Consider the following 115,343-nt stretch of genomic DNA (forward strand, 5'->3'; position numbering starts at 1 on the left):
CTATTTCGGAGAGAACCAGCTATCTCCAAGTTCGATTGGAATTTCTCCGCTACCCACACCTCATCCCCGCACTTTTCAACGTGCGTGGGTTCGGTCCTCCATTCAGTGTTACCTGAACTTCAACCTGGACATGGGTAGATCACCTGGTTTCGGGTCTACGACCACATACTCATTCGCCCTATTCAGACTCGCTTTCGCTGCGGCTCCGTCTTATCAACTTAACCTCGCATGTAATCGTAACTCGCCGGTTCATTCTACAAAAGGCACGCCATCACCCGTAAATGGGCTCTGACTACTTGTAGGCACACGGTTTCAGGAACTATTTCACTCCCCTTCCGGGGTGCTTTTCACCTTTCCCTCACGGTACTGGTTCACTATCGGTCACTAGGGAGTATTTAGCCTTGGGAGATGGTCCTCCCTGCTTCCGACGGGATTTCTCGTGTCCCGCCGTACTCAGGATCCACTCTGGAGGGAACGAAGTTTCAACTACAGGGCTTTTACCTTCTCTGGCCGGCCTTTCCAGACCTGTTCACTTACCTCGCTCCTTTGTAACTCCGTGTAGAGTGTCCTACAACCCCAAGAGGCAAGCCTCTTGGTTTGGGCTAATCCCGTTTCGCTCGCCGCTACTCAGGGAATCGCGTTTGCTTTCTCTTCCTCCGGGTACTTAGATGTTTCAGTTCCCCGGGTCTGCCTTCAATACCCTATGTATTCAGGTAAAGATATCATCCCATTACGGATGATGGGTTCCCCCATTCGGAAATCTCCGGATCAAAGCTTACTTACAGCTCCCCGAAGCATATCGGTGTTAGTACCGTCCTTCATCGGCTCCTAGTGCCAAGGCATTCACCGTGCGCCCTTTCTAACTTAACCAGTGTTCGGAAATCGATAAGCGGCGTATCTCTGCGTCAGCTCTCTCACTGTGCTCCTCACGTACCAACTTCGTACGTTCCGGTGCTCGTTCGGTCGCTTCCTTGATCTACTTACTTCTCGCTTCCCTCACGGTTTGGTAAAAAGATGAGTTGGTAACACATACTTTTTACACTCGTGGTTATTACTCTTACTTAAAATAAATAAGAGAGAAAAAACTAAGATGGCGATTACTTGGTAATCTTCTTCTATATTGCATTATCTAGTTTTCAAGGAACAAGGCCACTGATTTCAATCACATCGTGATTAGCCATCGCAGCTATTCTTCATGCTGCCTTGCGACGAGCTGAGGATTAACTTCCTCGAACTACTGCGGCGCAGGAGCAATGTATTTAAGCTAATATTCTATTTCAGAATACTAACCCAGAGAGATTGCTCTCTCAAAACTGAACGAACAAATAAAGACGTCTTTTAATGAAGATAAACTTCATTTCATCCTTAGAAAGGAGGTGATCCAGCCGCACCTTCCGATACGGCTACCTTGTTACGACTTCACCCCAATCATCTGTCCCACCTTAGGCGGCTGGCTCCAAAAGGTTACCCCACCGACTTCGGGTGTTACAAACTCTCGTGGTGTGACGGGCGGTGTGTACAAGGCCCGGGAACGTATTCACCGCGGCATGCTGATCCGCGATTACTAGCGATTCCGGCTTCATGCAGGCGAGTTGCAGCCTGCAATCCGAACTGAGAATGGTTTTATGGGATTGGCTAAACCTCGCGGTCTTGCAGCCCTTTGTACCATCCATTGTAGCACGTGTGTAGCCCAGGTCATAAGGGGCATGATGATTTGACGTCATCCCCACCTTCCTCCGGTTTGTCACCGGCAGTCACCTTAGAGTGCCCAACTGAATGCTGGCAACTAAGATCAAGGGTTGCGCTCGTTGCGGGACTTAACCCAACATCTCACGACACGAGCTGACGACAACCATGCACCACCTGTCACTCTGTCCCCCGAAGGGGAACGTCCTATCTCTAGGAGTGTCAGAGGATGTCAAGACCTGGTAAGGTTCTTCGCGTTGCTTCGAATTAAACCACATGCTCCACCGCTTGTGCGGGCCCCCGTCAATTCCTTTGAGTTTCAGCCTTGCGGCCGTACTCCCCAGGCGGAGTGCTTAATGCGTTTGCTGCAGCACTAAAGGGCGGAAACCCTCTAACACTTAGCACTCATCGTTTACGGCGTGGACTACCAGGGTATCTAATCCTGTTCGCTCCCCACGCTTTCGCGCCTCAGCGTCAGTTACAGACCAGAGAGTCGCCTTCGCCACTGGTGTTCCTCCACATCTCTACGCATTTCACCGCTACACGTGGAATTCCACTCTCCTCTTCTGCACTCAAGTCCCCCAGTTTCCAATGACCCTCCACGGTTGAGCCGTGGGCTTTCACATCAGACTTAAAGGACCGCCTGCGCGCGCTTTACGCCCAATAATTCCGGACAACGCTTGCCACCTACGTATTACCGCGGCTGCTGGCACGTAGTTAGCCGTGGCTTTCTGGTTAGGTACCGTCAAGGTACCGGCAGTTACTCCGGTACTTGTTCTTCCCTAACAACAGAGTTTTACGATCCGAAAACCTTCATCACTCACGCGGCGTTGCTCCGTCAGACTTTCGTCCATTGCGGAAGATTCCCTACTGCTGCCTCCCGTAGGAGTCTGGGCCGTGTCTCAGTCCCAGTGTGGCCGATCACCCTCTCAGGTCGGCTACGCATCGTTGCCTTGGTGAGCCGTTACCTCACCAACTAGCTAATGCGCCGCGGGCCCATCTGTAAGTGATAGCGTAAACCATCTTTCAGCTTAAGGACATGAGTCCAAAAGCATTATCCGGTATTAGCTCCGGTTTCCCGAAGTTATCCCAGTCTTACAGGCAGGTTGCCCACGTGTTACTCACCCGTCCGCCGCTGACTTCAGGGAGCAAGCTCCCATCTGTCCGCTCGACTTGCATGTATTAGGCACGCCGCCAGCGTTCGTCCTGAGCCAGGATCAAACTCTCCAAGAAAGAGTTGATTAGCTCTTGTGTACATAATGTACATTGTTGATTCCGAAGAATCTTTTTAAACGTTGACGTTTTATTGTTCGTTCAGTTTTCAAAGAGCAATTTTATTAACTCCGCCGCTCAGAAGCGACTTTATTATCATAACAGCTTTCCACAACCGAGTCAACAACTTTTTTAAAATATTTTTTCAAGAAGTTGTAATTCAATTGTGCGCCTCTCATGAGGACGAGATTTAATATATCATGTTCTAAATATGTTTGCAATATAATTTTTTATTTTTTATTTTTTTTTTATACTTCATTTCTTTAATAGGTATTTATGCAAATTAGAACTTATAAGTATAGACATAATAATCAACCTTACAGAAACTATATTCTGCTTGCAATACTTCTTATAGAAGAAATTTTGATCTTTTTTAAAAGATATATTTAGAAACCTGGTTAAACTGCTTTCCACGAATCAGCCACAAGAATGCTTTATCCTTTTAAATATTATTGAAATTATTTTGTTTGGGAATCCGATCAGCTCTCCTTTCAATATAAATAATAAGAATTAAATAGGTTTGAGCCAATTATATCAGTTCCTACATAATTGTTAGTAAACAACAAGAGGTTGGGATATAAGAATTTAACACTACATATAGAACCGAAAGGTAAGTAAGCTAATTTTTCTAATTTTAATTTAGAATTTTTCTTTTTAAAAATAAGTGAAATGGAGCTGAGGACACTCGACTCCTGTGGGCCATAGAGAAAAGAGTAAGACCGCGCAGAGATGGCTTAACTTGTAATTCCAAGAAATCATGGCCCGTAACGCAGAGGGAACGGGCTGATTTAAATACCCCAACCAGAACCATAAATATACTTGTTTTAGGATAGTATTTTAGTTTTGTCCCAGTCTCAATTATTTACTACTAAAGTTCTTTTAACAGATTCCATTAGGAATAGTTTTGCTGCCTTCTTCATAGAATCTATTAACTCTAGTATCTAATCTATGAAAGGGTGCACAATTAAATGGAAAACTTAGCTCTTTATTTATCAGTAGGAATGGCGGTATTCTTGTTTGCTGTCTCCTATATGGAAGCAATCCGCATTTCTAACAGCAAAGGAAAAGTTTATGGAGGAACATTTATCTTTTCAACCATGGCCGGCCTGGTCTTTTCAAGATTATCTTATTTATTCATTTGATCTCAGCATAACAAAATAGCCTTTACCTTTTAAAAGGTAAAACTGGATCCGCATTCATTTTCTTCGCAGCTGTCATCATTGTTGTATACGCCGTGCTGCTTGTTGTGATGATGACAGTTTCTATCACTTCGTTCTTGAATAGGTGATTATATATCGGGAGAGAGTGCTCTTCTATGATCATTTCATTTATATAAAAGCAATATTGCATTTCCATATAACCGTTCTATGTTTTTCTCGCCAAATGATTAACAGTTGATTCTGATTTATATCGCCCTGTATTCGAGTTACTTGACTTTTCGAGCTCGTTTCTCCCGTTTATACGACACCGTTTTCCAGTTACTGGACTTTTCAAGCTCGTTTCTCCCGTTTACACGACACTGTTTTCCAGTTACTGGTCTTTTCGAGCTCGTTTCTCCTGTTTACAAGACATCTTTTTCCAGTTACTGGACTTTTCGAGTTCGTTTCTCCCGTTTTCACAACACTTTTTTCCATTTACTGGACTTCCCGAGCTCGTTTCCCCCGTTTGCACACGACATCGTTTTCAATAACTACTGAAAAACACCTTAGAACTACTAATATATACAAAAAGCCTAAGAGTACACAGCACTCTTAGGCTTTTCCACCAGAAGGATTTTTTACCAACAACAAGATCTTTAAACAGTCTTTTTCTTAAGCTTCCTTTTCTGCATTCTTCTTTCATCTAATAGAAAAATGGATATCCCGCCTATTACTATTAACCCTCCAGCTATTTGAGTCCATACAAGACTTTCCTGTAATAAATAGTAAGCCAAGATCGCAGCCCCCACTGGCTCGAATAAAATAGCCATCGAAATCGTCGAAGTACTCAGCCATTGAAGTGACCAATTAAATAAAGTATGTCCTAGTAATGTCGGAACTAGAGCTAGCAGAATAAAGTATCCCCAGTCACTTGCCGGATATGGATACAGCGGTTCTCCCGCAAGAATCACGTAAAAGAACAGTGTAATTGTACAAATCAAGTATACGAGAAAAGTATATGTAATAAGAGATACCCTTTTTCGAACTGTTTGACCAAACATGAGATAAGCTGTTACAAGCGCACAAGCAATCAGAGCCAATATATCTCCAAAAAGTGCTGATCCGCTTATTTTAAAATCTCCCCAGCTGATGATTACACTTCCAACAATGGCGATCATTCCGCTTAAAATTGCCTTCCAGGAAAATTTTTCTTTAAAGAAAATATAGGTGCCGATAAATGCAAATAAAGGCTGCAGCGTAACAAGTACAGTAGAGCTGGCAACTGAAGTGTAATTCAGCGATTCAAACCATAAAATGAAGTGAAATGCTAAGAATACTCCCGCCAATGCAGAAAATACCCAGTCCCGTTTAGTAATAAGCCGCAGTTCCGGAACATACTTTAGTAAAAATACCGGCAGCATAAACAGCACAGAAAAAAACAGCCTATAAAAGGCTATAACGCCAGCAGGCGCACTAGAAAATTTCACTAAAATAGCCGAAGTGGATACCGAAATAACCCCAATGGCCAATAGCATATACGGATTTACTTTTGCATCAGACATTTGTTTTCTCCTTGATTAATCGTTGTCATTTGTGGGTAAGTACTATTTTACACTGTTTCCTAGTAAAGCAGTGAAAAAACTACACTAAATAAATTAAAAGCAGGAGATAATATGCCAGGTTTAGAAACAGAAATACTGATTAAGTTAGGAATTTCCGCTTTCCTCGGACTAGTAATCGGTCTTGAGCGCGAATTAAAGAGAAAGCCCGTTGGATTAAAAACCAGCCTTGTTATTTCCATTGTCAGCTGTCTTTTGACCATTGTATCAATTGAATCAGCTTATGTATTTACAGGCAATGATCAAATAAATATTACGATGGATCCGCTGCGGCTTGCAGCACAAATTGTATCTGGAATCGGTTTTCTGGGTGCAGGCGTTATTTTAAGAAGAGGCAATGATACAATATCAGGATTAACAACAGCTGCAATCATTTGGGGAGCTGCAGGAATTGGCATCGCAGTAGGAGCTGGATTTTATCTGGAAGCTGCCGCTGGCGCAGCCTTGTTAATTATTTCTGTAGAGGTGATCCCTTTCGTATTGAGTTTAATCGGTCCGCGGCAGCTGAGAGAAAAAGAAATACTCCTTGAATTAATGATTGAAAGCAAAGAGGACATTGTAAATCTCATTCCTGCTATAAAAGAATTAAAAATCTCCATTCAAAAAGTTCGCATAAAGGATTTGGAAGACGGTACTCATAATGTTCAGCTGCTTGTAACCGTTCACTATAAAAGGCGTACAACAGATGTTTATTACTGTGTATCCAATATAAAAGGTGTTAAATTTATGGAGATTGAAAGCATGAGTTGATGAAACTCTAAGGTTGGCCAAATGAGGCCACCTTTAAAGTTTCATCGCATGACCGTTCTGAAGATAGTTATGTTCTGTGGCTAGTATCGTAAACTTTATAACGCATCTGAAAATCACCAGATTAAAAAGAGAATATTAAATTAATTATTTAAACACCAGTTGTAGTGAATACACAAATATGATAAAATTCTCTTTGTCATAACTAACGGGGCATTAGTTCAGCGGGAGAATACTTCGCTGGCAGCGAAGGGGTCACCGGTTCGAATCCGGTATGCTCCATTTACGAAAATCCTTGCACAGCAAGGATTTTTTTATATTTCTAACTTAATTGAACTATAACTAAAAAACAGCTGCCAAATTTGGCAGCTGTTTTTAATATATCCACTAGTTCAAACATCCTTAGTTATTTGTCTGGTAAAAGCAGACGCACTTATCATTACTATAACGATCAGGTAATATCACGCTGTAATTACTTTTCAGCTGGACTTGTGCTGTAAACTTCTACGAGAAAATAATCCCCAGTGCTAATGTTATCCGCCGTTTCATCTCTGGCATCTAAATCATTAAAATGCCACCATTCTGAAGCCAAAGGACTAAGCCCAGCAGATGTACAGTATATTTGCAGATTGATAGCCGCCTCATTCATCGAATCTGTATAAACAGCATTTCTCCATGCTGTATCGTCTCTTGATGTCACAGCAGATGTGAATTTCGCAGAAGCACCGCTTAATTCGTGAATAGGAGTGGGCATAGTATATTCTGTATAATCCTCTATCATGTTTACTGTGTAATCCCCTATTGAAACTTCCTTAGTTGAGTTTACTTTCGCCAGACTAACATCCATTCCGTAGCCCATTTGATGATTAGAAACACCATTCGTTATAAACCATGTTATCCCCCATGGAGCGGTATTTATTCCTTTCATCACTTCTGGATCATTGTTGGCTAATTCAGTCAGCCCTTCCACAACCGCGTTTTGAACAAAAAGAGGTCTAAATCCTTCATATAATATGAGTGAGTTCCCCTCAGACAGGGCATGCTGTTGTGCTTTATAAATCTTTTTTGACATTGAATAAAGAACAGGCATAATATATTCTTCTTTCTTAAGCCTTTCATTGTATGTCTTGCCTGAGTATAAAGCACGGTTAGAAACGTAAGGTATAGATTTACCTGACGAAGCAAATTTCGATGCGTAAGTGTTGGTGTTATTATAAATCATAGAGGGAATGACATCCGGAAGGTTGATCAGACTATATTTATGCGGCACCCAGCCAGATGACTCTCCTCGATTAACAAACCACCAATCTTTTTCTTCCTTTATAATTTCAAAACCTTCTCCAGCTTGAATCGTGCCCACAGTTTTGGAATTAGGATCCGGTGAATCTTTCAAGTTTAAATTTACAGATGCATATCCTGTAGCACCATGAACCGGAAGTTCCAATTCACCAACATATGGTTTACTTTTAGGCACTTCTTTCAGGAGAACATTCGATGCATTTTTTAAACTGTGTTCCTTTATTTCTTTTACAGAATCTTTCTCACTGTAACCATCACCCTGACTTGCGATATTCACCAATAAAGCCAGTACGAATATCACAAAACCTCCTAAAGCCAAAATTTCTAAGGCCCTATGCTTCCTATATTTAAGCATTTCTCATCTCCTCAACTAAAAATCAATCAAAAATGATATATCTAAAAAGATATAGCAAAAAAAGATGAAGAGGATAAAAAATGTAGAATCCCCATTTAATCAGTTTAGATTTCCTTCCATGTGTACCATTGTATAATGTGAATAAAGGAATTACCAGAAGTATTCCAAACCGAAATATGGATTCATATCCTAAATTATACAAACCAGGAATAATGTAGAGTATCCCTCCAATTAAGCCATAGCTGAGCATCTGCAGCTTAAAACGCCCTCTAAATATTCCAAAAAATAAGATCCAAAGGACACCTATATAGTTCCAGTCAGCAGTATATGCTAGAAGACAGCATAAAATAATTACACCTATCCTTATTACAATTGAAATGTCTGTTTTTTGACTGACAGCCAGAGCAATCAGCCCCATCAGCAAAGTCCAAATCACACTCGTAGCCTGCCACCATTCAAGACCAAGAAACATCACAAATGGAAAATGCGAAATGAGAGCAAAAATAAAAAGGCGTTTTATGTATTTATTTACATTTGAAGTATAGAAATAACCTTCAGCAATTAAGTAACACATGATAGGGGCAGCAAGCCTGCCAAATGCATGGAGAATGATATGCAGAGTATTTTCGTCAGGAACTAGCCAGATGGCGGTGTGATCAACTACCATAGCAACTATAGCTATAACTTTAAGAACATTTGTGTTTAACCCTTTTGTATGTTGCAGATTCATTGAGGTTTCTCCATTTCAAGTCTGATTTCATCAATAAGAAGTAAAGTCTGTTCTAGCATGGCGAGTTTGTATTCATTTTTATTCGAATAGTAATTTTTATTGCAGAGTTTAATTACTTTGGGAGTAATTCCAGTGTGAACCAAAATGTTTTATCAGGTAAGAATACTTCAATCAATAATTGTGCTGCTTTTAGTGAATGCTGCAGAAGAATTGTGGACTAATCTTTTTTACCCTTTTCAACTAAAACTAAACACGATTAAACATATTATGATACAGAAGCTTAAAACTATTAGCCAAATCAATAAAAACTTCTGTATACATCGCTCTAAATAACATTGATCAAAATGATTAGGCACCTACAAGATAAATGACATTTAATATAGTTCCTGAAAGTATAATTGAGTTTACCAGCTTATAATTGACATGTTTGAAGTGATCTGAAATCTTACTTGCAAAAAAAGAAATAGCTTTCTACGCTTTTACTCAAGCATAGAAAGCTATTTCTTTTAAAAGGATAGTCCGCTAATGATAACCTTCCTTCTTAATATAGCTAGAACATTTTTATCGCTAACCATTTACGTTCATATTTCCGATCTTCTTAAATCTCTAATTTTAAAGGTAAGCCTTAATGTAATTTTTGCATAAATAACTGCTATAATTAGCCACATAACGTACAACAGAATACTGGTAAAGGAATCTCCTAGCAAGAAGTTTGGTACCATAGTGACTAAAAAGAGAAAAATAAAATAAAACGCCCAATTCCTTCTGATTTTTCCATAAAGCTCAACTTTTGAATCTGTATCTGTAAATATTCGCAGCGACTCGTCAGCACTTTTCGGTTTACGGAAGTAAAACCATGTACCGTAAACACCGCCGTATTCCATAATAAACTCCCAGCCATCATCCTTAAATAACTGCAGGTAGCTTTCCTTATTGCTTTCATCTAAATTTTGAAAGTCTATCTGATACTGGTAATCTCCTGGTTCACCTTGATGAAAGTGATAGAAAGGAAATTTGTATTTTACAAAATGGAAGCCTTTAGAAGACATTTCCTCAAAATACTGCTGCTCTTCCTCAAATTGATCTACTGTATAAGGGCGAAATTTCTTTATTGTTCTTACCATGGTAATCCCCCTAAATTATGATATAATTCCTTAATTCTTCGTGCTTCCTGCTGTAAAATGTATCGTCCAATATCGGTGATTTGATAGTACTTCCTTTTTTGATCTTCATGTAAAAATTGAATAATTCCATCCCGTTCAAGTTTAGTAATTGTCCCATACATCGTTCCTGCTCCAAGTTTTATTCTTCCATTTGTTAACTTCCCGACATGCTGAATTACATCATACCCATGCCTTACTTCCATAAAAGAAAACAATATATATGCAGCAGTTTCTGTCATAGGAAGATATTTTTTCAGTATTTTTTCTTCATCCAAATTGCCCAATAATACACACCTCGATATATCACGTCTTGATATATATTTTATATCACACCTCGATATAAACTGTAAAGCCTATTTTTTTATCCTCCAGTTACGTAATCTGCAGCAGTAAGACATTTTTACTTAGTAAAAGAGTATGAAACTCTTTAATCTCTGCATAATAAACAAGAGGTGATCATTGCAAATGAATAAAACATATAAGTTGTTATTGAAAAGTACCTTATTATCTAGTTTTTTTAGCTTGATTATTCTTATTTTAACGATTTATCACCACTTCCATGTGGACCAGCTCCTTAGAAAGGCTGATGCAAAAAAGCACTCAAGCTAAGAGTGCTTTTTTCTATGCAGCGATTTTTCAACAATGATAAACATCCAAAAAGGCTTCATTGTTTTTTTAAAAAATAATTGAACCTTCCTGCTTTCTTATTTGTATAGTTAGAAAAGAAAGAAAGCGAGGATGATTAGTTTGGGTACTGGATGGATTGTTTCTTTAGCTGTGGCAGGTTTTCTTATGATTTTTATTTTAGCAATAGCGATTCCAATGGACCGTAAACATGTTGTACGTGAAAACGGGAGAATTAACTATAAGAAGACAAAACTGTATTTAAGGTGGAATGTCTTTGATACACTTACATTAGGATTAGCCGTATATGCAATTGTTTGTGTTCAAGCTTTAAATTTTTTAATCTCCAGCGGTGAGAATGTTGAAAATGTTTTTGTGCAATTTTTTACGAACCAAGCACAAGTTTGGACACTAGTATCAAGCTTCTACTTAATTACTAGAGTATCTATGACATTAAAAGCCATTAAGGAACGCTGGGGCGATGAACTTGAGTGAACGAGAAGATGAGCTAATGATCGCTTATCAAAATGGGAACGAAGATGCACTTAATGATATCTATACGTTATTAAAACCTTCTCTTTATACGTTTATTTTCCGATATTCAAGAGATGAACAATTAAGTATTGATATTGTGCAAGATACATTTGTTAAGCTGCAGCATCATAAACAAGATTATGATCCCAAAAAGGGAAAACTAAAGTCTTATCTTTTTCAGATCTCTTACCGTTTAATGATTACAAAATTAAATCGCCGCAAAAAATGGAGAAGTCTTTTGCCTTTTCTTTATCCTTTGCAGCAGGAGAATTTACATCATTCAGATAGAATGACCATCCGCGATGCGGTTGCGAAGCTCCCAGAAGTCCAGCGTGCCGTTGTTTTACTATTCTATTACCATGATATGCCGCAAGATGAAATAGCTAAAATTCTCGAAATCCCAAAAGGAACTGTGAAATCAAGATTGCACAGGGCAATTACCAGTTTAAAAGAAGAATTGGAGGAAGAAGAATATGGGTCAAGATCCCTTTCATAAGGAGCATCATCTGCGTATGAAGATGGATGAATATCAAGTCGATGTGCCTGACTTCCCAAGAGAGTCTACTAGATGGGGAAGATTCATTAATCTATTGGCTTCACCTGCACGAAACCCGCTGGAATCACTAGTCTCTTCATCTAATGGTTTAATCATACTTACAGCAGCCCCGCTGAGTGCTGTCGGAATCGGTTTTATCCAATTATTTTTCTTATTATAGCAGCAATCATTATTCACCTTAATCACTGAAACTTTTTCTTCCTAAGTGCGTATTTAAGTTACACACAATAAAGTGGAGGAGGAAACCATGTTTGAATATAAATTTATTAAAATAGAGTTAAGCACCTGGGGCAGCAAGCCTAAAGAAGATTATCACGAAACCATTCAGCAGCATGCAGCTGAGGGCTGGAGACTTGTACAGATCTTTGATCCTTCTACAAAGGGATATGGTTCATCAGCTTATTTTGAATTGATTTTTGAAAGACCACTTACTTAAATTTGATACTAATCATTTTCACTTTGTCGAATTTACATTATTAAGATGCACTTCATTCATATATTTATGGAAAAAAGCACTCAAGTTTAAGAGTGCTTTTTTCAATAAACAACGTTTATATACAGTTTTAAGAAAGCCTTTTGATTTAAACTCGAAAAATTGCCAATCTATAGCCATTTATATATCCGCCAAATAGCAGCTTCCTTTGATCTCTTTGCATCTTTTTTTAACTGCCGTAACGATTTCAACAAGTTCTTCAGCACTTTGATAAACTTTATTTTTGTTCGTAACAATCGCGATAGATATGGAAACCAGCGGAAATTGCCGAATTACTCCTTGCCGATCTTCTGTGGTGATATACTGCTGTGAAAGATGTTCGGAACTATAAAATTTCTTAATGAAAATATTAAAATCTTTCATTAAGTTTTCACATAACCGTTTATAGCAGTAATGCGGAACAATTGCAATAAAGTCATCTCCACCAATATGGCCCAGAAAATGATCATCCTTTTGAATATGTTCTTTCAGTAATTGGGCAACGGATTGGAGGAGCTGATCGCCTTTTTTAAATCCATATGTATCATTGTAGGCTTTAAAATGATCTAAGTCGAAATACATAATACTAAATTCATTTTGAGCTAAGGAACTTTTTATCTTTTCCTCTATTGTTGTATTTCCAGGGAGACGTGTTAAGGGATTTAAAAAGCTTGCAAATTCTACTTGCACGTCCACAAGCTTCATTAATAACTTTTGTATACTGACAATGCCAGCAAATCGGCCTTTATTCGTTACAATGACGTCATCGTAGAGGTCCTCTGCTTTTCGCTGCATCGCAAGTTTACTTACTTCAGTAATGGAATCCAAATACTCGACCGCTAATGGATCCTTTTTGAATAAAAGCTCGACTGTTCGCCCCATGTATAAGTTATACCCATATAAAGTACCAATTTTTTGATAAAAATGTGTTCTCGTTATAATCCCCACGGGTATTTCCTGGTTCACAACTACAATGCCCTGCAATTCACTATTGTTATAAAATAACTGATCAACCACGAGATTTTTTTCATATTGAGAAATACAGGGTACTTTTTCAGCGATACTACCGATATTAACTGACATTCCATCACCTTCTATACTTTCCATGCCATTTCTCTTTTTTAAATAGATTAAAAGCTATAAAACTAATTCTGGTACATTTCCTTTTGTGATATCCGGTTTCGGTCTCCCGAGTAAATACCCTTGTCCGTAATGCACACCTTGTTCTTGAATATACGCAAGTTCTTCTATTCTTTCAATGCCTTCTGCAATAATCTTTGTATTACTTCTATTTGCATATTCAAGAATCAGCGAAACTAACTGTTTTTGCTCTTCATTTTGATCAATGTATTGTATTAACGATTTATCCAGTTTGATAAACTCTGGCTTTAGATATACTAATGTTTTTAAACTGTTATATCCTGACCCAACGTCATCAATGGCTATTCTAAAGCCCTGAGAGCGATAATGATCCAGTACTTTTTCAAATAAACAAAAATCCGTCACTGCACTTTTTTCCGTAAGTTCAAATACAACTTGTTCAGGTGCTATATTTAATTCCTTTAATAGTTGAAGTGTCTCGCCTGCATGATAATTATTATCCAACAGCACATTGGGATGGATGTTCACAAAAATCATAAGATCATTTTTTTCATCACATTCATGCAGCCGGTCAATATATCGCTTTAAGGCAAGATTCCTTAAGAAACACTCAAATAGAAACACTTGATCAGTCTGTCCAATGAATTCGTAAAAACTTTCAGTAGTCGAAAATAATTTTGATTGTTCTGGACGATTCAGCGTTTCATACCCAATTGTATTTCCTGTTTTCAAATTTAAGATAGGCTGAAAGAAAGTATGTATTAATTCATTGTTATTTAAGAATTTTTTAGACTCCCTAAATCTCCTATAATATAGAACCTCTTTTTTCCATCTGCTATTTACATATTTTAAGTATGAGGATATAGTGCCAGATTCCATTTTAAATAATAATTGCTCATTCATTTGGTGCACCTTCTTTTAATTATAGGAATTATCTCCTATATTAAGCTTCGTTTGTTAAGTAATCGTTAAAAATAGACTAATTTTTTGTAAGGAAGATCTATTTAGTTCTCCTTGATATAGGTCTATTTATCCCTATATAAGGAACGTCAATGTCTTCTCAAGAATAGAGTAAATTGATGAACTTTTATTGATTATACTTTTATTTACTGCTTAATACGTTTATTGAGAAAGGAGTATGGCAAGATGTCTGACTCTAATTCTCCTAATAGACCCCCTAATCAGCCAAAATCATTAGACGATGCAATTGAGCTACTAATAACCTCAGTTTTAAATGAAGAGATAGGTGATCAGCCCCCTCAAGCCTCTGGAAATTCATCGAGTTCTCCGTCAACTGCATTTGTTCAGGATATTCTTGATATTGCAGAAAATATTCAAGAACCGCTGAACAGGACAACTAAGCTTAATCATGTTTTCATAAAGAAGTTAGATCAACTTCTTCATTACCGTTTAAATATATATTTTCCATTTATTGCATTTTTTTCTTTAGGAAGTGTTGGGCCTACAGGTGCTACTGGCAATATCGGACCCGTTGGACCGACTGGTGTCACTGGTGCCACGGGCGGAACCGGACCCATTGGACCGACTGGGGTCACCGGTGACACGGGCGGAACCGGACCCATTGGGCCGACTGGACTTAGAGGTCCCACAGGTCTTACTGGTATAACTGGAGCTACAGGTAGCACAGGACCCATTGGATCTACCGGTGTCACCGGTGCCACTGGCAGTATTGGACCTGTTGGACCTACCGGCGTTACTGGCGCCACAGGTAGCATCGGACCCGTCGGACCTACTGGGATCACTGGAGCCACAGGCAGCATCGGACCCATTGGACCGACCGGCATCACTGGAGCCACAGGCAGCATCGGACCCGTTGGACCTGCTGGGGTTACTGGAGCCACAGGCAGCACCGGGCCCGTTGGACCGACTGGCATCACCGGCGCTACGGGTAGTATTGGACCCATCGGACCTACTGGGATCACTGGAGCCACAGGCAGCATCGGACCCATTGGACCTACCGGCATCACTGGAGCTACAGGCAGCATCGGACCCATTGGACCGACTGGGGTCACTGGAGCTACGGGTAGTATCGGACCCATTGGACCTACCGGGATTACCGGAGCTACAGGCAGCATCGGGCCCGTCGGACCGACTGGGATCACCGGCGCTACGGGCAGCATTGGACCCATTGGACCTACCGGCATTACTGGCCCCACGGGCAGTATCGGACCCGTTGGACCTACTGGCGTCACCGGTGCCACGGGCAGTATTGGACCTGTTGGACCGACCGGCGTTACTGGAGCCACAGGTAGCATCGGACCCGTCGGACCGACTGGGGTTACCGGCGCTACGGGCAGCATCGGACCTATTGGACCGACCGGCATCACTGGAGCCACAGGTAGCATCGGACCTATCGGACCGACCGGCATCACTGGAGCCACAGGTAGCATCGGACCCATTGGACCTACTGGGGTCACTGGAGCTACAGGAAGCATCGGACCCATTGGACCGACTGGGGTCACTGGAGCTACGGGTAGTATCGGACCCATTGGACCTACCGGGTTCACCGGCGCTACGGGCAGCATCGGACCCGTTGGACCGACTGGTGCCACTGGACCAATTCTTGCTACACAAGGCTTTTCAGCTCTCACGTCAGCAACGGGAGTAAACTCTTCAAGGCAGATTGGCAGCTGGACAGTAGCTGCACCTTATTTTGGAGATCCAAATTTCAATCCTGCAACTGGTACTTTCACAGTCCCTTCAACAGGTAGATATTCCATATCAGCTACAATAAATTATCAAACTACAGCTGCACTATCCGTAAGTCTTGATACAGGGGTTAATCCAGCATTTTCTGTTGTCAGAATTAATACTAGTACCAGCTTGATAACAGGATTATTCCCTATCGTAAACTTAAGCCTAGTGCTACTTTCCATACGTACCATTTTAGGAAACGGCACTGTGACCCTAACAGGAGAAGTACAACTAAACGCGGGTGATACAATTGGATTATTTTATTTAGCAAACGGGTTAACACTGGGATTAAACTTGGGAGGGGCTTCTGGGGCTGGTATTGTCTTCTCAATGATCCGGATTACTTGATTAATAATGTAGAGCATTACTATATTCTATCCTTTGATTACTGCTAAATTCTACTATTTGTGGATATTAAAAGAGCATTGAATAAGCCTTCAATGCTCTTTTTTCTGTAAGTATTACCGGCTAAAACCTGTTTTTAATTCCTTCTCTAAAACCAGGTAAATTCAAGAAAAATTGATGTGTTCAATCTTTTAACCTCATTTTCCTTTTTACCTCTATTTCTCACTTAAAAATTCTTCATTAAATTCGCCATTTCAATAGCTGCTGTTGCCGAATCCCATCCTTTATTTCCTGCTTTTGTTCCTGCTCTTTCAATCGCTTGCTCAATTGTATTCGTTGTTAGTACACCAAAAATAACTGGTATGCCCTCTTGCATATTGATTGCAGCAACTCCTTTAGATACCTCACTGCAAACATAATCAAAATGAGGAGTAGCTCCGCGAATAACTGTTCCGAGTGCTACGATGGCATCATATTTCTGAGATGCTGCCATTTTCTTTGCAACCAATGGAATTTCATACGCTCCAGGCACCCACGCCACCTCAATATTGTCATCACTTACGCCATGTCTCTTTAAAGCATCTTCAGCTGCTCCCAGCAATTTACTTGTAATAAATTCATTAAACCTGGAAACTACAATTCCTATTTTTAGATCCGTACCTATTAAATTACCTTCATGTATAATTGTCATTTATATTCTCCTCGAATTTTAATTTTTCCGTTCAAATATATTATCTTTTAAAAAAGGTGTCCCATTTTTTCTTTCTTCACTTGCATATACAATGCATTCTCTTCTCTAACCGGCATCTGAATAGGCATACGGTCCGTCACCTTCAATCCATGTCCTTCAATTCCCGCAATTTTTCTTGGATTATTCGTTAAAAGGCGAATGGATGAAAGACCTAAATCTCGTAAAATTTGAGCACCAATACCATAGTCGCGCAGGTCAGGAGCAAAGCCAAGCTTTTCGTTTGCTTGAACCGTATCGTATCCTTCTTCCTGCAGCTTATATGCTTTCATCTTATTGACGAGACCGATCCCTCTGCCTTCCTGCCTCATATAGAGAAGAACTCCTTGACCCTCCGCTTCAATTTGAGCCATTGCAGCGTGAAGCTGCGGCCCGCAGTCACAGCGAAAAGAGCCAAATACATCACCAGTCAGGCATTCAGAATGTACTCTAACTAGGACATCTGACTCTCCTTTGACCTCTCCTTTGACAAGTGCAATATGCTCTTGGCCAGTCAGAACTTCAGTAAATGTCACCGCTCTGAACAAACCGAAATCGGTTGGCAAAGAAATCTCCACCACTTTTTCAATTAACTGCTCTTTTTGGCGGCGATAAGCGATCAATTCTTTAATTGTTAAAATCACAAGATCAAATTTCTCAGCAATATCTTTAAGCTGAGGTCCTCTCGCCATCGTGCCATCACTATTCATAATTTCGCAAATAACACCAACAGGTTCAGAGCCGGCTAATCTGGCTAAATCAACAGCTGCCTCTGTGTGCCCTGCTCGTTTTAATACCCCTCCTGTTTGGGCAATAAGAGGGAAAATATGACCTGGTTTTTTAAAGTCTTTCGCCATAGCAGAAGTTTCCATCATTTTTTGAACGGTTTCAGAACGTTCAAATGCAGAAATGCCTGTATGGCTAGAAGAATGATCAATGCTAATTGTAAAGGCTGTTCCATGAGAATCTGTATTTTGTGCTGTCATTAAAGGCAATTCAAGCTGCTCTGCCTTTTCTTCAGTAATTGGAACACAGATAAGCCCTTTGCCCTCCGTTGCCATAAAATTTATCATTTCAGGTGTTGCAAATTCTCCAAGTGCGATAAAATCACCTTCATTCTCGCGCTGTTCATCGTCCACGACAATGATGGCCTTACCCTTCTTTAGCTCTTCTATTGCTTTTTCCACTGAAGCATACATGCGTCCGCACTCCTTTTTATAAAAAGCCATTTCTTGTCAGCATTTCAGCTGTCAGATTAGTAGTTGTTGTATTTTCATAGCGAAGCAGTTTTTCCGTATATTTGGCTAACATATCACATTCAATATTTACGAGGTCACCCACTTGCTTAGATCCTAATATAGAGTCCATCTGTGTTGTTGGTATAAGGGAAATAACAAAGTGGTCTTCATGCACATCAAATACGGTTAGGGATGTACCGTCAACAGCAACCGAACCTTTTAGTATGAAGTAACGCTGCCATTGTTTTGCAATTCCAATTTCCAAATATAGAGCATTACCTCTGTGATTAATTCTATTAATTTTTCCAGTTGCATCGATATGGCCTGATACAATATGACCGCCAAATCGGCTGTTCGCCAGCATTGCTCGTTCGAGATTCACTTTACTGCCAACATATAAGGTATGAAGAGCAGTAGATTTTAACGTTTCAGGCATAAGATCGGCAGTGTAGGAATTGGTTTCATATGACGCAACCGTTAAGCAAACTCCGTTTACGGCAATACTGTCACCAATCTTTACATCTTCAAGCACCTTCTCACATTGAACAGTGAGTTTCATTGCGTCCTGTTCATGATGTATGCCTGAAATTATACCGATTTCTTCTACTATTCCAGTAAACAAGAAGCAGATTCCTCCTTTTGAAACTGTGCATGCAGACGTAAATCTAGTCCGAATGTTCGCATATCCAAAATATGCAAATTCTCACTATCTTTCATCCAGTTTCTTTTTTCGCTGCTAAAAAAGGATATTCCATTCCCAATAAGTTTTGGTGCAAGATATAAGTAAAGTTCGTCCGCCAAGTTCTCATCAATAAAACTCGAATGAACACGGCTTCCCCCTTCTACCAATAATGTCATCACACCAATACCGCCTAAATACTTTAATACAGACGGTAAAAAAGCCTGCGACTTCGGAATAACTTCTATATGAACAAAACTAGACTCGTATTGCTTAATTTGCTCTTCCAAAGGAACTTGTGTAAAAATAATCGTCTTTACAGCTTCGTCAGTTACGACATTTGCTGTATTTGGCGTCTGTAAGCGCCGGTCTAAAACAATTCGAATGGGATTCTTTCCACCATGGGGCAAACGGGTGGTGAGGAAAGGGTTATCAGCAATTACGGTTTGTGCACCTACTAGGATGGCATCATGGATATGGCGAAGATAATGGACATCTTCCCTAGCTTCTCTGGAAGTGATCCATTTGCTGTCTCCTGATGATGCGGCAATCCGGCCATCGAGAGTGGCGGCTGCTTTTAAGGTGACATATGGAGTACCGTATTGGATATAGTGAAAAAATGCTCGGTTTAAAAATGCTGCCTCTTTTTCTAAAACGCCTGTGACTACTTCAATTCCTGCTTGTTTCAGCTGGGAAATTCCTTTTCCTTTTACTAAAGGATTCGGATCAGTACAGGCAATAACAACACGGCGAATACCGCTATTTATAATGAGATTTGTACAAGGAGGTGTTTTGCCTCTATGTGCACACGGTTCAAGAGTGACATAAAGATCTGCTCCTTTAGCACGATCATGCGCCATTGTAATGGCATGAACTTCTGCATGTGGTGTACCGGCTTTTAGATGCGCACCAGTACCTATAATCTGGCCATCTTTCACACAAACAGCACCAACAAGAGGGTTTGGAGATGTTTGTCCCTCAGCAGATCTCGCTAGGTCAAGCGCAATTCTCATATAATATTCATCATTCAATAGCACCCCTCCTTTTAGAAAACGGCAAGCACAAATTAGAACAAGGACATACTGAAGAATCCTCTTGCAGGAAGAATGACAATTCCTTTTCTTCTGCAAAAGATAAACTAATCAGCAAATAGAAACAACTTAAAAAAACACTTAGAAAGTTGTTTTAACTAGTCCCATGATCTCTTGGCCAGCCTCTGCAAATAACATATAGCAAATAAAAGCTTAATCTTATATCCATTCGGAAAAGACCAGCTTCTCTAAAAGAGGGCAGATTTCACCTGAGCATTGTACATATAAAAGACAACTTCTCCCATCCAGACTTTCACTGTCGGTGCCGGATTTACACCAGCTCCACCGAATCCAAAGGAATCCGGGTCACGGACTAACGAGGCATGCACGCTCGATCACCGCCGGTAAGGATTTCCACCTTGCCCCGAAGTGTTTTCTATGTACGTTTATAATTTAGCACATATATTCACAAAATCATATTTTTTTACTCATTTTAGTAAATGTCATAATATTCACACGCACCGGGAAACTAATCTGAACTCCACATAAAACATGCACAAAAAAAACCGCCAACTGCAGCTAGGCGGTCATCTCTTACATTAGATTAAATTTGGTGGAATCTGTTCATCTCTTCCTTTTACAACCGCTGGAGGTGTGTCAAAAATATATTCTGGAGCAGGCTTTAACTTTGGTTTATTCGCAAGAGGGACCGGGTTTTCTACATAATTAAATGTTCCAAGTCCATCCATGCTCTTACCGTGTGCCCAACGTCCTGTTGCACTTTCGTTTCCTTCTGAGAAGTTAAATAATGTATAAGCAACTTCCTGCTTTTCTAATTCACGCGGGAATGTACTAGGTACGACAACATTTTCTTTTGCTTCTAATTCTTTAATAGCTGCAATCCATTGATTTTGGTGCATCGTATCACGAGCAATTAACCAGGAAAGCATATCTTTAACTCCGCGATCATTCGTAGCAGCATAAAGTCTTGAAACCTGCAGACGCCCCTGTGACTCTGCTGTTAAATTCATTCTAAAATCAGCCAATAAGTTACCGCTAGCGATAATATAATTTGCTGTCCAGCGGTTACCCATAGCGTCTGCAGGCATGGCACCTAACCCAGAAACGATGGCATGCTGCGGGTTCATACCGCCTAAAATAGCACCAATAACCGGATCTTTGGCAGCAGTTTCTAAATCGCCAACAGGCGCTCCATCCAAAAGGCGTGCGATCATTGTTGCAAGCATTTCAATATGTGCAAGCTCTTCTGCACCAGTATCCATTAATAAGTCTTTATATTTTCCATTACCTCTTAAATTCCATCCCTGAAATAAATATTGCATGGCTACAGAGATTTCACCCCATTGACCGCCAAGCACTTCCTGAAGCTGACGAGCAAAAATCGGATCAGGTCTTTCCGGCTTTGCATGATATTGCAGTTCTTTTTTATGAAAAAACATAGACACACCCCTATTTATTTGTCTTAACAGAAGCAGTATATTGTAGCATTTAAATGGATGTGTATGTCCCGGGGAAACAAACCTTCTGAATCATTCAATTTCTTCATAATTATTCCTAAAGTTATAATTTTATAGAAAAACTGAGTATTTTCGTCATAAGTTGCTGTTTTCCACGAAAATTCGACTTAAACGACCTCTGCTAATTTTTTTGCAGGAATATAAAATGAATAGAAAGACCTATAAAAGTGGAGGAAATCTTCAATATGACTGTTGAACATGTTGAATACAATGGAGAGAAATACGAGGTACTCTTTAAATATCAATCTGGATACTGGGAACTGCTGGACCACCAGACCGGACAGGTGATCCTTGTTCATCATTCCGAAATAAAAGGAACTCATCTAAAGTGATAAGCTCCGTAAGATTTAATACATTATATATTTTTAAGAAAACAAAAGAATCTGCCCTGTTTTTTGTAAGGTAAAAGCGCGTAAATCGAGTGAGATCAGTTCAGCGATTACTTAATTCTTAATTTTTGCCCTATATAAATGGTATTCACGTTTTTCAGCGTATTCAGAGCACTAATAGCCTGAATAGAAGTTCCATATTTTACAGCAAGTTCTGAAAGTGTTTCACCTGCTGCAACAAGATGATAAACAGCCTGTTTGTCTATAGGTGCATGATCGTTGGGATTAATCCAGGAACCGGGTACCCCTTTTGTCATAGTAATATTAATCATCCCTTGGCTTTCATTAAAAACAATATATGTTCCTTCCTTAATGACCGTCCTTTGACTTGTACGTGATTTGGCATTGTCAGCTGTGAAGTAACCGGGGATAGCTTGTACAACTTTATAATATTTTTGAGATTGTGAAGCTGGCGTCTGAATCTGAGAAGGATGAATAGCAAGGTCATATTTTGTAAGGTTATGAGATTCAATAATGGTAATCAGCTTTTGTGCATAGTCAGGGTCTGTAGCATAGCCTGCAGATTGGACAGCATTGGCAGCAGTACGATAATTACTCTCCCCAATAATGAGTTTATATTTATGTCGATCCCAGGATACTCCTTTTAAATAGAGATTGGCCAGATCTTGAAACGACTCATACCAGCTTGGATACTTTCTGAATGCAGCCAGTATTTCTACCTTTTGCCCTTTGACTACTTCCCAAGTCGGCATTTCCACAGACTGGCCGTTGTACGATCCCTTAATGCCGAATAAGTTCTTCCCTTCTTTTGCAAGCTTACTCTTTCCCCACGCGGATTCTAAAATAGCCTGGGAAATTAACAAAGAAGCTAAGATATTAGATTCCTCTTGTACTCGCTTGGCATACGGAGCAATTTCTGCTATAAATGTCATTCAAAAACCTCCTTTAATTCTATAATATGAAAATTAAGTGAAAACAGACAGGGTAATTAGGAAGGCATTTGCCTCTTTCTATTAAACTGCGTAATGAAAACCTGCCATTTTGATATACCCCTTCTTCACCCCCCACAAGAAAAAGCCGCTTCAAAGCTAATGGATTCAGCTTTAAAGCGGCTTATTATTCATTTACAAAGGTATCTCTTTTTTACTTTAAGTTCTTTAAAACTAGCTCAACTAATGGATGATCCTTTGATAGACCACATACCTGAACCATTGTTTCTTCATAACCATTTGCTTTGATCTTTTCTTGAAGCTCCACTGCTTCTGGATCTTCCTGAACATCATACTTTAGGGCAGCAGCGATTACTTTCGCCAAGTTTTCAGGATTCTTTTCTAAGTATTGAATATACTGAACAGCAGGGCTCACAAGTCTGTCATTTCTGCCAAGCTTGCGGAGCGGACCTCTTGCCACACGAGTAATATCATCATTAATATGCGGATTCTTAAATCTGCCCACAATTTTATTGATATATTGCTGGTGTTCTTCAGAATTGAATCCGTACTTTTCTACTAATACCGCACCAGTTTCCTGAAGCGTGTTTCTTACTGCTTCAAGTACGTGATCGTCTTCCATTGCATCTTTAATTGTTTTTAGACCAGCCTCATATCCTAAATATGCTGCTGCAGCATGACCTGTATTCACGGTAAACAATTTGCGTTCGATATATGGACTTAAATCATCGACAAAGGTGACTCCTTCGATAGCAGGAACCTCTCCGATCATCATCGACTGATCTACAGCCCACTCGTAAAATGGTTCAACAAGCACCATTAGTTTATCTTCATTTGTTTGAATAGGGACGATACGGTCAACAGCCGCATTAGGGAAAGCAAACAATTGATCAAATTTTTCAGCTTGATCTGTATTGAGGGATTCATATACCTTCTCTTTTAAGAAGCTGCTGCCGCCAATCATATTCTCACAAGCAATAATGTTTAATGGATTAGAGCCTGCTTCTGCTCTCATCTTTAATCCATCACGAATTAAATTCGCAATAATCCCAAGCACAGTAGGTCCAACTGCCGTTGTCACTAGGTCGGCCTTCGCGATTGCTGAAATAACCTCATCACTGTTTGTTTTGCTATTGATCGCTCTCACATTTTTTACAATCGTTTCTTCGCTTTGATCGGCAGCGAGTACCACTTTGTATTCTCTTTTTTCATTTAAAAGGTCCACTATTTCATCATTAACATCAACGAAAACGACTTCATAGCCTGCATCAGATAAAAGCTTTCCAATAAAGCCGCGTCCAATATTTCCTCCGCCAAAATGTACGGCTAACATATTAGTTCACCTCATCAAATAAGGATAGAATCTCTTCAGCAGATGTAGCTTTAACAATTTTTTCTACGTTTTCTTCTTCAGAACATACAATGGCAATTTGTGAAAGGATTTCAAGATGTGCTCCATCTTTTCCGGCAATTCCAATTAATACTTTCACAATATTTCCGCCGCCGAAATCCACACCGTCCGGAACCTGTACAATGGCTAAACCAGAAGTATTAACAGATTTTTTCGCATCGTCTGTACCATGTGGGATTGCAACGAAATTCCCCATAAATGTAGAAGAAAGTTCTTCTCTCTCAAGCATTTTTTCAACATACTCCTGATCGACATATCCTTTGTCTACTAGAATTTGCCCTGTAAATTTAATCGCTTCTTCTTTATTCGTAAATGCTTGGTTTAAAATGATATTGTCTGCAGTTAAAATGTTTGTCATGTTTGACACTCCTTTAAAAATTTCTATACTTGGCTATATTTATTTTCAAAAACAAGCTGCAGTTCATCTGCCAGTAAATTAGCAATATCTAGACTGCCTCCTGTTTGAAACACTGAAATAGAATGTTCATCTCTAATGATTAACGAACTGATTGCACTCAGCAGTTCTAATGCTTCTTCTGATTCATCCAATGGTGAAAGCAAAAGTAAAATGGTATCAGCCTTCATGTCAGAACCATCCATCCCTTTTACAGAGAGTGGCTTTTTTACCCTCCGCACCATAAAACATGGACTTTTTACAAATTCACTTCTGGTATGATAAAGCGCAAGCTTGGTATCAGGAATTCCAAGTCCGCCTAATTCTTCTCTTTTCAGCAAGTCCTCAGTGACTCTTTTAGAGTCTGTAATCACACCTTGCTGATATAATTCAGTGCATATTTTATGCAGGATGCTTGGAATCAATTGATCTTCATCAATAAAGGATAGAGAAAAATGCTCTAAGAGTAATTCGATTGCGGCTGCACTTCTTTTAACCTTTGAAATTCTGATTCGGAAGTCATCATAAGATTGTCTTTGTTTCAAGCGAATTGATTGCTTTACTTGATGTCCAGCTTCTTGATGAAGGGCAAAGGATTGTTTAATTTTTTCAATATCACTAACTGTTAAAAGGGGGCTGACAAGCAGGTAGTCCCGATTAAAGTTTTTTAACGGAATAGTAGAGATTACAGCATCGAAACCATGTATATCCAGTTGATCCAGATCAAAAATAGATGCATTAATTGTAGACAAGCCAGGGAGCTCCTGCTCCAGTTTTGTTGATAAGATTTTGGAAGTGCCAATCCCGCTGGAGCAAATAACAAGAGCTTTCTTTGGACTAGTTTCTTCACTATTCAGCAAAGCCGAGGCAAAATGCATGACTAGATATCCAATCTCTTCTCTGGGAACCTTCAATTCTGGAAGGACATTCGCCATACCATGCTGCAAAATAATAAACAGTTCCTTATAATCCTGCTCTATTCTTTCCAATAAAGGATTAGAAATACCCATATTTTGTTTGATTCTATGCAGAGCCGGTCTTAAATGCGCAACAAGTCCCTGGAACAGAGAATTATTCGTCGTTAAATCGATATCAAGCTTACGGCTGACAAATGTCATTAAGTTTTGTGCAAGGACTCCTGCATGCAAACTTGTTTCTCCAAGCAAGTCATCATGATCATTTCTCAATTTGGCTCCCATCAGGTGCATTGTAATATACCCGATTTCACCTTGGGAAATGTTTATTTTAAATACTTCTTCCAAACCTAAAACAATTTTTTCGGCTGCCTTGTATTCTCGTGTGCCTTTTAAACTGTTCAGATAATCCTCTTCGAAATTAATTTCCTCTCCCTGCTGAATTCGTTCAATCGCCAATGCCAGATGAACGACTAATCCAATATAGGCACTGTCAGCTATGGCATAAGGGAGATCCTCTTTAATATCTTCTATTTGTTTTTCTATAATTAGCAGCTTTGTCTTGTCAACTAATCCAAGCAATCGGTCTGTTACCGTATCAACCACTTGTGCTGAGCGTTTTTGAATATTTTCTTTTATTAAAGAAAGGAATTCAAATTCATCAATATTTTCTATGATGATCTTGCTCATAGCCTTTCTTTTAGAACTCTCTGACCCAATCAATTCAACACCGTAGCCACGCTTTCTTAGCAGTGTTAAGTCAAAAGGGGTAAGGCGCTCTTCTACTTTATTAAGATCATTACTGACAGTTGCAATAGTGACATTTAAATCATTGGCCAGCGAAACTAATTTAACTGGCTCCGCTGCATCCAAAAGAGCAGATAAAATCATCGTCTGCCGTTCCTCAGGCGTATATTCATTATGAGAAAGGTTAAAAAGAAAGAGACGAAGCATCTCCTTTTTCTCTTCTTCACCATTAACAGCTATGCCGATGCCTGATTTTTTGTTAAGTTCTAATCCGTACTCCTTTAAAATCTCTTCGACTCCTTTTAAGTCGCGATGAATTGTACGAGAACTTACCTCTAATTCTTTTGCTATTTCCTTTACCGTTGTTTCTCCCGGCTGTAATAGCAATAATTCAAGTATTTTTCTTTCCCTCGCTGATATGTACATTCACATCACTCCACAGCATTGGCATTCACCATGACATATTATGAGCAAAGTTTATGACAAATATGAAATACAGCATCCTATTCTTTCATTTTAATAATAAGAAATGATACTCTCAACAAAAGAATAATGTATTTTCGTCATGAAAGTTGTTGCCAGTATTTAATTATCCTAATTTATTTAAAGAAAACCCTACTAATATTTTGCTGGTGCATTTTAATTGAAAAACTATAAATAAGACTGGTTCACAAAGGGAACCAGCCTTTTTTTATTTACTTCAGCTTTTCAATCAATTCATCATATTTAGGGCTATTTAAGAAGTTTTCAACCGAAATATGATGTGCAGTCGGCAGTTTGTCTTTCGCACGTGGTGTTAAATCTTTATGTGTAATAACCACGTCTGCATCTGCTGGAAGATTGTTAATTGCTGTGTTAGAAATATCGATATCCAAGTCTGCTTTTTTCGCTTTATTCTTAAGAATGGATGCCCCCATTGCACTGGATCCCATTCCTGCGTCACAAGCAAAGATGATTTTGTTAACATTTTCAGGATTGAAGCCTTCAGCAACAGGAGCTTTTGATTCAAAGTTGCCTGCTACAGAGCTCTTCTTCCCTTTCATTTCCTGCATTTTTGCTGCTGCTTCTGAAATATCTTCTTCTTCGTTTTTCTTACTTGTTTTTAAAATTAGAGATGCAATTGCGAATGAAACTGCCGTTGCTACAAGAACCCCTAGAATAACACCTAAGTGATTTCCGCCTTTTGGCGTCATAGCCATTAAAGCAAAGATGCTTCCTGGTGATGGCGGTGCTACTAATCCAACATTTAATAAGCTGAATGTGAACATACCACTTACGCCACCAGCGATTGCAGCAAGAATTAACGTTGGTTTCATTAAGATGTACGGGAAGTAGATCTCATGAATTCCTCCGAAGAAATGGATAATCGCTGCTCCTGGTGATGTTTGCTTCGCAGAACCTTTTCCAAAAAACATGAATGCAAGTAAGATTCCAAGACCTGGTCCAGGGTTTGTTTCAATTAGGAACAGAATTGATTTTCCAGCTTCTGCTGCTTGCTCTGCTCCAAGTGGAGATAAGATACCATGGTTAATGGCATTATTTAAGAAAAGAATTTTTGCTGGTTCAATCAGGATGTTTACTAATGGAAGTAAACCAGCATTAATAATTGCTTCAACACCAGCAGATAAGATATTCGTTAATCCTTCAACTAATGGGCCGACACCCAGTAAAGCTCCAATGGCTAAAAGTGCCGCAAGTATACCTGCAGAGAAGTTGTTGACAAGCATTTCAAATCCTTGTGGAGTTCTTGGCTGCAGAATTCCGTCAACCTTTTTAATCGCCCATCCTGCTATAGGACCAACAATCATTGCACCAAGGAACATTGGAATGTCTGATCCGGCAATAACACCCACTGTTGCAACCGCACCAACAATACCTCCGCGATCTCCTCCATAAACCATTTTACCGCCTGTGAAACCAATCAGGATCGGCAGTAAATATTTGATCATCGGGTCAACTAGCAATGCTAGATCTTTATTTGGCAGCCAGCCATCTGGAATGAATAATGCAGTAATAATACCCCAAGCAATAAATGCACCGATGTTTGGCATAATCATGCCGCTTAAGCTGCTTCCAAATCTCTGAAGTTTTACACGAAAACCAGATTTTTCAGCTTGTGTAGTATTTGACATGTGATTTTTCCCCTTTCTCTGTTTTTATCTTTAAAAGTTATTGTATGACTTTCTACTTTTATAATACGTTCAATGTAAAGCGGTTTCAATTCAAAGAAAAACGCATTTTGTCACTCCTAATGTTGTCATCATTGTAATAACTGTTTTTGCCATGTTTAATATTGGTTTAGGTGTATGTTATCACCTAATAGTCATTTTCTACCTCCTGCTTTCAATTGTACTAGTACTTTCCGCCCTCTAGACTGCTTTCAGCCACGTATGGCAAGGATTAGCCAATTTGTCTTTACAAGACTTTTCTGCATATTTCAGTTAAAATATTAATTAATATCAAATTTATATTAGGGGGGATATGATTGCATCGGAATCAAGAGCTTCATACATTTTTAGTAGAAAAAGCAAAGAATTTAACCGAAGAATGGTATAAATCACTTGATAAAAGTGATCCAAAAGGAGTCTATTCTTCAAGCAATCCTGAAGAAATTCAAAAATTGAAGCAGCAAAATTATGATTTTCATTTACACTTATGTAAAGTTTTTGTGCAGGAAGAAGAACAATTTTTGCAGGAATTTCAGAATTGGATTATTCATATTGCTAAAGATGACCAACACCTCAATACCCCTGTTCAATACATACTGCGTGAGTTTTTCCACGTGCAGGACCAATATCTTTGCTATATCGATGAATTTGCTTCTATTCATAAAGGTAAATATTCACAAGAGAAGGTTCAGCTTTGGCAAAGAATCATCATTCGAGCCTTTAAAGAAGTTATTCTTAGATTCGTACAGGAAAATCAGAACTATGCAGAGAAAAAGCTGCTGGCACAGCAAGAAATCATCATTGAGCTAAGCTCTCCTATCATTACGATAAATAAAGGAGCAGCACTGCTTCCTCTTGTCGGTGACATTGACACAACACGGGCAAAATTTATACTTGAGCATTCTTTAAATGAATGTTCGAATAAAGGTATTACTCACCTTTATATCGACCTTTCAGGCGTAGTCATGATTGATACTATGGTTGCACACCAGATTTTCCAGCTGATCAGTGCCTTAAAAATGATTGGTGTACAAACTACTTTATCAGGTTTAAGGCCTGAGGTTGCCCAAACAACTGTTCAGCTTGGACTTTCGTTTGAAGATGTCGAGATAAGATCCGACCTGGCTGCTGCACTTTCTGCAAATGAATTAAATTCGGCAGAGTAGACTGGACAAAGTGTATTTTAAGTGTTCTTTTAATATTTTCTGTCAGACTAATATCTTTTCATAATAAAAGGGATCACATCACGTGATCCCCTTTTTACTGCCCATATAACTCTTTATATGCAACAACTTTTAAAGCCAAAATTTCCTCCTCAGTCAAACTGGCTTCCATTTGTGAGATGACTTGCTCTTTTGATACAGTGCCTTCTTGAGCCTGAACCCGCAAATCATTTAATTCTGTTAAACCAACCTTTTGAATCAGCACTCTTGTCGCTTCTTCCTTTGTAGTAAAAGGCAGGCTTTCTGGGTCTGCTGCCTCAGCTTCAGCAACAAAGGCCATTAATTCCGGGTCACTTTCAATAGCAGATTTAATATTTTCCATTTCCCCACTATTCTCCAGCTCTGTAGAAATAGTTTCCATTACTTTCTCAGAAGCCATGTTTGTGCCAAAATAGTAAATAGCAAAACCAAGTCCCCCAATAACTACTAGCACAATAATAAGGATTTTAAAAAACTTCACTTTTTCCACTCCCGAAAATTTCTTTTGTACACATCATACTATAGAAGCTGTCAGAAAGATACAATTACACTATTTGGAAATTGCTTTAAAAATAAACTTAGTGTAACAGAACATCGTCTAATGTATAAAAGTAAAAAAAAGAGGTGAATTCCACTTGCAAAGTCATGAGGTAATTACAGATTTAATGGACCGCCATGGCACATCCATTTTGCAGCTTGCCTATTCATTTGTCCGCAATAAGCAAACTGCTGAAGATCTGACTCAAGAAATATTTATTAAATGTTATGAAAAGCTCAATACCTTTGAAGGAAATTCGAGCATGCATACATGGTTGTACCGAATTGCAATCAACCATTGCAAAGATCATGTTAAGAGCTGGAACTATCGAAAAGTTCATGTCAGTCAGCATATCAGCAAATGGTTTACCAGCCACCAAGAAAGTACAGAATCCAAAATGATTCATAAAAGCGAAAGTGAGCAGCTATTTAATGAAATACTGACACTGCCGCCAAAATACCGTGAAATTATATTTTTATACTATTTCCAGGAACTCCAGTTAAAAGAAATTAGTGAAATCTGCCAGATCAATCTCAGCACAGTAAAATCAAGAATGACGCGGGCCAAACAATTATTAAAAAATGCAATGACAGAAAGGGGTGCAGAAGATGGACAACAAACTGATGAAGACGAAAGAAGATCTGTTAAAGGGTGAGATGCAGGGCCTGGTCTTTACCGAAGAAATGAAGAGAAACGTATTAGCAGAAATTAGCCAAAGACCATCCATGTCCAGACAAAAGAAAAAAGCAAAAAACAAAACGGTACCTGCAGCCCTGAGCTTTGCAGCCGTGACAGCCTTCGCTATTGGCATGTACTATATTATCTCAAATGGACTATTCGAAGAACCTAATGCTGACAAGCCGCCAGAAGAAACAGAGATCATTACGCCGATTGAGGAAGAAGATGTTAAAGAGAACGACAACGAGACGGAAGAGGAAACGGAAGAAAACCTGCCGGATGATACAGTGGAAGAGGAACCAGATTCCGATCCTGACAAAGAACAAACAGACACAGAGACAGACCAAGAAATAAAAGATGATCAAAAACAAGATGAACCTGTGGTTGTGGAGCCGACGAAGGAGGAATTGGCTGGGATCTTAAATGAGTTCTTACAGATTGAAGATAGTTTATTTAATACAGTCTCTACAAATATAAAATTTGCTGAGCTGGGACTTAAAACGAAAGAAGATTTTTATAGCTATTTTTACCATCTAGCTGATAAGGCGGTAGTTGAAGCTATATTTAGCGTTAATTTGGATGAACGGGAAGATGGTTTGTATGTAATCCCAATGGGCGGGGATCGCTTCTCAACATTTTTAGACAGCGAACCATATGATTTTCAAAGAATCAGCGATACTGAATATCATATCATTCAAGAACTTTCTTCAGACTTTCATGGGCACTATACAATAACTTACATTTTTACGAAACAAAATGGACAATGGAAACTGTTTGATTACGAGGTATTCGACCACTATTATGACTCTCACTAAATGTGAGAGTTTTTTAGGTTTAACTTTTATAAAACAGGGTATAGACAATCATCTCTCATACGAAAGGACTATGTAAAATGTCACAAAATACCACAACTAGTCGATTCATCAGCATCAAAGTCATTCTCGTCATCGCCATTGTGATTTCTAGTCTGATCTCCTCACCGATTTCAGGTTTTATTAATCAAACCATTGAAGAGTTAGGTGTTTTAAGTGCAGGTGTCAAAGCATCTGTCACCTTTCTAATCACTGTTCTCATCAGCCCAATTTTAATTATATTATTTACACGCTTTTTTATCCTAAAGAAAATCACACTCATTAATCAGAAGCTTGAAGATATTCAGCGCGGAGACTTTAGTTCTTTGGATTTTCAGCTGAATGATGAATTCAGCCAAATTGCACATAATATTAACAATTTGTCACAAAGTCTGGAACAAAATATTCTTGCTGCAAATCAACAGTCTGCCACTGTCAGTAAACAAAGCAATTATCTATTTCAATCCTTATCGAATGTTTCTCAATCAACTGAAAAGCAAAAGCAGCTGCTTCGAAATGTAGAAGATGAAAACAAGAGAATCGTTACTTCTATAGAAGAATCACATGCAACCTTAACTGAATTGGCTTCATCTATTGATGGGGTCACAAGTGCTACACATACCATTAATGAAAAAACAGCTGAGGCTTCAGGCATCTCCGAGCATGTGAAACAGATGCTCACATTAGTAGATCAAAAGTTTACATATGTTCAGCAAAACTCAGAAGAATCTGTTCAGTCTATTGAGCATTTAAAAGAAAAAGGAGTTGAAATCGGGAATATCATCTCTATTATTACTGGCATTAGCGGACAAACCAATTTGCTGGCTTTAAATGCTACGATTGAAGCTGCACGTGCCGGAGAACACGGAAAGGGATTTGCCGTGGTTGCCTCAGAGGTGCGCAAGCTTGCGGATGAATCTCTGAAAGCAGCCAACGATATTAAGGAAATTATAGATTCATTTACTGAGGATGTTGAAAAGGCAGTTGCCCTCATTTTAAATGGAAAAGAACATGTTCTGGATGGCCAAAAGTCCTTTAAGGAAGCTGATAGTGAAGTGGATGGCATCGTCCAATCGATTAGGCTGCTGGCAGATGAAGTAAACACCATTTATGCTTCGATGGAAGAGATGAATGCTGGTATAAAAGACATTACCATACAAATTGATCAGACCGTTGAATCAGCCGAGAATAATAATTCACTGCTGGAAACCTATACTCAGCTTCAGTCAGAAATTGATCAAATTATACATAATGAAAAGGACAGCGCAAAGCATTTATCTTCAAGTGCAACTTCTTTAGAGGGGATTTATCAAGGATAGGTTAGCTCTATTGTTTTAGGGTAAAAGCTTTATTAGTATCTAACTAAAAAGAATCCTTCACATACTTTTTTCACTTCCTGAGAAGGATAGTAAAAGAAAATAGCAGGAGGAGAGCTGAATGGAAGTAAAGCCACTATTAGAGGTTGAAAAGCTGGCGCTGAAAAAATATAAAATATATCAAACCAGTGTGCTTCACTATATTTTAAGAGCGGCGCTAGCCAGTATGTTTATTGGCTTCGGAGTCATTGTTGCCTTTAAGTCTGGCGGGTATTTTTACAATGTTCACTCTCCTGCAGCATATCCAATGGCTGCTTTTACATTTGGTGCTGCAATTATATTAATTGCTTATGGAGGCGGAGATCTCTTTACTGGAAATACATTCTATTATACGTTTGCTGCTCTCCGCAAGAAAATGCAGTGGAGCAGTGTAGTGAAACTCTGGACACTTAGTTATGCCGGCAATATAATCGGTGCCATTGTATTTGCACTGCTCATATACACCACCCAGCTTTTCTCTGATGCAAGCGTAAATCAATTTCTGCTAAGTGTAGTGGAGCACAAAATGACAGCTCCGACTTTAGAGTTATTTTTCCGGGGGATCTTATGTAACTGGCTTGTTTGTTTAGCATTTTTTATACCAATGACATTAAAGGGTGATGGAGCAAAGCTATTTGTCATGGTTCTCTTTGTTTTTTGTTTCTTTATTTCTGGTTATGAACATAGCATTGCCAATATGTGCACATTTGCGATTGCCATGGTATTAGATCATCCTGGAACCATTTCTTTTAGTGGCATCATTCATAATCTTGTTCCTGTTACGATCGGAAACTTAATTGGAGGAAGTCTTCTGATGGGCTGGATGTACTTTTATGTTAATAAACCTTATTTGGATGAAGATGATCAAGGGTAAGAATCGCCATGCATTAGTATATAGATTATAAAAAAGTTCACAAACCAAAACGCAGGCAATCCATACCAAATTGGATCACCTGCGTTTTGCCATTTAACCGATATTATTCAGCGCATCCTCAATCGTATCTACACCGCTAATCAAATCAAAAGAACGCTTAATCAATTGATTCTTCTCTAAGGCTGCCACAATGACAGACGCGACATCCTCTCGAGGAATCATTCCTCCATGAATATTTTCCGCAGCCGTGATTTTCCCTGTGGCCTCCTCATTTGTAAGCCCGCCAGGACGAATAATTGTATAGTCCAGCCCGCTCGCCTCCAAATGCTTATCTGCGTAATACTTCGCAACGTAATAAGGCTTTATCTGTTCATTCCAATTCTCGCGATTATGAGCCTGCAGTGCACTCACCATGATAAAACGTTTAATGCCGGCCTTTTCAGCCGCTTCGATTGTTTTCACAGCACCATCCAAATCAATGAGCAATGTTTGGTCAAAGCCTGTTTGTCCACCTGAACCAGCTGTAAATACGATGGCATCACAGCCCTCTGCTGCATCCGCAATATGTTCGACACTGCCATGCAGACTGGCAAGAACAGGTTCTGCCCCTAGCTTGCTCAGCTCTTCTTTCTGCTCTTCTTTTCTAACCATAGCTTTCACTGAAAAGTTTTGATGTTCTGCTAGCTTCTTCACGACGAATTGTCCAATTTGTCCGTGTGCTCCTACAACTAAAACGTTCATAATCACATTCCTTTCTCTATGAGATACTGCTCATTATTTCAAACTCAACTGTATATTTCAAATGGTCTGCTTTAATCAAGCAGTATGCCAAAGGAACCATAAAGTGGTTTAAAACCGCAGCTGCTTGGGTATATAATCATTGATCTCAATTCGTAAGGAGCATGATGATGACTAAAGAATTTGAACAGCTTATCTTGACGAAACAATTGTCCTTGATGACTTGGGAATATAAAAGATGTGAAATTAAAGAGGTAAAACAGCAAATATTAACAGATATTAAATTGCTTATTAAAGCTCTGGATTATTTAATATAAATAGTATTTTTCACATTTTCTCCCCAGCTCCCCCTAACCTCGGTGCCTTTGTATACACCCCTTATGAAACCTATAAAACATGTCCATAATGGAATAAGTACTGTGCACACTAATCCAAGGGGTGTTTTTATTTTATGCCGCATTTTTTAATGTCTAGATTTATCCGATTACCACTTGTTCTTCGAATTTTAAGCATTGCACTCTTAGTTATTTTTATTTTTGGCTGGCTAGTTCACATAATTGAACCTTATAACTTTCCCAAATTAGCTGATGGAATCTGGTGGGCGATCATTACAGCATCTACCGTCGGATATGGAGACTTTGTGCCTGAAACTGCTCTTGGCCGTTTTACTGGAGTTGTTTTAATTATGACTGGTGCAGGTTTTCTCGCAAGTTATTTTGTTGCTTTAGCAACTGCAGCTGTAACAAGGCAAAATGATTTTCTTGAAGGGAAAGTTGCTTATAAAGGAGCTGACCATATTATTGTGATTGGCTGGAATGAACGGTCACGGGAAATTTTAAATACGATTTGCAGCAGTAAATCGAATCATTATGTCACGCTGATTGATGAAACTCTCGAATACAATCCTTTACCGCATAAGAATCTCCACTTTATACAAGGGCGCGCTAATCGTGACGAAGTATTATTGAAGGCAAATATCCATTCAGCCCGAAAGGTCATTATTACAGCAGATCAAAATAAAAATGAATTACATGCAGACATGAACTCAATTTTGACACTTCTGGCTGTAAAGGGATTAAACCCCAAGCTTCCTTGTATTGTTGAAATCCTTACAGCTGAACAATCTGAGAATGCCAGAAGAGCAGGTGCGGATGAAATCATTCAAACCAACTTGTTAACAAGCTTTGTTATGATCAACAGCATCACCTCTCAAGAACTAGTTAACTCATTCTTAGGATTGCTGAATCAGCTTGATAAGCGAAAATTAACCTTTCAGCCTGCATCAGAGGAAATCATTAATCAGTCATTTCAACACTTAAGTCAGATGTTTATCGTTGAAGGGATTTTACTATTGGGGATAAAAAGAGGAGAAGAAACCATTGTAAATCCTCCCCATCCTTTTATCGTCGCAGGTGAAGATCAGCTCATTGTCATCATGAATTAATCTGGCAATAGATTCAATTCCAGCTCCTGTACAAGTGCTTTTCCTGCAACTACATATTCATCCGGCACCATTCCATCTTTATCCACTGGCTCTGAAAACTGGTCAAATGATGCAGTGAAATTTGATGTGTATGCATGATCATCTAAACCAATTTGATAGATGTGCGACAGGATAAACGGATTGCCGCATTCAACAGTGCAATTTCGCGAATCAAGCTGGCCATCAATGGCTTTAAATGGAATGCGCAAAAAATGGTACCCTTTGTTTTCGGCATCCATTTTATAATCAAAGTAGCCATGATCATAATCCCAATTGCCTCCGATCATATAGCCCATTGGCTCTAACTGCTGCTCTAGTTTGTATAGATTAAAGTGTGCTCCCTTAACCTTTGAAGGTATTTCAACCATTTTGTCATAGCCCCTTTGTTTATGATTTACTTTTAGCTTTTACAAAAAGGGCACAAATCATGAGTAAAGAAAACTTGCTGATGCAGTCCTAAAGGCGAACGAATGGACTTAATTTCACTTATGCTTTCTTTCCAGGTTAGCAGCAGTACTACCAGCCGTTCTATACCATGAGGATAAAAAAAGAAGAAGCACCTGATCGGCACTCCCTCCATTTCTTCTTTACAGTCTTTTTTCAAGTTCAGCTTTTTTCTCTTCAAAGCCAGGTTTTCCAAGCAGCGCAAACATATTCACCTTATACGCTTCAACACCAGGCTGATCGAACGGATTGACACCAAGTAAATATCCGCTCATCGCACATGCTTTTTCGAAGAAGTAAGCAAGATATCCGAATGTATAAGCATCCATTTTTGGAATGGATACAATTAAGTTTGGCACTCCACCGTCAGTATGAGCAAGAAGTGTACCCTGGAAAGCCTTGTCATTGACAAAGTCAACTGATTTTCCAGCTAAGTAGTTTAAGCCATCAAGATCGGATTCAGCTTCCTCAATAGTCAACTCATGACGTGGCTCGTCCACTTTAATAATCGTTTCAAACAAATCTCTTCTTCCTTCTTGAACATATTGTCCAAGTGAGTGAAGATCTGTTGAGAAGTTTGCAGAAGCCGGGAAAATTCCTTTTTGGTCTTTTCCTTCACTCTCACCAAATAGCTGCTTCCACCACTCAGAGAAGTATTGAAGCCCTGGCTCGTAATTGATAAGCATTTCAATCGTTTTTCCTTTATTATAGAGAACATTACGGACAGCCGCATATTGGTAAGCTGCATTCTCTCCTAATTCAGATGTGCCAAAGTCACCGCGCGCCTCAGCTGCACCTTTCATCATCTCTTCGATATTAACGCCTGCAGCTGCAATTGGAAGAAGACCAACAGCCGTAAGAACAGAATATCTTCCGCCTACATCGTCAGGAATAATAAATGATTCATATCCCTCTTCAGCAGCTAGTGTTTTAAGTGCTCCTCTTGCCTTGTCAGTCGTAGCATAGATTCGTTCCCGCGCACCTTCTTTGCCGTATTTCTCTTCTAGCATTTTGCGGAAGATACGGAAAGCAATTGCAGGTTCAGTCGTTGTACCGGATTTAGAAATAACATTAACCGAGAAATCCTTCCCTTCTAGAAGGTCCATAAGGTCCTTCATATAAGAAGAACTGATGTTGTTCCCGGCAAAGATGATTTGTGGAGTCTTTCTTTGTTCAGCAGATAGTGCATTATAAAAACTGTGCTGAAGCATTTCAATCGCTGCACGTGCACCAAGATATGAACCGCCGATTCCGATGACGATTAAAACATCAGAATCACTTTTGATTTTTTCTGCAGATTTTTGGATACGTGCAAATTCTTCTTTATCATAATCTACGGGCAGATCAATCCAGCCTAGATAGTCGTTTCCTGCTCCTGTTTTTTCGTGTAAAGAATGGTGGGCAACCTTTACCGCATCCTGTAAGTATGTAAGTTCGTGCTCGCCAAAAAAGCTGAGTGCTTTTGAATAATCAAATTGGATATGGGTCATAGCGAAACCTCCTAAGTATTTATATTATCCGTACTCAATATCACTTTATCGAAATGCTTAAACTTAATCAAGAAACAACCCATCTTGAAAACGCAATCATTTTTACATATTTTCAAACTTGAGGTGTATTTGCATTTATGAATAAAGTTTTTAGAAAAATAGAAAGCCTGGAGCTTGTCAGCTCCAGGTTTCCATTTATAAAGAAGCCCTATAAATAGCCATAACATCCTCTTTATTCAGTTTTGCAAAGTTGCCGAATTCTCCATTGATAACCGCTTTATCTGCCATCACTTCAATGCTTGATTCATCAATATTATAATCAGCTAACGTCGCAGGTGCTCCAATGCTGTTCCAGAAATCTCTTAGTTTTGCAATTCCCTCAAGCGCTGCCTCTTCATCTGATTTCCCTTCTGGATCTACGCCAAATACACGAACAGCTAGCTTTTTAAAGCGTTCTGGCTTTACATGCAAATTATGCTTCATCCAATTAGGGAAAAGGATAGCAAGACCGCCCCCGTGCGGTATATCATGAACAGCTGAAACAGCATGCTCAATATTATGAGTAGCCCAGTCACCGCGGTAGCCCATAGATAACATTCCATTTAAAGCCATTGTTCCGCAGTATAAAATGGTCGCTCGATGCTCATAATTTTCTAAATCCTGAAGCAGCTTCGGCGCTGTTTCCATAACCGTTAATAATAATGATTCACACATACGATCCTGGAACTCTGTGTGCTCTGTTAAGTGGAAATAATGCTCGAATACATGTGACATCATATCAACAATTCCATAGATGGTTTGATCCTTTGGAACACTGTATGTATGAACTGGATCTAAAATTGAAAACTTCGGAAATACAGCTGGACTGCCCCATCCATATTTTTCATTAGTTTCCCAGTTTGTAATAACAGAACCCGCATTCATTTCCGAGCCAGTTGCCGCTAAAGTCAAAACAGTACCAAATGGCAGTGCGTCTTGAGCGAAAGCTTTTTTAATAACTAAATCCCAAGCATCTCCATCGTATTTAGCACCAGCAGCGATTAGTTTCGTGCAATCGATGACACTTCCTCCGCCTACTGCAAGCAATAAATCAATATTTTCCTGCTTGCATATGTCTACACCCTTGCGGACGGTGGAAATACGGGGATTAGGTTCAACTCCCGATAATTCAAAAACACTGCATTCCAATTCATTCAATAGGTTCATGACTTGATCGTACAGACCATTGCGTTTGATGCTCCCGCCGCCATATACCACTAAAACTCTTTTTCCATATTGCGGAACTTCTGTTTTAAGCTGTTGAAGCTCCCCTTTTCCAAATATTAATTTAGTTGGATTCCAAAATGTAAATTGATCCATTGATATCAACTCCTCTATTGTTTATTATCATGCAAACTGAGTTGTTAATGCAAAAACTATGATCTCTTTTTTATTTTAATTTGATTGCATAATATCGAATATGGAGCAAAAACTACAGAATGTAAAACCTATAAGGAGGTTACATCATGAGTACAATTCAACGTATTGCACTAGTTCTTACCATTATCGGTGCCATCAACTGGGGACTAATCGGTTTCTTTCAATTTGACCTTGTGGCTGCCATTTTTGGAGGACAAAATGCTGCTCTTTCCAGAATCATCTATGGATTAGTTGGTATTGCAGGATTAATCAATTTAGGATTGCTCTTTAAACCGAGTGAAGAAGCTGAGAGAGCTCCTGTTACAGATTCAAACAATAGATAATAAAAATAAAAATCCTTGCCATTGCCGGCAAGGATTTTTATTATGAAAGGACCTTTTTCACCTTTTCAATCGCCCAGTCCAAATCTTCTTTACTGATAATGAGAGGCGGAGCGAAACGGATGACTGTATCATGTGTTTCTTTACAAAGCAATCCTTCTTGTTTCAGCTGTTCGCAAAACGGGCGGGCTGCTTCGGTTAACTCAACACCAATAAACAAACCGCGTCCTCTTACTTCTTTAATGATTGGGTTATTAATTTCTGTCAGTTTTTGCATAAAGTACTCGCCAAGCTCAAGAGACCGTTCAGCAAGCTTTTCATTTTTCAAAACATCAATAGAAGCTATGGACACTGCACATGCCATCGGATTACCACCAAAAGTGGAGCCATGTGATCCTGGATTAAACACTCCCAGAACCTCTTTGCCTGCGGTTACACAAGAGATTGGGAATACTCCGCCCCCCAATGCTTTCCCCAGAATATACATATCCGGTTGAATATCTTCCCACTCACATGCAAGCATTTTTCCTGTTCTGGCTAAGCCTGCCTGAATCTCATCGGCAATGAATAAAACATTCTTCTCCTTACAAAGATCGTATGCTTTTTTCATAAAGCCTTCTGGAGGGATAATGATCCCAGCTTCACCTTGGATTGGTTCGATTAAAAAAGCTGCCGTATTTTCTGTTATAGCTTCCTGTAACGCCTCGAGATCACCATATGGAACTAATTTAATCCCTGGCAGCATTGGTCCGAATCCTCGCTTATACTCCTCTTCTGAAGAAAGAGAAACCGCTGTCATTGTACGTCCATGAAAATTCCCGACACAGGCAATTATTTCAGCTTGGTTTTCTGCCACACCTTTGACATCATATGCCCAGCGACGTGCAGCCTTCACGGCTGTCTCAACCGCTTCCGCCCCCGTATTCATCGGTAAAGCCATATCCATGCCTGTTAATTCGCAAATCATTTCATACCAAGGGCCAAGCTGGTCATTATGGAATGCTCTTGAAGTAAGTGTAACTCGGTCTGCCTGCTTTTTTAGGGCCTGAATGATCTTTGGATGACGATGCCCTTGGTTGACAGCAGAGTAAGCGCTTAACATATCCATATATTTATTTCCTTCTGGATCCTCTACCCATACACCTTCTGCTTTTGCTATGACAATCGGAAGGGGATGATAATTATGTGCACCATATTTTTCAGTTTGTTCAATAAGTGTTTTCGATTTCGTCGTCTCTTTACTCAAGCTCATTCCTCCCATTCAAAATTCTACTTTCTATTTTAACGTTTATTGTCCCGCCTTAAAACTAAATAGAGCGATTTTTTTGAAAAGAAAAGAAAAATTTTTAAAATGAGCTGCACGGCTGGACTGTTTAATAGATCTATTCCTTAAACAAACAAAAAAAGCCAGGCATTTGCCTGACTTTACTCTATATTACTTTTTAATTAGATCATCACGTTCAGACTGGTCAATCCACTCTTGAAGTTTATCTTTTAAAGTGTTAAATCCTTGAGCTGATTCATCTTCAAATTTAATTGGTGCCGCTTGGCGCTTGCGTGGTTTCTTTGGTTTGCTTTCCGCTTGCGCAGGTGCTTCTTCTGTTGCACGAATAGAAAGACCAATTTTTCCAGCTTGCTCGTCGATGGATAAAACTTTTACGTTTACCTCATCACCAACTTTTAAATGTTCGTTGATATCTTTTACAAATCCGTGTGTAACCTCTGAAATATGCACAAGACCTTGTGTATTTTCATCTAAAGCCACAAATGCTCCATATGGCTGAATACCTGTTACTTTCCCTGTAATTACACTTCCTACTTCAACTTTCTCTGACATGAAAACACTCCTAATTGATTAAATTTATACGTTAATTATTCGCAATAAATAATTATAACATAAGGTGATGCACATTACAAAAATAAGCAAAGAATACGTTTTATTGCAAACGGAAACAATTTTTACAAGCGAACTGGATTTAATCACCCTAATGCGTGTTAAAATAAAGATAGTAGAATAAAAAAAGAGGTGGGAACATTGTCTTATTTAAGTGAAAATTTAAAGCTTGCACGGCAAAGAGCAAAGTTATCACAATCTGAATTAGCTATGAAAATCAGAGTTGGTACTGCAACAATCGAGAAGTATGAAAAAGGTGAACAAATACCGGATACCAATACCGTTTTAAAAATCTCCACAGTACTGGATATTCCCGCATCAGAGCTGCTGGAGCAGGAACTTCATACAGAAAATAATGGCATTGACAAAGAAATTGAACAGCTGGTTCAGGAGATCGGACTAAAAAAGGCTAAGCTAATCCTCCGAAAAGCGAAGGAATTTCGGGAAGAAGATTTCCTTCGAGTGATGCAAATGCTCTATGAAGTTAAATATGAATCTCAATAAAGAAGTATAAAGGCATGCAGAATTGGACATGATAGTTTTATAAGCTTTCTAGTATTCCCCCCTTTTTGAAGTGACAATCTAATTTTAGATTGTCCTTTTTTTGTTCAGATTCTCCTCTGATAAAAAGGTGATTTTTTCTTTTTTTTATGTGTAAAAGGGTTGCATAACGGCAAAATAAACATAGTAAACTTTGACATGTAAAAGGAGGAGCACTGTGAAAAGCAAGTTCTATTCTGGCATCGAAAATATTAACGGCAATGAGTTTTATTACGAATATTTTAAGCATCCATCAGCAAGTCCTACGATTATTATGCTGCATGGCTTCCTCTCCTCAGCATTCAGTTTTCGCAAGCTTATTCCACATTTGCAGGAAGAATATAATATCTTAGCAGTCGATATTCCTCCTTTCGGAAAGAGCGGAAAGTCAAAGCGATTTCTTTATTCTTATCAAAACATGGCAAGTTCTATTTTTGAACTTACTGATCGCCTGCAGATTTCCAATATGATACTGGCCGGACACTCTATGGGCGGACAAATTGTCATGAATATGCTTCTGCAGCGGCCTGCAGCAGCTAGCAGTGCACTGCTTCTATGCAGTTCTGCTTATCTGCCCAAATCACATCAATCTTTAGTCTATACAAGCTATATTCCTTTTTTTCACCTGTATGTTAAACGCCATCTTGCAAAATCTGGACTAGAAAAAAACTTAAAGAATGTCGTTTATAATCAGGCAATGATTGATGAAGATATGAGAAAAGGATATATGTCTCCTTTCCTTAATAACTCCATTTTCCAAGGTTTAACACGAATGATACGCCACCGGGAAGGTGATTTAACGGAAGAGGATATAAAACGAATTCATACACCATGCCTGCTTATTTGGGGTGAGCATGACCGTGTAGTTCCTCTTTCAAAAGGAAAGAGACTGCACAAAAATTTGCCTAATTCAAAATTGATCATTTTAAAAGAGACAGGCCATCTCGTTCCTGAAGAGAGACCAGAAGAAATTGTAGCAGCAATGAAAGGATTTTTATCTGCTGTGAGCGTGTAAAGCTTTGAGAAACCTCATAGCTGTATAATAAAAAATACGGCATGCCAGCAGGCGTGCCGTATTTTTTATATGCTGCATGAACTATCATTTTTAATAGAAAGCAATTGTACAGCCATTGTATAACAATGCTTTAGAGGAAGCACTTCTTCAAAGGAAAACTCAAAGATTGCTTGTATTTTCCTTGAAAGCTGCTCAGCATCGTTCAGATCATGTACAGCCTGCAGGATATCCGCAATTTCCGTATCATAGCTTCCAGACCCGATCTGAAAGGGATCCCAGCTGTTTAACGTATCAACAAGCCTTAGATTCATTTCTTGACTTTGCAATCTGCTCACCTTTTATTTTCATTTTTAGTCTTCATATCTTATCATAGAAAGGGAAAAGTGCAAATCTAAAAAAGGCGGTGCTAAAATGACGAATTATGATTTTCACACACCAATTAATCGCGAGCAGACGAATTCGGTTAAATGGGGATTAAGAAAAGATCTATTTGGTTCAGATGAAGTTTTGCCAATGTGGGTGGCTGACATGGAATTTATGCCCCCAAATGAAGTTATAGAGGCACTTGAAAAGAGAGTTCAGCATAAAATCTATGGATATACATATGCATCAGCCTCAACCACTAATGCGATTACGGAGTGGCAAAAAAAGCGCCATAACTGGGAAGTATCAAAAAATGCGGTATTATTTAGCCTTGGTGTTGTCCCTTCCATTGCTGCAGCTATTCTGGCGTTTACCGAAAAAGGCGATAAAGTTATGCTTCAATCTCCCGTATACACTCCATTTTTCAGCATGATTGAAGGAAATGAAAGAGTAGTTGTCAATTCACCTCTGATATTAAAAGATGATCAATATGAGATTGATTTTGTTGACTTTGAAGAGAGGCTTAAAGAGGGGGTAAAACTGTTTCTTTTATGTAACCCTCATAATCCCGGCGGCCGTGTGTGGACAAAAGATGAGCTAAAAAAGATTGGCGATCTATGCTGCCAATATAATTGTTATATTCTTTCAGACGAAATTCACGCAGATTTAGTTTATACTCCACATCAACATCTTCCGATTGCTTCATTGGACCAGCGTTTTAAAGAAATAACCATCACTTGTATTGCACCGACAAAAACATTTAATTTAGCAGGTCTGCAGGCTTCAGCCGTCTTAATTGAAAATGAACAGCTGCGAAAACGGTTTAGTGATCTTCAAGCAAAACAAGGGTTCTTCACATTATCAACTTTTGGATTAACAGGTATGGAAGCAGCCTATCGCTATGGAGATACATGGCTAAATGAATTGCTGCATTACCTAGAAGAAAATCGAAGAATATCCATTCAATTTATCGAGGAAAACCTTCCTGAGATAAAAGCAATAGAGCCGGAAGGAACTTATTTGTTATGGCTTGATTGCCGTAAGCTTGAACTGTCAGATGATGAAATACAGGAGCGTCTGTTAAAAAAAGGAAAGGTAGCTCTTGAACCTGGCAATAAATACGGACCAGGCGGCGAAGGGTTTGTACGTTTAAATTTTGCCTGCTCTCAAACGGTCTTGCTGGACGGACTAAATCGAGTTAAACACGCCTTCTCTTAAATATCTTTTTTAATGATTGACCTAACCTAAAGTAAACCCAAGAAGGACTAATAAAATGTACCCTATAGAGTAGACACTTTAAAAAAGTCTACCTATAGGGTATTTTTTTGTATAATGACAAATAGACAACTAGTAGAATCGGGGAAAACATCATGAGTAAAAAAACATTCACAGAGAAAGAAATCAAAGAATTATCCATTAATCCTTTTGTGAAAGCTGTAAGTGGTAAGGGAATTACCTACACAGATGAATTTAAACGCCTATTTATCGCTGAGAAGGAGAGCGGCAAATTCTCTAGACAGATCTTTGAAGAGGCTGGATTTGATACAAATATAATTGGTATGACACGTATTCATGCCGCTAGTAAGAGATGGAATGCTGCTTTTAAAATGAACGGAGTTTTGGGGCTCAGTGATACAAGGAAGGGCAATTCCGGGAGACCTAGAGAACGGGAGTTATCCCTTGAGGATAAGAATGCTCGACTAGAAGCACAAATCAACCTGCTTAAGGCGGAAAATGAACTTCTAAAAAAGATTCGATTCGCGGAAAGGGGGCTAAAGAAGTAGTCCTCTCTCCAAGTCAAAAGTTCATTCTCATTCGTTCCGTAATAGAGAAATATAAGCTCAAAAAAATGGTGAGATACCTTTGTGGGGTCGCAGGAATTTCCAGAAGTGCCTATTATAAATACTACTCTCCCGAGTCTCAAGAGCATAGAAAACAACGGGAAGAAAGGGATGAAGAACTGAAAGAAATCATCTTGAAAGCATTCCGTCATAAGAATCGAAAGAAAGGGGCGCGTCAAATTAAAATGACTTTGGCGGGTCAATTTAAGATTGTCTTTAACTTAAAAAGAATTCGAAGAATCATGAAGAAGTATAACATCGTTTGCCCCTTCCGGAGGGCGAATCCATATAGGCGTCTTATGAAGGCCACCCAGGAACATTCAGTGGTCCCTAACCTCCTGAAGCGCCAATTCAATCAGGGTAAACCAGGGAAAGTGCTGTTAACAGACATCACCTATTTGAACTATGGAAAAAGTTCCAGAGCTTATTTATCTATGATATTGGATGGCTCCAGCGGTGAAGCTCTTGCTTACAATGTGTCTGACAGAATGACTATTGAATTAGCCACAGATACCATCGAAAAGCTAAAGAAAAACAAAAGATTTAAAAAACTTAAAGATTCACTCATCCATTCGGATCAAGGGGTTCACTATACCCATCCTCAATTTCAGAAAATGATTAAAAAACTTGGAATCAGGCAATCAATGTCCCGAAGGGGTAACTGTTGGGATAACGCCCCCATTGAATCTTTCTTTGGACACCTGAAAGACGAAACCTCTATTAAATCCTGCCTGACACTAGAGGAAGTACAAAAGGAAATTAAGCAATACATGACTTACTATAACCACCATAGATATCAATGGAACCGAAAAAAGATGACCCCTGTTCAATACAGAGATCATCTTTTAGAAGTAGCTTAGGCTTTTTTAAAATGTCCTTTACAAAGGGTACAATTTACTAATGGCCTCTTGGGTTTATTGTTCATTTACTCTTCTTTTCCTGTATCATCTTGTGCACTTTTCGTGTTTTTTTCATCTTTATCCTTTGATATTCTGCCGCAGGCAATTCTTTCTCCTGAATCCCCAGAAGGCTGGGTCATTCCATCATCTATTCCCTCATCGATGACAATCGTTGTTCCGTCTTTTGTAAAAAGGGAGGTTTTATCCTCTTTTAATGATACTTGCGGCGCCATTAGTTCTGCCTTTACTTTCCCATCATCTTCTACAATAATATTCGGTAGATCACCTGCGTGCGCTCCTTTTGGATGAAGCAAGCCATGCTCTTTATCATCCGGATTAAAATGGTTGCCTGCGGACTTAAAGTCAGGCGGTTCACATTCACCTTTTTCATGAATATGCAGGGCATGCTCTCCTGGAGGCAAGCCTTCTAAATCAAGCTCCAGTTTCACGCCTTGTGTTTGCTGACCAAGCTTGATTGTCCCCAGCGAATCGCCTACCGCATTATGCATTTCAACATCTACGTTCGTTATGTTTTCTTCGCCGCATCCTGCTAAAATTAAGACAGCCAGTGCCGCAACTAGTTTTTTCACTGTAGAATACCCCCAAGCACTATGTTTTCCATATAAGCTAACTATTAACCATTTGTGAAAAGGACATGCTATATTGTTTCCTATTTGCATGCTGAATATCCGTCACCAGCATCGGTGTTAAACGACTGCAGACCTCTCAATAAACATAAAAAAGAGAACAGTTTTAACTGTTCTCTTTTTGCTGACTTGCCATCTGGCGGTTTATACGCTCTTCTAATTCTTTTGTTTTTTCGCCTTCACGTTTTGAAACATGTATAATAAATTTCATTGTTAACGCAGCGGCTATGAGGAAAATAATGCACCAAATTGCTGCAGGTATATATTCTGTCTTATCTTCTGGAAAATACAAAAATAAAGAAAATATGAACCATTGAGCCATTAACATCCATCCTTTCTGCAACTGTCATGGTCAATGCCTAATTATAACAGATTTCTCAATAAAAAGCTGTCTAGAGTGAAAGGTTACTATGCGCAATTGAACAGTCATTTTGGACCTAGAGCACTATTCAATAACAGTTATCTTTTCGATCACAATATCTTCAAGCGGTTTATCATTTTCCGCTTCAGCAGCCGCAATTTCATCTACTATGTCCATGCCTTCTATAACTTGTCCAAATACAGTGTGCTTACCATCCAGCCATGGTGTTCCACCTGCTTCGTAGGCTGTCACAGCTTCATCAGGATATTCTGCATCCTGCATTTGTTTTGTGAGACTCGGATCAAGGTTTTTATTTTGAACTATAAAGAATTGGCTGCCATTTGTATTGGCACCAGAGTTGGCCATAGCTAAAGCTCCTCTAAAATGAAAAAGATCGCTGGAAAACTCATCTTCAAATGGTTCTCCAAAAATACTTTCACCGCCCATTCCCGTTCCTTGTGGATCACCAGTTTGAATCATAAAATCTTGTATGACACGGTGAAATATAATTCCTTCATAATAACCATCTTTACTATGTGTAATAAAGTTTTCAACTGCTTTTGGAGCCTGCTCAGGAAATAGCTTCATTTTAATGACTCCTAATGAGGTTGTCATCTCCACGAGCTTTTCATTATTGCTGACTTCTTCACTCAGCTGAGGCAAACTTGATTGGACAGCTTCAGTTTCATTGGATTCAGAAGAGTCAGTTCCATTGGATTCAGAGGGTTCAGCCGAATCCTCCGTATTTGTTCCACAAGCTGTCAGTACCAGGAGCAAAATAGTCAATACTGCCAATAAACGTTTTTTCATCATTAGTCCTCCATTCGATATGTATATGGAAATTATAATTTGATTTTGCACATTAGACAAACCATAATAGTAATGAAAGGAGGGTATAAAAAAATGGCAGAATTTCAAATCGGCGATAAGGTGACAGGAATTTATAAAACAGGTAAATATATTGGGGAGATTACAGACATCCGCCCTATGCATTACGTGATGCGTGTGCTAGCTGTGGCCAAACACCCAATGCAGGGAGATTTACATAACCCTAAACAAGCAGATGTGATGATATTTCATGAGAGAAAAGCATTATCATTCCGGGAGCAAACCAATATCCCAAAACAAATGGTCCGAGCGTACGAAGGCGAAATCCCTTCGTATACAGACTCACTTAAAGAGGTTTTGGATCAAATGAAAGAAGACCTTTTGAAAACGGATAACGAATGGGCACAAAAAAGCCTGGATAATATCCGTATATTAGAGGGTACTTACTTTAAAGATTAAAACTGCTGCACTGACTGCGGCAGTTTTTTTACATTTTACCCCTTATGTATAAGTCCCTGGCAGCTCTATTTCAACTAAGCGAATTTATTAAAGAGCTCCGCCAAATCTACACGATCCCCGATTGTAGTAGGCTCATGTTTTTGTAAATATTGTTTGTCCTTCTCGACAAGCTTAAAGATCTTATAGGTTGTTAATGCATCATCCAATGCCCGGTGATGCAAACCAACACCATCTTTGCCGTATTCTTGAACAGCCTTCCATAAACCAGTTTGATTTTTGTCACCAAAAAAGCGCTTATACTCCATTGACAAGTCTACCTCTTTCCCTGTAAAAGGAAAATGCAGCCCTGCCTTTTCACAGTTAGAACGCAGAACCTTCATATCCGTATTTCCCCAGGTTACAATGGTATATGAATGTTCTCCCGTCATTTCCTTAAGCTTATGAACAAGTTCTGAAAAAGCAATCCCATCATCAACCTGCTGCTGCGAGATGTTTAGAAAGGATTTACATCGTTTTGATAATTTCGGATATTGGGTTGGTGTTACATAAGAGGAGAATTCTTCGAAGATTTGATTATTGATGACTGATACGACACCCACTTCAATGATTTCCGGATAAAACCCTTTGTATTGTTTGCCTTTATCAGGCATTGTAAATTCAAAATCAATAAATAAATGCTGCCTAACTTCCATCTGAATCACCTGCCCCGGCTACTTTCTTCCATTATATCATGAGAGAATTCCATTTACTGCTGAAAAACGCAATTTTTCGTTAATTGTAAGTTAACGGATCAGAATACCCTAAGATACTTTTAATTGCCGGTGCCTTTAGCTTCAATTCCAATTTATACTATCTCAAAGCACAAAAAAGAACGAGATCTCTCTCGTCCTTTTTAAGAAGCTTTTTTAATTCGCACATATTCCCTTGATTGAAAGGCTTCAATCTTTTGGTTCTCCAAAGGAGCCTGCATGATATTCTCAACTGATTCCACTGGCATCATTTCAACTATTTCGTCAGCTTCACCAGGAATATAAAATTCTCGTTTTCCATTTTCGTTAACGAGCCATGCTCCGGAAAACAGTACGACAAAAATGGATACTGCAGCAATAATTTTTGCCCTCATCCATAACACCACCCTATTTATAAGTGTGGGAATAAGAGCGGATTTTTATTCAAAGGAGATTATTTCAAAATATTTTTTTATATTTTTTTCCGTGTTTCTACATATTTAATAAGAAAGATAGAAACCCACTTATATAAAGGTTTTAGAGCATGCATGCAACAAATTTTTAGGTTATAATTTGGTTTGATATGCTTTTTGGAACAGGTGTAAGGTCGTATTTTTTATTTTTTGGGTAAATAAATAAACATAACTTTGTACATAAGGTGTGGATACTATGTACAGGCCCCCCCTGAAATACATACTTATATCCATTCTAAAAGAAGAGGGACTGCAGCTTTCATATGACCCTTGCTTCAAAAATCTTTTAGAAAAAATAAAAAAGGCTGCTATAACAGCTCGCCGATTATTACATTCTTAGAACAATAAAGGAGGTCTTGTTTTGTCTCTGCTTCATTTGGCTATTATTTCACCATTCCTTCTGGCGGTGCTCGTACCTATTCTGTACAAGCTCTTTAAGAAGGTTCATACAGGCTGGTTTATCCTGCCATTGCCGCTTGTATTGTTTGTTTATTTTGTCTCTTTTGTTTCAGCCACTTCAACTTCACAGCCGATCATTGAATCGTTTACATGGATTGAAGCTTTAGGGATTGAGTTTACTGCTAAGATTGATGGACTTGGTTTGCTTTTTGCCCTGCTTATTACGGGTATTGGAACCTTAGTCATTCTTTACTCCATTTATTATTTATCGAAGGATAAAGAAAAGTTAAATACATTCTATGTGTATTTGCTTCTATTTATGGGGGCTATGCTTGGAGTTGTCCTATCAGATAACTTAATTGTTCTATACGCTTTTTGGGAATTAACAAGCTTTTCTTCTTTTCTGCTAATTGGATATTGGTATGATCGTGAGAAGTCTCGTTATGGTGCCCAAAAGTCGATGCTGATCACCGTTTTTGGCGGTCTATCCATGCTTGGAGGCATTATCCTCTTATACATAATGACTGGAACCTTTAGCATATCTGAAATTATTGCACAATCAGATGTGATCTTTACACATCCATTGTTTGTTCCTGCCTTGCTTTGTATTTTGCTTGGCGCCTTTACAAAATCAGCTCAATTTCCGTTTCACATCTGGCTGCCAGACGCAATGGAGGCACCAACGCCTGTCAGTGCATATCTCCATTCAGCCACAATGGTAAAAGCAGGTATCTACCTCGTTGCGAGAATGAGCCCTGTATTTGCTGACCATGCGCTTTGGCTATGGCTCATCGCTGGTTTTGGAATCGTTACCTTGTTCTGGGGATCGTTTTCTGCTGTGAAACAAACAGATTTAAAGGCGATCCTTGCGTTTTCAACGATCAGTCAGCTTGGTATGATTATGTCATTGCTGGGAATAGGTGCTGCTGCACTGCATTTTGATGGCATTGATGACAAATACCATACAATTGCTACAACTGCTGCAGTCTTTCACTTAATCAATCATGCGACATTCAAAGGAAGTTTGTTTATGGTTGTCGGGATAGTCGATCATGAAACAGGAACACGTGATATACGGAGACTTGGCGGTTTGATGCAGCTAATGCCTATCACATTCACATTAGCGATTATTGGCTCGTTTTCTATGGCCGGTCTTCCGCCATTTAATGGCTTCCTGAGTAAGGAAATGTTCTTTACTGCGATGACACATATTATAGATTTCAATGTATTCCAATTAGATACATGGGGTATTCTGTTCCCTGTCATTGCTTGGATTGCTAGTGTATTCACATTTATTTACAGCATGATCCTTGTTTTCAAAACATTCACAGGCAAATTTCAGCCTGAAAAACTGGAGAAAAAGCCTCACGAAGCACCGATTGGCATGTTAATTTCACCAATTATCCTTGCTTCTTTAGTGATAATCATTGGCTTTTTCCCAAATATTTTATCAGTCAATATAATTGAACCTGCACTATCAGCGATTATGCCTGAATTCTTATTCGAAGTTCATATCTCTTTCTGGCATGGCTTTAATCTGGAGTTATGGATGACCATAGGTGTTATCGTATTAGGAACATTGCTTTACCTCTCTTTAGCAAAGTGGAGGAAGATCTATGGACTATTCCCTGAGAAACTTGCCTTAAATAAGGCATATGATCATGGGCTGCTATTTGCACAAAACGGCTCTTTAAAAATGACAAGAATGTATATGAATGGTTCAATACGAAGCTATCTTATCTATATTTTTGCATTTTTCATCGCCATTTTATCGTCTGTATTGTTCTCACAGAATGCCTTTAAGATCGATCTCGAACATGCATCAGATGTCCGTTATTACGAAATATTGCTGGTTGCCGTCATTGTGATTGCATCAGTCGCTATTTTATTCGCTAAATCAAGACTGACATCGGTCATTCTGCTCGGTGCAGTTGGTTATACGGTTGCATTATTCTTTGTTAACTTCCGGGCACCAGACTTGGCATTGACTCAATTGGTTATTGAAACAATCTCCGTTTCATTATTCCTTCTTTGTTTTTACCATTTGCCAAAGAAGCGAAATGAAGAACGGATGGCTTTTAAAGCAACCAATTTAGTCATCTCTATTGGTGTGGGAGCAGTTGTAACACTAATTGCACTATCAGCGCATAGTACAAAACTGTTTGAATCCATTTCACAATATTATGTGGAGAATACTTATACCGAAGCGGCTGGGAAAAACATGGTAAACGTTATTCTTGTTGACTTCCGCGGATTTGATACGTTATTTGAAATTGTGGTGCTTGCCATTGCATCTATTGGAATCTACGCCATGATAAAACTTAGAATGAAAGGGGCGAAATAGCATGAAAACGAATGATCTTATCCTTCAGACAGCAACCAAAATCGTGCTGTTTATTATCGTCCTTTTCTCGATCTATATCTTTTTTGCCGGTCACTATACTCCGGGAGGCGGTTTTGTCGGCGGATTGCTTACAGCAGGAGCCATTATCCTGCTTCTGCTTGCCTTTGACATGAAAACAGTCGCTAAGATCCTGCCGATTAATTATATGACCATGACAGCGGTTGGGCTTTTGTTCGCAATCGGAACAGCCGCTGGCGCTTTATTGTTTAATGTTCCATTTTTAACACATGCTTTTGGTGATGTTCACCTGCCTATTTTAGGTGAAATGGCCCTGCATACGGCTACTATATTTGACTTAGGTGTATTTCTGGTAGTAGTAGGTGTAACTATGACCATTATTCAAACGATTGGAGGAGATGAATAATGGAAATACTAATGGCTTTTGTTATCGGGATTTTATTTATGTGTGCTACCTATTTAATACTCTCAAAAAGCTTGCTGCGAATTATCATCGGTACTGGACTTTTAAGTCACGGCGCTCACCTTTTATTATTAACAATGGGAGGTCTTAAAAAAGGAGCTGCACCGCTTCTTGGCGAAGAAGCCCCTTCTTATACAGATCCCCTTCCGCAGGCACTTATTCTAACAGCAATCGTTATTAGTTTTGGTGTAACTGCCTTTTTCCTTGTGCTAGCTTATCGCGCATACAAGGAGCTTGGGACAGATAATATGGAGAAACTGAGAGGAACTGAAGGAAATGATTAACTTTTTATTACTGCCGATTCTGATTCCGCTTATTACTGGGGTCCTTCTCATGTTTATCAATAAACATGTTATGCTGCAAAGGTGGGTTGCAAGTATTTCAGCATTTGTAACAGTGATCATTGCGGCTATGCTCGCTCATAAAGTACATACAGAAGGCATTCAAACACTTAATTTATCAAACTGGGATGCTCCATTCGGCATCACACTCGTTTCAGATATGCTATCTGCTTTGCTTGTGCTAACAACGAGTATTATCTCTTTTGCTTGTATCATCTTCTCTTTTCGAGGAATTGGACAAGAGCGTGAAAAGTTTAACTATTATGCTTCGATGAGCTTTTTGATTGTAGGAGTCAATGGAGCATTTACTACAGGGGATATTTTCAATCTCTTTGTATTTTTTGAAGTCATGCTGATGTCTTCTTATGTGTTAATTGTTCTGGGAGGCACAAAGATTCAGCTGCGCGAATCAATCAAATATCTCTTAGTGAACGTGATCTCTTCTGCTTTATTTGTCATTGCGGTAGGTTACTTATATTCTGTAACCGGCACCTTAAACATGGCTCATTTATCTGAACGGATCGCTTCCATTAGTGCAGATGGGCAGCTTGGGATCATAACAGTAATTGGTGTTTTATTTATGATTGTGTTTGGCTTAAAAGGAGCCGTTTTTCCGCTATTTTTCTGGCTTCCAGGTTCCTATTATGCGCCTCCAGCTCCGGTAATGGCTATTTTCGGGGCATTGCTGACAAAGGTTGGAGTTTATTCCATCACCAGAACATACTCACTTTTATTTTATCATGAAGGCGGGACGATTCAGACCCTTTTAGGTGTAATGGCAGTACTCTCAATCATCCTCGGAGTCATTGGAGCTATTGCTTATTGGGATATAAAGAAGATTATCATTTACAATATTATTACAGCAGTTGGGGTTATACTTGCTGGCGTTGCCTCCATGAATGAGGACGCATTAGCAGGTTCTGTCTTTTACATTATTCATGACATGATCGTCAAGGCTGCTCTCTTCCTGCTGGTTGGCATTATGATTGCTATTACAGGAACAAGCAATCTTAAGCAAATAAGCGGTTTAATTAAAAATTATCCTGGGCTTGCCTGGACATTCTTCATTGCTTCACTGGCATTAGCAGGCATTCCGCCGCTAAGCGGATTTGTCGGAAAACTGCTTTTGATAAAAGGAGTATTTGATGCTGAACATTATTGGACTGGCGCTATTGTCCTAATGTCTAGCTTGTTCGTCTTATTCTCAGTCATGAAGATTTTTATTAACGGATTTTGGGGAAAACCTCTTACATACAAAGGTGAGGAAAAAGCTCCTGTGCGCCAGCTGATGGCAGCGCCAGTGATCTTAGTCATATTAGCTGTTGTTTATGGAGTTGGTGCAGATTTTGTTTTCCCATACATTTCACAGGCCGCCAATATACTAGTGAACCCTGATCTTTATATTGACGCTGTTCTAAAGGAGTGATGAGCATGGCATTTCAAATATTATTAAACATGTTTCTCGGCTTTACTTGGATGTTCTTAACCGCAAGCTATGAACCTATAGCGTTTTTGAAAGGTTACTTTTTTGGTCTGCTCATTATCTTTGCGTTTAGGCGGTTTTTTCCATCTCGGTTCTATTTGCTAAGAGTGTTTGCGATTATCAGTCTAATCCTGCTATTTTTGAAAGAGCTCGTCTTGTCAAATGTAGCAGTTGTAAAATCCGTCTTAAAACCAAAATTGGATATGAAGCCTGGCATTTTTGCACTTCCGACTGTTCTGGAAAGAGATTGGGAAATCACGACACTTGCAAATCTGATTACATTAACTCCTGGAACATTGGTTATTGATGTATCAGATGACAAAAAAATCTTATATGTTCATGCAATGGACATAGAGGACGCCAACGAAGCAATTGATTCCATTAAAAACACCTTTGAAAAAGCCATTCTGGAGGTGAGCAAATAATGATTCATACGGTTGTAATGATTTCCATCATCTGTATTGCTGCGGCCATATTAGTGCTCACTTATCGAGTTATTAAAGGGCCTTCAACTCCCGATCGTGTTATTGCTCTAGATGCAATTGGAATTAATTTAGTCGCCTTGATTGCACTTATTTCAATTGGGTTAGATACAAATGCATTTCTTGAAGTAATTTTACTTCTTGGGATTCTGGCATTTATCGGCACTGTTGCCTTCTCTAAATACCTGGAGAAGGGAGTCATCATTGAACATGATCGAGATCGCTAATATTCTAATAGTAGTATTTTTATTAATTGGTGCATTTTTAAGTCTTGTAGCTGCCTTTGGCGTTATTCGGCTGCCGGATGTTTACACAAGGAACCATGCTGCTTCTAAGTCAGCGACACTTGGTGTTATGTGTATTCTCATTGGTGCCTTACTTTACTTTTACTTCATTGACGGATACTTTAATCCGCGAATCGTACTTGGGATTGTTTTCATCTTTTTAACCTCACCTGTAGCTGGGCATTTAATTGGGCGTGCAGCATATAACTCTGGTGTAAAACTTTGGGATCAAAGTGTAAGAGATGACTATAAAGAAGTTTCCGAAAAGAAGAAAAAGCTTGCTGAAAAAGTAAGCCGCTGATTAAGTGAAAAACCTCCAGAATCTATCTGGAGGTTTTTGCTTACTTTCTTTTTATGACAGCCATTGTACATCTGGAAACACATATCAAATTATCTTGTTCATCCGTTATTTTTACATCCCATACCATCGTACTTTTTCCTTGATGAAGGACGGTTGCATTTGCAGTAACTATGCCTTCTTTTACACCTCTAATATGATTGGCATTAATCTCAAGTCCAACAGCCGCTTCTGTTTCTTGATCAATCAGTTCGAATGCTCCCACACTTGCAGCAGTTTCGGCGAGTGCGACGGAAGCACCTCCATGAAGCAGACCAAAAGGCTGCCTTGTTCTTTCGTCAACAGGCATGGTTGCCACGACATGTCCTTTTTCCAGCAAGGTAATTTCAATGCCTAATGATTCCATTAAAGTGTTTTTTAGACTTGTCATTCCAGTTCCCCCATACACTATATTCTTTCTCTTCTATGTCATCTTTTCTCTCTTTTTCATTCTTTTCCTTCTAATTAGCTTAAATGAAACAAAAAACACTAGAATAAACCCTAACATGACAAGAATTTCCTGTTCATGAGCAACAATGGTTTCAATATGGTCTCCAAATAGCAGTCCGAGCGGAAAGACTATGGATAACCATAATAAAGCGCCGCTATAGGCAAACAAAGCAAATGTCTTATATGGCAATTTGCTGAAGCCATAGAGAAAGGGAAGAAAGTTTCTCACTCCCGGTATAAAATAGCTGATTGATAACGAGAGTGCATGATACTGATCCATTATTTTCATTGACTTTTGTATAGGCTTTGAAAAGCGTTCTCTTCTTTCAAAATATGAAAGCAGTGGTCTGCCAATTACCCTCCCAAGTGTATATGCAGTTGTAAGCGCAGCTACTATTCCCCCATAAACGGCGGCAAACGCTCCGGCAGGGTGCAGGACTCCCAATGAACTTGCCAAACCTACAGTCATCGTAATCACTTCGTTGGGAACTGGAAAGACAAATACACCAATCCAAAGCCAAATAAAGAGGCCTATGTATCCATTATTTTCAATCATATCTAATATGACTTCCAGTTCCATCGCGTCCGCCCCTTTTATAAATGCCTCAAAATTATGGAAGTTTAATTAAGTGCAAACCTATGCCCAAATAGTTTTCTTTATTTTAGCAAGTTCCCCTTAAAAATGCTCTTATAAAGTCATCATTCTGCCTTTTTAATTTTGTCAGCTGTTTTCGTTTGGGAATTTAACATATTTTATAAATCAGAAGCATATAGTGTAATTGGTATTTTTAACATTGAATATGAAAGGGGATGTCAGCATGAATTATTATTATGTTTATTACCCAACTAGAACCCCTTACCACCCTCCTGTAAGATATCTTCCTTATGTACATAGAAACCCTCTCACTGGACCGCACAGACAGTTTCCAACTGTTGATCCTGGGATGTTTATGAACTCAGCGAAGGAGCTTGAGGTCATGATGCAAAGCGCGAGTGTACTGCTTAGTAAAATGGCACAATCTAGATCGTTTTCCTTTGAACTTATGTCAGCAGCACAGGAATCTAAAATGGAGAAAGTCCAATCCCTCATTAAAACAACTGGAATTACCCTGCTTCCAAAGGTGGAATATACACCTAGCGGACTTCGACTAACATTTGAATCATCAGCTGACAGCAATGCTGCCGCAAATTGCTGCCAGCTGGCTCTTAAATTACGATGGAGCTGAGCACATGCTGAAAAATAAAAAGCTCTCCTTTGGATGAGGAGAGCTTAACAATTGATTATTAATAAGGATATCCGTACGGTCCTGGACCGTATGGTACTGGTCCGTATGGCGTTGGCCCATAAAATGGACCTGGATATGGGCGTGGTCCGTAGAATGGACGCGGACCAAGAATAGCACTTCCTACTAAACCTCCAAGTAAACCGCCGACGAAAGGTCCTGCAAAGAAAAAGCGGCTATCATTTCTTGGAGCATGATAAGGGCTTCGATATGGCATCATCTGTATAACCTCCTTCTATTTTATGCCTACACTAAAACATATGCAAATACCCCTATTTGTGAGTGGGCTTCGAATTCTGGCAGTAGACATTGCCACTAAAAATCAGGTCCCAATTGTGTACTCTTTCTTTAAAATGACAATAAAAAGGATGCCCTGCACTTTACCGTTTTGGCCGCAGGGACATCCTTTTTATATTTGTATATGCTTCATAGTACTCTTAAATTTCAAGACCTAACTCATCATTGTTTCGGAATCAAAATTTCGTCGATTATCCCATAATCTTTCGCTTCTTGTGCATTCATAAAATAATCCCGGTCAGAATCCTGAGCCACTTTCTCCACGCTTTGTCCTGTCCGCTCTGAGATAATCTGATTTATGTCCTCGCGAAGCTTCAGAATTCTCCGCGCCGAAATTTCAATTTCCGATGCCTGCCCTCTTGCACCGCCAAGCGGCTGATGAATCATAATCTCACTGTTTGGAAGAGCATATCGCTTTCCTTTTGTTCCAGCTAAAAGAAGCATCGCTCCAAAGGATGCTGCCATCCCTGTGCATATCGTCCGAACATCCGGCTGAATATATTGCATGGTATCAAAAATAGCAAAACCAGCAGAGGTCGATCCTCCTGGCGAATTAATGTAAATGGAAATATCCTTATCAGGTGCTTCTGCTGCTAAAAATAACAATTGTGCAACCACCGTGTTGGCCAGAGCATCTGTAATTTCTTCACCAATCATAATAATACGATCCTTCAAAAGGCGTGAATAAATATCATAGGAACGTTCCCCTCTGCTTGTTTGTTCAACAACATAAGGTATGGTAGTCATTGTTACTCCTCCGCTTCGTTATACGGCTAAGCCGCCATGTAAAGGAAAAAGGATGGTGAGCTTTTTTTCTGATGATTTGCAGGCAATCCAAATGTTTTGTTCCTCTGCTCCTGAATAACAGCTGCTCTTTCAATTAATAACGATGGATTTTCAAGCATTAAGGATCTTTTCAGTAGAATTGAAAATTCATCCCTATCTTCTTCATTCCAATAGTTTTCAGCAAATGATTCTTCCTTTTTCAGCCGCTCTTTTGCTCGATGCAAACTACTCTTAACCGCAGTTTCAGATATTCCAGTCAGCTCTGCTATCTCAGTCAGTTTGTACTGAAATCCTTCCTTTAGGGTAAACATAATTGCCTGTTTGGGAGTCAATTTTTCAACTACAGTCTCGACTGTTTCAAGTATAAGATTGTCTTTGGCAGTACCTTCCTCCAGAAGGAAGGCTACATGCTCTTTTTGTCTACTCCGCAGCATATCAATCCAGTGGTGATAGGCAATTTTATGGAGCAGCGCCTTAGTGATTTGTGCACCTTCACCATAGTGCTTAATTGCTTTGAGCATGGTTTCTTGAGTCAAATCGTTTCCATCCCATTCATTTTTCGAAAGAAAGCAGCAGTACCGTTTTAAATCTGGATATAGTTCCACAAGCTGTTTCTCATTAGCCGAAGACCGTTTCATTTGGATTTTTTTTACCTTGCCGTACATGTTCTCACTCCTTTAGCACCTTTCTGTTAGTAAACGGAGAAAAGATTCAAAAAGATACGGGTACAAAAAATTTTATTTATTTTTTATTTAGTAAGCTTTGGCCCAGTATACAAGCTGCTGTGCTTCTTTTCCACAGCATACACATGTTTTGGTAATGCTTTCTGCCTCAAAAGGAATGCAGCGGGAAGTTGCTCCTGTTTCCTCTTTTATACGATCTTCACAGCTGCGGTCGCCACACCACATCGCTTTTACAAAGCCTGTTTTAGCCGCAAAAATTTCTTTAAGTTCATTAAATTCAAATGCCTGATATGTTTTCTCTTCACGATGATTTTTTGCTTTTTCAAATAAACTATGCTGAATATCTTCTAAAATACCAGGCAGCTTCTGCTCCAGTTCGGATGCAGCTACGGTTATTTTTTCACCTGTATCCCGTCTTGCTAAAATGACCTGTCCTTTTTCTATATCCTTAGGACCAACCTCAAGACGCAAAGGCACACCCTTCATTTCGTATTCATTGAATTTCCAGCCAGGTTTCTTATCACTTGCATCAATGCCGACACGAGCAATCTTTGAGAGTTTTTCCTTTAAATCATAGGCATAGTCCAGCACGCCTTCCTTGTGCTGTGCAATTGGCACGATCATTACCTGTGTTGGCGCAGCCTTTGGCGGAATAACCAAACCGCGGTCATCACCATGCACCATAATCATCGCTCCAATAATTCTTGTCGTGAATCCCCAAGATGTTTGCTGTACGTATTGCAGCTTTCCTTTCTGATCGGTAAATTGAATGCCAAAAGCTTTGGCAAAGCCATCGCCCAAGTGGTGGGAGGTGCCTGATTGCAGTGCCTTTCCATCATGCATAAGACTCTCAATCGTATACGTGAATTTCGCTCCAGCGAACTTTTCTTTTTCTGTTTTTTGTCCTTTAATGACCGGAATAGCGAGGATATTTTCACAAAGCTCTGCGTACACATTAAGCATTTTAACGGTCTCTTCAAGTGCCTCTTCATCAGTGGCATGGCAAGTATGTCCCTCCTGCCATAAAAATTCCAGTGTGCGCAGAAATGGTCTTGTTGTTTTTTCCCAACGCACGACATTCGCCCATTGATTGTAGAGTTTTGGCAAATCCCGATAAGAATGAATGATATTTTTATAGTGCTCACCAAATAATACTTCAGAGGTCGGACGGACACATAGACGTTCTTGGAGCTCTTCTTCTCCTCCGTGTGTAACCCAAGCCACTTCAGGTGCAAATCCTTCAATATGATCTTTCTCCTTTTGCAGCAGACTTTCTGGTATGAAGAGAGGCATATAGACATTTTCATGACCAGTTTCTTTAATGCGCCGATCAAGCTCATCTTTAATATTTTCCCATAATGCATAGCCGTATGGCCGAATGATCATCGATCCTCTCACACTGGAGTAATCAACTAAATCTGCCTTTTTCACAACATCTGTATACCATTGCGCAAAATCTTCATCCATTGCTGTTATCTCTTTTACAAATTCCTTGCCCATTTTGGTCACCTCAATGTTTTTATAGTTATTTTTGCTGCTTTGTTCCCGTCAGTTTTTGGATTTTTGAGTGACGGGCACTTTGTTAGTGCTTTAGTTCCTGTTGGCTCTGGGTTTATAATCTGACGGGCACTTTGATCACACTTTAGTTCCCTTCAGCTCCGCTTTTTCCAGCTGACGGGCATTTTCCTACCTCTTTAGTTCCCCTCAGCTCCGCTTTTTCCAGCTGACGGGCACTTTCCTACCTCTTTAGTTCCCCTCAGCTCCGCTTTTTCCAGCTGACGGGCACTTTCCTACCTCTTTAGTTCCCCTCAGCTCCGCTTTTTCCAGCTGACGGGCACTTTCCTACCTCTTTAGTTCCCTTCAGCTCCGCTTTTTCCAGCTAAAGGGCACTTACCTGCTACTTTACTTCCCGTCAGCGCTTAGTTTTACTCCTGACGGGCACTTCCTTCTCACTCTACTTCCCGTCAGCACAACATTTCTCTCTAGACGGGCACTTTTATCCTTTTTTCCATTGCTAAATGCTGCTGTTAAAACGGCTATCAGAACAACCCACCTTCCTATAACCAAACAAAAAAAAAGCACTGCTTTGTATAGGGACCAAACATGGCGGTACCACCCTATTTCAAAGCAATGCTTTACACTCAACATGATAACGGACTTGCATCCGCAGCATTTTCATATCACAAGACATCCAATGCAGAACTCAGGGAGCAGGTTCTAGTGTTCGTTTATAGGAACCTTGCAGCATATGGCTCCCTCTCTGTTATAAACATCTTCACTATACTAATCTCCATCAACGTTTCCTATTCATTTTTCAAGATTATATAAATTATTATGATGAAAGTCAATTGTGAATATCATCTATATTTATTTTCTCCAAAAAGTAGAACAATCAGCCTTGTCCAAGATATTAAACTGGATCATCTTTTCCAGTAATTTATAATCGACGGGTTCTTTCCATTTAAAGCGCACTAACTCCTTCGTATGATCATGTCCTGCCTGTTCAATGTCCTCTAATACATGATTCATGCCTGCTTGTTCAGGAGCAACACTCATATGGTTTTTCGCTGCACTGAAACCAATAATAAACGTATCGTGATCTGTAAACATTGGCTGGTTCCATTTAATGACAGGCATCAAAGTGGGAAATGTACTTTTTATCCATTTAAAAATTTCTTCCATACGCACACGATGCTCTGGAGTCTTTAAACTTGCTAAATACTCTTCAAAAACTTCCATCTTGTTCACCCCTGCTTAACATTATATTTAATAGAACCTGCACTAACCACGCTGTAAAATACTTAATTCTATCTTTTTTTAACTATATATTCTAAGAGAAAATTAGTCAAAATACCGATTAGGATCTTTTGTTATCTCAAATTGCGTCACTCAGCCTTGTATCCTTTTGCTATTGCAGCAAAAAAAATCCCCCCTCTTGCACGAAAAGGGGGGAATGCTATTATTTTGAAACCTCTGCATTTTCAAATGCTTCCGCAACAGGCACATATGGGTAGCCAAGATCTCTTGCTACAGCTTCATAAGTGACCTTTCCGTTCACAGCGTTAACACCAAGCTTGAGTGCAGCATTTTCTGCAACAGCTTTTTCAACGCCTTTATTTGCTATTTGCACTGCATAAGGAATCGTTACATTTGTTAAAGCGAGTGTTGACGTTCTAGGTACTGCTCCAGGCATGTTTGCTACCGCATAGTGAACAACACCATGTTTCTCATATGTCGGAAAATCATGAGTTGTTACATGATCAACGGTCTCAAAGATTCCGCCTTGGTCAACCGCAACATCAATGACAACAGATCCTGGCTTCATTGTTTTGATCATATCTTCTGTCACAAGCTTTGGTGCTTTTGCTCCTGGAATCAGAACAGCGCCAATAACAAGATCTGCTTCCTTTACGCTCTCAGCAATATTGAATGGATTGGACATGAGCGTTTGAATATTATTGCCAAAAATATCGTCAAGCTGACGAAGACGCTCTGGACTTAAGTCGATGATTGTTACCTCTGCTCCAAGACCAATCGCCATTTTCGCAGCATTGATGCCTACTACGCCACCCCCGATGATCGTTACTTTCCCGCGTGATACGCCAGGAACTCCTGCAAGCAGAATCCCTGATCCGCCATTTGTTTTCTGCAGGAACTGTGCACCAATTTGTGATGCCATGCGCCCTGCTACTTCACTCATTGGTGTTAGTAAAGGCAATGTGCGGTTTAATTCAACTGTTTCATATGCAATTGCTGTTACTCCGCTCTCAGTTAATGCTTTTGCAAGTTCTGGCTCTGCTGCCAGATGCAGATATGTGAATAACACTAACCCTTTGCGGAAATATCCGTATTCAGATGAAAGCGGCTCTTTTACTTTCATGACCATGTCCGCATTCCAAGCTTCCGCAGCTGTATTAACAATTTTTGCACCTGCTTGTACGTAGACAGCATCCTCAAAACCGCTGCCCTCGCCTGCGTTTGTTTCAATCAGCACTTCGTGGCCTGCTTTAACCAGTGCATCAACCCCAGCAGGTGTCATCGCAACACGATTTTCATTATTTTTTACTTCTCTAGGTACCCCAATGATCATGTAAATTCCCCTTTCATCTTAACAAAGTAAACGTTATCAACAGTATAATAATTTAAACACTTTTTGGCATTGTCGATATATGAAAATAAAAAAAGCATCGTTTGTGAAATTCTACAAACGACGCTTTTTATTTTCTAACCTTCTCATTTTTAATTCAAGGAACAGAGTCACTTTCTGGTTTGTATTTTTCAAATCAATACCACTAATCTCAGTAATTCTTTTTAATCTGTAGGTTAATGTATTTACATGAACATGAAGCTTTTTAGCCGTATCATTTACATTACTATCGTAATTAATATAGCTTTCAAGTGTTTGAAGCAGCATGGTTTTATGTTCTTGATCATAGTTTTGCAATTTTTCCAGTGCTGGATACACAAAAGGATCCTGCCGCCTTTTTTCCATTAACAGTTCAATATAGCGGAAAATCCCCAGTTGCCTATGACTGTTAATATCGTCCATCTCATCTTTAAACTGCTCTTTTAAACGAACAACCTCCTGTGCTTCCTGATAACTTGCTTCTACCTTATCATATGTATCATATAATCCGCCGCAGCCACCGATCATTCCATCCACTTGAAAGCGGGATTTCATTTCTCCTATGAAAAAATTCAGAAACTCAATAATAGGTGCTTCAGAATTTTCCTGTGCTGGCGGTGAGGCAAGCACGATGAATTCATTGCCCATTGCAGCGTGAAAAGAAATATTAATCTTTTGGCTCGTTGTCATTAAATAAATGATATTTTGTGTGATTTTCTCTGTGATATTTTCAGTGAATTGGAATACAAGCACAATAAATGGCGACGGCGGCTTAATATTCAATTCTTCAAATTTATTCTTTATTTCTTCATGATTTCGATCGCTTCCCGTAAGAAGCTGCCAAAAAAAGTCCTGATAGCTCTCTACTCGTTTTTTCTTTTGCACATTTAGTTTTAACAATTCCGTTCTAGCAGCTGCTGCGGCCTGTTTTAAAAGATTCAGCTTTTGCTCGGTTAATTTCACTTCTCCTTCAACAACCCATATGTATCCAAGCACTTCATTATGATTGCGAATTGAAATGGCTACTCGATCTCCTAATCCTATTTCCTTCATTTCATGTATTCTTAAAGGCTCACCGCTTTGCATCAATTGCGGAATAATCCTTGCTTTCCATAGTGAATTAATTACCTTTTCAGGCACCTTTCGGCTGATGATGGTTGCAATTCTAGCGGAGTCCGTTGTGTCATCGTGTGTGCTATAAGCAAGAAGCCGATGGGTGGCATCTTCAATTGTAACTGGACATTCTAAAACATCCCAAATCTTATCCACAAGATCCTCTAAATTCAGAAATGCATGTTTAAACGGATCTTTACCAGCACGCATATCGTCCATCGCATAAACCTCCTTGCTTTTTGCCTCAAAATATACGAAACTTATTTCTTTACTTTATTATAACGGATTTTAAAAATCTGGACATTTTCATCAATACATTTAATTTTCTAAATAATAGATCTTTTTATACTTCGCTTGATGTTCCTACCCCTTGATCTTACAATAGAAAATATTCAAAATACTATTTTAAGATAAAGTTTCATTCATCTACATTGAGTGAAATCAGCAATTTGCACCTGCATTAGTAACTGCCAAATGAAGAAACACTGTAATGGAGAAATGGTCACTTCACAGACGAAAAGGGGTTAACATCTTGGATATTTTAGAAATATTGAATGAAATAAACAGTGTTCTGTGGGGAACACCCAGCCTGCTATTGTTATTTGGGACTGGAGTCCTCCTCACATTATTGTTAAAAGGAATTCAATTTTCAAGGTTAATGTATGCTTTTAAGCTCGCATTTACTCGAGAAGGACGAGCTACAGATGATTCTGAAGGGGACGTAAGTAATTTTAAAGCCTTAATGACCGGGCTTGCTGCTACAATTGGAAACGGAAATATTGCAGGAATTGCTACTGCCATTACACTCGGAGGTCCTGGAGCTATTTTCTGGATGTGGATTGTCGGTTTACTGGGCATGGCTACCAAGTATGCAGAAGCTCTCCTGGCGATGAAGTACCGCAAGAAAAATGCAAATGGCGAATATTCAAGCGGTCCAATGTATTATATAGAATATGGATTAGGCAGAAAGTTTAAATGGCTCGCCATTTTATTTGCTATCTTTGGTGCTTTTGCAGCATTTGGAATTGGCAATAGTGTGCAATCAAATACAATTGCTTCTGTGATGAAGGATTCATTTGGTGTGAATGAAATTGTGACTGGCGTTATTCTTGCCGCCTTAACCGCTCTGATTGTGTTCGGCGGTATTCAGAGAATAAGTACAGTAGCAAGCTTCTTTGTGCCCATTATGGCCTTTCTATATATCGCTGGCTCCTTAATCATTCTTTTTATCAATTATGATCAAATTATTCCAGCATTTGAAACCATCTTTCATTATGCATTCAATCCTGTCGCCGCTGCAGGCGGATTCGCAGGTATTCTAGTGATGGATGCCATAAAAAATGGTGTTGCCCGTGGAATTTTCTCAAATGAAGCTGGGTTAGGAACTGCAGCACTAATCGCCGGAAATGCGAAAACCGATCATCCGGTTAAACAAGCATTGGTTGCCATGACTGGAACGTTTATCGTTACGATTATTGTCTGTACAATGACAGGACTTGTTCTTATTATTACAGGTTTCTGGGATACAACAGGCGGATTGCTTTCCGGAGTTGCACATGATCCCGCTTTAGAAGGCGGAGCTTTAACAAGTGCAGCGTTCGCTTCTGTATTAGGAACAGCTGGAGAATATATTGTTGCCTTCTCTGTTATTTTCTTTGGCTTTTCAACTATTGTCGGCTGGTATGTGTATGGCGAAAAATGCTTTGAGTATATCGTTGGCACAAAAGGCATTATGAGCTACAGAGCGATCTATATTTTAGCCTGCGGAATTGGAGCAGCAGCTAACCTCACAACCGTATGGGCATTTGCTGATATGGCGAACGCTCTAATGATGATTCCAAACTTAATTGGTTTGATTCTTTTAAGAAAAGTGATTGTCGCAGATACAGAGGATTTCTTTGCAAATCATTATAAAAAGAACGTAAAATAATTAGAGTATACAAAAGGTGAGGTTCCCATGCTTGGGACCTCACCTTTTCCACTTAAAAATGATACCTTGACATATCATGATATTGATGCATATTTTTAAAAATTCGAAAATGATAGAGGAAGTCATCCATAAACAATGCTTGCTCTTCATCAAACCCGTATACCTGCAGAAAAAGCTCTAAGATGTGCAATTCCTCCTCACTCCAATGCTGATAAATCCACAGCTTGCTTCCAATCCTCTCATATAAGTGAGCATGACCTGCAAACGTAAAGACCTGCTCAAAATTCACTTCATCATTTTGCACACTCTCACTCCTTCTCTTATCATATCTAACCATCATTCCCAAAACTTATACTTCAGCAAAACAGGCAGCAGGCAAATCACACAATTTGAGCACCATCACCCATGCTTGTCTATATGATATAAGAAAAGTGAAAATCTTTTATTTGGCCATACGAAATATGATGAGCAGCAGCATCAGTGTTTCGTTATGCTGACATTTGACTTACAGGTGATGATAAAGAGGGAAGGTGTCATTGAATTGGAATTAGCAGATTTGTTTGATTTAAAAGGAAAAACAGCCATTGTCACTGGCGGCGGCAGAGGTCTGGGGAGGCAAATGGCTCATGCACTTGCAGAAGCTGGAGCCAATATCGTCATTTGCTCCCGAAAGCTGGAGCAATGTGAGAAGACCTGTGAAGAAATACAAGAGCTTTATAACGTAAAAGCCATAGCCTTAGCCTGTGATATCAGAAATGCAGAAGAGATACATCAGGTCGTGAAAAAAACAATTCAGCAGTTTGGTACATTAGACATTCTGATCAACAACAGCGGTGCTTCTTGGATTGGCGATGCTCTTACATTACCGGAGGATAAGTGGCAAAAGGTCATGGATGTCAATGTAAAAGGAACATTCTTATTCTCACAAGCAGCAGCGACGATCATGAAGCAGCAGGGTTCAGGAAAAATCATTAACATCACTTCCGTTACAGGCATGTACGGAGCACCGGCAGCATTCTTAGATGCGATTGCCTATAGTACGAGCAAAGGCGCTGTCATTTCTTTTACAAAAGATTTAGCTGTTAAACTTGCTCCCTTTAATATACAAGTAAATGCCCTTTCTCCTGGCCTTTTCCCTACAAAAATTACTGCAGCAATGGAGCATGCTAAACCTGGCATCTTAAGAAAAATTCCAGCAGCGCGGTTTGGAGATGATAAGGATCTTAAGGGTGCTGCTCTCTTTTTATCCTCCAAAGCTTCTGATTACATGACAGGTCAAGTCATGGTACTGGACGGGGGACTGACAGCCTCTCTGTAATAAACCTTTGTATACTAAAACACTTAACAATAGAAAGGAATAAAACAAAATGGATATAACACAACAGTTTTTTAACATATTAACTAGATCGGGTTTTCAAGTAGAGCAAATGATCAATCGCTCTATTCAGAACCACTTAAATAAACCTGCATTCGTGAATTTTGCCTCACAGCGTGCAAATGGGATGGCTAAAGGAATGAGCAGCCTCCAAAATACAATGGAAATGCTTTCCGTTCCATTTAATTTTCCTACTAAAAATGATTTGGCAAATACGACAAACATGGTTGTTCAGTCTGAGGAAAAAATTGATAATCTTGAATATCAAATGATCTCCTTAACAAATGCTATTCAAGATTTACAGACAAATATCCTTTCAGCCAATCAAACACAAAGGGATAACCGTTGAAATGGCTTCTGAAATGGATGAGCTCTTTAATAACAGATTGATTAATGTCTTTAAAACAGTCAATAGTCCAGCTCCTGAAGTTGGCCTAACTCCCAGACAAGCGGTTTGGAAAAAGAATAAAGCCACCCTCTGGTACTATCCAGCACAGCAAAAAAAATATGATACGCCGTTATATTTTATTTATTCGCTGCTCAACCAGCCTTTCATCTTAGATTTAGGTCCAGGATATAGTTTGATTAAATTTTTGAATGAAAAAGGCTTTGATATTTATCTGCTGGATTTCGGGATTCCAACCTACGCGGATAAAGATCTCACTGTGGATGATTATATTCTTCGCTATATTAAAAAAGGTGTACAGCGTACCTTAATTCATAGCGGTGCGTCACAGATATCCATTATTGGCTTTTGCATGGGAGGCACATTTGCTTCAATCTATGCTGCAATAGCAGACGAACCGATTCAGAATCTGATCCTTGCTGTAGCACCTATTGATTTTTCCTATTTTCCAATTTTTGATGAGTGGCAAAATAGACTCCGAGATGGGGAACTAGATTTAGAAACTATTTTTGATACTGCAGGGGTTATACCCTCTCCCTTAATGAAAGCAGGTATTAGGCTATTTGTCTCTCCGGTCTATGTATCTCCTTATTTATCATTATTAAGAAAAAGCTATGATGAAGAGTATGCACTCAAGTGGAAAAGATTAAATTTTTGGGCAGAATCACATATTCCTTTTTCAGGAGCGGCACTAAAACAAATGATTCAGACCCTTGGAATTGAAAATGGATTAATGAATGGAACATTTTTAATCGATGGGACTCCTGTCAATTTATCAAATATACACGCAAACTTGCTTGCTGTTGGATCAAATGTTGATCGCTTGGTTCCAAAGGAACAAATTCAGCCGGTTATGGATCTTGTCTCCAGTAAAGATAAAACTTTTTTTGCTATGAAAGGCGGACATGCCACACTAGCAACAAATAAGGAAGTGCAGGAATTTTTAAGCAGTTGGTTATCGGTCCGCTCAAATCCGATCAGGATAAGCTAAAATCGGCTTTTTATAAAATTTATCTGAGAGGAGGTAGTGTAAGTGACAGGTGTTTTATCTCAAGAAACTGCGATTGATTTTCATCATACTCACATATGTTATTTAGGCTTCGCTGCCTTTGTTTTTAAGGAATATCTCTATTCCTTATATCAATAAACCGACATTTCCCTCTAAAAATTGTTAGAATATCACCTTCTTTGTCTAATAAGAACTTCTTTTGTCACCCATACAGGAAAAAAAAGAGAGAAGTTGAATTTTATATACAGTAAAGGAGGGAATGTTCATGAATACAACAAATGTCGCGCAATTGCTTAATGTATCAAAAAGTACAGTTCAGCGCTGGGTGAAGCAGCTTGATCTGCAGATGAAACGCAATGAGTTAGGCCATTATTCGTTTTCCGAAAATGATGTTGCATTACTGACGCAAGTCCATGAACAGCTGCAGGCAGGAAAGAATCTTCAGGAAATCAGCGTAATAAGCAAAAAGCGAAGAAATGGCATCGTGAAAAAAGAAGAAAAAGATCACCGTACAATCGAGCTTCTTAAGAGAATTGACGAGCTGGAGCTCCGAATTAATCGTAAAGCAGATGATGTTGTGTCCTATCAGCTTTTACAGCATCGTCAAGAAATGGAAGAATTGCAAAAACAAATTACGTCACTCAACGAACGAATGTCTGCTCTTGAAGCCACAGCCAGCACTCTGCAGAATTTCCCGCCGCCCCCCCAGGATACACTCCTGCTTTTAGATCAGGAGATACCAGAGAAAAAATTAAAAAGAAAAAGCTTTTTCACCATGCTTTTTGGATAAAAAACAAGCTAAATAGCGTTACAGCAGATGCTGTAACGCTTTTATTTAAAGTGGACCAAACATAAAATAATCTGTCACGCCCTAATTGAATAGGTTACGCCGATCATCACTATGCGATAAGAAGCTCCACATTAAATCGCTCTAACAATTTCACAAATTCATGATCTGGCATCTGATCTGTAATAAGCAAATCAATTTCGTCCAGTCCGGCTATGCAGAAAAAGTCGGTAACACCAAGCTTTGTATGGTCCGCTAAAACGATGGTCTGACTCGCCTGCTGAATCATTTTCCTTTTCACCATACCATCCTCTTCATGCGCCAAAGTAATTCCAGCTTCGGAAACACCAACAACGCCGATAAATGCACGATCAACACGATAATGGCTGAGCTTTTCTATCACAGAAGAACCATACAAGAAACGATGCTCCTTATGAAGCATGCCTCCAAGCAGAATAATATCCACTTGCTTAAGATGAGATAAGATTTCAGCCTCATTGATGGAATTTGTAATGATCGTACAGGGAATATCATTCAACTGTTCGGCACAGGACTGCACCGTTGTCGATGCATCCAATATCACTTTATCTCCTTCGCCAATAAGCGAAGCTGCCCTTTTGCCGATACTCTTCTTTTCTTTTGATACCGTAATCAGCCTTTTCTCATAATTTTTTATTTCATGATGAGATGACGGCAAAATCGCACCGCCTCGGGTTCGAATAATCACACGGTCTTCTTCAAGTCTAACAAGATCCCTTCGTGCGGTATCACGTGAGACATCAAAAAGATGGCAAATTTGATCAATGGAAATCGAGTTGTTTTCCTTTAAATAATGCATGATCCGAATAATTCGTTCTTCTTGGTACATTTGATCAGCTACTTTTTAAGTAATTGTAAGTATTTCTAGTTAATTTTAAGTCATTATTTAAGTGAATTCAAGTAATTTAATGAATTTACGTCAATCCCATGTAAAGCGCTGCTCCTTAAAGGGGTCACCATAATTATGATAGCCGTTTCTCTCCCAAAATCCTGGTGTATCCACTGCTGAAAATTCAATGCCTCTTAGCCACTTGGCACTTTTCCAAAAATACAGATGCGGAAAAACGGCACGCAATGGAAAACCATGCTCAGGAGTCAGCTTTTCATGGTTGTAGGAATGAGCAAGCAAACTGCTTTCTTTCATAAAATCCTCTATCGGAATATTGGTGCTCCAATCCTCCTCCGCATGTAAAATGACGTAGCGAGCATTCTCTTTTACTTTTACACGCTGTGCAATAGACCTGCAGGATATACCTGTCCATACCGTATCAAGCTTCGACCAGCCCGTGACACAATGAATATCATTTTGATACTCTTTCTGCTCCAGCTTTAATACTTCATCATATCCTAATGTTATAGGGTAGTGTACCTCTCCGAAGATCTGCAGCGACCATTGACTCATGTCAGAGTAATAAGGAACATTGCCATGGTGAAGAACTGGAAAAGTTGTTGTGACATTCTGATTCGGCGGAACTCTGGAGGAAGTATGTTTTTTTATTTTTCCGAAATACATATGAACCTCTCCTTTGTTTTTACTTTTATCATACCCTAATACCTGATTCATAAGGATAGTGATATATTTTACATTCCAAAATGCCTATATAATAAAAAAAGTGCCCAAGCGAATGGACACTCTCTCATTTATAGAATCATTGCTGCAATCCAGCCAAAAGCGATAAGCGGGATATTGTAGTGAAGAAATGTTGGAACACATGTATCCCAGATGTGGTTATGCTGACCGTCTGCATTTAATCCAGATGTCGGTCCAAGTGTACTATCAGACGCTGGTGAACCTGCATCCCCAAGGGCAGCTGCTGTTCCAACAAGTGCGATCGTTGCCATTGGGCTGAAGCCAAGTTCTAGTGCAAGCGGAACAAAGATCGTTGTAATAATAGGAATAGTTGAAAACGAAGAACCAATTCCCATCGTCACCAGCAAACCAACAACAAGCATCAGCAAGGCAGCCATTGCCTTATTCCCAGCTACTGCATCTGCCGCAAGCTGAACGAGTGACTCTACGTCACCAGTTGCCTTCATTACTTCTGCGAAACCAAACGCTGCCAGCATGACAAATCCAATAAAGGCCATCATTTTCATGCCATCTGTTAAAAGCTGATCAGCTTCCTTCCACTTAACAGCTCCGCTGATATACAGAACAATTAGTCCTGATACAGCACCTATAATCATAGAATCCGTAACAATTTGAACAATAAGAGCTGCCGCAATGGCTGCCAGTCCGAAAAGGATATCCTTTTTCCGATACGAGATTTTTTCTTGATCGACAACACTAATATCTGAATAGCTTCTATTTTTTCTATATGATATAAACGCAATAGCCAAACCAACTGCCATCCCGCCTACCGGAATCAGCATTGCTACCGGAATATCATTCATATTTATAGCAAGTCCGCTAGTATTCATGTTCTCTGCAAGGATCTCATGAAAGATCTGTCCGAACCCAGCAGGAATCAGCATATACGGAGCCGTTAACCCGAAAGTCAGCACTGCTGCAATCAGTCTGCGATCTATTTGCAGTTCATTCATAATCTTTAAAAGCGGCGGAATCAAAATCGGTATAAAGGCAATATGAATGGGAATAACATTCTGTGACATGCAGGCCATTAATAAAATAGCAAAAATCATAAAAGCCTTCGACAGTGTTTTTCCTCGGCCTTCTCCATTCACAGCTACCTTGCCCAGCACCCAGTCTACTAATACATTCGGAAGACCTGTGCTTGAGATTGCAACCGCAAATCCGCCAAGCAGTGCATAGCTTAATGCAACTTCTGCACTTCCGCCAAGACCGCCTGAAAAGACTTCAATCGTTTCTGTTAGATTAAGGCCACCCGTTAACCCTCCGACTACAGCACCTGTGATTAACGCGAGAACAACATTTACTCTGAATAAGCTAAGTAATAGCATAATTAATACAGCAATGATGACTGAATTCATAATAGTAAACCCCTTTTACTTTATTACGATAAATTGGTAGAGAACTAAAATACGATTATAAAATTATCATATTATTGTAGTGCATGTCAATCATTTTATTTTAGTTCGCTAGTGTGATAAAGAGTATGGAGTTCTTTTTGTTGCGTTAATAATAAAACAGAAGCCAGAGAAATAAATCTCCGGCTTCTACTTTTACAATACTGCCTTCTTCCCTCTTAATTCTTTCGGAATGTATACACAATATGGTTCACTCTCAAGGTAATCGCCTGTAACAGCATAGCTTCTAGAGCGGGATCCTCCGCAAACGAATCGATATTCACATACACCGCATTTGCCTTTATAAAGATCTGGATTACGCAATTCCTTTAAGACCGGGGCATTTCGATATATGTCCTTTAGTGGTTTTTCACGCACATTTCCAACTCTAATTGGGAGAAGTCCGCTTGGCAATACGTCCCCTGTATGTGATACAAATATAAAGCCATTTCCATCATTGACGCCTTTTGGAGCACGGCTCAATCCGTCGATGCCTGATGCAGAGTCTCTCACAATTGTGTCCTCGTACTCAATTTTATCCCCAGCTACAAGCTTGTCCTTCACTTTCTGCTGCAAAACAACACGGCGGTAATGCTGAGCAGCAGTTGTTTTAATATCAAAAGGAGCTGTTTTGCCTAATTCATAAAGCCATTTAAACACTTTTTCGTGTTCAAGTGGTGTCAAGCATGCATCCTGCTGCCCTCTTCCTGTAGGAACAAGCAAAAAGATATACCACATCACTGCTTTTAAATCTTTAACCAGTTCTGCCATTTGCTCAAGGTGGTCATAGTTGTAGCGTGAAATAACAGTATTAATTTGCAGCGGCATGTTCAGTTCATTTAGATAGTGGATTTTTTCAACCGTTAAATCAAAAGAGCCAGATGTTCCCCTGAAGTGATCATGAATTTCTGGAGTTGGTCCATCCAAACTAAGTCCCCAGCGGGAAAGCCCGACACTTTTGGCGCGCTCCATTTTCTCTTTTGTGACATTTGCTGTTGCACTTGGCGTCATAGACACACGCATACCTTTTTGCACCGCATATTCAGCAAGTTCAAACAAATCTTCCCTCATCATGCAATCTCCGCCGGTAAAGACAAGCATTGGTTTATTCATTTCATATATCTGATCAATTAATTCAAAACCTTCTTTTGTTGTCAGTTCATTAGGATCACGCCTTAACTGTGCGTCGGCTCTGCAGTGAACACATTTCAATTCACATGCTCTAGTTACTTCCCAAATAACGATAAAAGGGTTTTCATTAAAGTCCATTGACGACCTGTTCATATGTCCGGGATGTCCTCCCATTTTGCCATGCATGTTATCACCATTTTCCCATTTATTATTGTTCAAAGTCAGTATATCGAGGATTGATTTGACAAGCTGTGGTATTTGTTACATTTAGCTATTATAAATTCGAAAATTTGTTCACATTCAAACAATCTAAAAAGACGATTAACGAATAATTCATGAGTAGATATTTAAATTTGAAACAAAATAATAAAGAGGTGGGCAAAATGAAAAATCAGAAATCATCTAAATTATTTTTAGTCGGCATCAGTGTCATTGGACTTGTTCTATTGCCATTTGCCATATTCAAACGTTCAACAAAGGATTGGGTCATTATTTACCTTGTAGCAGTGATTGGCAATTCCTTTATCGATAAATATTTAGTGCTAAAAGGTTTTTTAAAATATCCGCACCGGTTATTTCCGAAGTATGTCATTCATCTGCCTTTTGACTTTATTCTTTATCCACTGCTGCTGCTTTACTATAATCAATGGACGGTCGACAGTAAGCCTCTTGGCCTTATTCTAAAGTTGTTTCCTTTTATAATCCCTCAAGTCATAATCGAAACCTTTGCCGAAAGGAAAACTAAATTGATTACATGGAAAAGGGGATGGGATTGGCATCACTCCCTTATTAGCTTGGCTTTAAAACTGTTAGTATGCCGCGGCATTATTGCTTTCATTAGAAGAATAGACTAAATGCAAATCAGATTGATGGATTTCTGCTGGGGAAAGCTTAGTCCCTTTCCCAGGAGGGCACTGATTTTCTTATAATTTTATGTTTCTTGTTTAACCCAGTGGGAATCTATAATGAATTTTATAAAGCAAAAAAGCCATTTTCTGTCTTTTATCAGATAGAAAAGTGGCTTTTTCTGTCTTAATACCTTAATTTCTGGGTTGTCTTATCTCTTTAGTCACTTCATTAATTTTAAAATCCGTTTTAGATTGACTGCAAATATGGTTGTGGCCCCTTGAATTTGCATGCCAAATAAACCCGAGGATTTCGCTGTATCATACTCGTGTCCATGCTTCAGTTCACTATTTTTAGCCTCAATCTTATATCGACTTTTAGATAACTCCTTAAATTCATCTGTATTCTGGAACGCCTCTTGGTCTTTATGCTCGGTTGATTTTATGGTGACTGAATATGTTTTTGATTTCGCTCCTTTTTTATAACAGCCTTCTTGGAATGGACAAACCTTACATTTTTCGATATCAAAGAAATATTTCATTCTTTGGTTTCGATCTTGGCCCTTTCTTTCCTCAAATTTCTTTTTGGTCGCTAAATGGCCTGCCTTACACACATACATTCCCGCATCTTTATTAAACGTGAATTCGTCTTCTTTTTTACGGGTACCATGTGTTACGAGTGGATGCAGTTTCGAAACTAGCTCCAACTCTTCTTTCTTCATAAAACGAATATTTTCTTTCTCCGAATATGCCGTATCTCCAATTACCGTTTTAATTTCCATTCCGGTTTCTATGCTTTTCTCCACTAATTCTTGTAGGTATTTTCCATCACTTTTTTCTCCAGTCGTAATCACCGCAGCCGTAATAATCCGTTCATCAGCCATTGCCAGATGTGTTTTATAACCAAAAAAGGAGGATTCTTCAGATTTATGTCCTACTTTGGCATCAGGATCCATGGAAAAACTCAATTGTTCTGTACAATCTTCAACGACTTCTTTTAAAACATTTATTTTCTCTTTTACCGCAGGTATTTCTGAAATTCTTGGCTCTGATTCAATGACCTTTATGAGATCCTGGCAGTAAACGATTTCATCCTCCACATTATTACTAATCGTTTTGGGTGGTAATTTCTCTTTCATCGATTCATCAATCTGATAAACAGATTTCCGTACATTTTTTGATTTTTCCTGTAGGAATTCTTTAACTGACTTTTGATTATAGCGTGATTTTGTGTGAGTGGAGTCGACAATAATCGTTTTACTTTTTATGATTTCTTTCTCTAGCGCAATTTCTACACTTTTGTTTATAAGCATGTCTAATAAATTCATGTCTTGTAGTCGCTGTTTACGAAATTTCGTTAGGGAACTTGGATCAATGACAGGTTCTTCTGGTGCCATTTCAAGAAAATATTTGAATGACATATCATATTTTGAGCGTTCAACAACATCGACATCGGATAAACTAAAGATTGATTTGAGTAAGAGGTATTTGAACATACGAATAGGATGAACGGCATTCCGGCCGTTATTTAAACAATACTTTGATTCTAATTCTTCAAGAATAAAGCTAAAGTCCACAAGATCGTTGATTTTACGTAACATATTGTCTTGAGGAACAACAAGGTCGTATATTTGTGAATATGGGCTGAAACTAAAGGATTGTTGGTTGGAGATCATTGGATTTCACCTGCAATATAATTATTACTTTCATTATAAAACAAAAAGCCAGCGAAACAATGTTTCACTGGCTTTAAAAAGGACTTTTTCAGTGCCCTCTTTCCCAGACGGCGGGGGCTCAGCCTTCTCCGACGGATCAATCGTCTTTCTTCCATCCCCTCTTCTTTAAAAACCTTAACGAGCATGTAATTCTAGCTAAGACTACTTAGCATAGTTCCCCTGCTAATTTTTTGAATTTTATGATAATATTACTTAAAAGTCTTTTCAACACAAAGGAGCTGAATTTGTGCAGTTAGGATTAAAGAGAGATGAAATCAGGTTGGTGGGTTACAATCCAGAATGGACAAAAGAGTTTAGTAGAGTGAGAGATCATCTTCTGCAAAACATTCAACTGAACGAGAATTGGATCCAGCATATTGGCAGCACAGCTATAAAAGGAATGCCTGCAAAGCCTATTTTGGATATTTTAGTTGGAGTAAATGATTTGAATAACGCAGACAGCAGCTTATTTACCGGTTTAAAGAATTGCGGATTTTTACGGCTAAAGGTTGAACGGCCAGGAGAAATAGTATTGGCTAAATTCACTGACCAAACTTATGAAGTAAAAACACATTATATACATCTAACTGAATATAGAAGCGAACTTTGGAATAATTTGATTTTCTTTAGAGACTATCTAAATTCAAACGAAACAGCTAGACAAAGATATTTAGAGATTAAAAAAGAGTACTTAGAGAAATCATCAACTGGAATTAATGAATATACCGATTATAAAGAGGAGTTTATAAAGTACATTTATAGCAAGAGGACCAGCCAAAACTAGTGCATCTTGGTTTTCTATTTCAACTTGTGGAAGCAAAGACGTTTTCGTCTGCTCTACTGAAAGGAGAATTTTGAATGACCTATAATGAGGCCACTCAAACAATCAAAACCAGCAGGTTACTATTAAGATTATTTACTAATGATGATGCATCACGGGTTGCCGAGCTATGCAATAATGACAATATTTATAAAAATACTTTATACCTTCCCTTTCCATACAAAATGGAAGATGCTTTATCGTGGATCAGACTTCATTCACACTATTTTAATGAAAATAAGAAATATGAATTTGCCATAACAGATAAGGTTTCGGGTGAGTTATACGGAGCAATTGCGTTATCTAACAATCATCTTTTTAATCATGGAGAACTTGCCTACTGGGTTGGAGAAGAATATTGGGGAAAAGGCTATGGTACAGAAGCAGCTAAAGCCGTCATTGACTTTGCTTTCAAAGAGAAACAGTATCAAAAAGTATTTGCTCGCTGCTTTTTATCAAATCCAGCATCAGGAAGAGTGTTAGAAAAGGTAGGAATGAAAAAAGAGGGAATCTTAAGACAGCATGTAAAGAAAGAGAATGAATATATTGATCTTGTATGTTATGGTATTCTCTCACATGAAGCTGCTCCTTCGCCATAAAATAAGAGAGGCTCCCAAGGGAAGCCTCTCTTAAATTAATTATTTAAGTGTTTCAAACCGTTCAACAAACAATGCAAGTGTTCGAGCCATTACACCTGTTGCTCCGGAAGGTCCTAGGTCATAGGCTTGATTCGTTGTTGCTGTACCCGCAATATCCAAATGAACCCAAGGTGTATTTTCCGCAAATTCCCCAACAAATGCTCCGCCCATAATGGCGTGTCCTTCACGGCCTGGTGAATTATTGAGATCAGCAATTTTACTGCTTCTTACCCTCTTTTTATCCTTTTCAAATAACGGCAGCTGCCATACAGGTTCGTCAGCTTCATGGGAAGCTTCTAAAATCTGTTCAAACAAAGCTTCATTATTCGTCAATGCACCAGTTGTATTTGTCCCAAGCGCAACAATTACTCCGCCTGTTAAGGTTGCTACATCTACTAAATAGTTAGCTCCATGATGCTTTGCATATGTCACTGCATCTGCTAATGCAAGTCTGCCTTCTGCATCCGTATTTAACACTTCAATGGTTTTACCGCTCATTGATGTAATGACATCATCCGGTTTAAGAGCAGCTCCGCTAATCATGTTATCAGTAGAAGGAATAACAGCTACAACATTTTGTTCAGGCTTTAGTTCACCGATGATTTCCATGGCACCTAAAACGGCTGCTGCTCCTCCCATATCACTTTTCATTCCGACGATCCCATCTTTCGGTTTAATCGAATATCCGCCTGTGTCAAAAGTGATCCCTTTTCCAACCAAGCCGATGACATCTTCCCACTCATCCTTGCCTTGATATTTCAACACAATCATTTTTGGCGGCTCTACAGAACCTTGGTTAACAGCCAATAAAGCACCCATGCCAAGCTTAATCATATCTTCTTTTTCTAAGATTTCTGTTTCAAATTCATAGCGTGCACCCAGTTCTTTGGCATATTCAGCCATATCTGTTGCAGTAAGCATATTGCCTGGAAGATTCACAAGTGTTCTGGCAGAATTCGTCCCCATCCCATATGCATAACCAACTGTTAAAGAAGCTTTTATTTCTTCTGCATCAGTCTCAGAACCGTATACAAAAAGGTGCTCTATTTTTTTCTCTGGTTCATTTGATTTCTCTTTATAGCCTTCAAATTGATATGTTGCTAAAGCAAATGACTCTGTTACAGCGTGTGCAGCATCAATAGAGTCAAGAGAATCTGCAGTAAGTGAATCCAGATAAACTGCTGCTTCGGTCATCTTCGCAGCCTGAACTTGTTTAAACGCTGCTCCTAATGCTTCTCTTAAAAGATCAAAAGTGTATTCCTTTTCTTTTCCCAGACCTACAAAAATGAAGCGTTTGCTTCCAACCTTTTGAAATGTATGTATTTTTGAAATAGCTTTAGGCTTAGCCGAAATGTCTCCATTTTTAACAAGCTCTGTTAGTGCGCCATCAAATGCTTCATCAATACGAGCTAATTTGCCTTCAAATTTCTGTGGCTGATCAAAAAGCCCAATAATTAAGCATTCGTGTTCTGCAGCTAAATTTAATTCTGATTGTACTGTAAACATGTTAACACCCCCAATATTGATAATATTATTATACATAATTATCTGATTTATTTCGACTTCCTAACCATCCAGTTTCAAGAAATCTTTTTTAGCTAGTGTAATTCTGCTCTCATAGTGTCTTTTTGGCTTCAATATAATTTCATATTTTTGTATAAAATAAAAAAGAGTTGATTTATTTGCATGAAGAGAAATAATATTGAAGAATAGTAACTAGAGCAGTGTAAATTTTTCAAAGGTGGTTTTTATGGAATTATTTATGAACTTCCCGTTTTGGTCAGCACTAGCTGCCATCTTCTTTGCCCAATTTGTAAAGGTGCCAATCACATTTATTGCTACAAAAAGATTAGATTGGTCATTGCTGACGAGTACGGGGGGAATGCCAAGTTCACATTCTGCCGCGGTCACCGCATTATCAACTGGTGTCGCACTGGAAGCTGGACTAGATTCCGCTCTGTTCGCTGTATCCGCTGTGTTTGCAATCATCACGATGTTTGATGCTACTGGCGTACGCCGCCAAGCTGGCGAACAGGCTATTGTGCTTAATAAGCTTGTTGCCGATTTTCAAAGGTTTTTAGATGAAGCAAAGGATTGGCAAAAAAAACCTGAACAAGAGAAAAGACAGGAGTTAAAAGAGCTTCTTGGCCATAAGCCGATTGAAGTCCTATTCGGCGGATTAACTGGGGTCTTGCTAACGCTTGTCCTCTATTATTTTTTCGTCATATAGAAAAGATATCCGGCAACAACAAAAAAGACAGGGAGTTCCTGTCTTTTTTGTTTAGAAATGTACATGTATTATTCTTCTGCAGATTTAATATAAGCCTGACGGAATACCTGCATGGATTCATTTTCATTCAGTGCAGTCAGTTCCTCTTCTGTTAAAGAACCATCGCCCATTTTCACAACATAGACATCTAGCGTCTTCTTTCCCCAATGTTGGTAAACTTGATCAACGGTTTCATAGTAAAGATCCAGTTTATTTCCTTTAATGGCTCCACCTTTATCGGCAACTACCCCATAACCGTAGTCAGGGATAAATAAAATGGTTCCAATCGGGAATACATTTAGATCAGCAGCCACTGTTGAATATAAATCACGTTTTACTTTAACACCTGAGTATGTAATACCAAATCCTGGGTGATTAGGATGTTTTCCTGTTGATTCATAATAAGCAGTATAACCTGTAGCAACAACATTTTTTCGCTGATATTGTGACCAATCAATCGACTCTTCCAAAGTTGGAGGCTCTCCAACCACAGGCTCACTTGAAGAGATTTGGGATTCCCCTACTGTTGCTAATTGCAACTTCTTAAAAGCTACTCCAACCGTTTTAAATGTATGTGTTACCTTCTCCATAAGGGAAAATTCATTATTTTCAGCTGCCACTTCAGCAATTTCTCGAGCTTTTACTCCTGAGATCGATTCAAACGTCGTTAATGTTGCACCCATAACTAAAATGGTCATCACAATACGTCTTGTCCAATTTTTTAATGTATTCATACTAAATTTCACTCCTCCCAACCATATTCATTTCCCATCTGAACAGAAAATATTCATAAGTTAAGAGAATAAGCGAAAAAATTTACTATTTTCAAATTATTGAACAATAAGAAAATTCACAAAAAAGCTCTGCGCTTTTTTGAACGCAGAGCTTTTAAAACATTCGATATCCTTTTTTGCGCAGCAGTTTAATGGTAATGCCAGCTACAATGGCACCTGCCAATCCGCTGCTTAAAATTAAAATATCTGCCATTGCCAAGCTTGATAATTCTGTACCAAGATCTGAAAAAGCAAATCCTGTGTTTGTAAAATATTCTATGAATCGCACCTGATCAATAATTAAAATGGCAATAACTGGATAAATTATTGCCATGATCCAGGACATTCTTAAAAGCATATTCAAAATAAAACCGATTCCAAAAAATAAAACAAAAAATAAAAGCATGGAAATTGGCAATACAAATATGGTCATCTGCATTAGTATTTGTCCCCCTTAGCACATCAATATTTAGTGTACTGAAAAAAATAGAATTCCGTCAACTAAAATTGGGAGGAAAGGGAGATTTCTCTAACTTAGAAGTGAGAACCCATCATTAACTCAAAACAAAAAGCCCTCAATCTGAGAGCTTTATTAAACGGAATTTTACTATATACTGTTAACTTTTTTTCTTTCCTGATCCTCCGCAGCAGGAGCATGTTTCTGACCCGCCAAGTAAGAGCTGAAAATAACCCTTTCCTGAACAATATGGACAATTTTTTGTATCATAGCTGTTTGATTTCATTGCGTTGTCATCTCCTCTTACTACTGAATTTTCTGATAATATATCAAGGATCAAACCATTTGGAAAGGCTTAATTTTAACTGAAAACCTTTACTGTAAACGCATACAACTACCTATTGCATTGTTTTTCTTTTATTATCTTAATATTTCGGAAAATTATAAAAATAATTTATATGCCGTATATGAAAACTGATTTCCTGGATTTATGTTTTCAATTGCCTGCTGCATGATCTCTTCTGACCGATTTAATAAATGCTTTAGCATAATGGAGGATTCTGCTTGATTAACAATGTAATCCGATTTTATGAATGTTGCTTCTTCTATTTCTTCTTCCTGTATTGTAATGTTTTTTTCGGCTATGGGCTCCAATAAAAAGATCAGCATATTATCACTGATTTCCTCTTTTATGACCCCTGTTCTTAAACCAATCATTCCTTTTACCTTGCAAGCAATTCCAGTTTCCTCAAAAACCTCTCTCACTGCAGCAGCATCTGCTGTTTCTCCTTCATGTACAAAGCCGGCAGGGATCGACCACATCCCTTTTAGTCCCCCATATTTTTTCTTTACTACAAGCCATTCACCTTGCTCAGAAATAACTAAACCAGCTGCTGCAAGCCAAACCTTTCCCCTTTTGCTCATCTAGATTCCTCCCTGACTGCGATTTTACCTCTTCTTTATTAAACAGTTTAACATAGATAAAAATTGAAATTTACAGTTGAAACAGCAGGAGATCACAGGTCAATTTATAGGTAGGTTAGTTTATTGGAATAGATGGTTGTTCGATTTGCTGCATTTTTGTTTAGATGGGAAATAAGGGTAGATAAAGAGTAAGATGTGATTGCTTATTCTAGAATATTGGATAATAAGGTGGATTAGAGAAAGAGCTGTACCTTTTTTCTAGATACTGGTGGGAAGTGGTGTGATTAGAGTAGAAATACGACTGTTTTATCTAGATATTAAGGCTTCTTGGCGCGATTAGAGCGGAAATGCGACTGCGTTATCCAGATATTGGGGTTTTGTGGCGTGATTGGAGCGGAAACAGGACTCCGTTATCCAGATACTGGGGTTCCGTGGCGCGATTAGCGCAGAAACAGGACTCCGTTATCCAGATATTGGGGTTTTGTGGCGTGATTAGAGCAGATACAGGACTCCATTATCCAGATATTGGGGTTTTGTGGCGTGATTAAACCAGAAACACGACTCTTTTATCCAGATATTGGGGTTCCGTGGCGTGATTAGCGTAGAAACACGACTCCGTTATCCAGATACTGGGGTTCCGTGGCGTGATTAGCGCAGCAACAGGACTCCATTGTCCATATATTGGGGTTTTGTGGTGTGATTAAAGCAGAAACACGACTCCGTTATCCAGATATTGGGGTTTTGTGGCTCAATTAGAGCGGAAACAGGACTCTGTTATCCAGATATTGGGGTTTTGTGGCGTGATTAGAGCAGAAACACGACTCTGTTATCCAGATACTGGTGTTTTGTGGCGTGATTAGAGCAGAAACGCGACTCTGTTATCCAGATATTGGGGTTTCGTGGCGCGATTAGAGCAGAAACGCGACTCTGTTATCCAGATATTGGGGTTTCGTGGCGCGATTAGCGCAGAAACAGGACTCCGTTATCCAGATATTGGGTTTTTGCGGCTTGATTAAAGCGAAAACTTAGATTTTGCTACCACACAGAGCGATTATCTCCATAACTAGACTCTTTTTCAAAGATTCAAGCCAAACACAGCCTATTAGTGCCTAACCACCCTACCCAAAAACTATAACATACAACTCCCACCATCTCACCTAAACCGCCGAAATCTCCCCAACAAAAAAAAGAGCAGACCAAACACAGTCTGCTCTCCCTCATTTATTATAAAACGTTAAATTTACCTTTTTTCAATACAAGGCCTGCTCCGCCGATCATGTAAAGTGAGCGGTTATCAACCACTTTTTTCATGAAGGAAGCTTTTTTCCCTACTAATTTTTTGCCGAAAACAACACCAATTGCATCGTTTTCTCCTAAAGAACAAACTGTACCTTTAATATCTGGCTTGAAGTTTTCTAAAGGCTTGTTATGAATAAGTGCAGCAATATTTTTTGCACAAGTCTCACCTTGCTGCATCGCAATTTGTGCAGTAGGAGGATATGGGCGATTAATTTCTTCATTAATCATTAGTGAGCAGTCACCGATGACAAAGATATTCTCATGCTCTGGTACTCGCAGATCAAGATTTACTTTTACACGGCCGCGCATTGCTTCGATACCAGATTTCTCAATAATACCATTTCCGCGGATACCAGCTGCCCATACAACTGTAGCTGCTTTAATCTCTTCTGGCTCTTCTTCACCTTTAGCAACGATAATTCCTTCAGGAGTAGCTTCTTTAATCGCTGTGCCGATACGGAATTCAACACCCTTTTTCTCAAGGTGTGCTACTGCATATTCCACTAGATCCGGATCAAATCCTGGAAGAACCATTGGTGCCGCTTCGACACAGATGATTTTTACTTTGTGAATATCAATATCATACTCATGGCATAGCTCAGGAATACGGTTTCCTAACTCACCAAGGAATTCAATTCCAGTAAAGCCAGCTCCGCCTACTACAATTGTAAGGCGTTCGTCTTTTTTCTCTTCTTCTGTATGGTATGTTGCAAATTGCAGTTCAATATGCTCACGGATTTGGCGTGCAGCATTTACATTTATAATGGAAAATGCATACTCTTTTAAGCCTTTAATGCCAAATGTTTCAGATTCTCCGCCTAGTGCAACTACTAAATAGTCATACTCTACTTCGCCGTTTTCAAGCAATACTTTCTTTTCTTCTTTCTTGATCTCTACGGCAGTTCCTTGAATAAACTCAACCTTGTTTCGGTCAATTACACCCGAAATATCATATCTTACACGATCATGATGAAGTGTTCCTGCTGATGCTTCATGCAGCCACGTCGTTTCATAATGGTAATCATTTTTATTTATTAATACGATGTCAGCTTCATTTGTCCCTACAGCCTTTTGAAGGCGAGTAGCAGTCATTAATCCGCCGTAACCTGCACCTAGAATTACTATTTTTGGCTTTCTCAAGTCTATCACTTCCACCTTTTAATTTTTTGCGTAACATTATGTTCCGCAATTTTATACTATTTTATTTTACAAAAAACAGAAAAAGATTGTGATCCAATTCACGAACATGGACAAAAAAATGTTCCAAAATTGTCACAGAAAATTAACATTAATACTCCCATTTCATATTATGCTACTTTCACATGTTTTTCAAGATAAAATCCTACTTTATTAATTTTTAGACTAATCAGAAAAGATTCTGTTGCCAGTTTAAGAAATGGTGAGCAAAAGACGTATTTATGGTAATATTAATGAAAGTGAAAAATACATATTTGGAGGGATTAACTTTGAGTGAAGATCTAAAAGTTTATGATATAACCATTATTGGCGGAGGACCAACAGGACTTTTCACTGCTTTTTACGGCGGTATGAGACAGGCATCCGTTAAAATTATTGAAAGCTTGCCGCAGCTTGGCGGACAATTAAGTGCACTATATCCTGAAAAATATATCTATGATGTTGCCGGCTTTCCAAAAGTTCGTGCTCAAGAACTAGTAGATAATTTAAAAGAGCAAATGGCAAAGTTTGAACCAACTATTTGCTTAGAAGAAGCTGTTGAGCAGCTTGAAAAGCAGGCTGATGGCACCTTTAAATTAACAACAGATAAAGATGTGCATTATACAAAAGCTATTATCATTACTGCCGGAAATGGTGCGTTCCAGCCTCGCAGACTTGAATTAGAAAGTGCGAAGGAATATGAAGGAAAAAATCTTCATTACTTTATTGATGATCTTAATTCGTTTGCCGGCAAAAAGGTTGTTGTATTCGGCGGCGGAGATTCGGCTGTTGACTGGGCTTTAATGCTTGAACCAATTGCTGAAAAAGTAACCATTGTACACCGTCGTGACAAGTTCCGCGCTCATGAGCACAGTGTTGAAAACCTTCATAATTCAAAAGTTGAAGTAAAAACACCATATGTGCCGTCTGAATTAGTTGGAAATGATGAAGGTGTTCATCAGGTCGTGTTAGAGAATGTAACAAGCAAAGAAAAAGAAGTTTTCGATGTCGATGCTGTCATTGTAAACTACGGTTTCGTCTCTTCCTTAGGTCCAATCAAAGAGTGGGGATTAAATATTGAAAAGAATTCCATCGTGGTAAATTCCAAAATGGAGACAAACATCGAAGGTATTTATGCTGCAGGTGACATCTCAACTTATGATGGGAAAGTGAAACTAATTGCAAGCGGATTTGGTGAGGCACCAACAGCGGTAAATAACGCGAAATCATATATTGATCCAAAAGCAAGAGTACAGCCATTACACAGTACTTCTTTATTTGATAAATAATCTTCATATAAAAAACTCCGAAAGGCTAAGCCTTTCGGAGTTTTTTCCGATTAGATCCAAGATCTTCTGCGCTTATGGCAGCAGCAGTCTCTATCATTATCGTTGTTGTTGTCATCCTCTGCACCAGCGACAAGGTCATTGATTAAGCAGCGGCGAACAGCACGACAAAGATCTTCGCCATCAATGTGAGCATGCACCTTTACCTTAAAATTATCGTCAAAAGCTCCTGCAACATTTCCGTTATTATTACGGCATCCCATAATAACAACTCCCTTCCTCTTATTTTGTTTTACAATGTATCTTATGTAAGAGGAGGACAAGCTGCAAAGGCTAGCATCCAGCAAACGTAAAAATGTGCTTGTACATATTAATTTTCTAAAGAAAATTGAAAAAGCGGGAGAGTAATATAAAAAGTAGTTCCCTCACCTTCTTGGCTTTCTGCCCAGATTATTCCTTTATGGACCGTAATAATCTCCTTGCAGATGCTTAAGCCTAGACCATGACCTTTCTTTTTGTTGTCCCCGTAGCTATTTGTATAATCACGGTCAAAAATAAAGGGAAGAACATCAGCCGGTATACCCTGACCGCTATCACGAATCATTATTAATAATTCATTAACTCCTTGTAATCTAAATGACAGGATAATTTCACCAGACCCAGTATACTTTTTGGCATTGCTTATAATATTTGCAAATACTTGCCGTATTCTTTCAGGATCCACACCGATCATATAGTCTTCTATCTCTTCATTTATGAGCACATTCTCTATACGAAAAGCTAAATGTTCTCCGAGCTGCTCATTCTTATATCTATTTTTAATATAAGCAATAAATTGCGATAGCGGGATATAGTCAATATCAAATTGTAAGCGGCCAGACTCTGCCTGCGACAATTCAAATAAATCCTGAATAAGCTCCTCCAATTCATTAGACCTTTCGAGTGCCTTGCCAATTAGAAAGTTCTTTTCCTGCTCATCCCTGGCAAGTCCGTTCATGACTGCTTCTAAATAGCCGCTAATGACGTTTACTGGCGTGCGAAGATCATGAGATATGTTCGCTAGAAAATGTTTTCTCTTTTGCTCAACTTCCTCTAGCTTCATGTTAATTTTTTCTAACGACTGATTTGCATTCAGTAATTGCTCCGTTTTCTCAGCTACAGCTTTTTCCATTCTTTCATAGACATAAGCATTTTCAATTGAAATGGATAATTGAGTTGCCAAAATTGAAAGCAGTTTCGTCTTTTCCTCTGTAAAAACATGTGATGCATGCCTGTTTTCTAAATATAAGACACCGATCACTTCACCCTTTCGCATAATGGGATTGCAGAATAGTGATTTCGTTTGAGATTCTTTAATATATGGATCTTTTATAAATAATCCTTCTGCGGCTGCATGATGAAGAACCACGTAATCGCTGCTTGCTTTCACATAAGCCACAACCTTTTCAGCCAGCAGATTCTTTCCTGTAATCGGCAGATCACGGTAACGTTCAGCTTCAGTTTCATTTACGTTTTTGCATTCTCCGACAAAGAAAGTATCCTTTCTTCTGTATAAGATAAAACCTCGATCAGCACCGGCATATTCCATAGCAACGCCTAGTAGCTTGGAGGCAAGCTTTGACATAGTCATTTCATTGGAAATGCTTTGTGCTGCACCCTGCAATGCTGCATGGACATCGTAATAGGCTTGAGGCTCTACCTGAATAGGGACAGATATCCTTTTAGAATCAACATCTAATTGCTGTCTCTTAAATCCTGCTCCCCATTTTTCATAAAGATTGACAGCACCTTCGAAATAAGGCTGTGCGAGTTTTACATAGCCTAATTCTTTAAGATAATAGCCGGCACATTCATTGGCAATCGCACCATCTTGAATGAATCCATTCTCCTCTGCAAGCCGAATGCTTTCATCATACAACGCAAGTAATTTCGTACTAATGCCACCATCTGTTATTCTCTGTTTTTCTGCCTTCATTAATAAGAGTTTATGCTTATAGTTCTGAGGGGATAGCTTTGCCCATCTTTCAAGCTTTTTTAAACTCTTTCGCCATTCTCCCTTATATGCTCTGCCTATTTCAGAATCCTTTGTACACCACAAGGCGAGATAATAATAATACTCGGGCACTATGACAAGCGTAAGCCGATTGCTGACTAGTGGACTTAGCTCTTGTAAAATGGCTGCCGCATAATCCCTTTGATGGAATAGATACGCCATTTGCAGGCGAATCGTATAATGCATAATTTTAGCAGAGTCATCCTCTAAGACAGGCTGCATTTCCCAATGATAATGGGGATGATTACTTTGCAGCATGCTTGTCCAATGTTTTATTTCATTTAAAAAACCAATTGAAATGGGATATTGTATTGTATTGATAAATTGAATCTGCTGATTAACACGAGTTAAAACGGTGTCCAGCTGTGCTCCCTGGATGAGCATGGATACGACTATAAAGGAACTGTTTGCTCCTGCGAGATGCATGTTTCCCGCATCAAGACAATAGCGCTGGGAGCTTTCCATGTATGTAACATTTTTGCTTATATGGGAATGCCATTGATTCACAAAGCTTCCATATACAAAGTGAACACGGCCTTTAATTCCCACATCGCCAAAATACTCTGATAGTTCTAAAGCAAGCTTGCCATACAGTACACTTCCTTGAAAGTCTTTAAATCCGGAACTCAGAATGAGCGCATAATTATTGATGACAAGGGCGCTAATATTGGCAATTCCATGCTTAAGCGTATAACGGACAGCCCTCAGCATTAAAAGGGCAGCTAAATTCTGGTTGATATGATAGGCAGCCGAATTCATGGTAATCAACGTATTCAGCACTTGTTTTTCATCATTATTAAGTTCCGGGAGTTTTAGTATCTGCTCCCTTTTTCGCTTGCTGAGCGCCAGACGAACCAGCAAAAACTCTTTGGCTACATCTCCTTTTGTCAGTTTCTCTGGAAACGTTATCCCATAAAGCTTTAATCCTTCTAATCCTGCCTGAATCGACTCCTCGACTCGATGCATATGTGTATACAGTATCATTTTAGAATTATATATTTCGAGCTGATCTGCTTTCTTTTTTGTATAACTCAGCAGTTCGTTGAAGGTTTGCTCCGCCTCAGAAAATTGGCTTGTTACGTACTGGCATTCTCCCAATCCCTTCATGAGCCTATAGGTTAAGTGATCATCTTTGCCTGAAGAGGCCTCATTAAATAAATGCTGTGCGTATTCATAATAAGCAAGTGCTTCTGAATGCGCCGATGCATTTTTAGCCTTTTCTGCCGCAATAATGTTCCACTCTCTTAATTGTTGTTTTTCATGTGAAGTTAGTTTATCTTGAACTCTATTTAAGTGGTTAACCACTGTGAAAATATCGTTTTTAATGGAGGATTTATGCTTACAGAGCAGTCGCCCAATAGTAAGATGTGCTGCTTCTTTTTCGTTATTTGTCATCATTTCATAGAATGCCTGCTGAACTCGGTCATGCAAGAAAGTGTAATAGAGGGGTTCTTCTTCAACCATTGCTTCAGCTTCTTCACGATAAATCCATTTATAGGATACACTGGTCGGCAAAACCATCCCAGCTTCAAGGGTATCCCATACCTGCTCAGCTGTTACTTCCAGCGATGCTCCAGAAATAATAGATAATGTTTTTAGGTCAAAACGATTTCCAATACAAGAAGCCAACTGTAATATATTTTGAACATGCGAAGGCAGCATCTCAATTCGCCCAATTAAGAAGGATAGGATATTTTCATCAACGTAGCTATCTTTATACTTCTCATCAATACGCCATTTCCGCTGCTCTGGAAGAAGTGTAATGAGTCCATCATCCTCATAGGATTTCAATAGCTGTCTGATATAAAATGGATTTCCTTGTGTGATCCGATAAATATGAACAGATAATTCCTCAATATGTGTTCCCTTGTCACAGAAGGACTCTTCCAGCCATAATGTCACCTGATTTTGGGCAAGGTTTCTAACTGGGATACTAGAGAAAAGGATATTTTTTTCCTTTAATAGATTCATTGTTTTATTAAAAGGATGCTGTTCACTTATCTCATTTTCACGAAAAGCAGCAATGATCATAAAATATCTGCAATCTGACTGTGTCAGCATATATTCAATCCATTCCAGCGATGCAATATCTGCCCATTGCAAATCATCAAGAAATAAGACAAGTGGATGATCCTTCGTTGCACAGATATTTATAAATTGCTGAAAAGTATATAGCTGCAGACGCTGTGTATCAAGTAATGATCGATTATAGGCAGTACCCGACTTTCCAATCAGCCAGGCAAGCTCTGGCAAAATGGCTGTGAGAGAAGCAGAGTGTACAGACAATCCTTCTGTTATTTTCCGCTTCCAGATCTCAACTTGTTCATTATTCTCGGTCAGAAACTGGCGAATGAGTGATTGAAAGGCAGAAAGGATTGGCGCAAAAGGAACTGTTCTATTCATTTGCTCAAATTTTCCTGAAATAAAATATCCTTTTTCTTTAATCAATGGTTTATGAATCTCATTTACGAGTGCTGTCTTCCCAATCCCAGCCTCTCCTGGAATAAGCAATAGGCTTCTTCCGCCATTTGCTACATGCGCAAAAGCTCTATGAATTTGTGAAATTTCTTTTTCCCGTCCATATAATCGACCAGCCTTTTCAAAAACGAGCCCATGGTCATGTTGTCCAATCGCAATACTTGGAATGTTTCCGAATGCATGATATTGGCTAATGGCATATCCTAAATCTTCCCTCAGACCCCAAGCGCTTTTATAGCGATTGTCTGGTGTCTTTTCTAATAATTTTAAAATAATTTCTCCAATTATTTCAGGTAAATCAGGAAGCTGCAGACTTGGATGTTTAGGTCTTTTGGCAAGGTGTGCATGAACAAGCTGGCTATGCTCAGCCATATTGAAAGGCAATTGACCGGTAAACAGCTCGTATAACACCACCCCTAAGGAATACAGGTCAGATCGATAATCAATGGGCTTATTCATTCTCCCTGTCTGCTCTGGAGACATATACAAAGGATGATTTTCAAATACTTGATGCTGGCTAGAGATGGCATAGCTTTCTTGTTTTAAAAAGGTGGCATATGTTAAACCTGTTATTTTAACTTCTAATGTGGATTCTGAAAGAAGAATCTGCATGGAATTTATATTTTTATGAATCATTCCATACCGATGCAGTGCAGAGAGGGCATTTGCTAAATGGTATGAGATCTTCAGTTTTTCAAGCAGAGGCAGCTTTGTTTGTTTTAATATTTCTGCTAAGGGGATGCCTTGGAAATATTCATATATAAAATAGTAGACCGAATGATGCTGCAGGATCTCAATTGGCCGCAGGATCATTTCCGGGATTTTTTCACTCATATGAAATTCATGAAGGGATGCAGCAATTTCCTTCTTATCTGGAAATTCCTTTTTGAAGGTTTTGATTAAAACCTGCTTCCCTTTATTTGATAGCCCTTTAAAAAAGACGCTATCATGCAGTTCAATTTCAATCTCCAGCAGCTGATAGTCGCCAATACGGTTCTTTTTGTCCAAATACGTACACCTCATGTTTAGAAGAACTTTAATATCACTTTAACTAAACTTTAACTTTCAACTTTATAATATAGATACAATGAAAACATTTTCAATGGAGGCTTAAGATGGCAAATTTGATGAAATCTGATCACACTGAAATGTCTAAAGAGCAATTTGAAGAATGGTATATACTCCTTCTTGAAGCCAAAAAAATGGGATTGACTATTGAGGATATACGCAAATTTTTCAGAACATCGATCACTGGTCTCCGCTGAATTTATAGCCCAAACCTCTTACAGTTAAAATAAACTCCGGTTTACTGGGATCCTTTTCTATTTTCTTTCTCAGATTACTGATATGTACCATTACAGTACGATAGTCACCTAAGCTCTCTTCACCCCATATTTTGTCAAATATCCGTTCCAGACTGAATACTCGATTGGGATTTTCAGCTAAGAAGCATAACAGCAAGAATTCCTTAGTTGATAATGTAATTTCTTTTCCGCCTTTTTTCACTGTACATTGTTCTTTTTCAATAATTAAATCCCCAAACATAAGAACATGCTGTAATTCTTGTACACTTGAATCCTTAGGCACGCTTGTTAATTCGCGATAACGGCGCAAATGTGCCTTTACTTTCGCCACAAGAACACCTGGATTAAAAGGCTTATAAATATAGTCATCACCGCCAATGCGATGTCCCAAAATCGTATCCACATCATCACTTCTGCCTGTGACAAACAAGATTGGAACTTTTGTATATTGTCTTAAGCTCTGGCAAACCTCAAACCCATCCAAATCTGGCAAGTTAACATCTAAAATAATCAGACTGGGCTGTTGTTCTGCTGCGATCTTTAATGCTTCTTTGCCTGAATTGGCAAAATGCAGCCTGAAACCTTCTTTTTGGAGATAAAGTCTTTGCAGATTTTGAATGTCTTGATCATCATCAACAAGAAGTATGGTCTCTTTCGTCATCTATGGCTTTCGTCCTTTCTTCACCCTGCTTTAAACCCTTTATTTCCCACAATTATATAATATTTGGATATACTTCTCATTATTTTTTACGTTATTTTCATATGCTTTTTCTCTGTATGGAGGAACCTATAAATCTATTATTCCATATCCAGGAGTTAATTCCTTCCTAGTTAGAAATGTTGTTCCATTAATTGAATGAATCTCTAATAAAAAAAGAGACTGGGACAAAACGAATAAACCTTTCTAAAACACGAACTTTCGATATCTTGGTTTGGGTATTTAAACAAGTCCGCTCCATTGCGCTGCGGACCCTCGCTTTCCGTGGGGAGGAAGCTGAGCCTCCTCGGCACGCCTGCGGGGTCTCACCCTTTCCTCTATTGCCCACTGGAGTCGAGTGTCCTCCGCTCCATTTCACTCATGCTAATAAAATACATTTTATAATCGTAAAAAAAACCGAATGGTTAGAAAGATGACTTCCTAACCATTCGGTTCTATGAGAGTGTTAAATACTTATGTCCCAGCTTCTTTTTGGTGTTCATTATTAACATTCCTCGGGTGTTCCAGAGTTTGCTGCTGTTCTAAATGATGAACCACAGCCGCAATTTGCGATTGCGTTTGGATTTTCGATCGTAAATCCGCCACCCATCATACTTTGTTTGAAATCAATTTTTGTACCATTTAAAATCGGTGCATCCTCTGAACTTACTACGACAGGAATGCCAAATTGCTCAAAGAAAAGATCCTTTTCCTCTTGTTCATGAGTGAAGCCCATGCCGTAGGATAAACCACTGCATCCTCCGCCTTTTACCGCAACACGCAGAAAAGCGTTCTCCTCCTCATTATGTTTCATCATGTCTTTTATATGAAGAGCAGCGGCTTCCGTTAAAATGACAACATCATTCATCGTAAACCCTCCTTAAAAATAAATGCCTTTCCCTTTAGTATATACAGTATTTTTATGTTCCTCAACTAATCTTGTTTATTGCAGAAAGAATAAATTTTTGAATCCATCATTCACACACACCAATCTTTGTTTCATATACAAATCCAGGTGTATTTTATTGGGTATAAATTACTACTTTTTTCACATGAAAAACAAACACTTTTTTCTCTCATCACTCCGTTTATATGATACGATAGAACTATAATTCACATGCCGGAAAACAGGAGGAAAGACATATGAATCAAATCGAACCTACATATGATAAACAATACAAATGCATTAAGTGCCAGCAGGTTTTTACGAGTAAAAGGGTGCGTTCACGGTTTATTAAAGTTGATGGGTATGATTCAGACTTTCTTCCCCGCTATTCTGCCGGCTCAAGTAACCCGCTGCTTTATTATATTCAAACATGCCCATTCTGCGGCTTTTCGTACTCAGAGGATTTTGTTTCTTTATTCCCGCCAGGAACAGAAGTCAAAATCCAAACAGAAGTGTGTGACCGTTGGGCGGAAAGAAGCTATAGCGGCCTTAGAACGACCGAAGAAGCGATTTCCACATATAAACTGGCTATTTATTGTGCGATTTTAAAGCAAGAGAAGAGGATTACAATTGCCGGCCTTAACATGAGACTTGCCTGGCTATATCGATTAGAGGCTAATGAAGAGCAGGAACAGCGTTTTTTAAAGCTTGCGATTGACAATTACCTTGCTTCCTATACAAATGAGGATTTTAGAGGATCAAAAATCTCCGAAATACGTGTTTTATATCTAATTGCAGAGTTAGCAAGAAGAACGAACCAGAATGAGCTTGCCATTCAATACTTTTCAAAAGTATTAGAACAGCAAAAAAGAAGCACTGAACCTAAAATCATAGAAATGGCGCGTGAGCAGTGGCAAACCATGCGGATGAAAGAAAAAATCTAGGGTCATCTATACTAGAAGATTGACTTCTTAAGTTAGTTCCATAATTTTTGAGCATGCAAAGAAAAGCTGGGTCCGCTAAAGGGAACCAGCTTTTCATCTATTTAAAACATTGGATTCTCTTCCAAAAATTGATATATATTGCTTACAAGCTCCTCAGCTGTATCTCCTGTGACTACTTCACCATTTACCAGCGCAAACATATGCTCAGAGCATTTTCCGCAATAGCCAAGACAGCCGTATTCAATCACATCAAGATCATAATCTTTCTCAAGCTCTTCTAGAGCTTTGTATGAACCACTTGCCAGATTACTGACACAGAATTCAATAATAGGCTTAATCATGTTCCTCACCTCACTACAATCTTTAATCTACCTTTTTTAATGAACATGTTCAAGCTTTTGAGTTCAATCGCTGGCGACATTATTCTAAAAAAGCATAACCTAAATAAGCAGGTTAAAAAATTTGCAGCTTATAGAAAGCGTTTTATGCTTCCTAATATGAATAATACACCGATATATGTTGTGATTTAACCGTAATTTCGTTATACTTTTTATTGAATTATGTTTCATAATATTATATATAATCCGAACTGCTTAATAGCAGAATTGTTGCCAAAGAGAGCATACATGGCACTTATTCATTCTGCCTCTCATTTTTCTGTAAAAACATTAAATAGTAATCTGACAATTTCTTTAGTACGGACAAAGGGGTAATTTCCATGAAAAATCTCGTGATTTTAGGGGGAGGTTATGGAGGCATGCGGGTACTCGCTCGTCTACTTCCAAATCAGCTTCCCGATGATGTGACAATCACATTAATTGACCGTGTACCTTATCATTGTTTAAAAACTGAGTATTATGCATTGGCAGCTGGAACAATTTCAGACCAGCATGTACGCGTTGCCTACCCGGAGCATCCTAGGCTGCGCATTCAGTACGGAGAAATAACGAATATTAATCTAGCAGAGAAAAAGGTATATTTGCAGGAAGAAAAGCCAGTTTCATATGATGATTTAATCATAGGTCTTGGCTGCGAGGATAAATACCACAATGTTCCTGGCGCCGATATTTATACAGATAGCATCCAGACCATTGAAAAATCGCGAAGAACCTATCAAAAGCTGAACAATCTTGCTCCAGGGTCAGTTGTTTCTATTGTCGGTGCAGGTTTAAGCGGAGTTGAACTCGCTTCTGAGCTATATGAAAGCCGCCCGGATCTGCATGTTAAGTTATTTGACCGCGGAAAACATATCCTTTCTGCCTTTCCTGAGCGTCTGAGCACCTATGTTGAAAATTGGTTCCTTGAACATGGGGTGGAAATTGTCAGTGGGTCCAATATTACCAAGGTAGAGGACAATGTATTATACAATCATGATGAACCGGTTCATTCGGACGCAATCGTTTGGACAGCAGGCATTCAGCCTAATAAAATTGTCCGTGCTCTAGAAGTTGAAAAAGATCAGCAGGGCCGCGTCGTGCTTACTAAGCATCACAACCTGCCTGAAGATGAGCATGTTTATGTGGTTGGTGACTGTGCAAGTCTCCCTCATGCGCCTAGTGCACAGCTTGCAGAAGGGCAGGCAGAGCAAATCGTCCAGATCCTAGTCAAGCGCTGGAAGGGTGAAGAGCTTCCAGAATCACTTCCGACGATTAAACTGAAAGGTGTGCTTGGATCCCTCGGTAAAAAACACGGATTTGGCCTAGTTGCCGACCGTGCCATCACAGGCCGGGTTGCACGTCTTTTGAAATCAGGGATTTTGTGGATGTATAAGTATCATAACGGATAACTTTTCACCCAATAATATTTAGTTATATAGAATGTTGATTTAGCAATCTTTATCTATAGTTGAAATAACAAAAAGTGCAATCTTTTATACCAGATTGCACTTTTTTTGTTGGGTTTTTGTTGGGTTTTTTATATCGCACTACCTATTTCTTTAAGTACACCCAATAACATTGGCATGATTTGAATAAGAACATAACCCAATCCTGCATTTTGAATCCCACTCCATCCACGCTCACTTTTACCCAGCATAAAGAAAAAGCAAGAACCTACTATAATAATAGAACAAACAGGAAAACTAAGGGCAACCATCAAATCAATCAATGGATCCAAAGCATGAGCAATCACTTCTAATGTCTTTTCACCGATAAATTGAGTTGCTGCAACCGGAACTGCTTCTGGAGTAGCTGCAAATGCTGGCTTAGCTGCTATTAAAGGGATTGCTATTGATGTGCCTATCCTTCTTGCTAGTTGCCCATATTTCTTCTTTGGCTTTTCTTTTTTATAGCTGCCAGACATAAATGCGCTGATAGACATAGTTTGAGTTTTCACTTCAAATCCTCCCTTAAATAAACCTTATATTTTAACCCTTCACATAACTGTTCTAATTTTTTTTTCCTGAAATCCGTTGTAGTTACCCAGATGAGCACAAATTGTGGATTATAAGTGGATAACTTCTTATATTTCTTTATTTTTTGAATGTTTTGAGACATTGTTTGTTTGTAGTCTATTTCAACAAAGTGGTGTAATTTATTGGAGATAAAAGCTGCATCTGCTATGAGGGATATATCGTTAATGGATATCTTAACTTCATTCTGCCAGCTGATTGGGCGACCGCATACAATGTATAGATCATTTCTCATTAGATAATGATTTACTTGTGCTGTCTTTTTGCGCACTTTCTCAGAGAGCACCATGTCTCGGCCTGCTGAATTTAGATAGTAAACTTTCATTTTATTCTCTAAGAAGTGAGATAAGTATTCCTCCATGCCGCTTAGGATCCGCTGGGCATTTCGGTCTTGACCAAGACGGTGCATACGTTGCAGTTGTTCTCTTGATAGGTAATCACATTTCTTCAAGCTTAAAAGTATTTCCTCTATTCGTTTCTGATTTTTCAATGGTTGGCGCCTCCTCTCTTGGTCTAATGTTTATATAAGGCTCAATTTGTTTTTGTATTTCTTTATTGCTGATAAATGGCGTCTGCACGACTTGTGTTTTGACGTTTTTATAAATGCCGCGACCAGGAATCATTGGTAAAGATTCAGCTCCTGTTTGACCAAGCGCAGTATTAGATGCTGTAGCATCATCAAGTACATAGCAAAGCCGCACAGGAATATTTCTCTTAGTCTGCTGTGGGATGGATTGGCTAGATGGATACTGGGTCCCGTAGACCAAATAGTACCCAGCTCCCCTGCCTTTTCTTGCTATATCCGTTACAACCTCCATCGCGGCCGAATCATCTGCTATGTCAGCTGCTTCATCGATTATGATAAAATGCCGATCTTTTATGCCAGATTCCTTTATATCTTCATACCCTAGGTCAACAATTTCTTTATATGTGATATCCATTTGGCTCTGTATTTCTTTTAAAATCCCCTTGGCTGCTGCCGGCTCCCGAGTGAAATTTTTCGTTTGTTTTAGATCCTTGTAACGTTGAAAAGCAGATCCACCTTTTAAATCAATTAAGTGCAGATGAACATTTTCAGGCTGCTGGCAGATTAGAGTTGTAACTATAAGTTTTAACAGCACGCTCTTGCCAAAACCAGTTGATCCAGCAACAATTAAATGTTTGTGCTCATCAAAATCATGGCGCACAATAGATGATCTTGTTTTGCCGACTGGGACGGACCAGGTATTCTCTTTAAGATAAGATTCATTCCATTCATATTTGCTCTGTAACCCCTCGCTAAATATACGAATTCGCAGCATGCCGTCAAATTCAATGTCAATTTCCTTCTTGGATTTTTTACTGGTTAATAACTCCTTTAATTGTTTGTGTAATGTTTTATCAAGCTTGAGGTTCAGAATGTCGGAAAACTGGAGTTGAAAGATTTTTTCCTTAATGTTCAAGCCATCCTCCAATACATTTTTCTTCGCAATTACTTCTTCTGATGACATTCCTAACGGTAGCTGATAAACATACTCCATTCCTCCATCAATTCTCCTTTTGCGCTGAAGCCGAATGGTTTTTACTTTGCCATCCTCTCTGATCGTCATGCCAGCGTTGTTAAAAATTCTTTGGATTTTATCTGCATCATTGGATATGCCAGTCTTTTTTAAATATGAATAACCAGCTAAACCACCCATTAAAGTTGAAGTAAGAATTTCAAAAATCAACGCCACCCCTCCTTTTAGTATTACGTAGTAATAGTTGCAAGGTAAACGAATAACAAAATACTGAGGAAACCCTTGGTAATACTAGCATTTTTGATGTCGGGTTACTGTGCACATAGAGAATTTTAAAACGACTGCAATTAGCGAATGTAAAACCGTATATCTTGCTGAATGGTAAAAGATATGTAATTAAATGTTTGTCCTAATACACAAAAATTTAGAGGACAAGCATATTTTTTGAAGAATTTTTAAAGTGAGGTGAATTTTCGTGGAAACTAAGTTGCAGAAATATCATAAAGAGACGGGGATTAAGCAAGCCTTTATTGCTCAAAAAGTGAACCTAACACCAGGCGCATACAGTAAAATTGTTCGTGGAGAATCAATGCCTACGCTGCCAGTTGCTATCAAAATAGCTCGATCGCTTAATGCAACAGTGGAAAGTTTATGGGGAGATTTAGTGGAATAAAAAAGCTCTTCTCAAAAGAGAGGAGCTTTACTTGTTTATAGTATAGAAACCTTCATTATGTCCATAAACGGGACTTTAGTAATCTCGGTGTTTTTTTCAATGTGAATTAACTTTGTGCGGCTATCCATCTTTACGATATTCCCTTGAACAGGATCTTTTTCCCAAACAATCAAATGCACTTCTGATTTTTCAGCATGTGCCTCTGTAAGTGAATTCCCAATCTCCTCTAGTTCAAATTCATCTCTTGTTGGTCTTTTTTTCTTAACTTTAGCCATTTTTATGCCCCTCTCCTCATTTTCCGTGCTGGTGCGATCGATAAGGTGTTATTTAATTTAAAAGTACGCTGCTGCCGTCGAATGAAACAGTAAGCATGAAAAGACTCTTCGTTAACAGTTAATACCTTGACTTTCCGCTGACTAATATTCCCTTTGTGGTCCTGGTAAATCATTTCTAATTCTTCTCCCGTTCCTGCAGCCCTCATCAATAACCCTTTCATCGACCAAACCTCCTTTGTTGTTACCATTAATTATATACGAACTTTTGTTCGATTTCAATTGAATGAAGAACTAACGTTCGCATATAATATTGGTTAAAGGAGATGGAAATATGTTGCGTGATCGAGGACTTTTAAAATGGCAGCCGGCACACTTTATGCCTGAACACAGGAAAATGTTGAGTGATGTAGATCAAGATTATTATAAACAAGCAAAGCCGCAGCTGGACGAACAAGAACTCGAGGAAATAGGGATTATTGTTATGGAATCGCTGAATTACACACTAGAAATAAAGATTACTATATGGCAAGCAGGATATTTTAATGATCACATTGGGATCGTTAGCAGGGTTGATTATCTCATGAAATACATATTTCTGGAGAAAGAAGATGAAAATATTAAAATAATGATTGTTGATATTACTGCTGTTGAGAGGAATTAGAGGTTAATCGAACATTCTATAAATTTAATTAGGGCTCTTCGACAACTTGTATCTATTAATGAAGAGCCCTCTTACTTTCGCTATTGCTTAAATATGTTTATTAAAGATTTAGCCCTTGATCTTGGCAGTATTTATTGAATTTATCCTCTATAGTATTCGAAATAAAGTAATATGAACTGTCTGTATCTATTTCTACAGATGAAAAATACAACCTTTCTTTATTTTCTTCTTCCTTTAAATATTCAATAAACTTTCGCGCCATTGCTATATACCTTCTTTTTTTCATCACATCACTGTCATTTAAAGAAGATTCATACAGCTTTAAAATTTTATTATGGATTTCTTCATTGGATATTTGCGTGTCGATTGACATTAAAGACAAGTAAAATGGATTACCAATTAAATGCGAAAGATAATAACTACCTGCAGCTCCTAATATTATTGCGTTATCTTCTTCGATTTCATTGATTGTCCCATTAGCATTTACTAAAGCTCCAGCGATTTGCAAAGACTTACAAATATCTAAAAACCGCCCATAACTTGTCACAAAATTATGGAATTTTTCATTATACATGTCTTTTATTAGAAAATATCCATTGGGCAACTTCCCTAAAGCTTGCCCCAATCTAGATTGAGCATATAACAAAATTCTAGCCTTAATAAAGTGTGAAAAAAAACCATCATCCGCAATATCATAAATATTAACTAAGGGCTCTGTCTTACTGCTCACAAAATGAATTCTATCTTGAAGAGCTAACCCTCTTAATAACTCAGAATTTTCAATCGTTAATGATATTTCCTTACCTGTAGTAGCTAATGTTGCAGCTGAAACCAGTAGGTCATCGATATTTATATTATGAGAAGTAAGCATTTTTTTAAATATCTTCAAACTCTCTCTTATGTCACGGTTACCTAACATCTCAATCAATAACAAATTTTCTTGCTTACCAAGAAAAGTTTTAGTAATTACATCAATTATATCTTGTTTATTAATACTCGTCATAATCCCAGCTTCACTTTCAATTCTAAAAACTTCATCAGACTTTGTTTCTTCTCTCAAAAGCTTTAAACGTTTTGATAGTACATTTAAGAATTTAGGTGCCGGGATATGAAATAACTCTATTTCAGCAAAATTAATAGCTTTATCTCTTCTATGACTATAATAAACTTCCTCTCGTAATGAACAAATCATTGTAGTTCTTAAACTTTCCCTTAACGAATTTGCATGTTTGAATAACCTTGTCTGCAGCCCAATATTTAATTGATCCACATTATCATACACAATACAAGTTCCATATTCTTTTGATCTTAAATACTCAAATACTCTTTTTACAAAGTATTCTTTATCCTTCATTTTCTCGGTAATTATTCGAACTATTTCCCTATCACGCTCTTCTTGTGTAGGTAATAAATTTAATAAAGCTTGATTATATTTCAAATCCTTTGAAAATACAGACTTTAAAATATCTATATCCGTAAATAAATTCAAATCGGAATATTTATCAAGAAGTTGTTCTTCTATTTGACGATAAACAAAATCATCGATATTACTTCCTTCTTCGCTATACTTTTTAAAATCCAAGTAAAGCCAAACTAAAAAATCTCTGTCCAACTCTTCCAATATAAAATTAAAGAATCTATATATAAATGTTGTTTTCCCTACACCGGATCCGCCTAATATTAGAAATAATTTAGTGTCATTTTTTGCTTTTAGAAACCTCTTTTCAAACTTCCCAGCAGACTTTTTTTCAACTTCAAGTTCTTGGATCTCTACAGGAAAGTTAAGTAAAGGAGCTCGATCTCTTAGCACAGTTTCTATTTCTCTTCCAAGTTTGGCTGCTGAAGTATTTCCACAATAACATTTCATCAGTAACTCTTCGTCTGTGATAATATCCGAAAAGTATCTACTTTGAATACTTTCGAAGTATTGTGATAACTCGTTGCTCGGCGATTTGGCATTTATATCTTTTTGAATAGAAGTAATCCTATCTTTAAACGGCGGTCTTGGTCTAATTAAAGGATTATTCTGATCAGGGACTATTAATTTATGTAGTTCCTCGTTTGAATTAACAATTGGCGATAGGATATTGAAGAACTTAGAGAAATTTGTACAAATATCATTTATATCTCTAAATAGATATGTATCATTAAAATTCTGAATATGTGTATACGGAATATAAGTTACAGCCAGTTGTTTTCCGTTATAAGCAACAACTACACTAATACCTATAGTAGTGGCATAATTTATACCTTGTTCAATAGCCTTTCTTAGATCACTTTTAATATTTAGTGATTTATATTTTATAGTTCTATTTTTTGGCATCGAAAACTCAATTGTAGTCTTCTTAGCTTCTAAAACAAATTTATTTATCCCCGAGTCAAATTTGTAATCGTAAAATCCAATTTTAGGGGTATATGCCTCCCTTTTAATTTGAGACTCATCCCAACCTAACACATCTTTAAATAAGGGATCGATTATTTTTGATCTTGTGTCTGCCTCACTTAATTCAATAGGTGTTTGGAATGACTCCGCTTCCGCTGCCCAGTCTTCTAAATATTTTTCACGTTCTGTATAATCTAAATCTACTTTCGGCATATTATACACTCCTATAAAAAAAGGGTTTCAGTGCTAAATATTATAACACTAAAACCCTTTTATACATAATTTTGGAGTGAATTTTTGGCGATTAATACAGATTGGCGATGCAGCTCTAAAAATGGCTTCTTTTTTATTAAAAGTTCGTCAATATTGAGTTTGTTCAGATTAGAAGGGTCTTTCATTAAAAATAATAACGAAGCAAGAATCTCTAGCCAAAAAACTTCTGGACATGAAGCTGGTCGATTATCAATTAGAGACTTAATCATATCCAATTTTGGTAATATCGGCCCTTTAATACGTAAATTTTTTGTATCTTCTATAATTTCTTCTTTATTATTTTCAATTTTAAATAGCATTGAAGTAAGCACACGAGAATAAGGTCCGCGTTTATGCCAAAAAAAGTCCACATTTTTCCCATAGTGAATACCTAAGGATTTTGTTATATAGCCAACTTTTTGGGCAATAATACGATCGTCATATGTTTGAGCACTTGGTAATCTACCTAATAAATACTCATGGACCATTGAATATGCAACTAATTCTATATTCATCACTTGTACACCCTCAACACTTAATCTTAAAACACTGTATTTAAATGACTTAAAAAGGTACACAGAGCACCTAGGTTACCAACTAAGTTTACTCGTAATTAAATAAGGAGTCAATCAATATTAATTATATAGTATGTACTCAATAGCTATTTGTTAACATCTTTGCCTAATAAGCAATATATATTCTAAACAATTTAAGAAATACCCTTTAATTTTTTGAAATGATTTATTTTTCCTGATTTTCGGATTCTTAAACTACCCGCTCGATTTAAACCGTTAATCTGGGACACAAAATCGTCACAAGGACTATCCTCCTATTTGTCAAATACTTTCATAGATAAATTATGAGAGGTGATTAAAAAATGAATGACTTATGGGAAAAGCTTCAATATTTCTGGTATGACGTTATCTTGCTCAATCTTTATGAGTTTTGGAATTGGTTTTGGTTTTACCGTAAGGGCAAAGTAAAATTCAGAGTATTTATAATTGACGACATGTATAATGTGTCAGCAGAAACAAAAAACAGAAGTGTTCATAATTGCTATGGAACTACCTTGGAAATTGCTAAACAGATCGCGATGTTTAGGTTGAATAATCGGGAGTCAAGAATAATTTACGGCACCATTGAAGATATAAAAGAGGGGTATCCAGAACAATATAATGAACAACAGAGAGATGAGATTAAGACCAAGTAATTATGAAGCCCCTCTCAGTGATTGAGAAGGCTTTTTTTACTAACGGGGCAGGTTAGTTTAATTATTCGTTGATTTATTTTAAATATTTAAAACTTTTATATGTTAAAATTGGGTTGGCTTTTTATGATATTGGAGGGGATTTTTTATGGACGAATATAAAATAATTTTATTTGATCTAGACGGCACGCTATCTGATCCGAAAGTAGGAATAACTAAATCAGTTCAATATGCTTTAGAGAAATTGGACATTATTGAACCGAATCTTGATAAACTTGAATGTTTTATTGGACCACCGCTTCAAGTTTCCTTTGCTGAATATTACGGTTTTAGTGAGGAAAAATCACAAAAAGCAATAGATTTTTATAGAGAACGATTTAAGCAAAAGGGTATGTTCGAAAATGAATTATATCTCAATATACCACCACTTTTAAAATCATTAAAAGAACAAGAATATACCTTAATCGTAGCAACCTCCAAACCTACGGTATTCTCAGAACAAATTCTTAAATATTTTAATATTGATCATTATTTTGATCTCGTTGTTGGAAGTAATCTTGATGGTACGAGAACATCAAAAACTGAAATTATCCAATACATACTTGAAAAGTATAAAGATTATATGCTTGATAACTTTCTTATGGTGGGAGATCGTAAGCACGATATTATTGGTGCAAAAACCGTTGGTATTGATTCAATTGGAGTAACTTATGGATACGGTTCTTTTGAAGAAATAAGTCAATCTAATCCTACTCATATTGTTCGTAGTGTTGACCAGATAAGAGATATTTTAATGACGAACAAAGTAAAATAATATTCTAAAGGTAAGATTGTGAACAAATGTACTTAAGCTAACGGGTGCTTTAGTTTAAAAAGCCCCTCCGGACGGAAGGGCTTTTTGTCTGTATAGTTCTTGGAGTAAAGTTATATTACCCACTAATCATTTACTTTACACGTAACCTTTGGCCAACACGGATTGTGTAATTTGCATCAAGACCGTTCCAGTCTCGAATTTGTTGAATAGTGCTGCCATACTGTCTACTTAATGCATAAACAGTATCACCAGCAACCACAGTATGATAAGTTGCGCCTCCACCTGACTTTTTCGGTAAATTAAAGGCTCTAGCAATACCATTCACATGACCACGAGCAATACGAGCAATGTATGCTGCTTGCTTTAACTTTGATGCATCAGTAGCATTATCAATAAAACCATTTTCGGTCAGTAAGGCTGGCATTCTCGACTCACGTAACATGTGGAAGTTAGCAGTCTTCTTGCCGCGATCACGGAAATCGACTTGTTTCATGATTTCTTCATGAATAGCATTTTGATAAGTGGTAGTTGGAGCACCTACACCTGGATAGATAAAATCTTCATATCCAGTTCCGCCCCCAGCATTAATATGAACAGACAATAAAAAGTTAGCTCCCCAGCTATTAGCTGCATTTGTACGCTGTGCTAATGATAGTGTTGAGTCACCTGTACGACTCATCCTGACTTCCACATTATTATATTCATTTATTAGCATGTCTCTAATTCTAGTTGAGATTTGAAGAGTGATATTTTTCTCTTGAATTCCATTACCTACTGCACCTGGATCTGTTCCGCCATGACCTGGATCAATAAAAATTTTTACCATTTTTAATCACCTCTTGTTTTATTTTTATTTAAATTAGTATCTTAAAGCTTGTACTACTGCTGATTTCTACATAAAACTCACCCCTTTCAGACATATTAAAAAGCCACCCGAAGGCAGCTCCTATTTTGGCCATTGATATCTTTTTGCTTGTTCACTGTCTTTGATCCCTTTGGTTGTTGGATCATTAATTGCATGCCATAAGCTAACGATGATTAACACAAATACATAAGGGTTTGAAAAGGCATTGGATAACAAACTAAAAACAGAACCCCAAGTTGTGAGTTCCTGCGCTGTTAATCCATAATAGCCAAGCAATGGTAAGAAGAACGAGAGAAACAACTGTGCAATAAATAATGGGTTTTTAAAACGGACTTTCCAATTGATCATCTTGATCACTCCTATTGTTTATTCACAAAAGCCTCGAAAATTAAATAAAGCAAGCCACCGGTACCGGCAGCTGCTCCTGTGAATTTCCAAAATTGCTCTTGTGTAAATCTTTTACTGTTTAACACATGATCTAACAACTGCTTGGTCATTTCTTGCTGTTTGTTAGATTCTTTAATAACTGTCATTTCAGTGGCTGTTAGCTGTGACTTTATCTCCAAGTTAACTTTTTCCTGCTGCAGCCTGTACTCTTCCAGGCTTTTGATCCGATCTTCATGATTATCTAAACGTTCTACCACGTCGTCCACTCCCGAATCCCCTCTCTATCTCTAATTGGGTTAATGTAACCCCTATACTCCCTTTAAGCCAAAATAAAAAAGCCTACTCCTGTACGCTTTTGGTCTGTTTAATTTTCCTCTTATTCAGCAGGAGGTTGGTAGTCACCTGCTAAAAATGCTACACCACTGTCATCCAAATGCTCATAAACACCAGGTTGCAGTGTAGTTGGTACTTCATCAAACTTTGTTTTTTGTAAAATTACTCGCTGTGCAAAAAACATTTCCATCATTATCCCATCATCTCCTAAAATTTTTGTAATTAAATATATTAAAAAGGCAGATATCATCGATAAACATTCATTGCCATCTCAGCAATAACATCCTCGATAAAATCTGCTCTTTCTGATAAAGAAGAATTCTGCGCTTTTAACAACGTATTCTCATCTTTTAATTTGTTAAATTCTATTTCTGGTACTTCTTTGTAAACTACCTTTTCAGGTAAAGGATTATCTGAAAATATTAAAAAGTTACCGCTTATTAAATTTTGTTCCTCAATGAAAAACATATCTGCATGCTGTTCTAAAATATCTGTGCGTTCATCTTCATTCGTATATTGTACTTTCAACAAAACAAACACCTCCAATTAAAGAACTACTGTAGCCGACAATAAATTTGTCGATATATTGAAATTGCGTGCGTAAGCTGTACCATTTGTACTGTAAGCAAATAACTGAACGCGGTCACCGGCTTTAATCGCTATATCTTGGGTGAAAGTTGTAAATTGACCGCTGTTGGTCAAGACTCTTTGAATACCGATAGGGGAGCCGTTTACATAAATTCTATAATAAGCAGACCCGTTAAAATACGAAGCAGCTTGAAATGATACACGAATAGTTCCACCGTAAGGGACGATGATCTCCTTCTGCACCTGATATGAGCTATTGTAAAAACCAATCTCTCTATCAGAAGAAGCGAATAAATTAGCTCCAGGCTCTAATATTACTAGCCTAATTCTGTCTATAGCGTCAGCTAAATCTTGAAAAGATGGATTTGCAGGTAATGTAATTTTTGAATCAAAGCCAGTAATCGCATTACCTACTAATGTTTTCCCGTTACTGGCTGATTGAAAAGCCTCATTTGCCCTATCCATTGCTGCTTTTACAGCGCTGGGAGTAGCTGCAAGAGAAGTACTTGTACTAGTTACACTACTTGATAGTTGCACATGACCTTTTGTAGTAAGTGACGCATTTTTAGAATCATGTGTAGTAAGTGCTTGTGAGACTACGTTTACTTTTGCTTGAGAACCATCTGTTGTTTCTGATTCCTTCCATTCTCCCCATCCATTAGCCATTAATGTTCTGGTGTGAGTTTTACCATTTGCATAACCTATATGGAGTTGAGTGGGTCTGCCTGCTCTTGCGATATGAATTAATGTCCCTTGGTCACTGTCAGGCCTATTCAGAGTGTCAATATTAGTTTGATAAAATCCAGTGACATTACCTGTTAAATTACAATCGGTTATGTCTGGAGCATCGTCACCTAATCCAAAGTTTTTGGCCCATCCAATAGCATCGTCTTTGGCTTTGGTTGCTTTAGCTTGAGAGCCGTCAGTCGTCTCTAGTTCAAACCATCTATTCCAGGTGCCCTTGCCGCCAACTTCTACAGGGTTACCACTTCTAACGTATAATTTATACTGATTGTACGGTATGAGAATCTGGGCAATGGTGTCTGCCTTTCCATGTACAACAATCATTTGTCCGTAAGCTGTACCCTCTGGTGCATTTACAGGTGTATTTCCCAATCGGAAGAAACCACTATTAACTACGGTATTTAAATCTGCACTTGTCCCTAAATCACCATTTGAATTATCACCAAGACCGAAGCTTCTCGCCCATTTCACAGCATCAATATACGCTCCATTTGCCTTGTCCTGTGCCCCAATCGTTGTTTCTTTACTGTTCCAAGTTGTTCTTTCAGCAGCTGTAATATGCGCTACTTTATCGGCTTTGTGGGTAGTAACCTCATTCTGGACTGTTCCTAATTCATCTTTAGTAGCTAGTTCACTAAAATCAATGTTCTCGGTTTTATCATTGAGTGTTTTTAAAGCATCATCGATTATATCCATATTTACATTTTGATCGACTACATTATAAAAGTCATCAGCCGCTGGCTTTTTAAGATTGTAATATGGTGTATTATCAGCCATTAATTGATCACCTCATTCCTAAGTTGATTATGAGTATATACAGAAAGTTGAGCATGAGTGTAATTTGCTAGTTTGTTATGTTGGTTATAACGCAATTGCACATCAATAATCATGTTGGCTGGGACAATTCGCTCTAACATATCCACAACTGCATTAAACATTCCTTTTACGGTCAATTCGATTTTTACTTGGATTATTTTATTTGTTGCATCAATGGATAATGTATAGCCATTTTTACCACATAAAGAATCCATAAGATTCCGAATAACATGTCTCGTATAAGGAGCTTGTTCATTGTATCGAGTAAGCAAACGGAATTTACGTGTTTCCAGTGAATCTGTACCAGAAGGGAAAATATTAAGCATTCTCTCTCTTCGACTAACACCATATTCAGTCGCTGTTTGGATAAATTGATCATCCATACCTGTTCGAACCGCCTGCCATAATTTAATGATCTGTGAATTCTCAACTTTAGCGATTTCTATATTTTCTTTAAATACTCGCATTACAGGAGGCAGGTATTCTAAAACATCTATATTTCTATCCACTAATATCACCTCTAACTGCAATTGCATCTGGATCAAGCACAACGTTCTGCTGTAGACCGTTTAACTTGGTGTTAGCAATATCAATTATGCCGGGCAACCCAAGTAAACGAGTTTCTATTTGGCTTATTCTCACCACTAGAGCTTCTTGATCAGCCCATGTCTCATTAAGACTTTCAAAATATTCATCAATAGCAGCAATGACATATGGTTCTATATCCACCCATGACCAGCCATCTTGATAAATAATTGTGGTTTCGATATTAATTGAATCTTCAAAAACACCTTCAACCGTAACAATATGATCCATCGGCGCCAAACCGACTCCTTCCCCTCGACTGCCAAGAGGATCAATTGTTTCTTGTAATGAGTCAATAAGCACTTGTGAAGGTTTTTGAAATAGTGAATTTAAAACCACCAGTTTCACTGTGCCACCGCCTTCCCAAGCCCGGTAAACCTTAACTCCACCTACACCTTGAAGAGAATTTACTTTATCCTTATAATCTTGGCGATTACCACCAAAAGCTTGCGAATTAAAAGAGCTAAAATATCTTCTTCTGAATGACTCAGTATCCTCTTCATCGTCACCAGGGATTAATACTTCAACAAGTTCAGCAGAAGTTAGTCCGTCAATATATTCAATAGGAATGAGGGTTCCTAGATAGAGGTTTCCTTCATTTCCTACTGTTTCCGCTTCTAATATGAATTCACCATCAGCTATCTTCTCGATAGTTTCATAGTTTTGATCTTCTAAAGAGAAACGGCTTCCGATTGGAATATTAATGTTAAAAAGGCCTTTTAATCTTGCATGAGTGGCAGGTTCAGGAGACATTCCCCTTTCGGCTGCTCGTTTTATTAGAAATTCACGAGTAGCAGTATCAGCAAAAGTTTCGTTTAAAATGGAATCCAAGGCAATGTAAAGTAGTTGTGCCTCAACTGAATTACCAGCAAGAGCATTAAAAACAATTGATCCCTCACGTTTATCTACATCATCAGCGATCATATCAAGTTTTTGCTGCAGTAAATCCTCATATGTTATTTCTTCATACATTAAATATTCACCACACGATCTGCATCAAAATCTCCAAAAGTGGATTGAACAGTAAAAAAGGCGTGTACTTTCCCCTTTTTTGTCTCAAATGAAAAAGCATCAACAGCTTGGATACGGTCATCCTGCGTTAATGCTTCAGTAACTCTTCTTTTTAATTCCGGTAAAACGAATGCTATTGGTTGACCATATAAATCATTCAACTCAATCCCGTAATCCCAAGAATAAATAACATATTGATACCGTTCAGTGTTTAGGATAGCGAAAGCAGCTTGTTTAACGGCATCTAGATTATCTATATATCCTGATATCCTATTGTTATCTAAGTGCAACTTGTATGTTCTACTTGGTTCCTGTTCGATTTCAAAGTCATTGACTAAATCATCATTAACTACAGGTATCACTATGTCACCGCCTTATCAAGGACAATATACTTTTGTCCACCTTGCTGTCTAAGAAGAATAACTGTATCTCCCTCTTGGAGTTTATTATAAACTGTATAATTTCTTTTAATGCCACCCTCAATTGACATTTCCACCATGTGGTCTTGTACATTATTGGTTAATACAAGGTGAGCTATTTCCAATGTAAGCTTTTGTTCAATATTAATTCTTAATGGGTCTGTTCCAGTTACAGTCCCATACACAATAGCAACTGGTTGCGATTCTTCAACTGCACGCTTGGAAATCTTTTGTATCATCTCTACTAAGCTAGGCAATAAACTCACCGCCTCTCAAAGTTAAATCCATCCAGTGTTCACTTTCTTCAAAGCTGTGTTTTACTTTTTCAACCATCATATATTTTTGCACAATTATATCTCCAAGGTTTAATCCAACAATTACAGCTGAACCACCGCGTACTCTCGTATCCCCAAACGCTTTTTTTATTGATAGATTCCTTGTTTTCTGATTGTAAAGTTGTAACAATGCATTAGCTTGTGCTTTACCATTAACACCCTCTTTTATAGTGTCAAAATACTGCAGCACTCCCCAATCATTAATATTTTTGGAGTCTTGGGCAATGTATATTTCACGTTTGCCTGTATCCTTATTTTCGTAAGATAATTTGATCTTGTTATAGGTCTCACCATCAATCGATGAAGAATAATCAAAATTTTCTCCTGATTCTTCATCAATTAAAAGGTCAAGCTTCATTGATTCCACGTTTTTAAGGGTGATTTTCCCGTAATCATCATAAAGGACAAACATTTTCCCTTGGTTTTGCAATGTAAGATCATGTGCTGTTTGAACAATGTCAAAGATCGTTTTATTTTGCTCAATTCGGCTAGGTATCTTAAACCTTGTGTTTTCAAGCGTACCTACTTTCAAACGAAAATCAGATGCAATCATTCTTACAAGTTCATCTAACCTCTTGTTACCATAAACGTAGGTGTCTTTGTTTTTAAAATAGCGCAGTTGATCGTAAACTGTAACTTTTATGTGCTGTTGTTTGTCACGTTTCTTTTGAAAAACAAAGCCATAAAATATCTTCTTACCATCCACCTGCAACATAACCGCATTTCCTTCTTGGAATCTAACATCAAGGTCCTTTAATACAGTAAAAGTTATCTTACCGGGTACCCCTTTTCTTTCAGTTTCCCAGCTTAATTCTCCCTCGATGATTGGATAGTAAATGTTGGAGCCATTCTGGATGGCGATCTGAACATTAGGCAAATTTAATCACCTGCCCGGGATATATTAAATCTGGATTAGGGATTTTATTAAGTTTTGCGATTTCCGGATACCGCGAACCATTACCTAAATACTTTTTACATAATGCCCACAGTGTGTCACCAGAAACTACTTTATGTGTCTTTGGTGGTGTCTTAGATGATGATCTACTGGACTTAGCTTTAACAGTCTTTTTGGCAGCTGAAGAACTCTCCTGCTTAACAACAGCCTTTTTTGTGCCATATGCACGATATTGCTTAAGTTTAAAGGAAACCTCTAAATCCATTCCGTTTTCAGCGTCTTCAGTGATCTCATACTCTTCCAAGGATACTGCCATGTTTGTGTCAAACAAAAGCTTGCCAGCAGGCGAAACACGAGAAACTATGAACTGAAAGGGTTTTTGGCCAATCTTCAATTTTTCGAATTTATCCAAGAAAAAAGCCGCGTCTTTAAAACCATCCTTGTATACTGCAAATGGATACCTTGCTTGAGGGATCACTGCTGTAAAGGATATGTCCGTAAGACCGGCCACCTTTAAGATATTTACCTCTCCATCATTAATGAGAGAAATTGTTTTATTTTGATTGGTAATCGACATTGTCATTTCTGCGGGTGTTACAGGGAGCTGCAATCCATCCATATAAAATGCATACATTATTCATGCTCCCCCTCTGCCGCAATTGTCATTGTTTCATAGACCTTTTCTTCGAGGTATGTGACAACACCATCCAGATCCATTTCACTGTTAATACTGTTACTCATACCGCTCATATCAATACTGATTTCTGCTGTCGTGAAGCGATTTACCACTTCTTGCTCAGCAAGATCACGGAGGTATTTAAGATCTTCTTCAGATCCTTCCATAGAGTTTGCCATTTTGGCAGTATTTGCAGCTGTGTCTGCACCTTTCCCACCAATTTCATCAAGAGCTCCGTTTAAATCCGAACCCATTCCAGCATTTTTTAGTAGATTGTCCATATCTATTGCTCCGCCTAATTTATCGGCCGCACCTTCTCCCCAACTGTATCCGGCATCCCATGCAGCGCCCAGGCTTTTCATTTCCATCTTTGGTGCTTGCCAGTAATCTGATGGAGCTTCTCCTACCCATGCATTAACACCTTTTTTAATGTTTTTTAATGTTCCTGTAAAAGAATCCATATTTCCAATTGATCCCACTTTACCTAGATCAACACCCGGTATTTGGTTTAATGCATCTATAATCCAGTTAATAGCGCTAATTGCTTTATTTGCCCCCCAAATAAACGCATTTGCTATGTTGGTAGCAACGCCATCAAAGCCGCTAGAAATGGAAATACCCATATCCAGTACGTTATTTGTAAGATTTGCAAACAATCTTTTCACAGAATAGATTTTATGGTTCCATACATTAACGAAAAACTCAGCTATAGAAGCAAAGAGATTCCATAAAAATGCAATAATATTGAAAATGAATGCACCAAAAGTTGAGAACACCCCGGCTACTATTCCAGTAGCTGATATGGATGTTCCGGCAAATTTATTTATTACTGCCACTGCTAAGTACAAAATACCAATTAGAATAACAATTGCCATAACAACTAACAAAACTGGGTTAGAGTATAGCGCTGCGTTTAACCCCCACGCTGCTCCTGTTGCAGCAATTGTAGCCTGAACACTCGCCCAACTTGTTGCTGTATATAATCCTAGTGCAAGTGTTTTTACACCTAACCAAAACGCTTGCAACATACTTGCCGTCCTTAAAGCCAATAATGCTCCAGTGTAGATTACAACCGCAGTGGTTGCTGTTCCAATCACAGGTGCTATTAAAGACCAATTATCGTAAATGAACCTTCCTGTTGATACCATTAAATTAAAAACAAATGAAACCGCAGACGCAAACATATTCAATGAGTTTGTTGCGCTCTCTAAGAAACTTTTGAATCTATCACTGTTAGCAATATCATTTATGCTCTCGAGCAAAGGTCTAAAAGCCCATAAAGCTTCATTTTTAAAATACTCAAACACTTGGGACCAAGTTAAAGGCATGGAGTTAAATTTATCATTAATCTCATCCGTAGCTGATATCATTGCGTTTTTAACAACCTCTGCAGATAAAAGCCCTTCTTTGGCCATTTCTCTTATTTGTCCAATGTTCACTTCTAAATAGTCCGCGATGGTATGAATTATACTTGGTGCTGCTTCAAATACTGCATTTAATTCCTCCCCCCGAAGTACCCCTGATCCAAGTGCTTGTGTTAGTTGTAGAGTTGCTGAACTTATACCTTCTGCGTTTGTTCCAGCAATACCGAATTGTTTGTTCAACAACTCCGCAAACTGAACGACTTCTGCACTAGTTTGGAACGCATCTCCCGCATTCATACCTATTTTACCTACAAGGTCAGCAGTACGAGTATAAGCCCCGTATGATCGCTGGGCAGCTTGGAAGATCATTTCTTGTAATTCAGCAGTGGTTTGCAAACCGTCATTCATCATATCAATCCGCGCAACAGAATTTGTATATTCATCCGAGAGAGCAACAACTGATTGACCGGCCTGGAATGATAAATAGGTACCAATAATTGCGCCTAACTTTGATAAAAGACCACTTGCTGCAGAAGTACCATTCTGTATTTGCTGATTAAATTGTTGTTGTTGATGACTTGCCTGCTGGATGTTGTTTTGGATATTGTTAAATGCAGCTCCTGCCTGTGCCAATTGTTGCCTAGCTGCTTCAATACTTGCTGTATCTATTGCATTACCTGATGCAGACTGTAATGCAGCAAATGAGTTAATTACGATATTCATAGCATTGTTCATATGCTTGAACGCAGGAGTCATTCCATCGTGTATTTGAATCGATGTTTGAATGGTTGCCATTTTTTCACCACCAAAAAAGCACTCACTAAGAATGTGAGTGCTTGAATGTTTTAAAGTTGAATTGTTCTTTTGTCACTTTGTATGTTGTCTAACAGATTAATAAATAAAGGTGCATTTCTCTGACCGGTTACCTCAAAAGAAATGTAAGAAATTTCGTCGTTATTTTCTTTTTTATATGAGAAAATTAGATATTCCTCGACGGTTTCACTTTTTCTTTCTTTGGCTCTTCCTCCAATCATCGCTCCAAGTGGACCGAATAAGACATAACCACCAACTGCACCACCAACACTGCTT

General features: G+C 38.5%; 123 protein-coding genes, 1 tRNA gene, 2 rRNA genes, 1 pseudogene, 1 riboswitch and 1 other annotated feature (2 of these 129 only partly in view). Of the genes and pseudogenes, 47 read left to right on the forward strand and 80 right to left on the reverse strand.

Annotated features, from left to right (window positions below):
- Window positions 1-870, reverse strand: a 23S ribosomal RNA gene (locus J1899_RS17810); it reaches 2,064 nt to the left of the window's first position.
- Window positions 871-1,369: 499 nt separating this feature from the next.
- Window positions 1,370-2,919, reverse strand: a 16S ribosomal RNA gene (locus J1899_RS17815).
- Together the 16S and 23S rRNA genes form the textbook arrangement of a ribosomal RNA operon.
- Window positions 2,920-3,926: 1,007 nt before the next feature.
- Between J1899_RS17815 and J1899_RS17820 the strand changes: the two genes are divergently transcribed.
- Entirely contained in the window at window positions 3,927-4,100 is a 174-nt protein-coding gene (locus tag J1899_RS17820) for a hypothetical protein (protein ID WP_180320194.1), read from the forward strand.
- A 22-nt stretch (window positions 4,101-4,122) separates the two neighbouring features.
- Here J1899_RS17820 and J1899_RS17825 read toward each other — a convergent pair whose 3' ends face one another.
- Together J1899_RS17825 and J1899_RS17830 are read right to left on the reverse strand one after the other, a co-directional pair.
- Entirely contained in the window at window positions 4,123-4,314 is a 192-nt protein-coding gene (locus tag J1899_RS17825) for a hypothetical protein (protein ID WP_214475551.1), read from the reverse strand.
- A gap of 439 nt (window positions 4,315-4,753) precedes the next feature.
- A complete protein-coding gene (locus J1899_RS17830) occupies window positions 4,754-5,659 on the reverse strand; it encodes a DMT family transporter (RefSeq protein WP_214475554.1) in 906 nt (301 codons plus the stop codon).
- A 111-nt stretch (window positions 5,660-5,770) separates the two neighbouring features.
- Between J1899_RS17830 and J1899_RS17835 the strand changes: the two genes are divergently transcribed.
- Both J1899_RS17835 and J1899_RS17840 read left to right on the forward strand, forming a co-directional pair.
- Complete coding sequence (locus J1899_RS17835; RefSeq protein ID WP_214475556.1) at window positions 5,771-6,466, forward strand: MgtC/SapB family protein; 696 nt, start codon at window positions 5,771-5,773, stop codon at window positions 6,464-6,466.
- Between the two features lie 207 nt (window positions 6,467-6,673).
- Window positions 6,674-6,745 (forward strand) — tRNA-Ala (locus J1899_RS17840).
- A gap of 190 nt (window positions 6,746-6,935) precedes the next feature.
- Here the strand turns inward: J1899_RS17840 and J1899_RS17845 are convergent.
- From J1899_RS17845 to J1899_RS17860, 4 genes are all read right to left on the reverse strand, one after another.
- Window positions 6,936-8,063 (reverse strand): M15 family metallopeptidase, encoded by a 1,128-nt coding sequence (locus tag J1899_RS17845; RefSeq protein ID WP_246586511.1) that lies wholly within the window; start codon window positions 8,061-8,063, stop codon window positions 6,936-6,938.
- A 76-nt stretch (window positions 8,064-8,139) separates the two neighbouring features.
- Window positions 8,140-8,847: a TraX family protein gene (locus J1899_RS17850; RefSeq protein WP_214475561.1), complete on the reverse strand. Its 708-nt coding sequence runs from the start codon at window positions 8,845-8,847 to the stop codon at window positions 8,140-8,142.
- Window positions 8,848-9,428: 581 nt separating this feature from the next.
- Window positions 9,429-9,971 carry a DUF2812 domain-containing protein gene (locus J1899_RS17855; protein WP_214475563.1) on the reverse strand — a complete coding sequence of 181 codons (543 nt, stop codon included), beginning with the start codon at window positions 9,969-9,971 and terminating at the stop codon, window positions 9,429-9,431.
- Window positions 9,965-10,294 carry a PadR family transcriptional regulator gene (locus tag J1899_RS17860; RefSeq protein ID WP_425514980.1) on the reverse strand — a complete coding sequence of 110 codons (330 nt, stop codon included), beginning with the start codon at window positions 10,292-10,294 and terminating at the stop codon, window positions 9,965-9,967. Before J1899_RS17860 ends, J1899_RS17855 begins: the two co-directional genes overlap by 7 nt.
- A 454-nt stretch (window positions 10,295-10,748) precedes the next feature.
- Here J1899_RS17860 and J1899_RS17865 point away from each other — a divergent pair, with 454 nt between their 5' ends.
- The 4 genes from J1899_RS17865 to J1899_RS17880 all read left to right on the forward strand — a co-directional run bounded on the left by J1899_RS17865 (window position 10,749) and on the right by J1899_RS17880 (window position 12,160).
- Window positions 10,749-11,129 (forward strand): group-specific protein, encoded by a 381-nt coding sequence (locus J1899_RS17865; protein ID WP_066442868.1) that lies wholly within the window; start codon window positions 10,749-10,751, stop codon window positions 11,127-11,129.
- Between the two features lie 16 nt (window positions 11,130-11,145).
- Window positions 11,146-11,664: an RNA polymerase sigma factor gene (locus J1899_RS17870; RefSeq protein WP_214478896.1), complete on the forward strand. Its 519-nt coding sequence runs from the start codon at window positions 11,146-11,148 to the stop codon at window positions 11,662-11,664.
- Window positions 11,642-11,884 carry a hypothetical protein gene (locus J1899_RS17875; protein WP_214475565.1) on the forward strand — a complete coding sequence of 81 codons (243 nt, stop codon included), beginning with the start codon at window positions 11,642-11,644 and terminating at the stop codon, window positions 11,882-11,884. The genes J1899_RS17870 and J1899_RS17875 overlap by 23 nt, the downstream gene beginning before the upstream one ends.
- Before the next feature lie 87 nt (window positions 11,885-11,971).
- Window positions 11,972-12,160 carry a DUF4177 domain-containing protein gene (locus J1899_RS17880; protein WP_214475567.1) on the forward strand — a complete coding sequence of 63 codons (189 nt, stop codon included), beginning with the start codon at window positions 11,972-11,974 and terminating at the stop codon, window positions 12,158-12,160.
- Between the two features lie 177 nt (window positions 12,161-12,337).
- Here the strand turns inward: J1899_RS17880 and J1899_RS17885 are convergent, their stop codons facing one another.
- Together J1899_RS17885 and J1899_RS17890 are read right to left on the reverse strand one after the other, a co-directional pair.
- On the reverse strand, window positions 12,338-13,303 hold the full coding sequence (locus tag J1899_RS17885; protein WP_246586512.1) for a GGDEF domain-containing protein: 966 nt from the start codon (window positions 13,301-13,303) through the stop codon (window positions 12,338-12,340).
- Between the two features lie 30 nt (window positions 13,304-13,333).
- Complete coding sequence (locus tag J1899_RS17890; protein WP_246586513.1) at window positions 13,334-14,200, reverse strand: EAL domain-containing protein; 867 nt, start codon at window positions 14,198-14,200, stop codon at window positions 13,334-13,336.
- A gap of 243 nt (window positions 14,201-14,443) precedes the next feature.
- Between J1899_RS17890 and J1899_RS17895 the strand changes: the two genes are divergently transcribed.
- Window positions 14,444-16,360 carry a collagen-like protein gene (locus J1899_RS17895; protein WP_246586514.1) on the forward strand — a complete coding sequence of 639 codons (1,917 nt, stop codon included), beginning with the start codon at window positions 14,444-14,446 and terminating at the stop codon, window positions 16,358-16,360.
- A gap of 223 nt (window positions 16,361-16,583) precedes the next feature.
- Here the strand turns inward: J1899_RS17895 and ribH are convergent, their stop codons facing one another.
- The 5 genes from ribH to J1899_RS17920 form a co-directional block, all read right to left on the reverse strand.
- Complete coding sequence (gene ribH / locus J1899_RS17900; protein ID WP_214475569.1) at window positions 16,584-17,048, reverse strand: 6,7-dimethyl-8-ribityllumazine synthase; 465 nt, start codon at window positions 17,046-17,048, stop codon at window positions 16,584-16,586.
- A 47-nt stretch (window positions 17,049-17,095) separates the two neighbouring features.
- Window positions 17,096-18,283, reverse strand: a complete 1,188-nt coding sequence (locus tag J1899_RS17905; protein ID WP_214475571.1) for a bifunctional 3,4-dihydroxy-2-butanone-4-phosphate synthase/GTP cyclohydrolase II — start codon at window positions 18,281-18,283, stop codon at window positions 17,096-17,098.
- Between the two features lie 16 nt (window positions 18,284-18,299).
- Window positions 18,300-18,944 carry a riboflavin synthase gene (gene ribE / locus J1899_RS17910; protein ID WP_214475573.1) on the reverse strand — a complete coding sequence of 215 codons (645 nt, stop codon included), beginning with the start codon at window positions 18,942-18,944 and terminating at the stop codon, window positions 18,300-18,302.
- Window positions 18,929-20,032, reverse strand: coding sequence for a bifunctional diaminohydroxyphosphoribosylaminopyrimidine deaminase/5-amino-6-(5-phosphoribosylamino)uracil reductase RibD (ribD, locus tag J1899_RS17915; RefSeq protein WP_425514981.1), 1,104 nt, complete (start codon window positions 20,030-20,032; stop codon window positions 18,929-18,931). Before ribD ends, ribE begins: the two co-directional genes overlap by 16 nt.
- A 289-nt stretch (window positions 20,033-20,321) precedes the next feature.
- Window positions 20,322-20,468: riboswitch (FMN riboswitch) on the reverse strand.
- Window positions 20,469-20,631: 163 nt separating this feature from the next.
- Window positions 20,632-21,492 carry a manganese catalase gene (locus J1899_RS17920; protein ID WP_066442859.1) on the reverse strand — a complete coding sequence of 287 codons (861 nt, stop codon included), beginning with the start codon at window positions 21,490-21,492 and terminating at the stop codon, window positions 20,632-20,634.
- Window positions 21,493-21,755: 263 nt separating this feature from the next.
- Here J1899_RS17920 and J1899_RS17925 point away from each other — a divergent pair, with 263 nt between their 5' ends.
- Complete coding sequence (locus J1899_RS17925; RefSeq protein WP_156495706.1) at window positions 21,756-21,902, forward strand: hypothetical protein; 147 nt, start codon at window positions 21,756-21,758, stop codon at window positions 21,900-21,902.
- A gap of 107 nt (window positions 21,903-22,009) precedes the next feature.
- Here J1899_RS17925 and J1899_RS17930 read toward each other — a convergent pair whose 3' ends face one another.
- The 5 genes from J1899_RS17930 to J1899_RS17950 all read right to left on the reverse strand — a co-directional run bounded on the left by J1899_RS17930 (window position 22,010) and on the right by J1899_RS17950 (window position 28,468).
- Window positions 22,010-22,852: a glucosaminidase domain-containing protein gene (locus J1899_RS17930; protein WP_214475575.1), complete on the reverse strand. Its 843-nt coding sequence runs from the start codon at window positions 22,850-22,852 to the stop codon at window positions 22,010-22,012.
- Window positions 22,853-23,063: 211 nt separating this feature from the next.
- Entirely contained in the window at window positions 23,064-24,203 is a 1,140-nt protein-coding gene (locus tag J1899_RS17935) for a mannitol-1-phosphate 5-dehydrogenase (protein ID WP_214475578.1), read from the reverse strand.
- A gap of 1 nt (window position 24,204) precedes the next feature.
- Window positions 24,205-24,639 (reverse strand): PTS mannitol transporter subunit IIA, encoded by a 435-nt coding sequence (locus J1899_RS17940; RefSeq protein WP_214475580.1) that lies wholly within the window; start codon window positions 24,637-24,639, stop codon window positions 24,205-24,207.
- Between the two features lie 23 nt (window positions 24,640-24,662).
- Window positions 24,663-26,762 carry a BglG family transcription antiterminator gene (locus tag J1899_RS17945; protein ID WP_214475582.1) on the reverse strand — a complete coding sequence of 700 codons (2,100 nt, stop codon included), beginning with the start codon at window positions 26,760-26,762 and terminating at the stop codon, window positions 24,663-24,665.
- A 269-nt stretch (window positions 26,763-27,031) separates the two neighbouring features.
- Window positions 27,032-28,468 (reverse strand): PTS mannitol transporter subunit IIBC, encoded by a 1,437-nt coding sequence (locus J1899_RS17950; RefSeq protein WP_214475584.1) that lies wholly within the window; start codon window positions 28,466-28,468, stop codon window positions 27,032-27,034.
- A gap of 353 nt (window positions 28,469-28,821) precedes the next feature.
- On the opposite strand from J1899_RS17950, the gene J1899_RS17955 reads away from it, so the two are divergent.
- Window positions 28,822-29,670 carry an STAS domain-containing protein gene (locus J1899_RS17955; protein ID WP_214475586.1) on the forward strand — a complete coding sequence of 283 codons (849 nt, stop codon included), beginning with the start codon at window positions 28,822-28,824 and terminating at the stop codon, window positions 29,668-29,670.
- A gap of 94 nt (window positions 29,671-29,764) precedes the next feature.
- Here J1899_RS17955 and J1899_RS17960 read toward each other — a convergent pair whose 3' ends face one another.
- Complete coding sequence (locus J1899_RS17960) at window positions 29,765-30,187, reverse strand: hypothetical protein (protein ID WP_214475588.1); 423 nt, start codon at window positions 30,185-30,187, stop codon at window positions 29,765-29,767.
- Between the two features lie 154 nt (window positions 30,188-30,341).
- Between J1899_RS17960 and J1899_RS17965 the strand changes: the two genes are divergently transcribed.
- The 4 genes from J1899_RS17965 (at window position 30,342) to J1899_RS17980 (ending at window position 34,002) form a co-directional block, all read left to right on the forward strand.
- Complete coding sequence (locus J1899_RS17965) at window positions 30,342-30,899, forward strand: sigma-70 family RNA polymerase sigma factor (protein ID WP_214475590.1); 558 nt, start codon at window positions 30,342-30,344, stop codon at window positions 30,897-30,899.
- Window positions 30,853-31,737 (forward strand): hypothetical protein, encoded by an 885-nt coding sequence (locus J1899_RS17970; RefSeq protein WP_214475593.1) that lies wholly within the window; start codon window positions 30,853-30,855, stop codon window positions 31,735-31,737. Before J1899_RS17965 ends, J1899_RS17970 begins: the two co-directional genes overlap by 47 nt.
- 77 nt (window positions 31,738-31,814) lie before the next feature.
- Entirely contained in the window at window positions 31,815-33,092 is a 1,278-nt protein-coding gene (locus tag J1899_RS17975; protein ID WP_214475595.1) for a methyl-accepting chemotaxis protein, read from the forward strand.
- Between the two features lie 118 nt (window positions 33,093-33,210).
- The gene (locus tag J1899_RS17980) at window positions 33,211-34,002 is read left to right on the forward strand and encodes a formate/nitrite transporter family protein (protein ID WP_214475597.1); all 792 of its coding nucleotides are present in this window, start codon (window positions 33,211-33,213) and stop codon (window positions 34,000-34,002) included.
- A 93-nt stretch (window positions 34,003-34,095) separates the two neighbouring features.
- Here the strand turns inward: J1899_RS17980 and J1899_RS17985 are convergent, their stop codons facing one another.
- Window positions 34,096-34,743 (reverse strand): SDR family oxidoreductase, encoded by a 648-nt coding sequence (locus J1899_RS17985; RefSeq protein WP_214475599.1) that lies wholly within the window; start codon window positions 34,741-34,743, stop codon window positions 34,096-34,098.
- 167 nt (window positions 34,744-34,910) lie between these two features.
- Here J1899_RS17985 and J1899_RS17990 point away from each other — a divergent pair, with 167 nt between their 5' ends.
- Both J1899_RS17990 and J1899_RS17995 read left to right on the forward strand, forming a co-directional pair.
- The gene (locus J1899_RS17990) at window positions 34,911-35,057 is read left to right on the forward strand and encodes a hypothetical protein (RefSeq protein ID WP_156495704.1); all 147 of its coding nucleotides are present in this window, start codon (window positions 34,911-34,913) and stop codon (window positions 35,055-35,057) included.
- A gap of 134 nt (window positions 35,058-35,191) precedes the next feature.
- Entirely contained in the window at window positions 35,192-36,184 is a 993-nt protein-coding gene (locus J1899_RS17995) for a potassium channel family protein (protein ID WP_214475600.1), read from the forward strand.
- On the opposite strand, the gene J1899_RS18000 is transcribed toward J1899_RS17995, so the two are convergent.
- The 3 genes from J1899_RS18000 to J1899_RS18010 form a co-directional block, all read right to left on the reverse strand.
- The gene (locus tag J1899_RS18000; RefSeq protein ID WP_214475603.1) at window positions 36,181-36,591 is read right to left on the reverse strand and encodes a YugN-like family protein; all 411 of its coding nucleotides are present in this window, start codon (window positions 36,589-36,591) and stop codon (window positions 36,181-36,183) included. The two genes, J1899_RS17995 and J1899_RS18000, sit on opposite strands and share 4 nt — an antisense overlap.
- Window positions 36,592-36,810: 219 nt before the next feature.
- Window positions 36,811-38,157: a glucose-6-phosphate isomerase gene (locus J1899_RS18005; RefSeq protein WP_214475605.1), complete on the reverse strand. Its 1,347-nt coding sequence runs from the start codon at window positions 38,155-38,157 to the stop codon at window positions 36,811-36,813.
- 195 nt (window positions 38,158-38,352) lie between these two features.
- Window positions 38,353-39,516 carry an iron-containing alcohol dehydrogenase gene (locus tag J1899_RS18010; protein ID WP_066442843.1) on the reverse strand — a complete coding sequence of 388 codons (1,164 nt, stop codon included), beginning with the start codon at window positions 39,514-39,516 and terminating at the stop codon, window positions 38,353-38,355.
- A 146-nt stretch (window positions 39,517-39,662) separates the two neighbouring features.
- On the opposite strand from J1899_RS18010, the gene J1899_RS18015 reads away from it, so the two are divergent.
- Window positions 39,663-39,899 carry a DUF378 domain-containing protein gene (locus J1899_RS18015; RefSeq protein WP_066442842.1) on the forward strand — a complete coding sequence of 79 codons (237 nt, stop codon included), beginning with the start codon at window positions 39,663-39,665 and terminating at the stop codon, window positions 39,897-39,899.
- 40 nt (window positions 39,900-39,939) lie between these two features.
- Here the strand turns inward: J1899_RS18015 and J1899_RS18020 are convergent, their stop codons facing one another.
- Together J1899_RS18020 and yugI are read right to left on the reverse strand one after the other, a co-directional pair.
- Entirely contained in the window at window positions 39,940-41,142 is a 1,203-nt protein-coding gene (locus J1899_RS18020; RefSeq protein WP_425514982.1) for an ornithine--oxo-acid transaminase, read from the reverse strand.
- A gap of 189 nt (window positions 41,143-41,331) precedes the next feature.
- On the reverse strand, window positions 41,332-41,733 hold the full coding sequence (yugI, locus tag J1899_RS18025) for a S1 domain-containing post-transcriptional regulator GSP13 (protein ID WP_066442841.1): 402 nt from the start codon (window positions 41,731-41,733) through the stop codon (window positions 41,332-41,334).
- Between the two features lie 198 nt (window positions 41,734-41,931).
- On the opposite strand from yugI, the gene J1899_RS18030 reads away from it, so the two are divergent.
- Both J1899_RS18030 and J1899_RS18035 read left to right on the forward strand, forming a co-directional pair.
- Entirely contained in the window at window positions 41,932-42,294 is a 363-nt protein-coding gene (locus J1899_RS18030; protein ID WP_066442840.1) for a helix-turn-helix domain-containing protein, read from the forward strand.
- A 214-nt stretch (window positions 42,295-42,508) separates the two neighbouring features.
- Window positions 42,509-43,345 (forward strand): alpha/beta fold hydrolase, encoded by an 837-nt coding sequence (locus J1899_RS18035; protein WP_246586516.1) that lies wholly within the window; start codon window positions 42,509-42,511, stop codon window positions 43,343-43,345.
- A 65-nt stretch (window positions 43,346-43,410) separates the two neighbouring features.
- Here J1899_RS18035 and J1899_RS18040 read toward each other — a convergent pair whose 3' ends face one another.
- Window positions 43,411-43,671, reverse strand: coding sequence for a DUF1871 family protein (locus J1899_RS18040; protein WP_214475609.1), 261 nt, complete (start codon window positions 43,669-43,671; stop codon window positions 43,411-43,413).
- A gap of 85 nt (window positions 43,672-43,756) precedes the next feature.
- Here J1899_RS18040 and J1899_RS18045 point away from each other — a divergent pair, with 85 nt between their 5' ends.
- The gene (locus J1899_RS18045; protein WP_214475611.1) at window positions 43,757-44,926 is read left to right on the forward strand and encodes a MalY/PatB family protein; all 1,170 of its coding nucleotides are present in this window, start codon (window positions 43,757-43,759) and stop codon (window positions 44,924-44,926) included.
- 114 nt (window positions 44,927-45,040) lie between these two features.
- Window positions 45,041-46,409 (forward strand): annotated as a pseudogene (locus J1899_RS18050) (IS3 family transposase).
- Between the two features lie 65 nt (window positions 46,410-46,474).
- Here the strand turns inward: J1899_RS18050 and J1899_RS18055 are convergent.
- The 3 genes from J1899_RS18055 to J1899_RS18065 form a co-directional block, all read right to left on the reverse strand.
- Window positions 46,475-47,038 (reverse strand): superoxide dismutase family protein, encoded by a 564-nt coding sequence (locus J1899_RS18055; protein ID WP_066442836.1) that lies wholly within the window; start codon window positions 47,036-47,038, stop codon window positions 46,475-46,477.
- A 163-nt stretch (window positions 47,039-47,201) separates the two neighbouring features.
- Window positions 47,202-47,417, reverse strand: coding sequence for a hypothetical protein (locus J1899_RS18060; protein ID WP_066442835.1), 216 nt, complete (start codon window positions 47,415-47,417; stop codon window positions 47,202-47,204).
- A 123-nt stretch (window positions 47,418-47,540) separates the two neighbouring features.
- Window positions 47,541-48,266, reverse strand: a complete 726-nt coding sequence (locus J1899_RS18065; protein ID WP_214478903.1) for a peptidylprolyl isomerase — start codon at window positions 48,264-48,266, stop codon at window positions 47,541-47,543.
- 93 nt (window positions 48,267-48,359) lie between these two features.
- On the opposite strand from J1899_RS18065, the gene kapB reads away from it, so the two are divergent.
- Complete coding sequence (gene kapB, locus J1899_RS18070) at window positions 48,360-48,743, forward strand: kinase-associated lipoprotein KapB (protein ID WP_066442833.1); 384 nt, start codon at window positions 48,360-48,362, stop codon at window positions 48,741-48,743.
- A 74-nt stretch (window positions 48,744-48,817) separates the two neighbouring features.
- On the opposite strand, the gene kapD is transcribed toward kapB, so the two are convergent.
- Both kapD and J1899_RS18080 read right to left on the reverse strand, forming a co-directional pair.
- The gene (gene kapD, locus J1899_RS18075; RefSeq protein WP_214475613.1) at window positions 48,818-49,435 is read right to left on the reverse strand and encodes a 3'-5' exonuclease KapD; all 618 of its coding nucleotides are present in this window, start codon (window positions 49,433-49,435) and stop codon (window positions 48,818-48,820) included.
- A gap of 200 nt (window positions 49,436-49,635) precedes the next feature.
- Window positions 49,636-49,866, reverse strand: coding sequence for a hypothetical protein (locus tag J1899_RS18080; RefSeq protein WP_066442831.1), 231 nt, complete (start codon window positions 49,864-49,866; stop codon window positions 49,636-49,638).
- Between the two features lie 439 nt (window positions 49,867-50,305).
- Here J1899_RS18080 and J1899_RS18085 point away from each other — a divergent pair, with 439 nt between their 5' ends.
- Genes J1899_RS18085 through mnhG form a run of 7 tightly spaced genes read left to right on the forward strand, consistent with a single transcriptional unit; the run spans window position 50,306 to window position 56,059 of the window.
- Window positions 50,306-52,687: a Na+/H+ antiporter subunit A gene (locus J1899_RS18085; protein ID WP_214475615.1), complete on the forward strand. Its 2,382-nt coding sequence runs from the start codon at window positions 50,306-50,308 to the stop codon at window positions 52,685-52,687.
- Between the two features lies 1 nt (window position 52,688).
- Window positions 52,689-53,111, forward strand: a complete 423-nt coding sequence (locus J1899_RS18090; RefSeq protein WP_066442829.1) for a Na(+)/H(+) antiporter subunit B — start codon at window positions 52,689-52,691, stop codon at window positions 53,109-53,111.
- Window positions 53,111-53,452, forward strand: coding sequence for a Na(+)/H(+) antiporter subunit C (locus J1899_RS18095; protein WP_066442828.1), 342 nt, complete (start codon window positions 53,111-53,113; stop codon window positions 53,450-53,452). Before J1899_RS18090 ends, J1899_RS18095 begins: the two co-directional genes overlap by 1 nt.
- Entirely contained in the window at window positions 53,445-54,935 is a 1,491-nt protein-coding gene (locus tag J1899_RS18100; RefSeq protein ID WP_066442827.1) for a Na+/H+ antiporter subunit D, read from the forward strand. Before J1899_RS18095 ends, J1899_RS18100 begins: the two co-directional genes overlap by 8 nt.
- 5 nt (window positions 54,936-54,940) lie before the next feature.
- Window positions 54,941-55,417: a Na+/H+ antiporter subunit E gene (locus J1899_RS18105; RefSeq protein ID WP_066442826.1), complete on the forward strand. Its 477-nt coding sequence runs from the start codon at window positions 54,941-54,943 to the stop codon at window positions 55,415-55,417.
- Complete coding sequence (locus tag J1899_RS18110) at window positions 55,417-55,701, forward strand: Na(+)/H(+) antiporter subunit F1 (RefSeq protein ID WP_214475617.1); 285 nt, start codon at window positions 55,417-55,419, stop codon at window positions 55,699-55,701. Before J1899_RS18105 ends, J1899_RS18110 begins: the two co-directional genes overlap by 1 nt.
- Window positions 55,685-56,059: a monovalent cation/H(+) antiporter subunit G gene (gene mnhG / locus J1899_RS18115; protein ID WP_066442824.1), complete on the forward strand. Its 375-nt coding sequence runs from the start codon at window positions 55,685-55,687 to the stop codon at window positions 56,057-56,059. The genes J1899_RS18110 and mnhG overlap by 17 nt, the downstream gene beginning before the upstream one ends.
- A 40-nt stretch (window positions 56,060-56,099) precedes the next feature.
- Here the strand turns inward: mnhG and J1899_RS18120 are convergent, their stop codons facing one another.
- On the reverse strand, window positions 56,100-56,486 hold the full coding sequence (locus J1899_RS18120; protein ID WP_066442823.1) for a hotdog fold thioesterase: 387 nt from the start codon (window positions 56,484-56,486) through the stop codon (window positions 56,100-56,102).
- 33 nt (window positions 56,487-56,519) lie between these two features.
- On the reverse strand, window positions 56,520-57,125 hold the full coding sequence (locus J1899_RS18125; RefSeq protein WP_214475619.1) for a DedA family protein: 606 nt from the start codon (window positions 57,123-57,125) through the stop codon (window positions 56,520-56,522).
- A gap of 238 nt (window positions 57,126-57,363) precedes the next feature.
- Between J1899_RS18125 and J1899_RS18130 the strand changes: the two genes are divergently transcribed.
- Entirely contained in the window at window positions 57,364-57,771 is a 408-nt protein-coding gene (locus J1899_RS18130; RefSeq protein WP_082851613.1) for a YuzC family spore coat inner layer protein, read from the forward strand.
- A gap of 58 nt (window positions 57,772-57,829) precedes the next feature.
- Here the strand turns inward: J1899_RS18130 and J1899_RS18135 are convergent, their stop codons facing one another.
- From J1899_RS18135 to J1899_RS18165, 7 genes are all read right to left on the reverse strand, one after another.
- Window positions 57,830-58,048, reverse strand: coding sequence for a hypothetical protein (locus J1899_RS18135; RefSeq protein ID WP_343216727.1), 219 nt, complete (start codon window positions 58,046-58,048; stop codon window positions 57,830-57,832).
- A 239-nt stretch (window positions 58,049-58,287) separates the two neighbouring features.
- Entirely contained in the window at window positions 58,288-58,872 is a 585-nt protein-coding gene (clpP, locus tag J1899_RS18140; protein WP_214475621.1) for an ATP-dependent Clp endopeptidase proteolytic subunit ClpP, read from the reverse strand.
- Window positions 58,873-58,898: 26 nt separating this feature from the next.
- A complete protein-coding gene (locus J1899_RS18145; protein WP_214475624.1) occupies window positions 58,899-59,576 on the reverse strand; it encodes a sigma-70 family RNA polymerase sigma factor in 678 nt (225 codons plus the stop codon).
- A gap of 87 nt (window positions 59,577-59,663) precedes the next feature.
- Entirely contained in the window at window positions 59,664-61,094 is a 1,431-nt protein-coding gene (gene proS, locus J1899_RS18150) for a proline--tRNA ligase (RefSeq protein WP_214475626.1), read from the reverse strand.
- Between the two features lie 589 nt (window positions 61,095-61,683).
- Window positions 61,684-61,900, reverse strand: a binding site (T-box leader).
- Window positions 61,901-61,961: 61 nt separating this feature from the next.
- Window positions 61,962-62,333 (reverse strand): iron chaperone, encoded by a 372-nt coding sequence (locus J1899_RS18155; protein WP_214475628.1) that lies wholly within the window; start codon window positions 62,331-62,333, stop codon window positions 61,962-61,964.
- Between the two features lie 220 nt (window positions 62,334-62,553).
- A complete protein-coding gene (gene ald / locus J1899_RS18160) occupies window positions 62,554-63,684 on the reverse strand; it encodes an alanine dehydrogenase (RefSeq protein ID WP_214475630.1) in 1,131 nt (376 codons plus the stop codon).
- Window positions 63,685-63,795: 111 nt separating this feature from the next.
- Complete coding sequence (locus J1899_RS18165) at window positions 63,796-65,052, reverse strand: PucR family transcriptional regulator (protein ID WP_214475633.1); 1,257 nt, start codon at window positions 65,050-65,052, stop codon at window positions 63,796-63,798.
- Window positions 65,053-65,365: 313 nt separating this feature from the next.
- Between J1899_RS18165 and J1899_RS18170 the strand changes: the two genes are divergently transcribed.
- A complete protein-coding gene (locus J1899_RS18170) occupies window positions 65,366-66,763 on the forward strand; it encodes an alanine/glycine:cation symporter family protein (protein ID WP_246586517.1) in 1,398 nt (465 codons plus the stop codon).
- A 52-nt stretch (window positions 66,764-66,815) separates the two neighbouring features.
- Here J1899_RS18170 and J1899_RS18175 read toward each other — a convergent pair whose 3' ends face one another.
- Window positions 66,816-67,067, reverse strand: coding sequence for a hypothetical protein (locus J1899_RS18175; protein WP_214475636.1), 252 nt, complete (start codon window positions 67,065-67,067; stop codon window positions 66,816-66,818).
- 237 nt (window positions 67,068-67,304) lie between these two features.
- On the opposite strand from J1899_RS18175, the gene J1899_RS18180 reads away from it, so the two are divergent.
- From J1899_RS18180 to J1899_RS18195, 4 genes are all read left to right on the forward strand, one after another.
- Window positions 67,305-68,081: a glucose 1-dehydrogenase gene (locus J1899_RS18180; RefSeq protein WP_214475638.1), complete on the forward strand. Its 777-nt coding sequence runs from the start codon at window positions 67,305-67,307 to the stop codon at window positions 68,079-68,081.
- A 49-nt stretch (window positions 68,082-68,130) separates the two neighbouring features.
- A complete protein-coding gene (locus J1899_RS18185; protein ID WP_214475640.1) occupies window positions 68,131-68,487 on the forward strand; it encodes a hypothetical protein in 357 nt (118 codons plus the stop codon).
- A gap of 1 nt (window position 68,488) precedes the next feature.
- Window positions 68,489-69,535 carry an alpha/beta fold hydrolase gene (locus J1899_RS18190; protein ID WP_246586518.1) on the forward strand — a complete coding sequence of 349 codons (1,047 nt, stop codon included), beginning with the start codon at window positions 68,489-68,491 and terminating at the stop codon, window positions 69,533-69,535.
- 283 nt (window positions 69,536-69,818) lie between these two features.
- On the forward strand, window positions 69,819-70,343 hold the full coding sequence (locus tag J1899_RS18195; RefSeq protein ID WP_246586519.1) for a MerR family transcriptional regulator: 525 nt from the start codon (window positions 69,819-69,821) through the stop codon (window positions 70,341-70,343).
- 109 nt (window positions 70,344-70,452) lie between these two features.
- Here J1899_RS18195 and J1899_RS18200 read toward each other — a convergent pair whose 3' ends face one another.
- The 4 genes from J1899_RS18200 to J1899_RS18215 all read right to left on the reverse strand — a co-directional run bounded on the left by J1899_RS18200 (window position 70,453) and on the right by J1899_RS18215 (window position 74,684).
- On the reverse strand, window positions 70,453-71,208 hold the full coding sequence (locus tag J1899_RS18200) for a DeoR/GlpR family DNA-binding transcription regulator (RefSeq protein ID WP_066442810.1): 756 nt from the start codon (window positions 71,206-71,208) through the stop codon (window positions 70,453-70,455).
- A 90-nt stretch (window positions 71,209-71,298) separates the two neighbouring features.
- The gene (locus tag J1899_RS18205) at window positions 71,299-71,892 is read right to left on the reverse strand and encodes a sulfite oxidase-like oxidoreductase (protein WP_066442809.1); all 594 of its coding nucleotides are present in this window, start codon (window positions 71,890-71,892) and stop codon (window positions 71,299-71,301) included.
- Window positions 71,893-72,020: 128 nt separating this feature from the next.
- A complete protein-coding gene (locus J1899_RS18210; RefSeq protein ID WP_214475645.1) occupies window positions 72,021-73,331 on the reverse strand; it encodes a Na+/H+ antiporter family protein in 1,311 nt (436 codons plus the stop codon).
- Between the two features lie 192 nt (window positions 73,332-73,523).
- Window positions 73,524-74,684, reverse strand: a complete 1,161-nt coding sequence (locus J1899_RS18215) for a TIGR04053 family radical SAM/SPASM domain-containing protein (protein ID WP_214475647.1) — start codon at window positions 74,682-74,684, stop codon at window positions 73,524-73,526.
- 197 nt (window positions 74,685-74,881) lie between these two features.
- Here J1899_RS18215 and J1899_RS18220 point away from each other — a divergent pair, with 197 nt between their 5' ends.
- Entirely contained in the window at window positions 74,882-75,352 is a 471-nt protein-coding gene (locus tag J1899_RS18220) for a CBO0543 family protein (RefSeq protein ID WP_066442806.1), read from the forward strand.
- Between the two features lie 215 nt (window positions 75,353-75,567).
- On the opposite strand, the gene J1899_RS18225 is transcribed toward J1899_RS18220, so the two are convergent.
- Complete coding sequence (locus tag J1899_RS18225; protein ID WP_214475527.1) at window positions 75,568-77,019, reverse strand: IS1182 family transposase; 1,452 nt, start codon at window positions 77,017-77,019, stop codon at window positions 75,568-75,570.
- Between the two features lie 286 nt (window positions 77,020-77,305).
- On the opposite strand from J1899_RS18225, the gene J1899_RS18230 reads away from it, so the two are divergent.
- Together J1899_RS18230 and J1899_RS18235 are read left to right on the forward strand one after the other, a co-directional pair.
- Entirely contained in the window at window positions 77,306-77,842 is a 537-nt protein-coding gene (locus J1899_RS18230; RefSeq protein ID WP_214475648.1) for a GrpB family protein, read from the forward strand.
- 74 nt (window positions 77,843-77,916) lie between these two features.
- Complete coding sequence (locus tag J1899_RS18235) at window positions 77,917-78,477, forward strand: GNAT family N-acetyltransferase (RefSeq protein WP_214475650.1); 561 nt, start codon at window positions 77,917-77,919, stop codon at window positions 78,475-78,477.
- 39 nt (window positions 78,478-78,516) lie between these two features.
- Here J1899_RS18235 and J1899_RS18240 read toward each other — a convergent pair whose 3' ends face one another.
- Window positions 78,517-80,022, reverse strand: a complete 1,506-nt coding sequence (locus J1899_RS18240) for a leucyl aminopeptidase (RefSeq protein WP_214475653.1) — start codon at window positions 80,020-80,022, stop codon at window positions 78,517-78,519.
- Window positions 80,023-80,266: 244 nt separating this feature from the next.
- Between J1899_RS18240 and J1899_RS18245 the strand changes: the two genes are divergently transcribed.
- Window positions 80,267-80,746 (forward strand): divergent PAP2 family protein, encoded by a 480-nt coding sequence (locus tag J1899_RS18245; RefSeq protein ID WP_066442802.1) that lies wholly within the window; start codon window positions 80,267-80,269, stop codon window positions 80,744-80,746.
- Window positions 80,747-80,814: 68 nt separating this feature from the next.
- Here the strand turns inward: J1899_RS18245 and J1899_RS18250 are convergent, their stop codons facing one another.
- The 5 genes from J1899_RS18250 to J1899_RS18270 form a co-directional block, all read right to left on the reverse strand.
- On the reverse strand, window positions 80,815-81,519 hold the full coding sequence (locus J1899_RS18250) for a 3D domain-containing protein (RefSeq protein ID WP_214475655.1): 705 nt from the start codon (window positions 81,517-81,519) through the stop codon (window positions 80,815-80,817).
- A 154-nt stretch (window positions 81,520-81,673) separates the two neighbouring features.
- A complete protein-coding gene (locus tag J1899_RS18255; RefSeq protein WP_066442800.1) occupies window positions 81,674-81,997 on the reverse strand; it encodes a YuiB family protein in 324 nt (107 codons plus the stop codon).
- Window positions 81,998-82,175: 178 nt separating this feature from the next.
- Window positions 82,176-82,301 (reverse strand): YuiA family protein, encoded by a 126-nt coding sequence (locus tag J1899_RS18260; protein WP_161598880.1) that lies wholly within the window; start codon window positions 82,299-82,301, stop codon window positions 82,176-82,178.
- A 155-nt stretch (window positions 82,302-82,456) separates the two neighbouring features.
- Complete coding sequence (locus tag J1899_RS18265; protein ID WP_214475657.1) at window positions 82,457-82,939, reverse strand: NUDIX domain-containing protein; 483 nt, start codon at window positions 82,937-82,939, stop codon at window positions 82,457-82,459.
- Between the two features lie 1,224 nt (window positions 82,940-84,163).
- Window positions 84,164-85,378, reverse strand: coding sequence for an NAD(P)/FAD-dependent oxidoreductase (locus J1899_RS18270; RefSeq protein ID WP_214475659.1), 1,215 nt, complete (start codon window positions 85,376-85,378; stop codon window positions 84,164-84,166).
- Window positions 85,379-85,704: 326 nt separating this feature from the next.
- Between J1899_RS18270 and J1899_RS18275 the strand changes: the two genes are divergently transcribed.
- Window positions 85,705-86,703, forward strand: a complete 999-nt coding sequence (locus J1899_RS18275) for an NAD(P)/FAD-dependent oxidoreductase (protein WP_214475661.1) — start codon at window positions 85,705-85,707, stop codon at window positions 86,701-86,703.
- A 50-nt stretch (window positions 86,704-86,753) separates the two neighbouring features.
- Here the strand turns inward: J1899_RS18275 and J1899_RS18280 are convergent, their stop codons facing one another.
- Together J1899_RS18280 and J1899_RS18285 are read right to left on the reverse strand one after the other, a co-directional pair.
- The gene (locus J1899_RS18280) at window positions 86,754-86,963 is read right to left on the reverse strand and encodes a hypothetical protein (protein WP_214475663.1); all 210 of its coding nucleotides are present in this window, start codon (window positions 86,961-86,963) and stop codon (window positions 86,754-86,756) included.
- 107 nt (window positions 86,964-87,070) lie between these two features.
- Window positions 87,071-92,239, reverse strand: coding sequence for an AAA family ATPase (locus tag J1899_RS18285; protein WP_214475665.1), 5,169 nt, complete (start codon window positions 92,237-92,239; stop codon window positions 87,071-87,073).
- A gap of 107 nt (window positions 92,240-92,346) precedes the next feature.
- Here J1899_RS18285 and J1899_RS18290 point away from each other — a divergent pair, with 107 nt between their 5' ends.
- Window positions 92,347-92,496 carry an anti-repressor SinI family protein gene (locus tag J1899_RS18290; protein ID WP_082851611.1) on the forward strand — a complete coding sequence of 50 codons (150 nt, stop codon included), beginning with the start codon at window positions 92,347-92,349 and terminating at the stop codon, window positions 92,494-92,496.
- Here the strand turns inward: J1899_RS18290 and J1899_RS18295 are convergent.
- Both J1899_RS18295 and J1899_RS18300 read right to left on the reverse strand, forming a co-directional pair.
- The gene (locus tag J1899_RS18295; RefSeq protein WP_214475667.1) at window positions 92,480-93,196 is read right to left on the reverse strand and encodes a response regulator transcription factor; all 717 of its coding nucleotides are present in this window, start codon (window positions 93,194-93,196) and stop codon (window positions 92,480-92,482) included. The two genes, J1899_RS18290 and J1899_RS18295, sit on opposite strands and share 17 nt — an antisense overlap.
- Window positions 93,197-93,737: 541 nt before the next feature.
- Entirely contained in the window at window positions 93,738-94,100 is a 363-nt protein-coding gene (locus J1899_RS18300) for a HesB/IscA family protein (RefSeq protein ID WP_214475669.1), read from the reverse strand.
- Window positions 94,101-94,375: 275 nt separating this feature from the next.
- On the opposite strand from J1899_RS18300, the gene J1899_RS18305 reads away from it, so the two are divergent.
- Window positions 94,376-95,062, forward strand: a complete 687-nt coding sequence (locus tag J1899_RS18305) for a DUF2225 domain-containing protein (RefSeq protein ID WP_214475671.1) — start codon at window positions 94,376-94,378, stop codon at window positions 95,060-95,062.
- A gap of 101 nt (window positions 95,063-95,163) precedes the next feature.
- Here the strand turns inward: J1899_RS18305 and J1899_RS18310 are convergent, their stop codons facing one another.
- Window positions 95,164-95,403 carry a YuzB family protein gene (locus J1899_RS18310; protein ID WP_066442791.1) on the reverse strand — a complete coding sequence of 80 codons (240 nt, stop codon included), beginning with the start codon at window positions 95,401-95,403 and terminating at the stop codon, window positions 95,164-95,166.
- A 377-nt stretch (window positions 95,404-95,780) separates the two neighbouring features.
- On the opposite strand from J1899_RS18310, the gene J1899_RS18315 reads away from it, so the two are divergent.
- Complete coding sequence (locus J1899_RS18315) at window positions 95,781-96,848, forward strand: NAD(P)/FAD-dependent oxidoreductase (protein ID WP_066442790.1); 1,068 nt, start codon at window positions 95,781-95,783, stop codon at window positions 96,846-96,848.
- 128 nt (window positions 96,849-96,976) lie between these two features.
- Here the strand turns inward: J1899_RS18315 and J1899_RS18320 are convergent, their stop codons facing one another.
- Genes J1899_RS18320 through J1899_RS18330 form a run of 3 tightly spaced genes read right to left on the reverse strand, consistent with a single transcriptional unit; the run spans window position 96,977 to window position 99,181 of the window.
- Complete coding sequence (locus tag J1899_RS18320) at window positions 96,977-97,396, reverse strand: hypothetical protein (RefSeq protein ID WP_214475674.1); 420 nt, start codon at window positions 97,394-97,396, stop codon at window positions 96,977-96,979.
- Entirely contained in the window at window positions 97,393-97,962 is a 570-nt protein-coding gene (locus J1899_RS18325; protein WP_246586520.1) for a replication-relaxation family protein, read from the reverse strand. Before J1899_RS18325 ends, J1899_RS18320 begins: the two co-directional genes overlap by 4 nt.
- Window positions 97,910-99,181 carry an FtsK/SpoIIIE domain-containing protein gene (locus J1899_RS18330; protein WP_214475676.1) on the reverse strand — a complete coding sequence of 424 codons (1,272 nt, stop codon included), beginning with the start codon at window positions 99,179-99,181 and terminating at the stop codon, window positions 97,910-97,912. Before J1899_RS18330 ends, J1899_RS18325 begins: the two co-directional genes overlap by 53 nt.
- 265 nt (window positions 99,182-99,446) lie before the next feature.
- Here J1899_RS18330 and J1899_RS18335 point away from each other — a divergent pair, with 265 nt between their 5' ends.
- Window positions 99,447-99,644: a helix-turn-helix transcriptional regulator gene (locus J1899_RS18335; RefSeq protein ID WP_214475678.1), complete on the forward strand. Its 198-nt coding sequence runs from the start codon at window positions 99,447-99,449 to the stop codon at window positions 99,642-99,644.
- Window positions 99,645-99,679: 35 nt separating this feature from the next.
- Here the strand turns inward: J1899_RS18335 and J1899_RS18340 are convergent, their stop codons facing one another.
- Together J1899_RS18340 and J1899_RS18345 are read right to left on the reverse strand one after the other, a co-directional pair.
- The gene (locus J1899_RS18340) at window positions 99,680-99,919 is read right to left on the reverse strand and encodes a YolD-like family protein (RefSeq protein ID WP_214475680.1); all 240 of its coding nucleotides are present in this window, start codon (window positions 99,917-99,919) and stop codon (window positions 99,680-99,682) included.
- A gap of 2 nt (window positions 99,920-99,921) precedes the next feature.
- Window positions 99,922-100,140, reverse strand: coding sequence for a hypothetical protein (locus J1899_RS18345; RefSeq protein WP_214475682.1), 219 nt, complete (start codon window positions 100,138-100,140; stop codon window positions 99,922-99,924).
- A 110-nt stretch (window positions 100,141-100,250) separates the two neighbouring features.
- Here J1899_RS18345 and J1899_RS18350 point away from each other — a divergent pair, with 110 nt between their 5' ends.
- Window positions 100,251-100,580 carry a YolD-like family protein gene (locus tag J1899_RS18350; RefSeq protein ID WP_214475684.1) on the forward strand — a complete coding sequence of 110 codons (330 nt, stop codon included), beginning with the start codon at window positions 100,251-100,253 and terminating at the stop codon, window positions 100,578-100,580.
- 100 nt (window positions 100,581-100,680) lie between these two features.
- Here J1899_RS18350 and J1899_RS18355 read toward each other — a convergent pair whose 3' ends face one another.
- The gene (locus J1899_RS18355; protein ID WP_214475686.1) at window positions 100,681-103,176 is read right to left on the reverse strand and encodes a P-loop NTPase family protein; all 2,496 of its coding nucleotides are present in this window, start codon (window positions 103,174-103,176) and stop codon (window positions 100,681-100,683) included.
- A 59-nt stretch (window positions 103,177-103,235) separates the two neighbouring features.
- On the reverse strand, window positions 103,236-103,730 hold the full coding sequence (locus J1899_RS18360) for a hypothetical protein (RefSeq protein ID WP_214475688.1): 495 nt from the start codon (window positions 103,728-103,730) through the stop codon (window positions 103,236-103,238).
- Window positions 103,731-104,092: 362 nt separating this feature from the next.
- On the opposite strand from J1899_RS18360, the gene J1899_RS18365 reads away from it, so the two are divergent.
- Complete coding sequence (locus J1899_RS18365; RefSeq protein ID WP_214475690.1) at window positions 104,093-104,425, forward strand: hypothetical protein; 333 nt, start codon at window positions 104,093-104,095, stop codon at window positions 104,423-104,425.
- A gap of 145 nt (window positions 104,426-104,570) precedes the next feature.
- Entirely contained in the window at window positions 104,571-105,236 is a 666-nt protein-coding gene (locus J1899_RS18370; RefSeq protein WP_214475693.1) for an HAD family hydrolase, read from the forward strand.
- A gap of 130 nt (window positions 105,237-105,366) precedes the next feature.
- Here J1899_RS18370 and J1899_RS18375 read toward each other — a convergent pair whose 3' ends face one another.
- The 14 genes from J1899_RS18375 to J1899_RS18440 all read right to left on the reverse strand — a co-directional run.
- Complete coding sequence (locus tag J1899_RS18375; RefSeq protein WP_214475695.1) at window positions 105,367-106,062, reverse strand: N-acetylmuramoyl-L-alanine amidase family protein; 696 nt, start codon at window positions 106,060-106,062, stop codon at window positions 105,367-105,369.
- Window positions 106,063-106,182: 120 nt separating this feature from the next.
- Window positions 106,183-106,449 (reverse strand): phage holin, encoded by a 267-nt coding sequence (locus J1899_RS18380; protein ID WP_214475697.1) that lies wholly within the window; start codon window positions 106,447-106,449, stop codon window positions 106,183-106,185.
- Between the two features lie 11 nt (window positions 106,450-106,460).
- On the reverse strand, window positions 106,461-106,754 hold the full coding sequence (locus J1899_RS18385; RefSeq protein WP_214475700.1) for a hypothetical protein: 294 nt from the start codon (window positions 106,752-106,754) through the stop codon (window positions 106,461-106,463).
- A 110-nt stretch (window positions 106,755-106,864) separates the two neighbouring features.
- Window positions 106,865-107,014, reverse strand: coding sequence for a CD1375 family protein (locus J1899_RS18390; protein WP_214475702.1), 150 nt, complete (start codon window positions 107,012-107,014; stop codon window positions 106,865-106,867).
- 53 nt (window positions 107,015-107,067) lie between these two features.
- Window positions 107,068-107,352: a hypothetical protein gene (locus tag J1899_RS18395; RefSeq protein WP_214475704.1), complete on the reverse strand. Its 285-nt coding sequence runs from the start codon at window positions 107,350-107,352 to the stop codon at window positions 107,068-107,070.
- Window positions 107,353-107,367: 15 nt separating this feature from the next.
- Window positions 107,368-108,930: a tail fiber protein gene (locus J1899_RS22655; protein WP_246586521.1), complete on the reverse strand. Its 1,563-nt coding sequence runs from the start codon at window positions 108,928-108,930 to the stop codon at window positions 107,368-107,370.
- On the reverse strand, window positions 108,930-109,478 hold the full coding sequence (locus J1899_RS18405) for a putative phage tail protein (protein ID WP_214475706.1): 549 nt from the start codon (window positions 109,476-109,478) through the stop codon (window positions 108,930-108,932). The genes J1899_RS22655 and J1899_RS18405 overlap by 1 nt, the downstream gene beginning before the upstream one ends.
- The gene (locus tag J1899_RS18410; protein ID WP_214475708.1) at window positions 109,471-110,526 is read right to left on the reverse strand and encodes a baseplate J/gp47 family protein; all 1,056 of its coding nucleotides are present in this window, start codon (window positions 110,524-110,526) and stop codon (window positions 109,471-109,473) included. Before J1899_RS18410 ends, J1899_RS18405 begins: the two co-directional genes overlap by 8 nt.
- Window positions 110,526-110,927: a DUF2634 domain-containing protein gene (locus tag J1899_RS18415; RefSeq protein WP_214475711.1), complete on the reverse strand. Its 402-nt coding sequence runs from the start codon at window positions 110,925-110,927 to the stop codon at window positions 110,526-110,528. The genes J1899_RS18410 and J1899_RS18415 overlap by 1 nt, the downstream gene beginning before the upstream one ends.
- Complete coding sequence (locus tag J1899_RS18420; protein ID WP_214475713.1) at window positions 110,927-111,241, reverse strand: DUF2577 domain-containing protein; 315 nt, start codon at window positions 111,239-111,241, stop codon at window positions 110,927-110,929. The genes J1899_RS18415 and J1899_RS18420 overlap by 1 nt, the downstream gene beginning before the upstream one ends.
- A complete protein-coding gene (locus J1899_RS18425) occupies window positions 111,234-112,196 on the reverse strand; it encodes an XkdQ/YqbQ family protein (RefSeq protein WP_246586522.1) in 963 nt (320 codons plus the stop codon). Before J1899_RS18425 ends, J1899_RS18420 begins: the two co-directional genes overlap by 8 nt.
- The gene (locus J1899_RS18430; RefSeq protein ID WP_214475715.1) at window positions 112,189-112,848 is read right to left on the reverse strand and encodes a LysM peptidoglycan-binding domain-containing protein; all 660 of its coding nucleotides are present in this window, start codon (window positions 112,846-112,848) and stop codon (window positions 112,189-112,191) included. The genes J1899_RS18425 and J1899_RS18430 overlap by 8 nt, the downstream gene beginning before the upstream one ends.
- Window positions 112,848-115,049 carry a tape measure protein gene (locus J1899_RS18435; protein WP_214475717.1) on the reverse strand — a complete coding sequence of 734 codons (2,202 nt, stop codon included), beginning with the start codon at window positions 115,047-115,049 and terminating at the stop codon, window positions 112,848-112,850. The genes J1899_RS18430 and J1899_RS18435 overlap by 1 nt, the downstream gene beginning before the upstream one ends.
- Before the next feature lie 50 nt (window positions 115,050-115,099).
- A protein-coding gene (locus J1899_RS18440; RefSeq protein ID WP_214475719.1) for a hypothetical protein crosses the window boundary here: on the reverse strand, window positions 115,100-115,343 show its final stretch. 476 nt of this gene lie beyond the right edge of the window; the window shows 244 of its 720 coding nt (coding positions 477-720); the start codon falls outside the window, past its right edge — the gene reads right to left on this strand; it ends in the stop codon at window positions 115,100-115,102.

Origin of the sequence: Cytobacillus gottheilii (genome assembly GCF_018582665.1) — a bacterium.
In the GTDB taxonomy this organism is placed as follows: domain Bacteria; phylum Bacillota; class Bacilli; order Bacillales; family Cytobacillaceae; genus Cytobacillus; species Cytobacillus gottheilii.

Bases quoted from the DNA above. Each gene is read 5' to 3' on its own strand.
- J1899_RS17820 (WP_180320194.1), top strand. From the start codon at position 3,927: ATGGAAAACTTAGCTCTTTATTTATCAGTAGGAATGGCGGTATTCTTG.
- J1899_RS17825 (WP_214475551.1), bottom strand. From the start codon at position 4,314: ATGGAAATGCAATATTGCTTTTATATAAATGAAATGATCATAGAAGAG.
- J1899_RS17830 (WP_214475554.1), bottom strand. From the start codon at position 5,659: ATGTCTGATGCAAAAGTAAATCCGTATATGCTATTGGCCATTGGGGTT.
- J1899_RS17835 (WP_214475556.1), top strand. From the start codon at position 5,771: ATGCCAGGTTTAGAAACAGAAATACTGATTAAGTTAGGAATTTCCGCT.
- J1899_RS17850 (WP_214475561.1), bottom strand. From the start codon at position 8,847: ATGAATCTGCAACATACAAAAGGGTTAAACACAAATGTTCTTAAAGTT.
- J1899_RS17855 (WP_214475563.1), bottom strand. From the start codon at position 9,971: ATGGTAAGAACAATAAAGAAATTTCGCCCTTATACAGTAGATCAATTT.
- J1899_RS17865 (WP_066442868.1), top strand. From the start codon at position 10,749: ATGATTAGTTTGGGTACTGGATGGATTGTTTCTTTAGCTGTGGCAGGT.
- J1899_RS17870 (WP_214478896.1), top strand. From the start codon at position 11,146: ATGATCGCTTATCAAAATGGGAACGAAGATGCACTTAATGATATCTAT.
- J1899_RS17875 (WP_214475565.1), top strand. From the start codon at position 11,642: ATGGGTCAAGATCCCTTTCATAAGGAGCATCATCTGCGTATGAAGATG.
- J1899_RS17880 (WP_214475567.1), top strand. From the start codon at position 11,972: ATGTTTGAATATAAATTTATTAAAATAGAGTTAAGCACCTGGGGCAGC.
- J1899_RS17885 (WP_246586512.1), bottom strand. From the start codon at position 13,303: ATGGAAAGTATAGAAGGTGATGGAATGTCAGTTAATATCGGTAGTATC.
- J1899_RS17890 (WP_246586513.1), bottom strand. From the start codon at position 14,200: ATGAATGAGCAATTATTATTTAAAATGGAATCTGGCACTATATCCTCA.
- J1899_RS17895 (WP_246586514.1), top strand. From the start codon at position 14,444: ATGTCTGACTCTAATTCTCCTAATAGACCCCCTAATCAGCCAAAATCA.
- ribH (WP_214475569.1), bottom strand. From the start codon at position 17,048: ATGACAATTATACATGAAGGTAATTTAATAGGTACGGATCTAAAAATA.
- J1899_RS17905 (WP_214475571.1), bottom strand. From the start codon at position 18,283: ATGTATGCTTCAGTGGAAAAAGCAATAGAAGAGCTAAAGAAGGGTAAG.
- J1899_RS17920 (WP_066442859.1), bottom strand. From the start codon at position 21,492: ATGTTTTTTCATAAAAAAGAACTGCAATATCATGCAAAGCCGGAAAGA.
- J1899_RS17925 (WP_156495706.1), top strand. From the start codon at position 21,756: ATGACTGTTGAACATGTTGAATACAATGGAGAGAAATACGAGGTACTC.
- J1899_RS17930 (WP_214475575.1), bottom strand. From the start codon at position 22,852: ATGACATTTATAGCAGAAATTGCTCCGTATGCCAAGCGAGTACAAGAG.
- J1899_RS17935 (WP_214475578.1), bottom strand. From the start codon at position 24,203: ATGTTAGCCGTACATTTTGGCGGAGGAAATATTGGACGCGGCTTTATT.
- J1899_RS17940 (WP_214475580.1), bottom strand. From the start codon at position 24,639: ATGACAAACATTTTAACTGCAGACAATATCATTTTAAACCAAGCATTT.
- J1899_RS17945 (WP_214475582.1), bottom strand. From the start codon at position 26,762: ATGTACATATCAGCGAGGGAAAGAAAAATACTTGAATTATTGCTATTA.
- J1899_RS17950 (WP_214475584.1), bottom strand. From the start codon at position 28,468: ATGTCAAATACTACACAAGCTGAAAAATCTGGTTTTCGTGTAAAACTT.
- J1899_RS17970 (WP_214475593.1), top strand. From the start codon at position 30,853: ATGGACAACAAACTGATGAAGACGAAAGAAGATCTGTTAAAGGGTGAG.
- J1899_RS17975 (WP_214475595.1), top strand. From the start codon at position 31,815: ATGTCACAAAATACCACAACTAGTCGATTCATCAGCATCAAAGTCATT.
- J1899_RS17980 (WP_214475597.1), top strand. From the start codon at position 33,211: ATGGAAGTAAAGCCACTATTAGAGGTTGAAAAGCTGGCGCTGAAAAAA.
- J1899_RS17985 (WP_214475599.1), bottom strand. From the start codon at position 34,743: ATGAACGTTTTAGTTGTAGGAGCACACGGACAAATTGGACAATTCGTC.
- J1899_RS17990 (WP_156495704.1), top strand. From the start codon at position 34,911: ATGACTAAAGAATTTGAACAGCTTATCTTGACGAAACAATTGTCCTTG.
- J1899_RS17995 (WP_214475600.1), top strand. From the start codon at position 35,192: ATGCCGCATTTTTTAATGTCTAGATTTATCCGATTACCACTTGTTCTT.
- J1899_RS18000 (WP_214475603.1), bottom strand. From the start codon at position 36,591: ATGGTTGAAATACCTTCAAAGGTTAAGGGAGCACACTTTAATCTATAC.
- J1899_RS18005 (WP_214475605.1), bottom strand. From the start codon at position 38,157: ATGACCCATATCCAATTTGATTATTCAAAAGCACTCAGCTTTTTTGGC.
- J1899_RS18010 (WP_066442843.1), bottom strand. From the start codon at position 39,516: ATGGATCAATTTACATTTTGGAATCCAACTAAATTAATATTTGGAAAA.
- J1899_RS18015 (WP_066442842.1), top strand. From the start codon at position 39,663: ATGAGTACAATTCAACGTATTGCACTAGTTCTTACCATTATCGGTGCC.
- yugI (WP_066442841.1), bottom strand. From the start codon at position 41,733: ATGTCAGAGAAAGTTGAAGTAGGAAGTGTAATTACAGGGAAAGTAACA.
- J1899_RS18045 (WP_214475611.1), top strand. From the start codon at position 43,757: ATGACGAATTATGATTTTCACACACCAATTAATCGCGAGCAGACGAAT.
- J1899_RS18060 (WP_066442835.1), bottom strand. From the start codon at position 47,417: ATGGCTCAATGGTTCATATTTTCTTTATTTTTGTATTTTCCAGAAGAT.
- J1899_RS18065 (WP_214478903.1), bottom strand. From the start codon at position 48,266: ATGAAAAAACGTTTATTGGCAGTATTGACTATTTTGCTCCTGGTACTG.
- kapB (WP_066442833.1), top strand. From the start codon at position 48,360: ATGGCAGAATTTCAAATCGGCGATAAGGTGACAGGAATTTATAAAACA.
- kapD (WP_214475613.1), bottom strand. From the start codon at position 49,435: ATGGAAGTTAGGCAGCATTTATTTATTGATTTTGAATTTACAATGCCT.
- J1899_RS18080 (WP_066442831.1), bottom strand. From the start codon at position 49,866: ATGAGGGCAAAAATTATTGCTGCAGTATCCATTTTTGTCGTACTGTTT.
- J1899_RS18090 (WP_066442829.1), top strand. From the start codon at position 52,689: ATGAAAACGAATGATCTTATCCTTCAGACAGCAACCAAAATCGTGCTG.
- J1899_RS18095 (WP_066442828.1), top strand. From the start codon at position 53,111: ATGGAAATACTAATGGCTTTTGTTATCGGGATTTTATTTATGTGTGCT.
- J1899_RS18100 (WP_066442827.1), top strand. From the start codon at position 53,445: ATGATTAACTTTTTATTACTGCCGATTCTGATTCCGCTTATTACTGGG.
- J1899_RS18105 (WP_066442826.1), top strand. From the start codon at position 54,941: ATGGCATTTCAAATATTATTAAACATGTTTCTCGGCTTTACTTGGATG.
- J1899_RS18110 (WP_214475617.1), top strand. From the start codon at position 55,417: ATGATTCATACGGTTGTAATGATTTCCATCATCTGTATTGCTGCGGCC.
- mnhG (WP_066442824.1), top strand. From the start codon at position 55,685: ATGATCGAGATCGCTAATATTCTAATAGTAGTATTTTTATTAATTGGT.
- J1899_RS18120 (WP_066442823.1), bottom strand. From the start codon at position 56,486: ATGACAAGTCTAAAAAACACTTTAATGGAATCATTAGGCATTGAAATT.
- J1899_RS18125 (WP_214475619.1), bottom strand. From the start codon at position 57,125: ATGGAACTGGAAGTCATATTAGATATGATTGAAAATAATGGATACATA.
- J1899_RS18130 (WP_082851613.1), top strand. From the start codon at position 57,364: ATGAATTATTATTATGTTTATTACCCAACTAGAACCCCTTACCACCCT.
- J1899_RS18135 (WP_343216727.1), bottom strand. From the start codon at position 58,048: ATGATGCCATATCGAAGCCCTTATCATGCTCCAAGAAATGATAGCCGC.
- clpP (WP_214475621.1), bottom strand. From the start codon at position 58,872: ATGACTACCATACCTTATGTTGTTGAACAAACAAGCAGAGGGGAACGT.
- J1899_RS18145 (WP_214475624.1), bottom strand. From the start codon at position 59,576: ATGTACGGCAAGGTAAAAAAAATCCAAATGAAACGGTCTTCGGCTAAT.
- proS (WP_214475626.1), bottom strand. From the start codon at position 61,094: ATGGGCAAGGAATTTGTAAAAGAGATAACAGCAATGGATGAAGATTTT.
- J1899_RS18155 (WP_214475628.1), bottom strand. From the start codon at position 62,333: ATGGAAGTTTTTGAAGAGTATTTAGCAAGTTTAAAGACTCCAGAGCAT.
- ald (WP_214475630.1), bottom strand. From the start codon at position 63,684: ATGATCATTGGGGTACCTAGAGAAGTAAAAAATAATGAAAATCGTGTT.
- J1899_RS18165 (WP_214475633.1), bottom strand. From the start codon at position 65,052: ATGGACGATATGCGTGCTGGTAAAGATCCGTTTAAACATGCATTTCTG.
- J1899_RS18185 (WP_214475640.1), top strand. From the start codon at position 68,131: ATGGATATAACACAACAGTTTTTTAACATATTAACTAGATCGGGTTTT.
- J1899_RS18190 (WP_246586518.1), top strand. From the start codon at position 68,489: ATGGCTTCTGAAATGGATGAGCTCTTTAATAACAGATTGATTAATGTC.
- J1899_RS18195 (WP_246586519.1), top strand. From the start codon at position 69,819: ATGAATACAACAAATGTCGCGCAATTGCTTAATGTATCAAAAAGTACA.
- J1899_RS18200 (WP_066442810.1), bottom strand. From the start codon at position 71,208: ATGTACCAAGAAGAACGAATTATTCGGATCATGCATTATTTAAAGGAA.
- J1899_RS18205 (WP_066442809.1), bottom strand. From the start codon at position 71,892: ATGTATTTCGGAAAAATAAAAAAACATACTTCCTCCAGAGTTCCGCCG.
- J1899_RS18210 (WP_214475645.1), bottom strand. From the start codon at position 73,331: ATGAATTCAGTCATCATTGCTGTATTAATTATGCTATTACTTAGCTTA.
- J1899_RS18215 (WP_214475647.1), bottom strand. From the start codon at position 74,684: ATGCATGGCAAAATGGGAGGACATCCCGGACATATGAACAGGTCGTCA.
- J1899_RS18220 (WP_066442806.1), top strand. From the start codon at position 74,882: ATGAAAAATCAGAAATCATCTAAATTATTTTTAGTCGGCATCAGTGTC.
- J1899_RS18225 (WP_214475527.1), bottom strand. From the start codon at position 77,019: ATGATCTCCAACCAACAATCCTTTAGTTTCAGCCCATATTCACAAATA.
- J1899_RS18235 (WP_214475650.1), top strand. From the start codon at position 77,917: ATGACCTATAATGAGGCCACTCAAACAATCAAAACCAGCAGGTTACTA.
- J1899_RS18240 (WP_214475653.1), bottom strand. From the start codon at position 80,022: ATGTTTACAGTACAATCAGAATTAAATTTAGCTGCAGAACACGAATGC.
- J1899_RS18245 (WP_066442802.1), top strand. From the start codon at position 80,267: ATGGAATTATTTATGAACTTCCCGTTTTGGTCAGCACTAGCTGCCATC.
- J1899_RS18250 (WP_214475655.1), bottom strand. From the start codon at position 81,519: ATGAATACATTAAAAAATTGGACAAGACGTATTGTGATGACCATTTTA.
- J1899_RS18255 (WP_066442800.1), bottom strand. From the start codon at position 81,997: ATGCAGATGACCATATTTGTATTGCCAATTTCCATGCTTTTATTTTTT.
- J1899_RS18260 (WP_161598880.1), bottom strand. From the start codon at position 82,301: ATGAAATCAAACAGCTATGATACAAAAAATTGTCCATATTGTTCAGGA.
- J1899_RS18265 (WP_214475657.1), bottom strand. From the start codon at position 82,939: ATGAGCAAAAGGGGAAAGGTTTGGCTTGCAGCAGCTGGTTTAGTTATT.
- J1899_RS18280 (WP_214475663.1), bottom strand. From the start codon at position 86,963: ATGGGATGCCGTAATAATAACGGAAATGTTGCAGGAGCTTTTGACGAT.
- J1899_RS18290 (WP_082851611.1), top strand. From the start codon at position 92,347: ATGGCAAATTTGATGAAATCTGATCACACTGAAATGTCTAAAGAGCAA.
- J1899_RS18295 (WP_214475667.1), bottom strand. From the start codon at position 93,196: ATGACGAAAGAGACCATACTTCTTGTTGATGATGATCAAGACATTCAA.
- J1899_RS18300 (WP_214475669.1), bottom strand. From the start codon at position 94,100: ATGAATGATGTTGTCATTTTAACGGAAGCCGCTGCTCTTCATATAAAA.
- J1899_RS18305 (WP_214475671.1), top strand. From the start codon at position 94,376: ATGAATCAAATCGAACCTACATATGATAAACAATACAAATGCATTAAG.
- J1899_RS18310 (WP_066442791.1), bottom strand. From the start codon at position 95,403: ATGATTAAGCCTATTATTGAATTCTGTGTCAGTAATCTGGCAAGTGGT.
- J1899_RS18315 (WP_066442790.1), top strand. From the start codon at position 95,781: ATGAAAAATCTCGTGATTTTAGGGGGAGGTTATGGAGGCATGCGGGTA.
- J1899_RS18340 (WP_214475680.1), bottom strand. From the start codon at position 99,919: ATGGCTAAAGTTAAGAAAAAAAGACCAACAAGAGATGAATTTGAACTA.
- J1899_RS18345 (WP_214475682.1), bottom strand. From the start codon at position 100,140: ATGAAAGGGTTATTGATGAGGGCTGCAGGAACGGGAGAAGAATTAGAA.
- J1899_RS18350 (WP_214475684.1), top strand. From the start codon at position 100,251: ATGTTGCGTGATCGAGGACTTTTAAAATGGCAGCCGGCACACTTTATG.
- J1899_RS18355 (WP_214475686.1), bottom strand. From the start codon at position 103,176: ATGCCGAAAGTAGATTTAGATTATACAGAACGTGAAAAATATTTAGAA.
- J1899_RS18360 (WP_214475688.1), bottom strand. From the start codon at position 103,730: ATGAATATAGAATTAGTTGCATATTCAATGGTCCATGAGTATTTATTA.
- J1899_RS18365 (WP_214475690.1), top strand. From the start codon at position 104,093: ATGAATGACTTATGGGAAAAGCTTCAATATTTCTGGTATGACGTTATC.
- J1899_RS18370 (WP_214475693.1), top strand. From the start codon at position 104,571: ATGGACGAATATAAAATAATTTTATTTGATCTAGACGGCACGCTATCT.
- J1899_RS18375 (WP_214475695.1), bottom strand. From the start codon at position 106,062: ATGGTAAAAATTTTTATTGATCCAGGTCATGGCGGAACAGATCCAGGT.
- J1899_RS18380 (WP_214475697.1), bottom strand. From the start codon at position 106,449: ATGATCAATTGGAAAGTCCGTTTTAAAAACCCATTATTTATTGCACAG.
- J1899_RS18390 (WP_214475702.1), bottom strand. From the start codon at position 107,014: ATGATGGAAATGTTTTTTGCACAGCGAGTAATTTTACAAAAAACAAAG.
- J1899_RS22655 (WP_246586521.1), bottom strand. From the start codon at position 108,930: ATGGCTGATAATACACCATATTACAATCTTAAAAAGCCAGCGGCTGAT.
- J1899_RS18410 (WP_214475708.1), bottom strand. From the start codon at position 110,526: ATGTATGAAGAAATAACATATGAGGATTTACTGCAGCAAAAACTTGAT.
- J1899_RS18430 (WP_214475715.1), bottom strand. From the start codon at position 112,848: ATGTATGCATTTTATATGGATGGATTGCAGCTCCCTGTAACACCCGCA.
- J1899_RS18435 (WP_214475717.1), bottom strand. From the start codon at position 115,049: ATGGCAACCATTCAAACATCGATTCAAATACACGATGGAATGACTCCT.